Below are 115343 nucleotides of genomic sequence, written 5' to 3'. Positions count from 1 at the left end.
TAATGCCGATGGAATAGATATTCTGATTCACCGTGGTCAACCCCGGTTTGAATACCTCAGCATAATACGTGTTATCGAACCCGACAACCGAGATATCTTCTGGTACACTCAGTCCATGCTTTTCAATTTCATGAATCGCACCAAAAGCAGACATGTCTGATGCACAGACAATTCCCGTTGGTTGATCCTGAAGTGCCAGCAATCGTCGGGCGGCCTTGCTTCCTCCGTCGAAGGAATAATCGCAGATCTCCAGATATACCGTAGAATACGGGATGCCGCATTCTCGCAGCCCTTCCCGATATCCTTCCAATCGTAGATTGGCTACGGCAGGTCCAAGTGTCCCTGAGATATAGGCAATTTTGCGGTGCCCAAGCTCATGCAGATGTTTGACACCCATCGAGATCCCGTTCGCGTTATCCGTAGTAATGTAACCGGCACGTTTGCCCAACATGTCCGTATCAACAAACATCGTTGGAATCTCTGCATCCACCAGTTCCTGAATACTCGTGTTTTCTCTGCCTTCCCCGAATACCACAACGCCATCCACATTACGACTGCGGCAATGTTTGATGAACGAGTACGCCGGATCATCGAATCGAGTAGACAACCGGACCAGGTCATATCCACTGTTCTCCAGCGCTGTCTTGATCCCTTCCAGCAACTCCGACACAAAAGGGTTCGTAAACGGAACCGTTAACAGTACGCCCACCGTCCATGAACGGCGTTTGACGAGTCCACGTGCGACCACATTGGGTTGATATTTCAATAATTCGATGGCTATATTGACTTTTTTGCGTGTTTTTTCACTTACATCAGGATAATCGTTTATCACTTTGGAAACGGTTGCAACAGATACTCCCGCTTCCTTGGCTACATCATGGATAGAAGCCATCTGATCACCTCAACCTCTTTCGAATCCCCTGTCTCCGGCTGCATTTTCTATAACATCGGCAGGTTTGTCTACCCATTATAGCTTAAAACAGCCTGAAACGGTATGGAAGGTTCCTAATGCTTTTAAGCTCTATTCCTGCTGTTCCAGATTCTTCAAATCCAGAGACAGTTTCTCCATTGTTGTTGCAAATACAGCGAGTTCAGCCGAGCGTGAAGCTTGGCTACGTGCTCCGCGAGACGTATGATCCGACTCCTGCTGCACACTGCTCAGTTTCTTCATGATCTTCTCCAGATTAGACTGAATCTTACCCTGGGCATCCCGGGAACTGGCTGCAAGCTTGCGCACCTCACTAGCGACTACTTCGAAGCCACGTCCAAACTCTCCTGCATGAGCAGCTTCAATCGCTGCATTCAGGCCGACAAGATGACTCTGATCCGATATCTCGCGAATGAGTTCACCCATTTTTCCGATCTGCTGGATCTCTCCTGTTAATTCGGTAAGCAGAACCTGAGCCTGATCCTGAGAAGCCGCTGTTTCTTTGGCAACACTCGATATAGCCATTGCACTTTCATTTAATTCACTAATCATGCCTGTAAGCTCTTGGGTAATCTGCGTAATTGCCTGTAATGTATGTTGTTGGTCATCGGCAAGCTGATGTAACTTTTCTTTTTCTTTCTTCTCATAGGCTTCAAGGACAAGCTGTGAATCCAGATTGAACATTTTGCTGAGCGCTTGAATGACAAGATGCCAGGAATCAGGAATAACCTGTTGGAATATGCTCGTTGCAATATCCAGGTAGACCATATAGGTACCCAGATAATAATCTTCAGACAGACCAATCCGTGAATGCACAAGTCCAATCGCAATCCGTTGCTCAATATATGCGTCGTCCACGATTCCATCCGTCATCGATAACCAGTACATCTTCTGCGTTTCTTTTAGACGATCAATGGTAGAGAATCTTGCGATCAGATCTACCAATTCAGGATAATTTCCCACATGATTGTAGAAATGATCCACCACTTCATTAACGACTTTTTTAAAAACAGGCCGATGATCGGCAAGTAGTTTTAGATCCCCTGTGGTTAATCCCATGTAATCAAGTTGCTTCTGTCTTGTTGCGGAAATACTGCTCATATCGGGTTCAGTCAGCTCCTTAATAAACACTAAATTACTTTAAATTGTAAATATATGTATTGATTATAGACTAAAATACCTAAATATACATATACCATTAGAACTAATTCTCTTTAAAATTAACCTTATTTATCAGCTTTTTAGATTAATATGACCTTCATGTAATTAAAAAGGCCCTGACTCTGCTGTGAAGGAGCCTCACAGCAGACATCAGGAGCCTGATCCGGAATGGTTTGTTGCCGATTAGCGATTAAGCAGACTGCCCACATAACGTAACAGTTCATTCGCGCTGGCTGCGGTGTATCCATGTTCCTCAATTAAGCGTTTAATGACTTCATTCATACGTTTCAATTGTGTTGCATCCGGTGTTTTGGTTGAGGTTGTGATCTTGACGATGTCTTTCAGATCGGTGAACAACTTCTTCTCAATCGCTTCACGCAAACGGTCATGGCTGCTGTATTCGAACTTGCGCTCCTTGCGGGAGTATGCCGAGATTCGGATCAGAATCTCTTCTCTGAACGCTTTCTTTGCATTCTCGGAGATCCCGATCTGTTCCTCGATGGATCGCATCAGACGCTCATCCGGGTCCATCTCTTCATCCGTGAGCGGGTCACGAATCTTGGACCAGTTGCAGAATGCTTCAATGTTATCGAGGTAGTTCTCAAACAATGTTCTTGCGGATTCCTCGAATGAGTACACAAATGCTTTCTGCACTTCCTTCTTGGCCAGTTCATCATACTCCTTGCGTGCAAGAGCAATGAAGTTCAAATAACGCTCCCGCTCTTCCTTTGTAATCGAAGCATGTTGGTCCAGACCGTCCTTGATCGCCCGCAGAATGTCCAGCGCGTTAATGCACTGAAGATTTTGCTTGATCAAAGCACTGGAGATCCGGTTAATGACATACCGCGGATCAATGCCGGACATCCCTTCATCCAAATACTCATTTTGCATCTCGCGCAGATCGGCTTCTTTGTATCCTTCCACTTCTTCACCGTCATACATGCGCATCTTTTTAACGAGATCCATGCCTTGTTTCTTCGTTTCCTTCAAGCGGGTAAGTATCGAAAAAATGGCTGCAGTCCGCAGTGCATGCGGTGCAATATGAACATGCTTCATGTCACTTTGCTGAATGAGCTTGGCATAGATTTTCTCTTCCTCGGACACTTTCAGATTGTACGGAATCGGCATGACAATCATCCGGGATTGCAGTGCCTCATTCTTCTTGTTGGAGATAAAAGACTTATACTCCGATTCATTCGTATGCGCCACAATCATTTCATCCGCACTGATTAAGGCAAAGCGTCCTGCTTTGAAGTTCCCTTCCTGCGTAAGTGACAGGAGATTCCACAGGAATTTCTCATCACATTTTAACATCTCCTGGAACTCCATTAACCCACGGTTTGCCTTGTTCAACTCCCCATCAAAACGATAGGCACGTGGATCGGATTCGGAACCAAACTCCGTAATGGTGGAGAAGTCAATACTACCCGTCAGATCGGCAATATCCTGTGATTTCGGATCGGATGGGCTGAACGTTCCTATTCCCACGCGATTATCTTCGGAAACAATGACCCGTTCCACCGGTACCTTGCTGATATCACCACCATATTCGGTACGGAGTCTCATCTGGCAGGATGGGCAAAGGTTACCCTCAATACGGACTCCAATTTCCTTTTCCACTTCAGGACGAAGCTCCAGTGGAATCAGATGCAGCGGTTCCTCATGCATCGGGCATCCATCAATGGCGTATATGGCACCTTTCTCTGTCCGCGAGAACTGTTCAAGCCCCCGCTTCAGCAGTGTCACCAGCGTCGATTTCCCTCCACTTACGGGACCCATCAGGAGCAAGATCCGCTTCCGTACATCCAAACGACGTGCTGCCGAGTGGAAGTATTCTTCAACCAGCTTTTCAATCGAACGATCCAGTCCAAAAATCTCCTGTTCAAAAAACTTGTACCGCTTATGCCCACCTACTTCTTCAACGCCAAACGATTCAATCATCTCATACACTCTGGCGTGAGCCGTCATTGCCGGAGTCGGGTCCTCTCTCAGCAGTGCAATATAATCTTCAAATGTTCCGTTCCATGTCAAACGGTCACTCTCTGCCCGATGTTCCGCAACGCGTTCAAAAATATTCATGCTTGGTACCTCCCATGGCTCCTTTAGTGTGATTGTCAACCATTCCGAATGGTATGAAGAAATCAATAGAATTGCGGCTCCTGCTTGAATACCAATCTTGCGGTTCTGTGTAGTCCCGCCACCCTCTGTCCAAACGTCTTGTTTTGTTGTGAAAAGTGTATTACATACCTATGCGGCAATTCGGATAAGTTGACCTCTTTTTTTCAATCAACCACTTCGAATTTTGGCTTTTCCCTGTTCTATCAGACATCTTGTGCCTTCAGAAAAAAAAGAACGAATATGATATAATGAGGGTTCTAAATTTAGGAAACCGGACAACACATGGTCAGAGACAGGCCACTTCTGGAAAGGAGCACGGACGATGGCAGTGAAATACGAAACCGAATTATATTCGCCTGTGAAGGCTTTCTTCGAGCAGCGTGGCTTCGACGTCAAGGCGGAAGTCAGACATTGTGACCTCGTCGGAGTCAGATCGGACCAGGACGAACCACTCATTGTGGAGATGAAAAAAACATTTAACCTCTCCTTGTTACTACAGGGCATGCAGCGCTTGAAACTTAGCCCGTTCGTGTATCTGGCCGTCGAGCGCAATCGCAGTAAACGCGGAGCCGTAAACCAACGCTGGAGCGAACTGACCGCACTATGCAGACAGCTCGGTCTGGGGCTACTGACTGTCACATTTTACAAAACCAAAGCTCCCCTGATTGATGTACTGTGCGAACCTTCAGCCCAGACACCCCTTACTAGCGCCAATCAAGTTGCTCGCAAAAGCGGTGTTCGGCGGAAACGATTGCTCAAGGAATTCGACGAACGCAGTGGAGACTACAATACGGGAGGCAGCACACGAAGACAGCTGGTCACAGCATATCGTGAGAAGGCTTTACGTGTCGCATCCGCTCTACGGACGAACGGAGAAGCCTCTCCGGCCAACCTTGCCAGACAGACAGGCGTAGGTTCTGCAGCAGGGATTCTGCAAAAAAATTATTATGGCTGGTTTGAACGCCTCTCCCGTGGAAAATATATTTTGACGATTAAGGGAGTACAGGCGTTAACCGAGCATGCACACATGCTTGAGGATAATGATATGATTGAACGAACCATTAATGAACTCGATGTAACGTATTCTGTATCTGGTGAAAATAAGGACGACCTTGCATACATCGCTGAAACAGCGGAGCAGTACTTGAAAAATACAGGCAAGATCTGATTCTGATCATCTGAAAGTAACGGATACGAAAAAATGAGAATGCAAAAAAAACACCTGTAATCTCCACTGGAGACTACAGGCGTTTTGATGTGTTCTATATAAATGATTGCTATTAGAATTTTACTGCTACTTCGGAAGCCAATTTCAGACCTGCAGTAACGATTTCTTCAGCACGATCTGCAGAAGCGTTATGTCCTTCAACGATAACCACTTCTGGGTTTTGAATGCCCCACAAGCCGAGAACTGTTTTCAGGAAGTTCAGGGACATTTCAGCAGCTGCCATTGGGCCTTCGGAATATACGCCACCACGTGCGTTAAGCAAAGCTACTTTTTTGTCGCCAGCAAGTCCTACAGGACCTTCAGCAGTGTATTTGAATGTTTTACCAGCTTGGCTCAGGTAAGCAATGTAGTTTACCAATGGAGCTGGAACAGTGAAGTTCCACAGTGGGAATGCAAATACAACTTTGTCAGCTGCCAGGAATTGATCTTGCAATTGTGCTGCAAGTAAAGCTGCTTTTTGCTCGTCAGCTGTCAGTTCAAAACCGTTAGCTGCTTTGTAAGTACCGGTGATAGCAGTGTTACCATAGAATGGGAATTCTGTATTGTAGAGATCCAACTCAGTAACTGTGTCACCTGGGTGAGACTCTTTGTATGCGCTCAAGAATGCATCGTACAATTTAACGCTGACTGCTTGATCTGCAGGACGGTCATTTGCTTTAACAAATAAAATATTAGACATGTTGAATTTTCCCCCGTTAGATAAAATATATGAGTGCATTTTCTGAACCGGCCACCATTGTAGCTTATATAAAGAAACCAACAACTCATTAATTCATATTATATATAAAAATGTTAGTGGATGCAATAACGTAATCACTTTGGTCATGAACCCATTTTAATTTTTGCTAAAAAATCTATTTTTGATCTGACTTAGCTACGAGCCGTAAATTCGGCAATGGTTTCACTGATCAGGTTCATGCCAAGCAGCAATTCATCCCGGCCCGGATGGCTAAAGTTCAATCGAATATAACGTTGATCCTGTACACCTGTAGAACATAGTGATCCAGGAAGAAAGGATACACCTTTGGGCAAAGCCGCTTTAAGCAGAGCGCCACTATCCAATCCTTCAGGCAACTGTACCCACAGATACATTCCGCCCTCAGGGATGTTGTACTGACACCCTTTCCAGCCAGGTCTTTTCAACAGTTCAAGCATCAGTTTGAGTCTTGTCTTATACTCCCGATTCAACATGGATAGGTGATCACTCCAACGAAAAGGGGAATGGGCAAGCAATTGATACAACAGCCGCTGATTCATCGGACTGGACTGACCATCTGCAATTCGTTTAACCGAGGCCATGGCCTGAATCAGCGCAGGATGTCCAGCAGCCCATCCGGTTCGAAGAGCGGGCGCTACCGTTTTGCTGAACGAACCAATGTAGAGAACATGTCCACCCTGATCGGCAGTATCCAGTGCAAAAAGTGAAGGATATTTACGATAGAATTCCGTTGGCTCAAGGCCATCGAAATGGAGCTCTCCATAAGAATCATCTTCCACAAGCAGTACACCATAGCGCGAACACAGCTCAAGGACTGCCTCCCGCCGCTCCATACTCCACAAAGCACCGGTCGGATTCGAGAAACTGGGTGCAGCAAAAAGCAGCTTCGGTCTAACCTGCTGCATGTGATGCTCCAAAAGGTCTGGCAGTATGCCGTCCCGATCACCCATTACGGGCACAATTTTGGCTCCTTGCATCTCCAGAACCTCAAGACAGCCTGGAGATGTGGGATGTTCAACCAGTACAGAATCTCCTGGCTCAAGCAATAGACGCATCACCAGATCAATGGCCTGCTGGGTACCAGTGGTCAACAGAATCTGTTCGGGTACCGTTCGTATGCCTTTGCGTGCATTCCAGTCTTTGTTCAGCCACTCTCTTAGGGGGGTGTAGCCTGCTGGCTCTCCATATTGCAATGCGGAGGGGCCTGAACTAAAGACAGACACCGCTGCTTCTTCCAACAATTTGAAAGGAAACAACTCCTCCGCAGGCAATTCTTCTGCCAGAGATATGAAATAATCCCTGCCAGACATCTCACGTATATCCCTCAGTGGTGATGACAAAAGCCTGTTGGTACGGGAAGCAAAGAAATATTTCATCGATCCGTTCCCCTTTCATCCCTATTCCGAAACTGTACTCGCAGTCCGCAGCCCTACAACCTATTCCTGCTCGCCATCGAATATGACCGGATGCATACCGAACTGTTGTGATCATGGGAAGAACAAACCTGTTTCGTCAGGATCCCGTCTTCACTTGTCTTGCATGCAAGGCATAACGTTCAATGGCCTGTGCTCTACTGCTTACTTCCAGCTTCACGTATATTTTACGCAGGTAATTATCAATGGAACGTCTGCTAACGTTGATCTCATTCGCTATTTTATCATAGGTTACACCCTGAACAATTCTTTCCATGATAAAAGTTTCGGTTTCTGTTAATTCAATGACACGTGCTTCTGTCGGAGACTCCACAGGTTGCGCCCACTCCGCACTGTTTAACCACGACAATGGAATGGACACATGGCCCTCACGTAATCCAGAGATCAGATGAATCAGCTGGCTAGGGGAAGCCTGTTTGGATAACATGCCGCTTGCACCAAGGCTCATCAAATGACGAAACAGCTTCACATTGTCTTCATCCGTCAAAATAATGATGTGACTGTGAGCTGACAGATTCTTCATCTGGGCAATATATTGATCTGCCTGACCCTCCGGAAGACGATAATCCATTAGAATCAGATCAGGCTGGTGAATATTCACCAGATCGAGCCCTTCTGTTCCGGTCGAAGTCATGCCACGTACCGTCAGATCTTGCTGCTCTTCCAAAATCAATTTTGTACCGAGCATGCTGGTGGGGTGGATATCTATGATGACCACCTGCCATACTTTTTTCATTGTTGTTCCCCCTGTTATGTATTGGACAAATAACTTTTAAATTCTGTCATGATGAATTCATCGTCTATGCGACAATCCGAGTATAGAAGAAGCATAGGTCGGATTATGTCGAAAAACAGAAAAATACAGGAGGAAGCCGATAAAAAGGCTCTATTTTCACTGTATTTTGTTATAAAAACACCATGACGTCCATCTTCCCATCCCCGGGAAGGTCAAAATATAGTATAAATTTCCTGCATTTCTATCTAAAAAAGTCGAAAAACCTGCCCAAAGTTCCTACTTATTGCATCTATAAGAAATTGTATCCTAGGACTTCCTTCCGATGCAATCTCTTTTTACTCTATTAAGTAAAGAATTTCATTTTTGCGTAATCAATAGGGGCATGATAGAATGAGGACTGGAAATTTTTTTGTACCTATAAATGACCAGGAGTGATGATATGAAACCATCTGCCCCGTCCTCTGACATCCATCACACCCGGAGCGCCAAAGGCAAGGCTGGATCTTCAATCAAGCTGTTTCTGGTAATGTGGATTGTTCTCATTGCACTAGGAGTCGTTGGAACCTACTATTATAGTAACCATCTCCAGCAACAGATGATTAACCAGCTTCAAGCCCATAATCAGCAGCAGATTGCAGCACTAAAAACCGACTATGAAAATCAGCTAACAACGATATCAAAGGAAGTAGAAGATCTGCAGGGACAGGTTCAATCCTTCAATGAATTGCTGACTTTCACCAAGGATAATGCAAGTGACAAAACGGATAACAGCAACAAACTGTATACCCAGCTGAGCGAAGTCAAAAAACAACTGGAGACACTCCAGAAAAAGATGGACCTGCTCAAATGATTACACCCGTCAAACAGGTTAATCGTTTTTTTATGCTTGCACTCGCTCCTTTTGTTGGATTGATATTATGCCTGCTGCTGCTTCGTCCTCCACTTGAACCCGGAGGTTTGATGCCTACCGAACTGTCAGAGGATACGATTACACCCCGGACCCAAGCAATTAGCCAAGAGCTTGCGGGGGCAAAAGATGCTGCTGTCCAGACTTCTTCTTCTATTAAAAGAACGACACAGCTCTATAATAAAACAACAAGTACGATGTCTACACTTGTACAGAAGGCTTCCGCCCAAGCGGATCGTCCGGAAATGATCTACAACAAACGGATTTCATCCAAGCTGGGCGTTCCATTTGAACGGGTAGACAGTGACCGGTTAACGATTGAAATGTACAGAGTGAATCCTGGCAGCTATAAGGGCTATGCCATGAAGATCAAGCTAAAAGACCCTACAGCCATGCAGATGGCTCTAGACAGTGAACCTGGGCGTTCTGAGACGACCATGCAGGCTGTGAAGCGTAACGGCGCAATTGCCGGGATTAACGCAGGTGGATTTGCTGACAGTGGGGGCAAACGTTATCCACTTAGCACAACCGTCATGGACGGGAAGTACGTGAACGGTTTTCAGGCCAGTTTCAAAGATCTGTTTTTTGTAGGACTTAACGATGCCGGCAAACTGGTCGGAGGCAAGTTCTTCGACAAAAACTCACTGGATCGCCTGCAACCACAATTTGGGGCTACGTTTGTACCCGTGCTGCTACAGAATGGACGTAAAACTGCAATTCCCGACAAGTGGAAGGTATCACCCAAACGAGCCCCACGTACAGTCATTGGCAATTATAAGGATGATCAGTTACTGATTATTGTAGTTGACGGATATAATGAGGGCGGAAGTTCCGGTGCTACCCTTGAAGAGCTGCAAGGGCGGTTGTACAAGCTTGGGGTGATCGACGCCTATAATCTGGATGGCGGTGGATCATCCTCGCTTATTCTGAATAATCGGGTCGTGAATAACCCTTCAGATGGCAGCCTCAGACCGGTGCCCACACACTTTTTATTTTACAAATAATAGGGTGAAGCATTTCTTTTCTACCTATAATGGTTATAATAGAAGAAAATGAGCTTGTGCAGGAGGTGCGAAGGGCATGTCATTTTCACTGACATTCTGGATTATTGCAATCGTATTGACTCTCTTCATTACAGGCATTCTCACTTCATCCTACAACAATGACAAAACAAAAGGCTTGTAAAGGCCAAGCCTCTCTCCGGAGAGGCTTTTTTCTATTGCTTCATCCTCGAAACAGCAAGAGACAAGGCTTAAAAGAATGATTCGATTCTTCTAAGCCTTGTCTCTTGCTGTATTCGGGATCAATAGCTAACCGCCCTGTCATTCCGCATAGATATAACCGAATCAGACGGACTAGGCCCACTCACCGACCCACCCTCAACTAATGTCACATAAATTCGCTCATGATCAACGGGTTCTCCAGCAATAATTTTGATCAATTGTTCGGCAGCAAGCGATCCCCACTTGCGCTTGGAATAATCAATGCTTGCCAATCTCGGCTGGACATACTTGCTCAATTCAATATTGTCGAATCCGATGACATCAATCTCCTGACCAACGCCGAGTGCACTGTCTGCCAGACGATCACACAAGCCAATAGCCATCTCATCATTGAGGCAGAATACCGCTGCGGGTCCATCATACACCTGCACAATCTGATCTGCGGCTTGTTCTCCACCACTCTTTTCAAAATCTCCCGTGATCTCAATCCATTCCACATCGGCTTCACGTTCCGCAACCTGTCTCACAGCCTTTAACCGCTGCACAGAGTCAAACGAACCTTCCGGTCCTGTCACCACGTAGATTTTCTTATGTCCCTGTTCAATCAGATGTTCCATCGCAAGTGTCGCCCCGGCCTTATTATCCAGCAGAACCTGATTAATGTTGGGATGATCCATCTCACGGTCCAATACAACGATTTTGTGCCCACGATCGGCATACTGCATTAGTTCCTCACTTGCAAACGTATGATCCAGAATGATCGCACCATCAATCATTCTCTCTGGAAGCATGCGATGGGATTGTTTACCACTGCACACGATCAGGTCATAACCTTGAGCATTACATACGGCTTTCATGCCACTCAGCAAGTCTCCATACACATCTCCTCTAAAATCGGTCAAGAATACACCTAGAATTTTGGATTCCCTCTTCTTCAGTGTTCTTGCTGCGGCATTTGGAACATAGTTCAGTTCTTTGGCAATGGCCAAAATTTTGGAACTCGTCTCATCGGTCACTTTGTTGCTGCCATTCAGCGCATATGACACAGTAGAGATGGAAACTCCCGCCTGTTTGGCGATATCCTTGATACTGACCACATTCTTCGCTCCCCTGTTATGTTCATCAGGCCTTCCATAACAAAAGGCCTGACACATTACTCTTTCCATTCACCGGATTAAACAAGTCTGAATGATTTCTTCTGAGTATCCCGACTGTTTGCACCCACAAGAATATGGAACTCGCCTCGATCACTGCGGTGACTTAAGTCGGAATGGTGATAACGAAGCTGTTCTTCGTTTAATGTAAACGTGGCTGTACCACTCTCGCCTGGCGCCAGTGCAAGCTTCACATATCCTTTCAGCTCACGCATAGGACGAACGACTTCACCCGTTACATCACGAACGTACAACTGAACGGTCTCCACGCCTGCGCGCTCACCCGTGTTCGTTACACGTACTTGAATGCTCAGGGACTCTTCGGCAGTCATCTCGTTACTTGACACTTCCAGATCACCATAAGAGAACGAAGTGTATGAGAGACCATAACCGAACGGAAGCAAAGTTTCATTTGGGCTGTCAATGTATTTGGAGACATAACGTTCTTCCGTCTTCTCCGGGTTCAGTGGACGACCTGTATTGAAATGGTTGTAATAGACCGGAATCTGACCTACGGACTGCGGGAAGGACATCGTCAGACGTGCGGATGGATTCACCACACCTGTCAGAACATCTGCGATCGCTGCTCCGCCTTCACTACCTGGGAACCAGGCTTCAAGAACAGCTTCCGATTCATCGATTACACCATGCAGATCCAATGGACGGCCGTTGAAGATAACGCTGGCAATCGGTTTTCCCGCTGCTTTGAGCTGTTTAACCAATTCCAATTGGGCTGCTGGCAGCCGAATATCCGTGCGTGAGCCACCTTCTCCACTCATCTCGGAGTCTTCACCAAGAGCAAGGACAATCAGATCTGCTTTGCTTGCCACTTCCAGGGCTTCGGCAATCTGCTCAGCTGTAATCGTATGAACATTACTGCCTTGAGCAAATTGAACTTTCCCACCCGTCAGGCGTTCTTGCAGAGCTGTTCCCAACTTGACTGCATCTTCCTTAACCCCTTCACAGGACCACCAGCCCAGAATATCAGGACTCTGTGCAAAAGGACCAATGAGGGCTACATTAGCATCAGGTTGAAGTGGAAGCACGCTGCCATTATTTTTCAACAGGACAGCCGATTTGGTTGCCAGTTCATACGATACCTGACGGTGCTCTTTGGAGAATACAATCTCACGTTCACGTTCAGGATCAGCTGCACGAAGTGGGTTATCGAACAAGCCCAGCTTTTCTTTCAGTTGCAGAATTCGCAGAACGGCTTCATCAATGAGCTTCTCATCCACTTCACCACTCTCAATCAGTTCAGGCAAATGATGCACATAACAAGGTGTCATCATCTCCATATCTACTCCTGCGCGAATGGCACGATATGCCGCTTCACGATCATCTTCTGCAGCACCATGCGCAATCATCTCGCGAATGGAAGCCCAATCCGAGATCAATACACCATCAAAGCCCCACTCGTCACGCAAAATGCCGCGCATTAACTTCTCATTGCCACTTGCCGGAATACCGTCAACCGTATTGAACGAAGTCATGACCATTTCCACGCCCGCATCCAACGCTGCTTTGTATGCTGGCAAATAGTACTCACGCAGGTTACGCTCAGACATGTCCACCGTATTGTAATCCCGACCACCCTCAGCCGCTCCATAAGCCGCAAAGTGTTTCACACAGGCTGCAAGACGATCTGGCTCATCCTTCAAGCTATCGCCCTGATATCCACGTACAAACGCAGCCGCGAACAAACTGTTCAGATAAGGATCTTCTCCTGTTGTTTCCATCACACGGCCCCAGCGCGGGTCACGAACCAGATCCACCATCGGTGCAAAGGTAACATGCAAACCGGATACAGCTGATTCACGTGCTGCAATTTCAGCACTTTTCTCAGCCAGTTCTGTGTCCCATGAACAACCGATCGCCAGTGGAATCGGGAAAATAGTTTTGAATCCATGAACTACGTCAGCCATGAACAAAAGCGGAATGCCCAAACGGCTTTTCTTCATATAAGCTTGCTGTACATCAATGATAGCCTGCGCACCGGACAATCCCAGAATGGACCCACTGGCATCCACGGACTGCTCCGTAATTCCCATCTCTTCCATTGGCCCTGTGATCTGACCTTCCACATTCGTTCCTTCATAGAAGTTGGCAGTCAACTGAAGAAGTTGTGCTGTTTTTTCCTCCAACGTCATCTGTTTCACCAGGTCTAACAACTGGTCGTTATTCATCTAATCGTATCCTCCACTATAAGTTGTTGAAATAAAGAACCCGGCTGCGTTCGGGGAGAGACCGCGCACCGGGTTCAAAATTAATTACTGAATGATTACTAGAATTTATCGTTTAGCTCATCCAGATAAGGTTGAACCAGGGACATTTTACTGTTTACCCATTCTTTCCAGTTTGCCTCTAGATCTCCGTTTTTGAGGATCAAGTTGGCATATTCATTCTGGTAGTCGAATGAAGCCTGACTCTTAGCTTTGGAATCGTACAGGTTGACATCCCAATCGTATGGTGCAAGCGATTTGCCTTCTGTACCAAGTTTTGCTTTTTCTTCGAACAATTTCACGGCTCTATCACGGTAATCTTTTTTGATTGCAGGGTTTACAACACTGAAGTCGTCACCGAGCAGATACAGACCTTCGAAACGTGCTGGATATTTATCTTCCAATACCGTTCCTTCTGGCAACAAGCTAACGAGTTCGTTGTTTTCATCATACTTCCAATCTTTTCCTTCAAAGCCCATGTTGATGAGCAACTGTCCTTCTTTTGTTGCGGAGTAATCGATCAGATCCATGATCCGTTCGAATTTCTCGTCACTGATGTCTGGATTGAAGATCAATGCAGACCAGAAGTTGGCTTGCTCCATGTTACGGTATTTCCCGTCATCGCCCACTACGATTGCTGTGTGTACCAGTTCATCACTATCTACACCCAGATTTTTTTTCATATCGGAATCCAGACCTTGTCTGTACGAAGCCAGTCCGCCCAGACTTGTTACAGCAGCTGTACCTGTTACTTTGAAATTGTTTTGACCTTCATTGTTTTTCCATGTGTAGAACTCAGGATTGAGCAGTCCGTCTTTATAGGCTTTTTGCATCAATTTAAGTCCTGTCAGCGTTTCAGGATCTGCTGGTCCCCAGTGGAATTGGCCATCTTCACCTTTGTAGAAAGGAGAGTCAGTCATGGCATGCACACTGTTTGGCATAATCATGTTTGTCATGGCATCTGCCGCATTGTAGGACAGAGGTACAAGTTTGTTACCCACTTTGCCTGGATCTTTTTCTTTCACTAGCGCAGCATATTCGTTCAATTCAGTTGTTGTATAAGCATCTTTCAGTTCAAAACCAACCGCTTCAGCCCAGTCTTTACGAAGCGCAATGACACCAATTTGGTTCGTCAGTGGATCAGCTGGTTTGTTCTCGAAGTAGATTGGTCTAGGCAGGACATATGTTCCACCCGTCAATTCTTCCAACTTGTCTCCAAGACCCGTCAAATTGTAAGCTGCTGCGACGTTAGGCCAGCGTTCTTTCCAGTCATCCGGGAATTTGTAGAACAAACCTTGTTCAATGCTGTTAATGGCATCGCCATGTACGTAGTTCCATACCGCTACATCCGGCAAGTCGCCAGAGTTGATCCACAGACGAAGCTTCTCGCCCCATGAATCCCAATCAATATAGTTGTAGTCCCATGTTACATTGAATTTGTCTGTCCAGAACTTATGGAAGTCATTATCCAGGTTCCCGTTTTTGATTTCTGTCAGGTTAGCTACAGAGATGGTCAGGTTGTCTTTGTAATTTCCCTCTGCATCTTTTTCGTTACCACCTGAAGCTCCTTGGCTGGAACAAGCGGTCACCATCAGCATCACTACACTAAGCGTGATGGCAAAGAGAGCTCTTACTGACAACTTTTTGTTCGTTTTCATGTTTTACCCCCATGTTTTTAGTAGAATTTTATTGCAAAATCCTATACGTATATCAGGTCTTGATTGCCCCTGTTAATACCCCTTTGGCAAAGTGTTTTTGCAGCATTGGGAAGAAACACATAATTGGTACCATGGTGACAAATACGGCTGCCATCTTCATGCCCATTGAGAAGTTGCTTGCCTGGGCAGCATCCACACTGGATGCATTGGATGCATTCGTCGTAGATGTCACGATAATATTTCGGAGTACATTCTGGAGCGGTAACTGATCCGCTTTTCGAAGGAATATCATCGCATCATACCAACTGTTCCAGTAAGCCACACCGTAGAACAACGTGATTGTAGCCATAATCGGTGTAGCCAGCGGAAGAACAACAGAGAACAAAATTCTCCACTCTCCGGCTCCATCCAGTCTCGCCGATTCCATGAGTGATTCAGGCAAGGTGTAGAAGTAATTCATCATCAGAATCATGTTAAAAGCACTGAAGCTTCCCGCCAGAATGACGGACCACAGGGTACCTGTAAGATGAAGTGATTTCATGATCAGGTACAGCGGTACGATACCACCATTAAAGATCATGGTGAACAGTACCAGGAAAAAGAGAAATTTCTTAAACGGAAATTTGTTACGACTAAGCCCATATGCCATGCTTGTTGTCAGGAACAAGCTGAGTGGCAAGCCGATAACTAGCAATATAATTGTATTTTTGTACCCCGACAGAATCGTTCCGTCAGCGAACAATGCCTTGTAGGAATCCAATGTCCATTCTTTAGGGAACATCAAAAATGGATTGTCAGCATATTCTTTTTGTGTTGCAAACGAGATCATGATGACATTCCAGAACGGAATCAGGATCATCAGGGCAAGCACTAGTAATACGGCAAAAATAATGTAATCGAGAAGTGTCATTTTTTCTGTACCAATTCTCGGTTTTTTGTTAGCTTTCTTGCTCATCTCATTTTTCCTCCTCTCTTATCGGAACAAACCGTCTCCGCCAAGCCACTTGGCAAATCTGTCAGCAAGAAGCAGCAAGGCCATATTCACCAGGGAACGGAACAAGCTGACCGCTGTCGAGAATGAGAAATCGGTAGATGACTGGAACGTAATCCGATAGATATATACATCGAGTACTTCCGATACATTTTTGGTAGCGGCATTTGCCAAGTTGAAGATCTGATCAAATCCGGAAGACATCAATCCACCAACCGAGAGAATAAACATGATTGTGATGGTTGGAAGGATGTTCGGTAAAGTAATTTTGAACATCTGTTGCATACGGGATGCCCCGTCAATCTGTGCTGATTCATACTGATCCTGATCAATACCGGAAATGGCAGCCAGGAATATAATCGCGCCCCATCCACTTGATTTCCAAATATCAGTCAACAGCAACATGGGTACAAAATTGGATTCAGACCCCAGGAAGTTAATCGTTGGCAATCCGAGTAGTCCGAGCGCGCTGTTTACCAGTCCGTCATATGCCAGCACATTGATGACTACCCCGGATACGATGATCCAGGACAGGAAGTGTGGGAACGTAAGAACGGTTTGGAACAATTTTTTTCCTCTGCGCATCCGCAATTCATTCAGCAACAGCGCCAGAATGATCGGGAATGGGAACTGAATAATCAGTTTCAGAATATTGATGTACAGCGTACGCCATACTGCGTCGATAAAGGTTGGATCACGGAAAACATATTTGAAGTTCTCGAATCCGCTCCATGGACTTCCCCAGATGCCCAGATTGGCCTTGTAATCTTTGAATGCCAGAGACAGGCCACCCATCGGCATGTAGGCAAACAGAATTAGCCAGACAAGCCCCGGAATAAGCAGGGTGTATGTCATTCGGTGCTTCCAGATTTCAGTCCAGAGCGAATTGCCCTTCACGTTTCCCTTCAGCTTTTTGCTAGGTCCTTCGGCTGCAGGTTTCACATTGCATCTCCTCACTCTACTATGGTCTTGTCGTTGTACAGAAAATCAAACATCGTTCTCAGGTGGTGCTCCCAAAATCTCCATTCATGAGCCCCCGGCGTCTCCACATACCGAAAATCAAAGGCAGTCCCCTGCATGTATCTCGCATAGTCGCGATTCATCTCTACGAAGGGGTCACTATCGCCACAGCAACTGAGGATATCCGGTAAAGGAACACCCTGTTCCAGCAGCTTGGCCGACAGTGCGTAAATATCCTGATCGGCTTTTACCTGTAAACGTTCTCCAAAAACCGCTTTCATTTCCTTGATCATGGTCGCTGGCATATGAGGATCACGAAGTCGTGTCTGGATATCCGTTACGCCGGATAGGGACACTACTTTGCGATATCGCTCTGGATAAGTTAGTCCACATTTCAGTGCACCATATCCACCCATGGATAAACCGGCGACGTATGTTTTCTCCGGATCAGGATTCAGATTGAGCAGACGCTTGCATATTTCAGGTAACTCCTGAGTGATGTAGTGGAAGTAATTCAGGCCGTATTCCATATCGGTGTAATAGCTACGATTCGCTTCCGGCATAATGATCGTACAGCCATATTGCGCTGCATACATCTCAATTGTGGTTAACCGCTGCCAGGTACTCGCATTATCGCCTGCCCCATGCAACAGATATAGTGTACCGCCTGAAGTCTCTCCGGAGTCACTGGACACAACATGTATGCTGGTATTCATGCATAAGGTTGGCGATCCAGTTTCGATCGTTATATGTGCCATAAATGTAACCCCTCTCATCATCGCCTGCTGTCTTTACTCATTCGTTTCTCTGGCGTTGGATTGCAGGCTGTTGTAGATTCCCTTGTATTACGATGGGTTATCGAAACGATTTTCTCGAATCGTTTCAAAACATAGCCAACGTTGATCCACATGGACTTCATTACAACACTTTTAATGTGGAAGCGATTTCTTCGAATCGTTTCGAATAAATCATAAGCCCGATGAGTAAATCCTGTCAATAACCTTTTTACAAATTTCGCGTTTTTTTCTCGAAAAAATGCTATTTTAAGTCTAAATCTGCGTCCAAAGACACTATTATTACGAAAAAATGAAAATTTAGTAAGTGCGATTACAACTTTAATTGACACCAAACCAGGTTTATACTAACATGGGTTCTGATTTTGCATTCGAATTACGGAAACGTTTCACCAACCGATTTTACTCAGGTTTCACCTGATATTAGGGAGGTTAATATGTCTGAACAACTCAAAGGTTCCATTCATACGATTACGGAGCAACAATTGAATGTTTTTTCCATTCGCATATTACAAAAAGGGCATCTGCTTGCCCATTGGGACCGGGATAAGGACCAGCGCAGGGTACAACATTCCATCAGTAAATCCTTCACGTGTATGGCCGTTGGTCTTGCGCTTGAAGAAGGTCTGTTACATCTGGATGCGACACTTGGTGATTATTTCTCTTATGATCATGTACCCGTTGCACAGCACAAACTCCCATCGCCGCAAGAATTAAAATTGCGTGATCTTCTCCGAATGTCTTCGGGCCATGACTCTCCCCCTCTTTGGGCTGATGAACGAGCTTCATTGACTGAAAAGGACTGGGCGAAATATTACATGTCGCTGCCTCTGGACCGGTTACCTGGAGAACAATTTACATATAGCAGCGGGGATACATTTATGATCTCAGCCATGCTACAGGCTGCTACCGGTCAAACCGTGAAAGATTACCTGACTCCACGGTTATTTGATCCGCTTGGCATCCATGAAGTAGAGTGGGAAACCTCTCCATTGGGGGTAACACTTGGCTGTGCAGGTCTTTGGATAAGCAATGAGGAACTGAGTCGATTTGGACAGTTACTGCTGCAGGAGGGGCTTTGGGAAGGCACACAGCTTGTACCTGCGGATTGGATCAGACAGGCTACGTCCCAGCAGATCGAAACGACTGGAGACGGTGATTGGGGAAAAGGTTATGGGTATCAGTTCTGGATGTGTTCTCATGGCGCTTACCGCGCCGATGGAGCCTATGGTCAATTGTGTATTGTAATTCCCTCTAAGGAAGCTGTCATATGTATTAACAGTGAGGAAGAAAATATGCAAGGCATCCTGAATGCCGTTTGGAATGCGGTTTTACCCCTTTACACCAAGGGTTAGTCTACGTATCTTATCTTATTTAAATTTGCAATTATGCCATCCGATTGAGAATAAAACAAAAAAACGCCACGGGGTCAATGGACCCCATGACGTTATTTCTTATCCGTGCTGTGGAAGCTGAGTCATTTCATCTAAACATTGTGCGCATATGTAACGCTCTTTGAACTCGTTGACTTCCTCGATGGATCCGCAGAAAATACATTTTGGACGATATCTCTCCAAGATAATATGGTCCCCTTGTACTAAGATTTCTACAGGATCTCCCTCATTCATTTGATACCTTTTACGCAAAGATTTAGGCAATACGATCCTACCTAATTGGTCAACTTTGCGAACTACTCCAGCTGGCTTCATAGCTACGGCACACCTCTCCTATCTTACTCTAAATTTCTAGGTACATTTGTACTATGTTTATAGATTCGCCAAGATTTTGTCGAATCCTGCTGGAAATAAACATTTTTTGTCCTTTTTTTTGAAAAATGTTTTTTTTTCGAATTCTAGCCGTCATTTATAACCTGAATTTATCCTTCTAACCCTGGGAAATTGAGCTGGCGCAACGCTTCATATACAATAATTGCTGCCGAATTGGATAGATTTAATGATCTAACGTCACCAGTCATTGGCATTTTCATACATGTATCGGGATTCGCAGCAATTAATTCAGGTGGCAGGCCTTTAGTCTCTTTACCAAAAACAAGGAAATCTCCATCCTGAAAATTAAAATCACTGTATCGGTTTTTCGCCTTCGTAGTTGCGTAGAAGAAACGACCTTCCGGAAATTTTTCCTGAACCTCAGCGAATGAGTCGTGGTATTCAATATGAACAGCATGCCAGTAGTCCAGCCCTGCACGCTTCAATGTAGCATCATCTGTTCGAAATCCAAGTGGACGTACGAGATGCAGATGGGTACCGGTTGCCGCACAAGTACGAGAAATATTGCCTGTGTTCGCCGGAATTTCTGGTTCAACCAGAACGATGTGTAAAGCCATATGTGTTCAATCTCCTTTTCATTTTCATGTTGACGACAACCCTCTAATCTTAAAGAAAAGCCCTCCACACGTCAATGTGGAAGGCTCTGGTAAGGCACAGGATTAGACACAAAGGTCCATTACACCGTACCTATACTTAATTATCCATTTGTCTTCTGGAAGTGGCTCATGAAGTCTGTCAGTGCCTTAACGCTCTCATAAGGAGCAGCATTATAAATGGAGGCACGGAGACCACCCACACTGCGATGTCCTTTCAGACCTACAAATCCTTCTTCCTCCGAAGCCTTGATGAACTTTTTCTCCAGTTCCTCAGAAGCAAGACGGAAGGTTACATTCATGAGGGAACGATCCTCTGTTTCCACACAACCACGGTAGAAATCGCCTGAAGCGTCAATTGTGTTATAGAGCAATTCCGCTTTTTTCGTATTTTTTTGCTCAATACCAGCCAGTCCGCCCTGTTCTTCAATCCATTTCAATACTTCATTCACCATATATACCGAGAAGGATGGCGGCGTATTGTACAGGGAATTGTTATCTACATGTGTGCTGTAACGAAGCATGGTTGGAATCGTTTTAGGCGATTCGCTCACCAGTTCCTCACGGGCAATGACAACCGTAATTCCGGATGGACCCAGGTTCTTCTGCGCACCCGCGTAGATCATGCCGAACTGATTAAGATCAAATGGTTTACAGAAAATATCACTCGACATGTCCGCAATCAGAGGTACTGAACCGGTATCCGGGAACGATTTGAATTGCGTACCTTCGATCGTTTCGTTGGAAGTCAGATGTACATAAGCCGTACGTTCGGGCAAACTCAGATTCGAAACATCCGGCAATTTCATGAACTTCTCTGCTTCTGAAGATGCAGCAACATGCGTCTCGCCGATCAACTTCGCCTCAGACAGAGCCTTTTTGGCCCAGCTGCCAGTCATCACGTAACTTGCAGTCTGCCCTGCACCGAGCAGGTTCATTGGTAACATCGCGAACTGAGTGCTTGCACCGCCCTGCAGAAAGAGAACCTTGTATCCTTTTGGATTGCCTAGAAGCGACAACAACCGCTCCTGAGCTTCATTATGTACAGACTCATACACCGCTCCACGGTGAGACATCTCCATAATCGACATGCCTGTATTACGAAAATCTACAAACTCCGCCTGTGCACGCTCCAGTACCTCAAGTGGTAACGCCGCAGGTCCTGCATTAAAGTTATACGCTCTTTTTGTCACAAAATCCCCCGCCCTTTCCATCCGTAACTCTGACATACAAACAGCATTTTGCACAATTCGATTAGAATCGCTCACGGGTATAAGAGTTGGACAGGAAGAAGCATCCTGATCCAACCAACGTATAGACAAATTGAATCATTTTGATCTATATCTTACTTATTGAAAGTCGCTCTATGGATTTGTGCAAAATGCACTCAAAGTAAATATTATCGCTATGATATCAGTATTCTCTATCTGCTTCAAGGGCAATATGCACTGAAGTGTTGAATTCAGGTCATCAAATTCCTTTATCACCCTGCAAAGTTAAAGCACTACATTGTTTAATTCAAGGAAAAGCCTCCGAGAGCGTGTCCCGGAGGCTTTAAGTTGGAACAAGAACTGTTCCGACCCCGACCGATTAGCAGTCGAAGTAAAGGCTGTACTCGTGCGGATGAATGCGGATCGCTACTGCTTTTGCTTCATCACGTTTGAGGTTGATGTAGTTTTCAATGAATTCTTTTGTGAATACGCCGCCTTCAGTCAAGAACTCGTTATCAGCTGCCAATGCATCAAGTGCTTCTTCGAGGGAAGCTGGCACACTGCGGATGTTTTCTTTATCTGCATCAGACAGGTCATAGATGTTTTTATCGAGCGGACCATATCCAAGCTCAGTTGGGTTGATTTTGCGTTTGATTCCATCCAGACCAGCCATCAGCATTGCGGAGAATGCCAGGTACGGGTTAGCTGTGGAGTCAGGTGTACGGAACTCGATACGACAACCTTTTGGTGTCACAGCTGCAACCGGAATACGAACTGCCGCGGAACGGTTACCTTTGGAGTAAACCAGGTTTACTGGTGCTTCGTAACCAGGTACAAGACGTTTGAATGAGTTTGTACTAGGGTTAGTCAAAGCGATCAGTGCCGGAGCATGGTACAGGATACCTCCGATGTAGTGCAGAGCCATTTCACTCAGGTTAGCATATCCCGCTTTGTCATAGAACAATGGGGAATCGCCATCAAAGATAGATTGGTGAACGTGCATTCCGCTACCATTATCACCGAACAATGGTTTTGGCATGAATGTTGCTACTTTACCATATTGACGTGCAGTGTTGTGCACGATGTATTTGTATGCAAGCAGGTTATCTGCTGTTTTCTTCAGTGTATCAAAACGGAAGTTGATTTCGGCTTGACCCGCTGTCGCCACTTCATGGTGATGACGCTCGATCGACAGGCCTGCTTCTTCCAAAAGGCGACACATTTCGCTACGAATATCTTGCTGTGTATCCACTGGCGCTACTGGAACATATCCACCTTTAGTGCGAACTTTGAAGCCCAGGTTTCCGCCTTCTTCTTTACGGTTGGTGTTCCATGAGGCTTCTTCGGAATCTACATAGTAGGAAGAGCTGTTCGTGCCACTCTCATAACGTACATCGTCGAAGATGAAGAACTCGGATTCAGGTGCGAAGAATGCCGCTGTACCTACACCGCTCTCTTGCAAATAAGCTTCTGCTTTAACAGCGATGCTGCGTGGGTCACGCTCATAACGCTCGCCATCCGGAGTGAAGATATCACACATAACATTCAATGTAGGGTGTGCAGTGAACGGATCGACATAAGTCGCTTCAGGGTCTGGCATCATAACCATATCAGACTCTTCAATTCCGCGGAAACCTTGGATCGAAGAACCGTCAAAAGCTACTCCATTTACGAACGTGTCTGCATCAACAGCCGAAGCTGGCAACGAGATGTGATGTGCACGACCAGCTAAATCTACAAAACGAAAATCTACCCACTCGATGTTATTCTCTTGAATTGATTTCAATACGTTTTCAACCGACATGTATTCGTCCTCCCAAATATTCCGAACATTAAACAACCCCACTAAGAAAATGTCTAAATTCGAATTTTTTTCTGTCGTCATTATAAATTTTAAAACATGACATCGTCAATACTTATGTAAGGTATTTTTTGAAGGTATGTTAGATATACTCACATTTTATAAATAACTTAAATTCATATAACAACTACATTTATATATATTTAACTGGTTTAATGCGGTAAAGCGACCTCTATTTTAACCTAAATCATGGGAAAAACTTCACATCATAAATGTTTCTTATCACCATTGATTAATAAATACGTTCAAAACTGCAAATTATGCAAAAAACCGAGCATCTATCTGATTCCGTCGCAATGAACGAGACCAGATGAGATGCCCGGATGATGATCCAGACCTTGATTATGAAATTCTTATTACACGCCTACACGTGCCGGGAAAAATTCTGCCGGTTGTTTGGCTGTGCTGAATGATTTACCCACGATTGGTGCCAATTTCTCCAAATCCTGCAACAGGTTAGCGAATTGATCAGGGAACAGGGATTGCACACCATCTCCTGTCATGGAGTTATCCGGATCGGTATGCATTTCAATGATCAAGCCATTGGCACCCGCAGCAACGGAAGCTTTTGTCATCGGTTCCACCAGTTCACGTCGTCCAGTACCATGGCTCGGGTCAGAAATAACCGGCAAATGGCTCAGAGACTGTAGAACAGGGATCGCTGACAGATCCAGCGTATTCCGTGTGTAGGATTCAAACGTACGAATACCACGCTCACACAGCATAACATTTGGGTTACCACCCGCAAGAATGTATTCAGCCGCATTCAACAACTCATCGTATGTCGCACTGAAGCCACGTTTCAACAATACCGGCTTGCCACACTCACCCAATTTGCGGAGCAGGTCAAAGTTCTGCATGTTACGTGTACCTACTTGCAGAATATCTGCGTACTCGGCGCAAATATCCACATACTCAGGTGTCATGACTTCTGTAATGGTCAGCAGATCATGTTTCTTGCCTGCTTCCGCCATCATGATCAATCCTTCTACACCCGTTCCCTGGAAGCTGTAAGGACCCGTACGAGGCTTAAATGCACCACCACGTAACACTTGCCCACCAGCAGCTTTCACAAGCCCTGCAATCTCATCAATCTGTGCAGCGGATTCAACCGCACATGGTCCGCCCATGACAACAAGTTCTTTTCCGCCGATATCTACACCTTTGATGGAGATCACCGTATCTTCCGGATGGAAGTCGCGGCTTGCCAATTTGTAGGACTTCGAGATTTTCACGACATTCTCGACACCTTTCATTTGGCGAAGATGCTCTTGCATTTTAGGTTCAACTTTACCAATCAAACCAATGATAGTACGATCCTCTCCGCGAGAGATATGCACCTGAAGCCCTTCTTTTTCAATAACTGAAACGATATCCTGAATCTGTTCCTCCGGTGTAGCCTTGCCTGCAATAACGATCATATTAATTCCCATCCTTCCTTGTATGAGAGCACAATCATTTCTTAACGTGCGTCTGATTAAATATAAGAACTCTGTCGCGCTTAAACGCTTGTTCGCTTTTAAGCTTTTATCCGTTAAAGTGAATATACCATAGTTCTCTTATTGCGTCAAGGTACACATTCCTTATCCATATACAAAAAGAACCCTGCTCCACAGGCTCCGACATTCGGATCTGCGTAACAGGATTCTTCTCATTCACATCTCGTTTTTAATTCACATACACTTAGACTTATTTTTACATTAGTTGCGCCTAAGGTGTACGTGTTTTTTCTCTAACTGGAGGCAGCAGTTTGCTCATGTTCACGGTACGTTTGATTTCCCACGTCTCCGGCTTGTCATGTTCATACTGCTCCAGGTAAAGGATGACTTCCTTCGTGATCGGTGTTGGTGTTGATGCACCCGAAGTAACCGCCACCTTATTTACACCTTTCAGCCATTCTTGCTGAATCTCGGAAACATCGGATACACGGTAGGCCGTAACACCCGCAATCTCCTCCGACACTTGTGCCAGACGGTTAGAGTTATTGCTGCGAGGATCACCCACCACGATAACCAGGTCCGCTTGACCTGCCTGTTCAGCAACAGCTTCCTGACGAACCTGAGTTGCGAGGCAAATTTCATTATGAATCTCAGCTCCCGGAAACTTCTCCAGCAGACGGCTCATAATGTGTTTGATATCCCACTGGCTCATCGTTGTCTGATTCGTAATAAGGATCTTGCCTGAAGGTACGTTCAGTTCTTCGATCTCTTCTTCCTTCTCGATCAGATGAACGAGGTCTGGCGCAACGCCAACAGCACCTTCTGGTTCAGGATGATTCCTTTTACCAATATAGATAATCTGATAACCTTCTGCTGTCTTTTCGCGAATGAGATCATGTGTCTTGGTCACATCAGGGCATGTTGCATCCACTGTTGTCAATCCTTTGTCCCGTGCCAGCTTACGCACTTCAGGAGATACACCATGAGCTGTAAAAATAATCGTGCCACTCTCCACTTGGCTCAAAATATCCATCCGGTTCGGACCATCCAATGTAATAATACCTTCATCTTCAAAGGAATCCGTCACATGTTGGTTATGCACAATCATACCCAATATATAAATAGGTCGTGGTAAATCCAGATTGCGTGCCGCTTGACGCGCGAGCACCATCGCATCCACAACGCCGTAACAATATCCCCGCGGCGAAATTCGTAATACTTCCACTTGGTTGCCACCCGCTTTCTTTCTCGGCAACGTTGCCGATGTAATTGCAGTCCTGTCTATTATACCTTTATTCGATAGGCGGAGCAAAGACAACCGGCAACCAGATAATAAAGGTGGTTCCTTCTCCACGTCTGGTCACAACCTCAACCGATCCATGGTGTTCCTCAATAATCCACTTCGCAATTGAAAGTCCCAGACCGATGCCCGGTGTAGCCCCACGGGATTCATCTGCCCGATAGAAGCGATCAAAGATGAACGGCACTTCGTCCCGATCCATCCCAATACCGGTGTCGCTGATGCGCAGTCCCACCTGGCCCTTGTATAATACGGCATCCAGCGTCACAGAGCCTTCAGGTGTGTATTTAAACGCATTTTCGATGAAAATAAATAACATCTGTTGCAGATAGTCCTTGCTACCGTTCACATAAATGCCGTTCAGGATGGAAAAATCTCCTGGAAGCCAGTCTGCCTGACGATCCAGAAATTGTGCTCTGCGTGCCACTTCCTGTACGAGTATCTGCAGCGGGATCGGATTCAGTTCAATTTTCTGACCCGTATCCGCTCTCGCCAGCGATAACATGTCGCTGATCAGCCTGCTCATACGTTTTCCCTCGTCAGCCATGTCTTCAATGGCTTCCAGCGACATTTGCTTGACGGTCTCCTCATCCAGATTCGGTCGGTCGGTTCCCTCCTGATCCCATAACTTCTTCAGGAAGTCCACGTTCCCGCGAATGGTGGTCAGCGGTGTACGCAGTTCATGTGATGCATCGGATACAAAGCGGCGCTGGGCAGCATTCGTCTCCTCCAAACCACGGAATGACAATTCTGTACGTTCAAGCATATTATTCACCGTTTCAATCAGACGCCCGATCTCATCCTTTGGCCCCGCATATTGAATACGTACACTTAAGTCATCTCCCGATTGAATCTGGTTCGCGGCATCAATGACATTCACGAGCGGACGCATCGACTTCCGGGCCAGAACGAGACCTGAGGTTATAGCCAATGCCATAGCCACCAGCCAGCCAAAAACCAAAATATTAAGCAACGCTTCCAGCAAGCGCTCCTGTGAACTTACATTGGCTCCTACCTGAAGAATTCCACGTACTTCATTGGTACCTTGAAGAGAAAGGGGAAGCTGATTCACCAGAAACGGTGTACCGTCCACATAGATCTTGGATATGCCACGCTCTTTAAGTATCTCATTGGCTTTTAGTACCGGAAACTGAATCTGCAATTTCTCCATATTACCCGAAATCCTGCCTGAGCGACTCTGATAATCCCAGAGTTGAATATAGATTTGTGCCTCTTGAAGCTGACTCTCTGTAAATGGGTCCAGATCCAACGACTGTGAAAGAGGATTAACACCGATCTGCTCCGTAATCCGGGTACTCTTCACCTTCAATTGCTGTTCGACTTCCTGATAGGAGTTAAAATAAACAAAGGCATAGATTACAACGCCCCAAAAGATCAGAACAGCCGCCAAAATGCCAGAATACCATGCGGTTAATCTTAACCGGATGGACATATCAAGAGTCACCTCTCAGAATATAGCCGGCTCCCCGGATGGTCTGGATTAGACGCTTGCCACCGTATTCTTCGGTCTTCTGTCTGAGCATGGCAATGTACACTTCAAGCACGTTAGACTCACCGCTGTAATCATAACCCCAGATTTTATCCATAATCAGATCACGGGACAGTACCCGTCTTGGATTTTGCATGAACAGATTCAACAGTTCGAATTCTTTGGCAGTCAGCTCCAGACGCTGCCCATCTCGCAATACTTCACGTGAGTCATTGTCCAAAATGATATCTTCATACATTAAGCGGTTGTCCGGCGTACCCCCATTATCAGACTTGCGGCGCAGCAATGCGCGGACACGTGCCAATAATTCTTCCAGCGCAAAAGGTTTTACAAGGTAGTCATCGGCTCCCGTGTCCAGTCCGGTCACTCGGCTCTGTACTTCATCCTTGGCCGTCAGCATCAGCACAGGTACTTTGCTGCCTGCTTCTCTCAATCTGCGACATACCTCAAATCCGTCAATCTGCGGCATCATCACATCCAGCACAACGATGTCCGGCTCCTTGTCCATCAGTTTGCTGAGGCCTTCAGCTCCATTGGAAGCCGTCTGTACCTCATATCCTTCAAAAGCCAGCCCCCGGCGGAGCATGGATACAATTTTTTCGTCATCATCCACAATCAAAATAGTTGAGCGCATGGTCTTTCTCCTTTATCCTAACGTTTTATCCCATTGTAACAGGCAGAAGCACAATCTGCATCTTCAAGTAGGCGGTCTCCATTCCGTACTGGTCCATTGTAACCTTGCTCCATCAGGGCAAAAAAAACGGAAGGGCCTTCAAACCCTTCCGTTCTGTTAATCCTTAACCGATATTTATGGTTGCTGCTGTTGTGTACCTGTTGTTTGTGAAGTATCAAAATCATTTTTGTTACCGATTTTGATTTTCAGATCCATTTTCTTACCGTCACGCACCACGTTTAATGTCACTTCACTGCCGATTTCCTGTTTCTTGATAAAATCAATCAGATCTTGACTTGTGGCGTAAGGGGTACCGTTCGCACCTGTAATGATGTCATATGCACGAAGATCTGCTTGGTAAGCCGGCGATTGGAAGATCGTGCTGGCTACAACTGAACCTTCGGTCACATCTGTTCCCATTTGTTTAGCGACTTCAGGTGTGAGAGCCATCAAAGATGCACCGATAAAGGGTACTGGCTCTTTGGGAACTTCTTTGTTCTCTTTAAGATATTTAACCGCTTCAGAGATGACACTTGATGGGATCGCAAAACCAATCCCTTGTGCGTCTGCGCTTACTGCAACGTTCATACCGATAACTTCCCCGTTCAGGTTAAGCAACGGACCACCGGAGTTACCCGGATTAATCGAAGCATCCGTTTGCAGCAAATGGCTGTACTCACGTGTTTTTCCTGTTTCTTCATCTGGAATGCTGATTGTACGTTCTTTGGCACTCAGTACACCTGCTGTAACCGTGTGTTCGAATCCTTCAGGGTTACCGATAGCTACAAGCCACTCACCGACTTGAGTACTATTGGAATCACCCAGTGGAGCTACAGGGAACGCATCGTCACCACTGTTTTTCTCAATTTTCAATACAGCCAAATCCAGATCAAAGCTGCTTCCCAGCAGTTTAGCTTCATAAGGCTTGCTGTTGTTCTCCAGGGTTACCTGGATTACATCTGCACCCTGTACAACGTGTTGATTCGTCAGGATATATCCTTCTTTGTCAAAAATGAACCCCGAACCAATGCCCATAGGCACAAGCTGATTACTGCTTTGTGGTTGCTGGCTTTGGCCTTGATTGCCTTCCGTTCCGCCCCCATTACCAAAGAAGTATTGGTACAGCGGATCACTTGTATTCGATCCACCCTGACCCAATCCTGTACGTGAGGACTGCTTCGCGAGTGTTTCAATTTTAACGACAGCCGGACTTGTACTTGTTACTACGGAAGACACATCTTCTTTGCCTGTTGGCAGTAACGACGCTGTGACATTGTTGCCTCCGCCTGTGTTTGTGGATGCTTCCTGTCCTGAACTTTGATTGTCCGTGTTCATAAGTGCCGTCTCCGGTGTGAACATGTTTGTTCTATCAGCTGTGTACATGAGAACAGTGATGACCAGCATACCGGCAATAAAGGAAAATAGAAGTGATCTTACGGAAGAACGCGGCTTGCGGTTATTATAGTTCCAGTTGCCTTTGCCGCCATTCCCTTGATCTCCACCGTTACCTGAGCCGTTTCCGCCGCCTGATGATCTTTTCGCTTGTTCAGATGATTCACTATTATAGTAAGTAGGTACGGGTCTCACCGGATCAGGTTTTGTAATCTCTACATTTCCTTCTTCACGCTGATTAGTGCTTCCCATGTGATTTGCTGTATCTTCCTGATTCACGGACTGAAAAGGTCCATAAGAATAATAATAGGAGGATTCGTCCGTTCCGGAAGAATTGCGGTTCTCCGTTTGTTTGGTTTCGTTTTCCTCGTCTTGACGGTTCGATCTATAGTTGCGTTCGTCCATGCCTCTCTACCTCCCAATCTCTTATTCCCAAGAGATATTCTTTAACTGTTCTTATTTTGTACTTTAAACCTTAACCGTACCTTAAAAACAATTAAAAAGGAGATAAAAGCACGTAAGAATACATTCTTTTCCCCGTCATGACAGCATTTACCCTTTCGTTTTCACCCAACCCTGACGATGCGCATAGATGGCCAATTGTGTACGATCGTCCATCTCACATTTCATCAGCAGGTTGCTCACATGTGTTTTGACGGTTTTGATACTGATATGTAATTCTTCCCCAATGTCTTTGTTGGTCTTTCCCTCTGCAATAAGTAGCAACACTTCCTTCTCCCGTTCAGTCAGACCCGATTCACTCTCTCTCGCTGTACGTTGTCTGATTCCCCGGGTTAACGCCTGCGACACATCACCTGTCATAACAGGCATGCCTCTATAGGCCCCTTGAAGAGCATAGATCAGTTCTTCAGCAGAGACTGTCTTCAGTACATAACTTACCGCACCCGCTTCAATCGCTTGCACAACCAGATCATCCTCCAGGAAACTGGTGAGCATCACAATTTTCATCCCTGGAAATTCAGTCATGATGGCTTTTGTTGCTTCAGCGCCATTCATTACCGGCATCATCAGATCCATCAGGATCAGATCCGGCATTTCACTATCATTTAACTTACGCAACTGATCAAGCGCATCCTGCCCGTGGCCCGCTTCCCCCATCACATGAAAAGTAGGTTCCAGCATCAGATACGTTTTCAGCCCCATTCGAACCATGTCATGGTCATCCACAATCATTACGTTTATTTTCCCACTCATTGCGTCTCCCCCTCTAGTTCATTCAGATACATTCGGAAATTTCGGGATCAATACCCGTACCGTCGTTCCCGCTCCCGGCTTTGATATAATCTGAACTTGCCCCCCAAGCTTCTCCGCCCGTTCACGCATGGTAGATAACCCGTATGAACCCGGACGCTCCGCTTGCTGCAAAAATCCCTGACCATCATCGCTGATGCTCATGCTGATCTGATGTTCACTCTCCCGTATGGACAGACTAACCACTCCCGCCTCTGCATGCTTCACGACATTCGCAACAGCCTCCTGAATAACAAGAAACAGCTGGTGCTCAATGGCATCCGAGATTCCGCCATCCAGTTCCAGCTCTTTCACACCTTTAAGACCATTCTGCCTGCAATAATCAGGAAACCAACTATCCAGTGCTGCGGTGAGGTCACGCCCTTCCAGCTCCACCGGTCGAAGTTGGGCAATAAGTCCTCGCATCTGACGCTGTGCAATATGTGACATCTGGATTAACTGGTCCAGTACTTTACCGCCATGTTCAGGATTCATCTCCAGCAGACGAGGTAAGGACGAAGCCGACATATGCATGGCAAACAGCTGCTGGCTAACCGTGTCATGAAGATCCCTTGCCATTCGTTTACGCTCTTCAAGCACAGCCCGCTCCGAGGCTTGCTCCTTCTCAATGACTTCCTGCTCACCAAGGCGCTGAAGCAGTCTCATCTTTTTCTCAATCGAATCCATCATGACATTGAATTCCTGATAGACACGACCAAACGAAGCATCATCCGCTTCAGGCATACGCACCGCCAGATTACCCTTGGACACTTTCAACATGTTGAGATCAAGTAGGTCGATCTTGCGTTGGAGTCGTAATGCAGCGATATATCCGGTGATAACGGTGGCCAGCACAACAACGGCAACATAGGTCCATGCCCGCTGACGACCAGCCCCCATCAACACCTCTCCATACAATAGATAGAATCCGCCCAGCGTAATTAGACCGGTTAGCGCAAAATACATCATCAGTTCCCATTTATTGGCCTTGAGAATTGTTCGAATCATGCGTTAACCCACCTTATTCACTTTGACGTCTCCGATAAACACACTTACAATAATCCGTACCTTTTTGCTTGCTTCATGGTAATGGGCAGTTTCAGCCTGGGCACTACTCAGGAATCCGCCGCGTTTCTGGTTCAACAGTGACATATCTCCAATGAAGGAATTAGTCGTCACCGTCACACCCAGATCCATATCTTCTGGAACAAATACTTTCACATCCCCAATAAATGAAGAAATGACAATTTTCGTCTCACCGTATGGAATCTGTGCTTTGGTCAAATCAATTACGGTATCTCCGATAAAAGCCGAGATGTTCATGGGTTTCAACGAGAACACTTCTTGTCCCATGTACAAATCCCCAATGAACGCTGATTTATTAATGGTATTGCCACTGCCATAATTCCCATAACCATTTCCGTACCCATCATCATAATGTTCTCCATATCCGGTATCGTTAGAGTTATACGATTGATGTTTCTTCTTATATTGATGCCCTTGTGATGATGAATCCGTTGATCCTGTGAAATGAGGGCCATGTGCATCGTTCTTCTGTTCCTGTTTTGGTTTGCCAAATGTTTTCTCGAACTGTTCGTCAAACGACGACGGCATCTCCAGATCCTCAGGGGACAACGGTTTATATGGTTGTTCTGTTGCTGGAGGTGGCTGCATCTTGTCATGATGTTTCCGATCTCGACGTCGTGGCCCAATCAGTACGAACAATCCTCCGCCAATCAGCATAATCGGAATCAGATAACGGATGAACTCCCCCATGGAGTAATCAATCCATCCCAGGTTACGGGCTAGGAAGTAACCACCGATCGCCAGTACAATTACCGGTCCAATAAAGGCGTAACCCCCGTTGCGACGAATCTCGGAGATTCCTTTGACCCCCCACCAGATTAGAAATAACGGCCAATATGTTCTGAAAATATATCCTACATCAATGTCATATCCCAATTGTCTGAACAAGATCATCGCACCAATAGCAATAAGAGGTATGCCAACCCACCAGCGGTCACGCGTCGATCGTTTCATCGCTCATGTCTCCTTTGTCTGTATTATGTATCCAGTGTAACTCAGACAGAACAATGAGAACAGCGGCGGCAGATGGAAGTTATCTCGGTCTCGAGACTGAGATGGGAGGATATTTATGTAAAAAATCCGCATATGTAAAACACCCCGGAGCTGCTGCTCCAGGGTGCTGAATCTTTATCTTCAATTATTTCTGGAATTTCCCTGCACGGCCTTGGTTTGTTTGACCCGTGTTTTCTACACCGAACTCGGCATTGAATTTTTCATCAGGTGTTTGGAAATTATCTTGTACTTTGTTTTGAGCGGATTGTTTCACTTTAGCTGCTGCATTCTCTTCTCCAAACTCTGCATTGTACTTCTCGTTTGGCGTTTGGTACCCTTGTCCTTGTGATTTCTTAGCCACAACGAATCACCTCTCTCTTCATATTTACGTTGCATTGCTGCACCGCGGGGTTCGTCCCCAGTCAATATTATGTGAAGAGAGCACTTCAGTTATTCATGTGACCAGGTGAAATTATATGGCCTTGTCCAGCCACGAGTCCGGTACGGATTTGTACACGTCGATCGCATCTGCCAACTCGCTGAGCATCTTTTCTGTGCATTTCCCAGCGCCTTGCCTGATCACCTGTACCTCCACATCCTTTTTGCCCCACTCTTTGTACACTTGCTTGGTTGTCGGGAAATACAGATCGATCTTATGGCCTTTGATCGCTGAACCGGTATCTGCAACAATTCCGTAGCCATAGCCCGGAATATACAGAATGGAACCCATCGGGAACAATTTTGGATCAGCTGCAATCGTGGAGACCGTTTCTTTATCACGGCGTACTTTGACACCAGAATACGTAATTCCATATTGAGGATGTTTAGGCCCTTTTCCTGTAGACTCCACTCCTGCCGTATATCCCGTTGCTGTAACCTTTTGTGTACCCAGGATTTGTTCTGAACGCGGAGCAAGCACCGGCATAGACGGATCCGCCACTTGTTTTTCTGGAAGTTCAGGTCTTGGAATGAGCATTGGTTGTGGTGACCACAATAAAGCCATATACACCATGGTCGTCAGCTGGGCCTCATCGCTGTATTGATGGCTGACCTGTTCTGGAAATTCTTGATCCGACTTGCTCGAATTTTCAATAATCGGACCTTCAATGCCGCTGCTCTGACTCTCGACATGCAGTACTGTACTTTCCTCTTCAAATGTATAGGCATCCGCCTGATTCAGGTTAATCATCATTCCGGCGAACATCACACAGCCAACCAATAAACCCCGTATATGTTTCTTCTGAATTGAGAATTGCTTTTTCATTGTATAACCTCCCCCTCACTGCAAAGGTTTTCCAAAAAGCAATTAATCTATACTTTTTACTGCAAACACTACGAAAAAACGCCTGAACAACATAGGTCAATCCCATGTTATCCAGGCGTTATGCAGAGTGATCAGCGCAACTTATGCACTGGTTATCCGATAGATCATTTGTTCATTTATACCAAACGTGTTGCGATTTCTTCTTTCAATTGAGCGATTATTTCATCGACCGGTTTCATGCCCAGATCGCCTTCTCCACGCTTACGCACGGATACTGCTTCTGCATTACGCTCATTCTCACCAACTACAAACATATAAGGCATTTTCTCAAGCTGCGCCTCACGGATTTTATATCCAAGCTTCTCATTCCGCAGATCGGCTTCAGCAGAGATTCCCGCACGTTTCAGCTTCGCTTCCACTTCACGCGCATAATCGTCGAAGTTTCCGGATACTGGGATCACTTTTGCCTGTACTGGAGACAACCACAATGGGAAAGCTCCTGCAAAGTTCTCCAGCAAGAATGCTGTGAAACGTTCCATTGTACTAATTACACCGCGGTGAATAACGACCGGACGATGTTTTTGTCCGTCATCTCCCACATATTCAAGTTCAAAGCGCTCAGGCAACAGGAAGTCCAGTTGAACCGTAGACAATGTCTCTTCTTTGCCCAGGGCTGTTTTGATCTGTACATCCAGCTTCGGACCGTAGAATGCCGCTTCACCTTCAGCTTCATAGAAAGGAAGATCAAGTTCTTCCACAACTTCACGCAGCATGCGTTGGGACATTTCCCACATCTCGTCGTTCTGGAAGTATTTCTCGGTATCCTTCGGATCACGATAGGACAGACGGAAACGGTATTCGTTAATACCAAAATCCTTATACACTGTTTGAATCAACTCGATAACACGAGCAAACTCTTCTTTGATCTGATCCGGGCGTGCAAAAATGTGTGAGTCGTTCAGTGTCATTGCACGTACACGGTGCAGACCTGTTAATGCCCCCGACATTTCATAACGGTGCATCATGCCAAGCTCCGCAATACGGATTGGCAGATCACGGTAGCTGTGCATGCTGGACTTGTACACCATCATATGGTGAGGACAGTTCATTGGGCGCAGAACGAGTTCCTCGTTATCCATAACCATTTTCGGGAACATGTCTTCCTGGTAGTGCTCCCAGTGTCCAGATGTTTTGTACAATTCCACGTTACCCAGAACCGGTGTGTATACATGCTGGTATCCCAGGCTTTCTTCCAGATCCACAATATAACGCTCCAGAGTACGGCGCAGCTTCGCGCCGTTAGGCAACCAGATTGGCAGGCCTTGACCGACCAGTTGGGAGAATGTGAACATTTCCAGCTCTTTACCCAACTTGCGGTGATCCCGTTTGCGAGCTTCTTCAAGGAAGTGCAGATGCTCGTCCAGCTGTGCTTTTTTCACAAAAGCCGTACCATAGATACGTTGAAGCATTTTGTTTTTGCTATCTCCACGCCAGTAAGCACCCGCGACATTCATCAGTTTGAACACTTTAATTTTGCTAGTCGATGGGACGTGAGGACCACGACACAAGTCGAAGAATTCACCTTGCTCATAAATCGTGATCACGCTGTCCGCTGGCAAATCACGAATCAACTCAAGTTTGTAAGGATCGCCCACTTCTTCAAACGTTTTGATCGCGTCCTCGCGGCTAACTTCCTTACGTACAATTGGCAAGTTCTCGTTCACAATACGTTCCATTTCCTTCTCGATCTTTTGCAGATCTTCAGGATTGAGCGCATGTTCGAGGTCCATATCATAGTAGAAACCATCTTCAATGACAGGGCCAATACCGAGGCGTACCTCTTTGTTACCATATAAACGTTTCACTGCTTGAGCCATTAAGTGAGCTGTACTATGACGCATCACTTCAAGTCCTTCTGGTGAATCCAGCGTTACGATCTCCACCAATGCTCCCTCATGAAGGTTTGTGGACAAGTCCACCACGATACCATCCAGCTTGCCGGCTACGGCATTTTTGCGCAATCCGCTGCTAATTGAAGCGGCTACATCCTCAATGCTGCTGCCATCCGCATACTCACGTACTGAACCATCCGGTAATTTAATGTTCACTGCCATTTGTCTCATTCCTCCTGTTAATGTAACCTTCGAGTCCAGATATTTATGGACTGATTATCTATTGCTATTCCAGTCATTTTGCAAAGGAACGCAAAAAACACCCGTCCCGGCAAAGGGACGAGTGTTATATACTCGTGGTTCCACCCTAATTCAGCTGATTCATCCATATTCGGAAATACAGCCCTCATTGGCATGACGATAACGGGCATGACCCGGCAGATCCTTACTCGCGGATAATCCACCATAAAGGCGATATTCTAACTCCACTTTCAAAATTGCAGCTACAAAGGGGTAAACCATACGTGATATCCGGAGGAAATTCCAGCCTAGGTTCCTCTCTCTGCACCGATCTTGCGTGTGGTTGTTGTCTTTGTCAACGCTTTTGGTTCAATGGTTCTCATGAAAAATTCATGGATCAACAGTTATTATAATTGCCGAGATCACTTGCGTCAAGACCTGTCAACAATCCTGAGCGCAGCACTTCGCATTCCGGGCAATGATGACATATTTGCACTTTGTCTTCAAAGATCTGGCATATGGTCGAGATGATTGGCAGATCCGGGGTGCGTGTATGGAGCATGACCTTCTCAGGAGAGATCGAGATGAGTGTACTTACAATCATATCTTCAATATCCATCTCCAGTTCCAGACCCGGCATTTCCACAACAACCTGTTCATCCTTTTGCACGGGTAAAATATTAAGTCCAGCATCCAGGACCTGAAATTCATGCATTCCCTTGTGTACAAGATGAACTAGTGGTACTTTGGCTTCTTGAAAAAACACAAAATATTTTAACAGCCCCATAAACTCTTCATATTGCCGATCCATCCAGAACTCATCGAGCGCATACTCCACTAATTCCTGAAGTTCCTGCTTATATGGCCGTATACGGAAATTGATAATACCTTCAAGGTGAAAAAAGTGAACATCCTCCAGATCCTGCCGTAGTCCACTGGCTAACGTAGTACGGCGGCGCTCCCGAAGTCCGGGCTGATCCAGATCACCATTTAATAGAAGTGGCATGCAGATTCGATTGACCTTCTCCACCTCATGCTCATCCATGACAGAACACGCTTTGGCGATCATATCCTCCACCATGCCTCGTTCCTGTGTCTCCATAATGAAGTCGGCGAGTCCAAGGGAGAGCAGATCACTGATCCGGGGAAGCCATTGCTGGAAGTCTTCGTGATTCTCATTCCCTCTGCACACCCAGGTTGCTCTTCCATCATTATGTTTGAAGGTGAGCCGGAATCCTCTTTTATTTATATGTAAACCTTTGGTTTTTTCCTTGACACAACGATAAAATTGATCCGCTTCCTCTTGCCCCGATACATCGGTCCATACAGCAAACAGTTCCACAAGAATCACTCCTTTCCTTCCTGTTCAAAGTATATGGCAAGGCCGATGGGGATATACGAAGCGGATTGATGGAAAGCGTGTCATGATTTCTCAGTATATTATGAAGAGGTTTGGAGTTAAGACAAAAATGTGTTATTATTTTAATAACAGTATGTTTCACGGAAAAGGAGGGAAGCCAAAATGAGACAACAACCTAGAATACTCCACTACACTATCATTATCATTTTGTGCGTTTTCCAAGCCTTGTGCTTCCCTATTCCGATGCAGACCGAATCTGCCGTTGGGGTGTCTGTAGAAGCAACTTCCAACAAGGAAGTGCTGTTGCAAATACCCGAATCCCAGCAGAAACCTGTCATTCGCAAATACCCACAAGTCATGTCCAAGCTGATTGCGGTTACGCATAATAAGCCTGTCTTTCTTGTCCTCGCATTGGTATTGATGCTGCGAATCCCTACAACGGGTCTGTCCTTTAAACCGTGGTATTGTCTGTTTAAACGCAGATTATTTCTGCTACCTATTAAGTTTACCAGCATGTATGTATCCCTCACCCCTATAGCACCAAAATACGTGAACGCTCTTCACTAGCCGTTACGACGTATTTACAGGTTGCTTTTGCATGGAGACACCTCTGTATCTATAAGACGGTGTGCTTGTGCATAACTTATAACCCTTTTAGCACACGTTAGATAAACCAATGTTATGACAGTACCTATTTTTTTGTACCCACACCGACAAATTCAAATCATATGGCTGTGTCAGGAATTTCTGGCTCTGTTTACCCGCATCTTTTGATGTTCCTTTGAGCAGCAGATTAACATTTTCGGGAAATAAGCCTGTCTTCTGTGGCCAGCCCCTAATTATAAGGAGGCAACAATCCATGGATGTACGCGAAACAGACTTGCCGGGAATTGGCAAAAAATTTCAAATTGAAACAAGCAGCGGTGATAAAATTGTCATTATTATTCACGATGACGGTCGCCGGGAAATGTACCACTTCGAGTATGATGATCCCGATCAAAGCATCTCGATGATCACACTTGACGATTACGAAGCACGACAGATTGCTGCTATTGTTGGCGGATTAACTTACAAACCAAAGCAGCTTGAAAATATTGAAGTAACGTTTGACGACTTGATTATCGAGTGGTACAAAATCGAACCATCCTTTGCAAGTATCGGCAAATCCATCGGTGAATTGGACGTACGTCAGAACTCTGGGGCAACGGTTATCGCCGTTGTAGAGAAAAATCACAAAAAACATATCAGCCCAGGTCCGGAGGTAGTTATCAGTGCAGAATCCACGGTGGTAGCCGTTGGCGAACGCAATCAGCAGAAACTGTTTAAATCCCTCCTCCTGACTGGAAGGGGGTAAATAGATGGATCATTTGATATTCGAAGTAGGTCTGGCCCTTGTGCTCATTGCGGCAGCCGGCCTTTTATCGGCAAAACTAAGATTTTCGGTTGTTCCGTTTTATATTCTGATCGGGATGGCCGTTGGTCCACATGCCATGAAAATCTGGCATCTGGACTTCCGCTTTATTGAGAGTCAGCCTTTTATTGAATTTATGGGTCGGATCGGTATCCTGTTCCTTCTCTTCTACCTTGGACTTGAATTCTCGGTAGGTCGTTTAATTAAATCGGGTCGCTCCATTGCAGTTGGCGGCTCGATCTACATCGGCATTAACTTTACGCTGGGATTAATTTTCGGTTTTGTGTCCGGTTTCCCAGTTGCAGAAGCACTTATTATCGCAGGTATAACTACCATCTCTTCCAGTGCCATTGTGGCCAAGGTACTCGTCGATTTGAAACGAACAGCCAACCCGGAAACAGAGATGATATTGGGTATTATTATGTTCGAAGATGTATTCCTCGCTGTATATATCTCGATCTTGTCCGGACTTGTGCTTAGTGATTCATCCTCCATCGGAGGCGTCATCATGTCCGCACTTATTGCCCTTGGATTCATGCTTATCGTGATTATCCTTGGACGCAAAGCAACACCGCTACTAAACAAATTGCTTAAAATAAGATCGAATGAGCTATTCTCTCTCGTTGTATTTGGAGCCTTGTTCCTGGTAGCTGGTTTCTCTGAGACCATTCATGTTGCCGAAGCGATTGGTGCATTACTGGTTGGTCTGGTGCTTGCTGAAACAGAACACGCGAAGCGGATTGAGCACTTGATTCTACCGTTCCGTGACTTCTTCGGAGCCATCTTCTTCTTCAGCTTTGGATTGTCCATTGATCCTTTGTCCCTGGGCGGCGAAGCCGTATGGTTAGCTCTGATTGCAGTTGTTATTACATTGTTCGGTAACTTCCTGGCGGGTATGTTGGCAGGGCGCAGTGCAGGACTATCGCCCAAAGCATCGGCGAATATTGGATTAACCATTGTGTCACGGGGTGAGTTTTCCATTATCTTGGCCAACATGGGTAAAGCCGGTGGACTGTTGCCAATGATTCAACCTTTTGCCGCGCTGTATGTCCTAATTCTGGCCATTCTGGGTCCTTTATTAACCAAAGAGTCCAAACATGTATTCCGTTTATTGGATAAAATATTCAAGTTCAAAGATCCTCGGAAAAAGAAAGAAGAGCCAAAGGTCCTACAGAAAGAAGGATAATTCCTATGTCTGTACAGAACAGACATACTAACGTACTTCGCGGCTCTTACGCCGATCTTTCTGTGACTAACCCAGGGAGAATGGCTCGAAAGCCGCACTAAGGAGGATGACCTATGAAAGCACCTCTGATATCGGCTAATCCGGTGCCAAACACCGTCAAGACCAGGATATCGTCTACCCGCCGCTGGTTAAACCTGTTTCTCGTTATTGCGGGCGGAATTCTGGCCTCCGTGGGACTTGAATTGTTCTTACACCCCAATAAGATTATTATTGGAGGCATTACCGGCATTTCCTCACTCTTCGCCCACTGGACCGAAATGAGGATTGGATTGTTCCTATTTTTATTCAATGTTCCGTTTATATTTCTGTCTTACAAGATTGTGCAGAAGAAATTTGTACTGGTTACTGTTCTGGGTCTGGTTGTCTTTTCGATCGGTGCCATTGTGCTTCATCCTATGCCGCCACTTGTAGAGCATCCGCTGGCTGCCGCCATGTTTGGCGGATTATGCCTCGGACTCGGAATTGGGCTCGTCGTGCGGTATGGTGGGACACTGGATACGCTGGAAATCGGTGATCCGTCTTCCCGCCCACCTGAACGTGTATTTAGCGGAAAACGGATGCTTATCGAAAAAATAATCATGCTGCTTAACTTGTTGATACTGACAGCCGCTGGTGTTGTCTTTGGCTGGGACCAAGCGATGTATTCCGTAATTGCCTACCTTATTGCTTATGAAATGGTGTACATTGCGTTCAGGGGCTTTTCTTCCAAACGCAAAGTATGCATTTTGACCACACAAAGCTCTCAAGTTGAAAAAGCTGTACGCAAACGGCTACGCCGTGAACCTGGAACGCTGGAAGCCACTTCTGACTCAACACAACTTGCTATGGCTGAAGGATGGATCAGGCAAATCCCGGGTGCACTTTATTATGAGGTACATGTGCTGGAGATGATCTGGTTGAAGTCCATTGTTCGTCACATTGATCCACATGCGGGCATTGTGACGAATCCGGAAAAATAATGGTTAAAAAAACAAAAAAACGCTCTCTTACCCTATGGATGAACAGTATTGTCCACCAAGGTCAGAGAGCGTTTTTTTTCTGTTATTATAATTAATTTTTATTATAGCTCAACGATGGCTTTGACTACATGTGAATCTGGCAATAGCCATTGGTCTATTGCAGTAGGTAACTCATCAAATTCCACTCGGTGTGTGATATACCCATCCATGCTTATTTTCTTTTGGCGCAGGGTTGACAGGACTTGATCAAAATCTTCACGGGTTGCGTTTCGACTACCCAGGATACTCATCTCCCGCTTGTGAAATTCGGGGTCATGAAAGGTAATATCTGCTTTCACCAGTCCCACAAAAATAAGTTGTCCACTATGCGCCACATATTGAATGGCCTCATTCATGGAATTCACGTTACCTGTTGCATCAAAGACAGCTGTAGCATAGTCGCCTCCCGTGATTTCAGCCACATGCTGCACAGAATGTTCATTCGCCTGAACCAAGTCATCCGCTCCAGCCCAAGTCCGGCTAAGCTCCAGCCTGTCCAGATTACGATCAACGGCAATAACACGTGCTCCCGCCTGTTTGGCAAATGCCATCACACCCAAGCCAATGGGGCCAGCTCCAATCACAACCACATGCTCACCAGGCTTGATTCCCGCTCTTCTGACGGCATGGGCTCCAATGCTTAATGGTTCTACCATTGCCGTCTCATCCAACGTCAACCCTTCTGCTGAGAGCAGATGTGAGACAGGCACGCTGATTCTTTCTCTCATGCCTCCGTCTACGTGTACACCCATGACTTGCATGGACGCACAACAATTGGTTTTTCCATTGCGACATGCAATACAGTGACCGCAATGCAGATACGGAATAATACTTACCTGATCCCCAGGCTGTAACCCAGTCTCGTTCGGACCGATTTCTTCAATAACAGCCGCCAGTTCATGACCCAGAACACGAGGATAGGTGAAGAATGGCTGGTTGCCTTTGTACGCATGCAGATCCGTTCCACAGATCCCAATCCGCCGAATGGCAACCAACGCCTCTCCTTCTGCTCGTTCTGGTTGAGTCAGGTCCTGGAGCTTCAATTGATCTATTCCTTCACATACAATGGCTCTCATCGTTGTTCCCCCTTGGATGCTTCTGCTGTCGTTTTGCTTGGCTTCGTATTATATTCAGGTCGTCCGCTTGACCATGTCTCGTTATGCAATGGAGCCAGAATGCGCAGCACTTCATCCAGCAGGTTCTGATCTATCGGTTCCTCTATCCAGGCTGCATTATTGAGGATATTGCGCTGGCTGGCACTGCTCACCAGTGTTGTCGGAATTCGTTCATTCGACGTGGAGAATTGCACGGCCAGCTTGGCAATGTCACTGCCTTGTTCCGCACAGAAGCGGGCAGCCTTCAGGCAGAGCTGTTTCACACGATCATCTGCCGGATGCCAGGCTGGAGCGCCTCGGGTACTCAACAAGCCCATAGAAAGAGGCGAAGCATTGACAAGGCCAATTTCTTTTTTTTCCAACAGGGGTAATAACGATAATAATGAGGTATCATTCAATGAATAATGACAATACGATATGATCGCATCCGCATCGATCTGTGGCAGAACCTTCTCGAACAAAGGCAAGGGTAATCCACATATGCCCGCATGTCGTATAACTCCCTGCTCTTTCAGACGCAGCAACGTTGGAAAAGCTTCTTCGATAATAATCTCTGCTGGCACAAATTCAATATCATGCAGGAACAGAATGTCGATATAGTCTGTATGCAGTCGATCCAGGCTCTCTTGCACGCTATCCAGAATCCGCTGACGTGAAAAATCAAACTCATTTTCCCCATACCGTCCGGCTTTGGTTGATAACATATATGAACTGCGGGGCAAGCTGCGGATGGCTTCACCCAACACTGTCTCCGCCTTTGTCAGCCCGTAGTAAGGCGAAACGTCTATGTAATTCATCCCCGCATCTACAGCCGCATGTACAGTGCGAATCCCTTCGTCCCGGTCAATGTCACGAAATACAGAACCGAGTGAGGATGCTCCAAAGCTCAATACAGGTACGTCCAGTTCCGTCTTGCCAAGTATTCTTCTCTTCATCGGTTTACCCCTTCCAGCATGTCTGACTACACAAGTTCCCTTTCATTGTAACAGTTCAATTTCAATATAAAATATCGCCAATTGCCTAACATGTACTGTTTGATGACCTCGAACCGCAGAAGAAATCAAAAAAGCCCGCCGTCTCTCCAAACGGAGTAGTCAGCGGGCTTGGCTTCATAAATACTAATCTACCGATCAGCATTTATGGGAGTAGTATTCAAATAATCAGAATTAGTTCTGCATTACAAAATCTTCATGCACGGAATTCTCTTCATCGAACATGCGCACGATGTCGTAACGGGTGTTACGCTGAGCCGGAATATAACCTGACTCTCGAATCAAACGCAGAATGGATTCAATGTTAACTTTGTAAGTTGCACCAGCAGCAGATACAACGTTCTCTTCAATCATGGTGCTACCGAAGTCATTACAGCCAAATTCAAGGGACTTCTTACCGATCTCAGGACCCATCGTTACCCAAGAGGACTGAATGTTCTTGATATTATCCAGCACCAGTCGGCTGATGGCAACAGTCTTCAAGTACTCTTCTGGCGTCTGACGCTCCAGTTTGAGATTTGTATTATCCGGTTGGAACGTCCACGGAATGAACGCCAGGAAACCTTCGGAATCATACTTGTTCGCAATACATTCATCCTGTGCTTCACGTACACGGAGCAAGTGCAGTGCACGCTCTTCCATCGATTCACCAAGGCCGATAACCATCGTTGCGGTGGTGTTCATACCGATGCGGTGTGCAGTTTGCATAACGTCCATCCAATCCCGCCATGACCCTTTCAAGCGACTGATTTTCCGACGTGTGCGATCATCCAGAATTTCGGCACCGCCACCAGGCAAGGAATCCAGTCCAGCTTCGTGAATAGCACGAACAACCTCTTCCAATGTAAGGCCATCGGATACTTCAACCATTTTCATAATCTCCGCTGGGGAGAAAGAGTGCATCGTGATGTTTGGGAAACGCTCTTTGATGGCTTTCAACAGGTCTGTATAATAGCTGAAAGGCAAGTTTGGATTCGTTCCACCTTGCATCAAAATCTCGGTACCATTCACATCTTCCGTTTCCTGAATCTTCTGGAAAATAACTTCGTCCGGAAGTACATAACCTTCATCCGAGCCAGGTCTGCGGTAAAAAGCACAAAAACGGCAGTACACATCACACACGTTCGTGTAGTTGACGTTACGCCCGATTACAAATGTTCTGTATGGTTCAGGGTGCATGCGTTTCATAATGACATTAGCAGCAGCCCCGATTTTGTCCACTTCATTGGATTCAAATAGCTGAATCGTGTCTTCCAAGTCCAAACGTTCGCCCCGAAGGGCTTTATCTAAGATACGGTCTACCGTACTCATCGTAAAAAAGCCTCCCTCATGAAGAGAAATTATATAACGATCCGTCCCAACTTGTTCAAGAGAAGCAAGTTCTGGTGGCAACATCGTATTTCTGTACTCCACATATCGTAACACAGGTTACATGTGAAAAAAAGCACCTTATGTACAGGTGCTTTAAAAATAAGTAAAAATTTTTACATATGGAAAAGAATTATTTCGAACTTAAGTGATACGCATCGGCGTATTCGGTCATCCACTTTTGCTAGGATTCCTGAAGTGCTTGTTCCAAATCTACAATCAGATCTTCGATATCTTCCAGACCTACAGAGAAGCGCAGCAACCCATCTGTAATGCCACGGTCACGGCGAACCTCAGCCGGCATTGCAGCGTGAGACATCATCGCTGGGTAGGACAGAATACTCTCCACAGCTCCCAAGCTTACAGCAACAATGGGGAGCTTCACCCGGTTAAGAACTGCTTTTGCACGATCACCTGAACCGACGTCAAATGAAACGACAGCTCCATATCCTGTGGACTGCCGCTCATGTGCCTCACGGCCCGGATGATCCTCAAGTCCTGGATAAAAGACAGCGGTAATATCACTGCGCTCATTAAGCCATGCCGCCAGTTTAGCTGTGCTCCGTTCACTATGAGCCATGCGAGCCCCCAAGGTTTTCATCCCGCGCATCAGAAGCCAGGATTCTTGTGCCCCGAGTACAGTTCCAAGTCCATTTTGCAACTGTTTCAGTTGTACGCCAAGTGATTCCGTGCGAGCAACGGCTAACCCTGCCAGTACATCACTGTGACCTCCGAGAAACTTCGTAGCACTATGTACGACGATGTCCACACCAAGCTCGATTGGACGCTGATAATACGGTGTCATAAAGGTGTTATCCAGAATCGTGATCAGGTCATGTTCCTTCGACCAGTCAGTTACAGCAGCGATATCCGTAATCCGCAGTGTAGGATTGGACGGTGTTTCCATATAAACTGCCTTGGTGTTTGGCTTGAGTGCCGCTTTTACTTCATCTATATTGGTCATGTCTACAAAGGTTGTCTCAATCTGCATACGGCTTAATATGGAAGTAAGCAAACGATACGTACCTCCATATACGTCTTCCGTCACAATCATGTGATCCCCTGCGGAGAACATCATGAACACGCTTGAGATCGCAGCCATCCCCGAAGAATAGGCAAAGCCTCGTGCGCCGCCCTCCAGCAATGTGATGTAATCTTCCAGAGCCTGACGTGTCGGATTACCCGAACGACTGTAGTCATGCTGAGGCGGATTGAAGATATCAAAATGGTGGAAGGTTGATGCTTGATAGATCGGTACACTGGAGGCTCCAGTCGTTTTGTCAATTTCATCTCCAAAATGCAGCAATTTGGTATCAAATTTCAACTCGGAATTGGGCTTGTTGTTGGAATCACTCATGAGTGCACGCCTCCTTCCACTTCCTGTTGTGCAGCTGTCAGAGCATTGCCGAGATCTGCAATCAGATCATCCGCATGTTCAATGCCTACGGAGAACCGGAGCAGACGATCATCCACACCTACGGCTTCACGAATTTCAAGCGGAATATCCGCATGAGTCTGTACTGCCGGATAAGTCATGAGTGATTCAACTCCGCCGAGACTTTCGGCAAAAGCAATGAGTTGGATATGACGCAGCAACGGTTCAACATAACGTGCATCCTTCACTTTGAAAGAGAAGATACCTGTGTTACCCGTGGATTGTTTGTTCTGTATCTCATACCCCGGATGATCGGATAGGCCTGGATGATACACTTCAACCACCGCTGGGTGCTCAAGCAAGTATTTAGCAATCGTAAGTGCATTGTGCTCATGACGCTCCATGCGAAGAGCCAGCGTTTTCATACCTTTCATCAACTGGTAGGAGTCACTTGGAGATAATACCGCTCCAATGGAATTATGCAGGAACGCCATCTCTGCAGATAACGCCTCACCTTTGGTAATAATTAGTCCGGCGAGCACATCATTGTGTCCGCCCAGATATTTGGTAGCGCTATGAATGATGATATCGGCACCCAGTTCAATCGGACGTTGGAAAAATGGAGTCAACAACGTGTTGTCAACAATGGTCAACAGGTTGTAACCTTTCGCCCAGGAAGCAACGGCTTCCACATCGGTGATCATCATCAGTGGATTGGTTGGTGTCTCAATAAATACAGCTTTGGTATTCGGCTGACGAACCTTCTCCAGTGCTGCAAGGTCATTCGTATCCACATAACTAGCAGTTACGCCGAAACGGGACAGAATACGTTCCAGCAGACGATAGGTTCCACCATACAGATCCAGCGATACAATCAGATGATCCCCTTGACCAAACATGGCAAAGATCGTTTGCAGCGCGGCCATTCCCGAGCTACAGGCAAACCCTGCATCACCGGACTCCAGCGCTGCGGCGGCTTCTTCCAATACTTTACGGGTTGGATTAGTCGTACGAATATAATCAAATCCCGTGCTTTGTCCAAGCTTCGGGTGGCGAAACGCAGTGGATTGATAGATCGGAAAGTTAATGGCGCCTGTTACCGGTTCATTGATGGACCCAATTTGTGCTAAGCGGCTTTCGATTTTCAACTTGTTGTTGTCTTCCATTGCTGCATCCTCCTGTAATCTCGATTAGATTTGCGGGCCAATATCGTAAGGTGTTTCTTGATACACATAGTAATTGAGCCAGTTAGAGAATAATAAGTTGGCATGAGCGCGCCAAGTAGCCGGTGGCACACGGGAAGGGTCGTCATTCGGATAATAATGTCTAGGCAATGCGATATCCAACCCTTTGGCTGCATCCCGGTCATACTCCCATTTTAATGAGAACGGGTCATACTCGGCATGTCCTGTGGCAAAAATCTGTTTGCCGTCTTTGGTAGCAACCAGGAAAATCCCCGCTTCCTCGGATTCAGCCAAAATCTCTAAATTCGTATTCTTTTCAATATCTTCGCGTCTCACTTCCGTATGACGGGAATGTGGAACGTTGAATACTTCATCGAACCCACGCAACAACGGAACATGTGGTTTATTGATGGTATGTGGGAAAACCCCAAAACACTTCTCATCAAGTGCAACCTTGGGTACGTCAAAATGATGGTATAAACCCGCCTGGGAAGCCCAGCATATGTGGAGGGTTGAAGTCACATTGGTTTTGGTCCATTCGAAGATTTCCTGGATTTCATTCCAATAGTTCACGTCTTCGAAATCCATCTGTTCCACCGGTGCACCCGTAATGATCATTCCATCGAAACGGCGGTGCTCAATCTCATCAAAGGTTTTATAGAACAGATCCAAATACTCCTGAGACGTATTCTTCGACGTATGGGATTTGGGATGTACGAGAACGACATCCACCTGAATAGGCGTGTTTCCCACCAGACGAAGCAATTGTGTTTCGGTCGTTTCCTTTGTGGGCATCAGGTTTAATATAGCGATACGGAGTGGACGAATATCCTGCTGATATGCAGAAGTTTCATCCATGACGAAGATATTCTCTCCTTCAAGTACTTCTTTTGCTGGTAGAGTATCGGGTATTTTGATTGGCATATAAATCTAACTCCTCCTTGTGCATAGATAGATGCAGCCACCCCTGGCTTGATGTCTTCACATCAATACAGTTATAGACTGCCTTGAGCTTGTAAAAACATTGAATTGCTCTTTCATCCAACGTTACAAACAACCTCAAGTTCCTTAGCGAAAATCACTGCTGAGAAGTCGGGGCATATAACAAAGACCTTCCTCGGATTTCGAGAAAGGTCATATGTAAAAAAGATATGCGCCTCTCTCATCTCTCAGTTACAACAGTGCCACTTGACACTTAGTCGCTGCAAGAATTAGCACCGTGCGGTATACCGCCGGTTGCCGGGTTTCATCGGGCCAGTCCCTCCACCTACTCTTGATAAGATTTCGCTGTATTAGATTGTAATTAAATATGGTTCACCGTCTACTTTATTACATTAATGCCCTCACGTCAAGATGCAGTTCGATGTCTGCTTCCCAGATCGGAACCGTTCATCATCCATTGTCATACACTGCCTCAGGGCGCGAAATAGACACATTTTTGCGCTTGAAAGCACCTTGTACCAGCGGTATACTAAACAAGGTGTTATAAACCCTTATGTGAGAGGTGACATATTAAATGGATGGCGACCCGAGGCCTGACTGGCAGCCGAATTCCGACAAACTGCATAGAGAATTGACATCAGCATGCCGGCAGCGGGACGTGACTTCCGTTTGATTATATAGTGAACGCAGCCCTGATCTCCAGGCTCCGCTGCCGACCGGCTGATTTGTTCTTTTTGCGCCCATAATGATAATATCCGCCAAGTTGGCGGGTGCAGAAGGAGTAGATTAACGATGAAAATCCGGTTGGTAAACAACGGTGTATTTATTCCGGTGGACGACATTCAGCAGGCGCTGACTCCACCAGCGGAAGGATTTTACTGGATTGATGCAGACGTAGACGATTTGGCGGTACTTCAGCCGCTGTTCTTAATGCATGATCTGGCTGTGGAAGACTGTCTTAGTGACGAAGAACAACGTCCGAAGATTGAAATTTATGAGAACCATTATTTTATTGTGATTAATAGCATCCGTTTCGATGATGAAGAGATATTTCTACGTGCGGTCAACCTGTTTCTCGGCAGACATTTCATTATTAGTGTTACCAAGCAAAAGGTCAGCGAATTGCGCACACTGAAACCAATCCTGTGGGAACAGGAAATCAGTACACCGGATCGTCTGCTGTATTTGCTGGTTGACTTGATTGTTGATAATTATTTCACCGTAGGTGACCGAATCGAAGCACGGATCGAGAAGCTTGAGGAAGACATTCTGATGCACACCAAAAAGTCACATCTAAATGAGATTATCGGGCTGCGCAGTGAGATTCTGTGGCTGAAAAAAGTGCTTGGACCTCAGAAAGAGGTCATTAACACCCTGAACAAAAAAGATCTGCGTCTCATCGATGATCAACTGCAAAAATATTTCAGTGACATCTATGAGAATGCTGTAAAAATATCTGAAACCTTTGAGACTTATCGCGACCTGATGGGCAACTTGCGAGAAGCCTACCAATCCAGTATTGCGAACCGGGCGAATGAGATCATGCGTGTATTTACCGCTATTACCACGGTCTTCATGCCGCTGACGGTCATTACGGGTATATACGGCATGAACTTTACGAATATGCCAGAGCTTAACTGGAAATACAGCTATTTTGTTGTGATTGGCCTGATGGTTACCCTGGGCCTGAGCATGTTCTTCATTTTCCGCAAGAAAGACTGGGTATGAACTCATATGAAATAACAAAGACGAAGCGCTCCTCCGGGAGAAACGCCTCGTCTTTTTTCATTTCTGATCATTAACCAGCATTCTTCTCTGTCTCTGCGTGCCGACGAAAGCGGATTCGAATCATGCGCAGTCTTTCATAGACCTGCTCCAGACTTCCTCCATCGGGTTTCTCTCCTCCATACACCTTATGTAATACTGGCTTCAGGAACGTATCTCCCAGCTCCTCATACGCACTCCATACGGCCTCTTGTTCGTTCTCTGGCATCACTGCCAGCTCCACATCAAGAAGACAATCGGTGTCATAACCTTCGAGATCCAGTGTCTCCAACAGCTCAATCAATTCGCGTCGGGATAATCCGGATCGATTAACAATCTCTTCTAACGTATATCCTTCCTTCATGCCTTCAAGCACCTGCTTGCGCGTGGTGAACTTATCCAGTTCCTGCTTGTACTTCTGCTCTCTCTGCTTGTATAACCAACTCTCATACTCTTCTTCCTTCAGCGCCGTATATACCCAGTCCAGCGGGAATGTCGTTGAACGCTCCAACCCGCTTGTAATCTCCATCCATTCCGTACCATACTCAGTCGCTTTGCTCTCTCCTACGCCCGGCAGTTGCATCAGTTCATCCAGCGATTGCGGAACAAAGGCACTGATCAAACGCAGCAGACGATTTGTTGCAACAAAATACGGTGCCTTCCGGTCAGAAACAGCTCTCTTCCTGCGCCATGTGCACAGATCCGTATATAACTGCTCATTGCCGTATAGTTCACTGTAGCAATGGAGCCGCTGACCACCATAACTGCGTGACTTCAGATCATCATTCTCATGAAATAACCCCTGCAACTGCGGTCGGTACCCCTCACTCATCTGTATGGCAAGCTGAAGACGGTAAATATGAAGCAGCTCCTCCCAAGAAGTCCCTTCATACCAGATGCTGTCCTCACGCTCTCCTTCCTCGTAGCGACTCCATCCCAGCTGCCAACTATCTTCCTCTTCCCCAATCCATAGCTGTGCATACTCTGCATTCTGATCTGACATTTTGGACAATCTGTTCATGAAAATGACTTCCATTTTCTGTTCCCTCCCTTTAACATTTCAGCCTATACGGGTTAGTTATACTACCTACAGGCAGCACAAAAAAACACCCCTCCTGCAAAATCCATGCAAGAGAGGTGCTTCCTCATTAACCGTACTATGCTGTTGCCCATATCATACCACAATGGTAAAATTCGTCAATCCCTTAATAACCTATTTATTCAATGCCAACTTGGCAAGCGCCAGTGAACCACACAGACCCGCATTGTCTCCAAGTCCTGGTGAAACAACATACTGGTCAATGTCGGATTGAAGCGCCGGATGCTGAACGTACCCTGCCAGCAACTCCTGCAGTTTGCTACGCACCATCGGGAACAAATGCTCCTGCTTCATTACTCCGCCACCCATGACGATTTTCTGCGGAGAGAGAATCAGGACATAGTTCATCAGTGCGTGTGCCAGGTAATGCGCTTCGATCTCCCAAGCTTTATGATCTGCAGGCAGTTCATAAGCCGGTTGCTCCCAACGTTTGTTAATGGCTGGTCCTGCTGCAAGACCTTCGAGGCAGTCACCATGATACGGACAGAAACCTTCGTATGTATCCTCCGGATGTCTGCGTACAATGATATGTCCCATCTCAGGATGTGACAATCCATGGACCATTTTACCGCCAACCACAGCGCCAGCACCAATGCCTGTACCCACAGTGATATACAGACAGCTCTCAAGACCTTGTGCAGCGCCCCAGGTTGCTTCTCCAAGTGCTGCACCATTCACATCCGTATCAAATGTCATCGGTACATCAAAATGCTCCTTGAGCTTGCCAATCACGTTATACTGTCCCCAATGTGGTTTTGGTGTTGTTGTGATATAGCCATATGTTGGGCTTCCTTCAATCGGATCAATCGGACCGAATGAACCTACACCCAGAGCTTCAATGCCTTTGCCTTCAAAAAATGAAATCACTTGAGCCATTGTCTCTTCCGGTGTTGTTGTTGGAAAACTTACGCGTTCCAGAACTTCTCCGTTCTCTGTGCCAATACCACATACAAATTTGGTTCCGCCTGCTTCAATTGCGCCTAAGATCGTCATGTTAGTCACACTCCCAAGTTAGTTTAAAAAGGAATTCGGATTACTTTACTTGATGACACAATAATTACCCTGCTACTTGTTCTCCAGCTTGGACAACCGTTTCATTAACGTCTGCCTCCAGCTGTCTGACAGCGCAGGTATGGCCAGTAACGCCTGAATATCTTCCATATCTTCTTTCCCCTGATGCATAATTCGATTGGCTTCAAGAACCGTCATGGATGAAGGATCGGTGCTGATTCGTCGAAATATCGATGAAGGCCGAACCTCCCCTTCTTGCAGTACACGAAAGTAAAAGCCGGTATGTCCACTCTCCTGAAAATAAACAGGCAACTCCTTATAGTCATACCTCGCACCCAGTTTGAAGCAAGGTTGTCTGGGCTGACTGACCTGTACTGTGGCTTCGCCCAACTCGTACACATCACCAATCCGGACATCTTCTTCGGCACAGCCTTCAACTGTCAGATTTTCTCCACAAGCTCCCCAGTTCAGCTTGCGATCCATCAGCTGTTCCAGCACCGTATAACGACTGTAATCGTATACACAAACGGCTTTGTCAGGGCCGCCATGATGCACCAGATCCGCCTGCGCGTCCCCTGTCATTCCAGTGAATGACAGGAAAACCGCGTCGGATACAGGATGTTTCACAATGCCGCTCAGCACTTCACGCTTCTGCCCAGGGAGCGGCTGCGGCAACCCTACATTAATGGCCAGAACAGCTGTATTACCCTCCCCTGGCTTTCGATCAGATGTGAGTGTCATTTGCGTCATACCTCCCAATAATCACTTTCTTTTAACGCACAGAGCCGCCAAATACCAGTGTATTACTCAAGAGCCGGCCTGGAGAAGTCAGCATTTTGCCCCCGGCATACATACCCGAGGAAGCACCGCCATCCAGATTCATGGCCTGTTTGGCACCAAGCTTCTGCATCACCGCTGCCCACTCCTTGATTGTTGCTCCGGAAACGGTAGCCAGCATAACAGAACCGTCCGCCATAATCGCAATACCACTTCTGGCTCCGGAAGCATTAAGAATCTTGGCATCCTTGAAACCTTCGCTCGTCGGATTGACAGCTACCTTACCGTCTTTTACCAGACGTGGTCCTGCCCCAACAGCAGTCACTACATCTTGCCAAGGGATCTCTTTGCCTGCTGCGTTCGTATACTTATAATTCATTTCTACGGTTGAACCAACGGTGAAACGATCCGAAGAAGACTTTTGGTTGCCTGTAAAGACCAGTACCGAGCCATTCTTAGGAATCGCTACATTTGTATTGGGCACTTTTTTGGTCACGATACCTTTCTCCATGACAACCGCAGTGCCACCTTTGAACCCGACTGTGGCACCTCGTTCAGGCGTATACAGCATTGTTATGCTCGCGTTCGCTGAAGGTGTTCGATTAATAAAGGTGGCATACCAACTGCGTGATTTACCTTTTGTATCCGTTACTTTACCTGTCAAACTCACCTGAAGTGAATCCATGATCGCTGAGCCGTCTTCCTTAAATCCGATGGATGTTCCGTATCTTCCAATATGTATGACCTTACCATTTGCTATTAACATACCGTATGGATCTGGTGCTCCGTTATATGCTTCAAAAAATGCTCCGTTAATGGCTGCTTGCGCACCATAGGCTTTCACAATCGATGGCAATGTTGCCGTCTGGCCAACTTGCTTCTTCGCGAGTCCCACGGTAACCGGTGTTCCCTTTGGAATCGAAACGGTCTGTACGGTAAAATTACGTCCTGCTGCTTTTACTTTCTGTACTTTGGTGCTAATTGCTGCTTTGGCCTCCACTGTCTGTGGTGCACTTACTGCTCCCGAAAGAATTACGGGCAAGGCCAGGACGAGGGCCATAGCCCCTGTCCACCACTTTTTGCCTGTTCGTACGTTCTGCATGTTGCTCACCCTATTGCCACTCCCATCCAAGAGCCAAGGCTCTTCATCTCAAGTTGTTCAAACTTGTCCATCACCATATCCGGATCAAGACGCAATTCACAGATATCCAGCGCACAGGCAACCGGAACAGCACAATGAATCTCTGCCAGTTTGCGGGACAGATGAAGCATGTCCAGATCATTCTCAATCTTGTTACGCACCGAAGGGGTCAGTTTATCCATGTTGCTCAGAATCCCTTCAATGGAGCCGTATTCCTGTACAAGCTTCAACGCTGTTTTCTCACCAATTCCCCGCACTCCAGGATAATTGTCGCTGGCATCTCCCATCAGACCCTTCATGTCAATCACTTGACGAGGTGTCAGTTGTTTCTCAGCCATGAGCGTTTCAGGGTTGTACACCATGTAGTTGCCATGGCCTTTTTTCATAATAATGATACTTGTGCGATCATTGATCAGTTGCAACATGTCGTGGTCACCCGTCAGTACCATAACATTCATATCTGTCTCTTCGGTATAATACTTCGCAAGCGTCCCGATACAATCGTCGGCTTCGAATCCTTGTGCACCTATATTCGGAATACCCAGGCTATCCATGACTTCACGAATCAGAGCAAACTGGGGAATCAGGTCGTCCGGAGCTTCGGCCCGGTTGCCTTTGTAAGCTGCATATTCTTCACCGCGGAACGTCTTACCGCCCATATCCCAACAACATACGACATGACTTGGCCCAAAAGTCTGAACCGCATCCCAGAAATAACGGATAAATCCGTAGACTGCGTTGGTAGGCAATCCTGCCTTTGTACGTCTGATATATCCGCTTGCAGATGTCGCATAAAAAGCACGGAACAACACCGCCATACCGTCTACCAGCAACAAAGTAGGTTCATTACGTTGATTCACTTGAATTTGTTCTCTCCTATCTAAATCTAGCATATAAAATACGAAACTAATTCTATCATTATAGCATAGTTCCGCCAACCATCGTTCAGCCAAAAAAGCCCTGAATTTTGAACAATTCAAGGCTGACATTCAGCGCGTTTATGCGTTATTCCATTCCTGCTCGTACGTTTCTTCCTTGAATCCAACCGTCACCTTTTCTCCATCCGTAACGATCGGACGTTTGATCAGACGACCATTGGAAGCCAGTAAACGAATCTGTTCATCAGCTGACATGCCTGGCAGCTTGTCCTTCAGTTGTTGTTCTTTGTACACTTCTCCGCTCGTATTAAAGAACTTTTTCACTTCGAGCCCGCTCTGTTGGATGAGTTCTGTTAGTTCAGATTCGGATGGTGGTGAGTCAAAAATAGGGATTAACTCCAGCTCATGTCCTTGAGCTTCAAGCCATTTTACAGCTTTGCGGCATGTGCCGCATTTGGCATATTGATATACTTTTAAGTTACTCATTTATTTGCCTCCTATTGTGTGGCTCCGGTTTCGACTTCTCGCTTCCCTTGGTTTGCTTCGCAAATCCAAAAGTCGCTCCAAATCGATACCATCGCCATGCAACTTTACTGACTTTGGCGAATGAGATCAAAAACACACATTCGCTATATTTTTTGGGTCAAAATCTTACAGTTTTTATATCCTTAAAAGCTTTTGAGATTTGAATTCTTGAAATATTTAACATGAAATGGGTAAACATCAATACATTAAACCATAAAGATTAGCCTACGGCATGTTGTTCGGGTGCATAAAGCATCCCTCACACAAGTTAGCCAACTAGCGTTGACTGACAAGCAGGACGGGCTTTGCACAAAACTACGGCAAAGCCGTCATTTCTTAGGGAAGTGATTTGACGCTTTCTCCTAGAGCATCTCCCTTGGAGCTGCCTCATCATTCAAACGCTTCTCCAGCGCAGCCATATCTGCTGGTAAAGGAGCCTGGAACGTTATGCGTTCCTGTAGAATGGGATGTTCGAACGTCAGCTCACAGGCATGCAAGGCCTGGCGTTCGATCCAGCTGTCCCGTTCATCCCGGACAACCATGGTCTGCTCATCGATCTCGTGCACAGGTAGTGTCTTGTACATTCGATCACCGATTAATGGACAGCCGATGGACGTCATATGTACCCTGATCTGATGGGTTCTGCCACTTTCCAGCTTGAGGCTTATCGCACTGGCGCTGCCCCCTGACCAACGTGTTACGGTCGTGTACAACGTTCTTGCAGCATAACCATCAGGTGTTACGATTCGGCGGTGTGGCTCTTCAGGATCGCGGTCAATCGGTCCGTCCACCGACCCTTGTTCCGGGACAGGGCTGCCGTGCACAAGTGCAATATATTTCTTGTCCACTGTTCCAGCGATCATCTGTTCAGAGACATGTTGATGGACATAAGGGTTCTTGGCTATAGCAAGAACACCTGACGTTTCCTGATCAAGTCGATGAATCGGTCTAAACCGAAAGCGCTCGCCCTTGGTTTTCCAGTAATGAACAACGCCATTTGCCAAAGTACCCGTATAATGTCCATGCGTCGGATGAACGATGATGCCCGCATCCTTGTTAACAATAAGCAAGTGCTCATCTTCATACAAAACGGTAAATGGAATAGGTTCAGGCAAAATATCATCCGATTCCTCTTGCTCCATCCGAACTTCAACGACATCACCCGCAGCTACCTTCACGCTAATATACACGCGCTCTCCATTTAACATGACGCCTTGTTCAGTCAGCTTGATTTTGGACAAAAGCTTACGCGACACCAGCAGCCGGCGCTGAAGCACGGTCTTCAGCAGCCAGCCATCTTCTTGTTCGGTCACCGTGTAGACAATCGGCGAATAATATTGGCTCATTCTTTGCGGCGGAATACTTTTTTGCTCCGCACATATTCAATATCCGCCACCTGTTGTCTCGCGTTGGCCGTCCGTGCAACCACGAAGAAATAATCAGACAGTCGGTTTAGATACCGTCGTACAGACGGATTAATATCTGTATGTTGTCCAAGTGTTACCGTGCGACGCTCTGCGCGACGACATACAGTACGGCACACATGAAGAGCAGAAGACAGCTGACTGCCACCAGGAATAATGAACCGTTCCACTTTTGGATTCTCAGCATCATACTGGTCAATCCATTGTTCCAGACGTGTGACCATCTCATCTCTCACCTTATATTTGGTTTCACTAATCTTCACAAAGGCCAGATCCGACCCGCAATCAAACAGTTCCTGCTGAACTTCCAGCAGATGTTCACGCAGATCTTCGAATTCCCCTTGAGCCGAGTCAATAAGGCTGATCGCCTGGCCTACAAAACAGTTCAATTCATCAATCGTGCCATAAGCCTCAACTCGGTCATCATCCTTGATGACGCGTCCACCGATGACCGAAGTCTGTCCTTCGTCACCTGTTCGTGTATATATGCCCATCGTTATCCCTCCAATTGGTAATATAATAATGAATACGGGAATGCCATTTTTTCAGAAACCCGTCTATCGCTTGACACGTATAGAAGAATTGGTGTGCTCTGCCGAGTATACGACAAATCAAAGGAAACCAAAAGTAAAGGAGACGATTATGCAAAACTGGATAACCGATTTCATGGAACAATACGGCTACATAGGCATCGCACTCATTATTGCTCTTGAGAACGTATTTCCCCCGATTCCATCCGAAATTATCCTACCGTTTGGCGGATTCATGACCACCTATACCAGTCTCACTATTCCAGGAGTTATTATCGCCGCAACTATTGGCTCTGTCCTTGGTGCTGTGATCCTGTATGGTATTGGTCTACTCATTGACGTCGAACGCCTTGAGAAAATTGTGGAACGTTGGGGACATGTTCTGCGCATCAAAAAAGAGGATATTCACCGTGTCGATGCATGGTTTGACAAATATGGCATGTGGACCGTATTATTCTGCCGAATGGTTCCCCTCGTCCGTAGTCTTATCTCCATTCCCGCAGGCATGTCCAATATGAAATTTGGTTTATTCCTTCTCTTTACAACCATTGGTACATTAATCTGGAATGTCATTCTTGTCTGTGTTGGTGCTGCGCTTGGCGCATCATGGGAGAGCATTTTGCACTTTATGGACGTCTATTCCATTGTAGTGTACGTCATTCTGGCCATCATTGTCATCGGATGTATCATCTGGTGGATCAGACGTAGCAAAAAGCAGAAATAAAAAGGATAGCTTAATAAATAAAGCCTCCTCGCCACCAATTCGTGGTTAAGGAGGCTTCTTTATGTCACCCGTTTATGTCATCTCGCTATCGTTCATCTTCATTTCGCATGCCCTGACTTTTAAGATCGATAGCCAGACCGGATACCAGCATGTACATCTTTTCAGCATGTATCTGCAGCATCCGGTTCACCGAAGCCATTCTCGCTGTAAATATTCGTTCTTCCTCGGTAGGATGCAATGTACCATGCATCTCATTGGTAATCACAAGCAACTTCCCCTGATAAGACAATAAAGCATCAAGCAAAAGCTGTGTCTCTGAACGCTGATGATCCAGATCCTCTGTTGCCCTGAAACCGGCAGCCATCCAGGAGGTCAGACTGTCTACAATTACAATTCGCTGATCCGCCAAAAACAGATTGGATTCCCGATTAATCTGGGTGATCACCTCTGTCAGATGCTGACCGTTCCCGGCATGAATGGCACGATAATGAGCGGATGGCAATTCGGGAATAACGGGATCATGATCACCAGTGGATAAATATACACCCTCCCGGCTAATTCCAGCTGCGTACTTGAGGGCAAACCGGGTTTTACCACTACCTATGCCGCCTGTGACCGTAATCAGCAATCCGCTTCCCTCCTTCCATAGCCATTCTGAATTTTCTTTACTCTGTCAGCGCCTTCAGCACTTTTTTGGATTCTTCGACATTGGAAGATGACACTGGAATGGTGGCGAACAAATTGCTCGCAGCATATTCTACATCTTTAAACATTTTCATATCTTCGAGCGGAATGCCGTAAAGATGTGATTCTTGCTTGATGTCTGAACCTTCATCTCCTTCACCCTTCTCTACCAAAACTCCACCCTCAAATACACCCCGTTCAAACTTCTTGGGATCAAAAGTATCATCCAGCGGAACATTGGAGCCATTACTTCCGTATTGTTTCATGTCGGACTCAGGCAAAATAAAGATATCATGTCCTCCAGCCGCATACTCTACCATAATTTTCTGAACATCATACATCGCACTGGTGATCACTTCTACCTTGGGTTCCTCACCCAGTTTCTGTTGTAGATTGGCCTGTAACTGCTCTGAGATTACAGATGGATTTCCTTGGTTATCAATGATGAATATGGAAAAACCATCTTTACCTCCACAACCAGCAAGCAGAAAAACGATAGAAATGATTGCAGTAAGCCCCCAAAATCTCTTCATTCCAGTTCCCCCTTTAGTCTCCTATGTCCAATATATCACAATTGTTCCACGCAAAAAAATAACCTGGCTTATCGGGGAATCACCTTGCCTTTACGCACAAAAAAAGAAGACCTTCTCAGGTCTCCCTTTCTAACTCAATTAATGAAACGTTTCAATCCAGCATAAACGTTATTTTCCTTTAATCGGGTTAGCCTTCATATATTCATTAATCTTTAAATCCAGCAAACTGCTGATTTCAATTACAATATCGGATGTGAATGATTTCTCTTCGAGGAAGATCTGTTCCATCTTGCGACGAAGCATATGAATTTCATCTTCCAAGGAAATGTCATGCAAAGATGCGTTATCGGGTTTCACCGACCATCGGTCGCCATGATCGCCTTCTGCCAGATAGTGCCCACGATTCGTCGGTAAATCATATTCAACACAAAACAAAGCTAACCCCTCCTTGGAAAAATGGTTTCCAAATTTATGAAAACTTATTTCAAATTGAAATTATATCACATTATTTTGTAAAAGAAAGTTATTTTTATCCAATATAACCATGCCACATTTGTAAAAAGATTCTACTTTAGTATTAACCCTCTTTTTGCAGTTTGTAAACAAAGTTTCCGATTCGTTCCAAAGCTTCATTTAATTGGGTTACAGAAGTAGCATAAGAGCAACGCAAGAAGCCTTCTCCCTGAGGACCAAAAACATTGCCCGGAACAGCAGCCACTTTATTCTCCGTTAACAATCGTTCAGCAAACAGGTCGGAACTCATACCCGTCTTTTGAATGCTCGGGAATGCATAGAATGCTCCCTGAGGTTCATGACAATCAAGTCCAATATCCCTGAATCCCTGCACAATTAAACGTCTACGCTGATTATACGATTCTACCATCCGATCTTTCTCACCCAAACCATTCGTCAACGCTTCAAGTGCAGCAACCTGACCCATGGCCGGCGCACACATTACCGTATACTGATGGATTTTGAGCATGGCTGCAATAAGCTCAGGATGACCACACATGTACCCAATCCGCCAACCTGTCATTGCAAAAGCCTTTGAAAATCCACTTACGAGAATGGTCCGCTCCTTCATGTCAGGGATAGCTGCAAAGCTAACATGTTTTTGCGTATACGTCAATTCAGCGTAAATTTCATCCGCGATCACAATCAGATCATGCTTTTTAATCACTTCAGCAATAGGTAGCCACTCTTCATACGTCATGATGGCTCCAGTGGGATTACTCGGATAACACAGAATAACCACTTTCGACTTCGGTGTGATGCCAGCTTCAAGTGCTTCGGCAGTTAACTTAAACTGATCTTTCGCGTAGGTTTCAACACCAACCGGTATACCGCCACCGATTGAAGCGATTGGTGAATAAGCCACGTACGAAGGTTCAGGAATGAGAATCTCGTCGCCAGGTACGATTAATGCTCGCAAAGCCAAGTCAATCGCTTCACTGCCACCCACGGTAACAATAATCTCATCCTTGGGATCGTATTTGGTATCAAACTGCGTATCCAGATATTCACTGATGGCTTCTCTCAACTTCGGCATACCTGCGTTGGATGTGTAGCTGGTCATGCCTCTTTCCAGCGAGTATACACAAGCTTCACGCATATGCCAAGGGGTAACAAAATCAGGCTCACCCACACCCAATGTGATAATATCCTTGTTGTCTCCAACCAGATCAAAAAATTTACGAATTCCGGATGGAGGTATCTGCTGCACGAGAGGTGCCAGATATGATGTCATTTTCTTGTTGTTCCCGGTTGTCTGTTCATTCACTATCATGACACATCTTCCTTTACGGCGAGATCATGAGACGGTTGTCTTCCTGATGGTCTTCAAAAATAATCCCGTCCTGCTTATATTTTTTAAGAATAAAATTCGTTTTGGTTGAAAGTACAGAGTCAATCGGAGACAGTTTCTCCGACACAAAATTAGCGACTTCACGCAGGTTGCCACCTTCCACTTCAACGAGCAGATCGTATGCGCCTGACATGAGATATACGGACTTCACTTGCGGGTATAGATAAATGCGCTCAGCAATTCCTTCAAAGCCACGACCACGCTCCGGCGTAATCTGCACCTCAATCAGGGCCGTTACTTTCTCATCATCTATTTTACTCCAGTTCACGACGGTTGCGTATTTCACGATGACGTGGTCTTGTTCAAGCTGTGCCACGGCGTTCTTGATCTTGTCTTCCGACTCCCCCAGCAGCGTCGACAGCAGTGCGGGAGTCCTTCTCGCGTCTTCCTTTAGAAGATCCAGAACTTTTAATTGCAGATCGTTCAAATCTTTCATGGTTTTCCCTCCAGCGTCATCCAGGTTCCTGAAAATGAATTAATACTTATATTACATGAATTTAACGTTGATGCAAAGACAAAAGACCGCCTGCCCTGAATTCAGGCAAGCGGTGGTATGGTCCTGGATCGTTAGGTGCTCAAACCTCTTATACACAGGTTACATGTAATAAGGGTTACCGTAATTCGGCTGATGCTGAGGCACATTAGGAGCTTGGCTATATGAACTGTTCTGCATGTTCTTTTCTTGAATGAATTGCTGACACTTCTGTTGGGTCTGTTGTGCAGACTGGATTTGTTTGTCCACATCCTGACGAAGTGCTTTGGATGAAGCGGAATACATGTTGTTTTGTTGCATCAGGTTGAACAATTCACCTTGCAATCTTAATGTATCGTTCGTTAACTCATTGAACATTCTACGAGTTGTGGGACAGGAAGATTCAGTAGTTGCTGTTGTATATTCACGTGAAGTTCGTCTTAAATCTGCAAGAATCGACTTCAACAAATCTTGTTCTTGCATAAAATTCCCACCAGATGACAAAGATTGAGTGTACACTTATTTTCCTCCTATGCTTTGGAATAACTTGTCGTGTTTTGAGCTTTACTGTGATTGCGCTGGTGCAAGAGATTGATGTTGCTGTAACGCATTGACAAGAGTATTCAGATGCTGCTCATGTGAGCGAACATAATGATTCAGTGCCTGTTGAATTTGCGGATTATGTGTGATGGAGGCTGTAGCTGCACATTGTTTGATCAGCATTTCCTCATTGGAAATTGAATCCGCGATATAGTTTAGTTCCTTGGGGCTCAGTGCTTGCATTTGTGAATTTTGCATGTATGTCTGACCTCCTTAACCTAAAGTTAATGCGAATTTATTGTTACCCTAACCTGAAAAAGTATACTTCAACTACATTCTACAGAGGTGATTAATTGTGGAACTTATTAACGGGGAAACGTTTTGGCCAACCACCTTTGATTCCCATCCCCATTATCCTGTTTTGAAAGAAAATCTGTCCTGTGATTGCCTAATCATCGGCGGTGGAATGGGAGGCGCACTCTCTGCCAAGCTTCTGATAGATCAGGGGATTGATACCGTTGTTATTGACAAAAGAGATATCGGTCATGGCAGCAGCATGGCAAATCTGGGCCTGCTCCAATATACGAACGACAAAACGCTCACCTCTTGTATCCAGACATTCGGAGAAGAACGCGGTGTTCGATTCTACGAATTATGCCGTGATGCCATGCAACATCTCGAAAAAATTTCATCGAAGCTTGAGATTGATCCTTGGTTTGTGCCTCGCACAAGTCTGTATTGCGCCAGTCACGAGGAAGATGTACCGTTGCTGGAGGAAGAATATCGTAACCTGAAGCATTATGGATTTGATATAGAGCTGTGGGATCAGGAAAAAATCAGTGCAGTGTTCCCGTTCAGCAAACGTGCTGCACTATACACAAGCGGAGATGCTGAGGTTAATCCGTTTCGTTTGGTTCACTCACTATTCCATTCAGCCTCACGTCAAGGAGCAAGAGTCTACGCTCATAGTGAATTAACCCATTGTGATTATGATGATAATGGTGTCCTATGTTACACACCTGATGGCACTGTACGTGCCAAACATATTATTTTCTCAACAGGCTATGAAACACAAGAAATCAAAAAGGACAGAGGCGCATACCTTCAAAGCACATATGCTATCGCTACCAAGCCACTACAGGATCTGAGCAGCTGGCATAAGCGAAGCTTGATATGGGAGACCGAACGACCTTATCTATATATGCGCACAACTCCAGACGGAAGAATTATTGCTGGTGGACTTGATGAGAATCGTCCTCGAGAAGAACAACGGGCGATCAAGGCGATTCATAAAGGTGAGATTTTGTTACAGAAGATTGCCGAGTATTTCCCATTACCTGATCTCGAAGTTGATTACGCTTGGGAAGCTGTTTTTGGAAGCACCCATGATGGTCTTCCGCTAATCGGTTCACACCCAGACTATCCGAATTCGTACTTTGTTGAAGGGTATGGAGGCAACGGTACCGTGTACAGTATGATTGCTGCCTCTCTCATTGTGGATGCCATTACGGGCAAACAGAACCCTGACATGGATCTATTCTCACTTACACGTACAAGTAAACCATCTCCTGTATAACCACCAACTGAACCAATACAACGACAAACAGGGTTACAGCACACGGAAAGTTCTCTTTTCCCGCCGCTGTACCCTGTTTATATATTTGAAAGTTGCTAAGCCGAGGGGTCTTGCCCTTCCGTTCGATTCAATAACTTGCGCATAAAGATCCATCCAATGAGCGGAAAAGCACCCAGAACGATAATAAGCCAGATTAACATGCGCAGGGACGGACTATTCATGACCGTTATAATAAATATGATCAACCCAAAAAGTCGGCCAACCATCAGACACAACTCCCTCAATACGACAAGTTCAACCCTTTTCTCCACATTTTCGTCACTCGTGCCCATCATGTCGAATCCCGCTGATATCATAGGTAAAATATACAATGGCATCGCAACTGCACTTCCAATCCCCATGATTAACAGCGTAACATAGGTCACTTTCCACAGAAGAGGAATCAGCACAATCAGCAGAATCAGAGCTCCGATGAACATGCCTCTGGATCTATACTGTGGTTTGGACCATTTCCCTACTGCCCAATAACTTATTAATGCCACAGCAGAAGTGATGAGTGAGAACTGTCCCAACTTATACTCCTGTGCAGTAGCCACGTATACAAGCAGTGCAATCAGAAAGGCAAAGACCCCTTCACGCGCACCCTGAGCGAACAAACCCAAAGCCAAGGTCTTCCAGGGACTATCCGGTTTGGATAACTGTATCCAAGGCTCGGACCAGCGGTATGTTCCGCTCACCTTTCTCTTTTTCAGAAAAAAGCTAAACACTACCGCTATGACATAAATAACGAGTGATACCGTGAAGATGAGTCGATATCCTGTATTGTCCGCCATTCGGGTAATAATCAGACCAGAGAACCATGGGCCTATAATTCCTGTCATCGAGCCAAGTAATCCGACCCAGCCATTGAATAGATCCCTGTTTTCCCGATCCGTTATTTCAAAATACACAACATTAAATGCGATCCAGAACAGCCCCAGGGAACAACCCAGTAGTATACCCAGAGGCCATATCCAGTCTACAGCTTTGGAACCAGCCCAGAGGACTATCATATAAAATATGCCGGACAGCGCAGTACCTAATCGTAGTGCACTCATTTTATTGTGTTCCTTGACCCATTTGCCAGCAAGCCAGAATGTCAGTCCAATGGCCAGTTGCTGGCTGAGAGTGAACCACCCCAACATGGCATAATCCGGACGGCTTTTCCACAGAAACACATTCAAAAAGGTTCCCGACAACGCTCCGGCTAACGCAAACAATCCATTCACGCCCAAAAGCAGAATGGATTGTCGGCCTAAAGTAATCTTCATCTGCTCCTCCTTCATCCACCTGAAATGAACTGTGCACAGGTAGGTCTTAGGGTTAACGTGCCCCAAGCAAGAGGAAAACATGATGAATCTTTAGGATTGCTATGAAGTTGGTTAGAATCTCCGAAATATTTATTCCTGTGTGCTCAGGTTCTTAATCAGACGCAGACGATCTTCCTCAGACAGACTGTACTGAACTTGGAAACATCCCGAGCATACATAGGTCAATACCTTAAACGGTGGTGACAATAGTGACCCTTCGCCTGAAGCTGCGTTAGCAACTGGAGTAAAGTTATCCTGCGTTGCAGCTTGAGTACCAGCAAGAATCATGAATTCCCGACAATTCGGGCACTCGGGTACTTCTTCCTGATGATCAAGTTGCTTCTGGACACCTTGTTCATATTGAATCAGGTCATTACCTTCATCCGCGTATTTGGTTAACGTTCGCAACTCCGGCAATTTGAGCTCAACTTCATCCCCCCACAGATCTGAAAGATCCGTAGTCTGTTTATCATCGTTTGCATGATCCACATCATAGATGTCGTCTTCAGCTTCATCTTGCTCTTCATCTCCGATGTCAATGTTGAGTGTACGATATCCCTTCAATTCATTGTGGCAATATGGACACTCTTCTTCAGGACCGAGTTCCTCATCCCATACAATCTCCGTTTGACACCAAGGGCATACTGTTGTCTCCATATTAAATCAACCTTTCTCTTTCAATCATCATGTATTCATCACATAGATCACACCGATGGCAAAAAACACAATTGATGCCGCAAACAGAATCCGTATCAGTATCTTCATGACCGGTCCCCCTAGATAATACTCGCGCCAATAACAAACGACAATGAAACGGAAATAATCATGGATATCAATCCGACAGCTCGGTTATCCGCTTCGATCTCCTTATCAATGGAGAACACGGGTGTCAGGAATTCGAACAAAAAATAGGCAATGAGCAGAAGGGTAAACCCAACAAACGACCACGTCATGGCTTCATACACCGAAGATTTAGCCTGTATGCAGAAACGCAGTACGTTGCAGATTCCAAAGATCTTACCTCCTGTAGCCATCGCAACGGCTACATTGCCCTTCTTGATCTCCGTCCAGCATTTATACTTGGTCACCAGTTCGAAGCAAGCCAGAAATACAAGCAATTCCATAATCGCTACCGAGAAAAAACCGAGTACCATCCCCAAGGGATGAGACAGCAATTGGTCAATGCTTTCTATCACGCACCGTTCCCCTCTCCCCATCTGCGAACTTCATGAATAAGGTCGCAGAATATCATTGATTCATGGACCGGCTATTCCAACTCTGCGACGGTCACACCGTTCCCGCCTTCTCCGTAATTGCCCAGCCGGTAGCTTTTAATATGTTTATGCTTACGCAGGTAATCCTGAATACCGGAACGTAAAATTCCCGTACCTTTACCGTGAATAATATAAACTTGGCCCAGGTTGGCAAGGAAAGCTTCATCAATGAACCGATCTGTCTCCATCAGGGCTTCTTCCAGGTTGGTACCACGCAGATCCAATTCACTTTTCACATTGTCATCACGTGTGCGTTTCATACCCGTTACCGGTTTTTGTTTCGGTTTGGCTGCAGGAGCCGATTGCTGCAGTTCCAGGTCATCCAGGGATACTTTCATTTTCATAATCCCCAGTTGTACCATAGCGTCTTTGCTGCCCGACATCTCTACAACATGGCCTTTTTGATTCAAACTGTAGACAAGCACTTCATCACCTGGACCGATGGCACGAGTCTTCGGCGCTGTTGCCGTCTTCTTGACCGTTTTTCTGCGTTTCTCCGGTTCCGCCTCGTCCAGCTGTTTGCGGGCAGCAATGAGTCTGTGCTCCTTCACGGAAGCACCTTCTTCCATAGCCAACAGGCGAAGATCGGCTATAATCTTCTCCGCTTCCGCTCGCGCCTTGTCCACAATGCTGCGTGCATCTTCTTCTGCTTTTTCAATCCGGCGATCACGCTGCTGTTCCAGCTTCTCCAGTTCGGTCTGATGACGACTGCGTAATTTCTCCATATCCTGGCGTAAGCTCTCTGCCTTCTCACGCTCTTGTTCAGCCGTAAGACGGTTCTCTTCAAGAGAAGCAATCATGTGCTCAATCCGTTGATCCTCTTCCTTCACTTCGCCACGGGCGTAGTCGAGAATGTAACCCGGCAGTCCCAGTCGCTCTGCAATGGCAAATGCATTACTTCGTCCAGGTACACCCACCAGAAGGCGATAGGTTGGACTCAGTGTGTTGATATCAAATTCCATGCTGGCATTAATGACACCTTTACGCTCATATGCGTATGCTTTCAGTTCACTGTAGTGAGTGGTTGCAACCATGCGACATCCCGTCCGGTGCATATGCTCCAGCATGGAGATCGCCAGTGCGGAACCTTCAGCCGGGTCTGTCCCTGCTCCAAGTTCATCGAGCAACACCAAACTTTTCGGCGTCATGTTTTTCAGAATGCGAATGATGTTGGTCATATGACTGGAGAAAGTACTCAGATTCTGCTCGATACTCTGCTCGTCCCCAATGTCTGCATAAATCGCATCAAATACACATAACTGACTGCCATCCTCAGCCGGAACAAATAAACCGGACATTGCCATCAGGCTGAGCAATCCAATCGTTTTGAGCGTTACCGTCTTACCACCCGTATTCGGACCTGTCACGATAATGGATGTGTAATCATTGCCCAGCTCTATGTCGATTGGAACCACATTTTCGATCGCAATCAGTGGATGACGGCCTTTCTTAAGCTTCAGGAACCCGCGGTCATTCATGCGAGGCAATGTTGCTTTTAGTTCACGAGCGAGACGTGCTTTGGCAAAGATAAAATCAAGTGATCCCAGCAAGTCGACATCATACAACAGCCACTCCCCCTGCTCACTGACAAGTGCCGTCAATTTCTGCAAAATAATTTCTATTTCGCGTTCTTCCCGAATCCGGGTTTCACGTAATTTGTTGTTCATGGCAACAATGGATTCCGGCTCAATGAACAATGTCGCACCCGAACCGGATTGATCATGCACAATCCCGCCAAAGTACGAACGATATTCAGCTTTCACCGGGATTACAAAACGGTCTCCTCTGATGGTGATGAGCTGATCCTGAAGCATCTTGGATACGGTAGAGGATCGTATCATGGAATCCAGTTTTTCGCGAATCCGTGCTTCTCCGCCTCGCAGCTCACGACGAATCTGCGCCAACGTTACGCTTGCACTGTCGGCAACCTCTGCATTATCGTCAATACAGATTTTGATGGCATCCTCAAGCGTTTTTTGCTCTGACAGTTGATCACTGATATAGAACAATGATTCGATGGGCTCATCTTCATGCAAAGTACCAATCTGACGTTTCAATCGCCGCGCCGCGAAGGTTGTATTGGATATTCCCAAAAGTTCGTGAGGGTTAAGTGTGCCTCCAATTTCAGCACGTTTGATGGAAGCCGTAATATCTACAATTCCCCCAAACGACGGTGAGCCTTTCAGGCGATCAAATGTGAAGGCTTCATCGGTTTGTTGCAACAAGCGCTTCACTTCTTCAAGTTCACTGCTTGGTTCAAGTTGCTCCGCTTTCTTTTTTCCCATGGTCGTCTGAGCAAAGCTAAGCAATGTATTTAAAATTTTGCGATATTCCAGTGTGTGTAAAATTTTCGTGTCCAAGTGTACAACTCCTTCCAAACTATATCTGTATTATAACGAAAGAAACTTTCTTACGCTATTTAACGAATCCTTCCACACATAACTTCAACCATAGCACCACAAACTACAGGTGTCAGGATTGTGCAACCTCTCCATCCCCCTGGAGTTGCCATGCTCAGTTCAATCCGAATAAAAGGAGGTAAACACCATGAATTTCCTGGGACATGTCGTGCGATTTATCATCGCTGCAATTGTATTAATGGTGGTCAGCTGGATCGTTCCCGGATTCGCCGTTGGTGGCTTCTGGAGCGCCCTGTTGCTTGCTCTCGTCATTGCCCTGCTCGGCTGGATCGTTGAAGGTATCTTCGGCAAAAGGGTCAATCCGTTTGGTCGCGGTATTGTCGGATTTATCGTTAGCGCACTGGTGATTTGGCTTGGTCAATATGTTGTGGATCATGTTGAAGTCAGCCTGCTCGGTGCCATTCTCGCTGCGCTGGTTATCGGGATTATCGATCTCTTCATCCCGGTATCCACCCCTTTTGATGCCGGACGAAGCTCCAAAAGTTAATCTCCACTTCACCTTAACGACCCCATGAATTCTCCTAAACCTCTGAAGGCCCTGGGCCGGAAGGGGTTTATTTCATTCGGGCAGTACGCATGCTCTGCCGTACACGTACAATTTTCAAAAAAACGACATACGCAGCGTGTACAGGCATCCACATATTGCGGTATGATGACTGGAGCAATCATTCAAATTTTATCCATATCACGCTTTAAGGAGGCACATAATGAAGAAAGGCATAACATGGCTCGCTGCCTGTATGTTAATTCTGGTCCTCACTGCATGTGGAGGAGCGAATCCGTCCGCAGACTCTGACAGCAACGGGTCGGATGCTGGCGTTACAGCCAGTGAAGAACTGGTCATCAAGGCAAGCAACTACAAATTTGATCAACCCGAGTACCATCTTAAAAAAGGTGTCCCGGTTAAGATTGTTTATGAAAATGTGAACGGAAACCACGGTATTCTTGTGCCTGAGCTGAATCTTACGCTCGACACCAGAAATAGTTCCAAAGTGATCACCCCGGACAAAGTCGGTGAATTTGAAATGTCCTGTTCGGTCTTCTGTGGTTCCGGACACAGCAGCATGATCTCCAAAATTATCGTTGAAGAATAGTATTCAAGACAAGGAGCCCCCGCAGCGACGGGAGCTCCTTCTTTAGTATAACAAATTGTACCAGAGTGCGTTGCACACGAGCCAGTTCTGCTACAATCAATCCGCTAGGTCTGGTCCTGTTCAATCAATTCAATCCATTCGTTATATTCCGTCTGCAATTTCGTATATTCATCATGCAACTGACGATATTCCGTGTTCAGCTGCTCAGCCTTCTCCTGCTCCATTTCACGTTCAACCTGTAACAAACGTAATTGATTGGCCGCTAGTTCGTAACGCTCCCCCATCGCAAGCAGTTCAGTTTCCATGATCTCTTTCTCTTGGGTCGCTTCTGCACGTAACTTGTCCAGCTGCTGTCGTTCTTGCTCCAGCCCCTCCAGCAACTCACTACTTGCAGCACTTTCTCTCTTCCAAACCGTTAGTTCATTCTCAAGTGCAGCCCAGCGCTCATGCCAGGATTGTTCCTGAGCCGCCCATTCGTCTGCACGGCGTTGCCACACCTGGTTGTTCTGCTCTGCTTGTTCAACGCTTGAGTGAAGTTCTTCTTCACGTCTTGTCAACTGCTCCAGACGGGATGCCAACTCGGCCTGTTTGGCTGACAGTTCTTCGTGTTTGATCTGCCACTCCAATGCTTCTTCCTCAGTCTGGGCTAGCCGGCTCTCTTGCTCCGAGTAGCGCTCGGAAAGTTTAGCTGAAGACTGTCTCGCTTCTTCAAGTGCGCTCACAATCTCTTGTTTCTCCTTGCTCAATTCATCCAGCTTGGAACTGTAATTCTCTTCCCGTTGTAATGCATCACTGTAATCATTACGGATTTGTTTATAGTTATCCTGAAGTCGGTTCAGCTCTTCCCGAACAACATTTAGCTCAACTTCAAGCTGATTGCGTTTCTCTTCCAAAAGCTCTGCATCCTTCTGGTATTGCACAGCCTCTTCATGGTTAAAACGAGACTCTTCCTTCACCACGGACAGTTCATCATGAAGGGATTGCACACCAGACTCCAACGTTTCGTTTTGTTCAGCAACTTCAAGAATCTGATTCTCCAGGTCCCCGATCTCAGCCAATCGCTGCTCAGCAAGGTTCTTCCAGGACTGCTCACGTTCCGTAAGCGTACCGATCTCATTCTGCAATGTACGCACCGCAGCATGAGCCTGTTCAAGCACTTTTTGCAGTCTGCGCTGTTCCTCTTCCGACTTCACTTCAGCCTCACGAAGCTTTTGGGCTTCCTGTTCAAGCTGTGCATGTTGCTCCTGAAGTTTGCGCAACTGTGCTGTGAGAGAGGTTTCTCTATCCACAGTTTCATTATACTTCTGCTTCCATTGTTCCTGTGAATCACGGGATTGCTGGGCAGCCTGTTCCGTTTCACGCAGAAGCTCCTGCAACTGGGAACGGTCCTCTTTCAACTGCTCCAGTTGTTGTTCCAGTTCCGTAATTCGGCGAGTCTGAACTTCCTGCTCTTGTTTACGGACCCCATGCTCATGATGTAACGATTCCAATTGACCACGCTCGTGCTGAAGCTGCTGTTCTTGCTCTGCAACCATGTCCTGTGCACTGATGAGCTGGGTCATTACTTCTTCTAATTGCTCTTCGACATCTAATAGTCGAGCCTCCGCCTGTTTACGTTGTTCCTCAAGTTGCTGTTTGAGCTTGCCCTGTTCTTCTTGCAACAAGGCCTCTGCCGCCGCTTCGGCTTCTTTCGCCTGGGACGCTGCTGCTTCCTTGGCTTGCTGTAATTGCTCCTCGAGGGCTGCTTCTTTCTCCATCCATTCGAGTTCCAACTGCTCGGATAACGCCTTGAACTCCGCATTCAACTGATTTATCTCAGTCAGGCGCTGCTGCTCCGCTTGTTCCTGCAAGTCAGCCCGTTCCCGATTCGCCTGATCCGTGAGCTCTTGTGTCTGTTGCAACGCTTTTTCTTCAGCCTGTTGAAGACGAAGTTCCATCTGTTGCTGAAGTTCCTTATATTGCAGCGTTGCTTCTTCCTGAGCTTTCTTCAGATTGCTCTCTGCCTGCTCCAACTCGGACAAAATGGCCGACTCGGCTTCTTCCTTGGCTGTCTGAACCTGCTGCGCAGCTTTGGCTTCAATCTGCTGACGTTCTGCAACGGCACGGCTTTCGACTTCTTTTAATTGAGTTGCAGTCTTGTCTTGCAACTCTTTATATTGCGCCGCAGCTTTGGCCTGAGCCTGCTGCAATTCGGCTGCAGAACGGTTCTGAGCTTCTTTGAGCTGGGAAGCGGCCTGTGCCTGTGCAGTTTTAAGCTGGTTAGCCGCTTTCTCTTCCATTTCCTTCAGCTGTTTCGTTCCCTTGGCTTCTGCTTCCTTCAGTTGTGCCGTCGCTTGGGCCTGCAATTTCTGCACTCGCTCCGTTGCTTGAGCGCGTTCTTGCTCCAGCAGCGTATTCAACTTGGCTATCTCTGAATTTTTGTCAGTTTCGGACTTTTGCAGCGCCTGCTCTGCTTCAATCTTCAGCTTTTGCAAATCAGCAAGAGCCTGATCACGCCGTTCCAATTCTTGTTGATGTTCATTTTGTATGGCGTTCAACCGATTCAATTCGTTTCTCAGTTCTGTACGTTCTCCAGTGAGCATCTTCAGTTCATTACGGATTTCCTGAGTCTGAAGAGACTGTTCAGCCATATGTACAGCCGCCAGTACCGCAATACGCGGAGTATCCAGACGGGAATTTTGCTTGGAGATTGCGCCCATACGCTCATCTACCAGGTTAGCTACTTGTTTCATATAGTCGGCACTGCTGCCAACCAGTTTATAGGAAGTCCCGTAGATCTCTACGGTGACGCGTGTACGATCAGGTGTAGTCACAGTTGTGCCCTCCTTCAAGTCTGTATGTTGATTCTAAGCTGTAATCACAAAAAAGTCACATCGATCCTCTAATGCTAAGGATTCGATGTGACTTCAAACAATTCCTGCTAATCTTTGTTCAAAAAATCTTCTTTTGTCCTATTTACGCAATTCCGCTCCGAATTGCTCTTCCAGACGAGCCACTACACGGGCATGAACTTCAGTAACTTCCTCATCGGTGAGTGTACGTTCACGATTCCGGTATACCAGTGCCATCGCCACGCTCTTCTTGTTTTCACCCAGTTTACTGCCAGTAAACACATCGAATACCTGTACGTTTTGTAACAATTCACCCGCCGATTCACGAATGGCGCGCAGCATATCTCCAGCTTCAACATCCTCATTCACAACCACCGCGATATCACGTTCCATGGCTGGGAAACGCGGAAGCTCACGATAACGAATGTCAGCGTCTGCTTCGTTGTAGATTGATTCAAGTGCAATCTCTGCGATGTACACATCATTCAGATCATACTGCTGTTGCAGTTCCGGGTGCAATTGACCCAATGTACCGATCAATGTGCCTTCCCCGCCATCCTTACCTTCCAGGTAAACCGATGCGGAACGTCCCGGATGGAATCCTTCAGGGCTGTTTGCTACCAAGCGGATGCGTTGTTCAAGCCCCACATAGGCGAACAGATGCTCAAGCGCACCTTTCAGATCGAAGAAGTCTACTTTCTCCGCTCCAACATTCCACTGCTGGCTTGCACGATTCCCGGTGAGCAGCAGCCCTAGTACTGGGATTTCATGGGGTTGTTTGGTCAACTGATCTTCTTCGGTGAAGAACACATTGCCCACTTCAAATACAGCCAGTGAATCCTGTTTACGGTTCATGTTATACACCGCTGCATCCAGCATTTGCGGCAAAATACTCGTACGAAGCACACTGCGGTCCTCACTCATAGGCATCGCGAGTTTCACGGCTTTACTTCCTTGTGTCAACGCCGGGAATAGGGTCGCTTTATCCGGGTGTACAAAGGAGTAACTGATCATTTCCTGCCAGCCACTGCCGGAGAGCAATCCACGAATGGTGCGACGCATCGCTTGAGAGCGTGTATATGCCCCTGGAGTCGTTGGTCCTTCAATCCATGTGGTTGGAATGCTGTCGTATCCGTACAGGCGTGCAATCTCTTCAAACAAGTCTACATCAAGCGTAATATCCCCTCTGCGTGTTGGTACTTCCACATCCAGCAATCCTTGATCAGCATCACCACATGCAAAGTGCAAACGAGCGAAGATGGTTTTTACCTCAAGCAAAGACAGATCAGTTCCCAGATAACGATTCAGTCTATCCAGCGACAATTGAATTACACGTTTCTCCGCAACTTCTGCTCCAGCTTCCACGATTCCCTGGTGCACTTCACCTTCAGCATAACGCTGAATCAGTTCAGCCGCACGATCCAAAGCTGTAATCACCGCACCCGGGTCTACTTCCTTCTCAAAACGCATGCTTGCTTCGGAACGCAGCCCCAGTTGGCGCGACGTTTTCCGAACGGTTCCGCCGTCGAACTTGGCGGACTCCAGCAACAGATTCACCGTGCCTTCCGATACCTCGGAATTCTCGCCACCCATAACCCCAGCGATGGCTACAGGTTTCACGCCGTCCGTGATGAGCAACATGTGCGGCTCCAGCTTGCGCTCCTGTCCATCCAGTGTAACAATCGTTTCGCCTTCGTTGGCCATCCGCACTTCAATATGGCCCTTTTCCAGCTTATCCGCATCGAATGCATGTAGCGGTTGACCGTATTCCAGCATGACATAGTTCGTGATATCAACGATGTTATTGATTGGGCGAACACCTGCTGCCATGAGACGGTTTTGCATCCACAGCGGGGAAGCACCCAGCTTAATGCCGGTTACATAACGAGCTGCATAGTGACTGCATTGCTCCTGTGCCTTAATCTCTACAGAGATATGATTCGCAGCCGTATCACCAACTTCAACCAGTTGGTCTTTGGGACTTGGCAGCTTCACTTCACGACCCAGAATGGCACCCACTTCATAAGCCGCACCACGCATGCTGAGACAGTCGGAACGGTTCGGTGTCAGGTCCAGTTCAAGCACATGATCGTCGAGACCAAGAACCTGGCTGATTGGCGTGCCAACCTCCGTTTGTTCTGGCAGAACGAGAATACCTTCCTGCTGATCTTTGGGCAACAATTTATCGTTCATGCCCAGCTCTTTGGCGGAACAGATCATGCCAAGGGAGACAACACCGCGCAGTTTGGCTTTTTTGATATCCAATCCACCAGGGAGCTTCGCTCCAACCAGGGCTACGACTACTTTTTGGCCTGCATCCACATTTTTCGCACCACACACGATCTGCAGATCTTCTTCCTGTCCGGCATCGATGACACATACATTCAGTTTGTCTGCATCGGGGTGTTTCTCCTTGCTCTTCACATAACCTACAACAACTTTATTCACGCCCTTGTTGCGGTTCTCCACTACATCAATTTCGACACCCGCACGGGTGATTTTCTCCGCCAATTCCTGTGGCGTCACACCTTCAAGGGAAATATAATCAGACAGCCAATCTGTCGGTACTCTCATGGACGTTCACTTCCTTCATCTATAAATTGGTGTTCCCGGTTCATTCGCTTGCTCTATATGGTTAATCTTTCTTGTCTTAGTGTTACAGCCGTCCAAATTGCTTCAGGAAGGTCAGATCACTGTTATAGAAGTGACGGATATCATCGACACCATATTTCAGCATCGCGATACGTTCTACGCCCATTCCAAATGCAAAACCACTGTATTTCTCCGGATCGTATCCACCCATCTCCAGTACTTTCGGGTGAACCATACCGCCGCCCAAAATTTCAAGCCAGCCTGTTTGCTTACATACGCGACAGCCACTGCCGCCACATTGTACACAAGTTACATCCACTTCCGCACTTGGCTCTGTGAACGGGAAGAAGCTTGGACGCAGACGAATTTCTGTGTGGGAACCGAACATTTCGCGCACGAATTGCAGCAGGGTTCCTTTCAGATCGCTCATACGAATGTTTTCGCTAATGACCAATCCTTCAACCTGGTTGAATTGGAAAGAGTGCGTCGCATCGTCGTCATCACGGCGGTATACTTTACCTGGGCAGATGACTTTGACAGGCACTTCGCCCTTCATGCTCTGCATGGTACGTACTTGAACCGGAGATGTGTGGGTACGCATCAACAAGTCTTCTGTAACGTAGAAGGAGTCCTGCATATCGCGCGCCGGGTGATTCTTCGGCAGATTCAATGCTTCAAAGTTGTAATAATCCATTTCGACTTCAGGACCTTCCGCAACGCGGTATCCCATACCGATAAAAATATCTTCGATCTCCTGTACCACTTTGGTCAGCGGATGCAGTCCGCCTTGACGCCCACGACGTCCTGGCAGGGTTACATCAATTTTCTCGGATTGCAGACGCTTCGCCGTCTCTTCCTTCTGGAACTGGTCCTGCTTGCTGTCGATAACTTCCTCAATGGCAGCCCGAACATCATTGGCTACTTGACCAATAACTGGACGTTCCTCCGCACTAAGTGCACCCATACCACGCAAAATCTCAGTTAATGCACCCTTTTTCCCCAAATACTTTACACGCAGATCACCGAGCGTCTGCGGATCATTCACACCAGACAACTGCTCCAGCGCTTCGATCTTCAATGCCTCTAAACGTTCTTTCATGTGTAATTGCCCCCTTTTTGTGGTGTTTTTGCAACAAAAAAAGGCCTTCTCTCCCCTGAAGGGACGAAAAGACCGTGGTACCACCCTTGTTAGACGTCCATTGCTGCGTGGCCTTCTGGCTGCAACTGGTTCTGTCTCACTTTGTACGGAATAACGACCGTTAACCGTTTGCCCCTACTGTTGCCTCTGTGTCTGCACACAAACAGGTTCAGGGAACCGCTTCGGAGTGAATTTCGGCAGCCTTGTTCTACAGAAACGCTCTCAATCTACGGCGCTTCCTCCCTGTCCAGAGGCACTGCTTACTTATCTCCATCATCACGTTTGCTTTTAAGTTAAACCTCTAGAGGTTGTCAAAAAGTCCGCTTTTGATTACGAATGATGCCTAGCGGCATGATCAGTGTCGAATATGGAATTCAGCCGAATAAGCAGATGCTTACGAAGTATGTTTCCTTCGGAAACATTGTAGTTGCTCACGTAGTTTTCCTACGCTCCGCTACTCCATTTCTATCTTCATCCCATCTTCTTGGTACTGAAAACCGATCTTTTTGAACACTTACCTATATCGATGTAATCATCGATGATCGTTCATAATTATATGCAAAATAGATCGAAATAGCAAGCCGTCCATGTTCTAATTAATGCTTGCACCCTTATCTTTCAATTGTTTCAGGCGCTGCTGGATTTCACGAATCTCAACTGCCTCGACTGCTCGCTCATTCGAATGCTCGGGCTGTGTCAGACTGTCTTTTCCAGCAGTGCTCACAGGAGACAGCAACTCCGATAGTCGCATCTCCAATCGTAACCGCTCGTCATCGGATTCCCGGGTCTCCAGCGCCACCTCCCGAAGTTTGGTGGACTGCTCCCAATCCGACACACCTCCTTCAAACAGAGTTGCTGTGCCACCAGCCTCCAGATCGCATAATCGATTCGCAAGTGACTTCGTCAGCATCCGGTCATGGGATACAAGTACCAAAGCACCTGAAGCCTGCTTTAATACATTTTCCATGACTTCCTGGGTATCGATGTCCAGATAGTTCGTCGGTTCGTCCAGCACCAGCAGATTTGCTCCGCCAAAGTACAGTCTCAGAAATGCCACTCTGCACTTTTCCCCCATGCTCAAATCCCCAATGTGCTTGAACACATCATCTCTGGAAAATAGGAAACATCCCAGAATGGTACGTGCCGCACTTTGTGTCATGGATGGAAGGGTAAGCAAGCTGTCCAGCAGCGTCAGATTTTCGGGAAGCCCTTCCAGCTCCTGTGAAAAGTAACCGATTTTCAGCTGTGGATGCCGTGTGACCTTGCCTTGGGAAGGTTCCAGTTCACCAATCATCAACTTCAGCAGTGTTGTCTTGCCCGTTCCATTAGGACCTCGTACAGCAAGCCGATCGCCGCGTTCCACAGCAATCCGAAGATCGCGCAGCAATGGTTTGTCTCCCGTATATGAAAAACTCACCTCTTCCAGCGCAAGCAGCTGGCGTGCAGCCAGTGGATTCATCTGTAATTCCATGTTCAACTTGGCGGCTTCACGAGGTTTATCCACCCGTTCCCGCTCCAAACGCTCCAGCTGTTTTTGTTTCGCATGGTAACGTGAAATATTTTTGTTAGCTTTGGCTTTGTAAAAGCTCTGGGTGATCTTCACCTCCACATCAGTCGCTGAATTATGCGCTTTATGGAACCACTCCTGATAATTTCGAATCGTTTCTTCCAGCGCCTTACGCTCCAATTCCTGCCTGCGGTAGATCGTTTCCTGTTCACGTAATTCACGCTCTTTGTGGATCTTGTAGTCGGAGTATCCGCCCTTGTATTTGGTCAGGGTATCTGGACTGAACTCAATGACTCCTGTTGCTACCTGATCAATAAATGTACGATCATGTGATACAAATAACAGCGTACCTTCATATGAGGATAACCACTCTTCCAGCCAACGCATGCTTCCCTCATCCAGATGATTCGTCGGTTCATCCAGAATCAGGAACTTTGGTTTGCTGACAAGCAGCCCCGCCAAACGAGCCTTTGTTTTTTGTCCACCACTCAAGGAATGATAGGGTCTATTCCAATGCTCTGCGGATAATCCAAGGCGAGTCAGTACTTTCTCTACCTCAGTCTCCCACATATAACCGTTCAACTGTTCGTATTGCTCCATCACTTGTGTATAAGCTGCAAGCAGCTCTTCATCCGCTTCAGTGCTCATGCTCAACTGTTGTTCCAGTTCTTCCAAGTTCCGTTTCACTTCATAGATCTGACCGCTCTCACGCCGGACCGCATCCAGTACATTCATCCCGGTCTCAATCTCCGAGCGCTGGCGCATGAACCCCCATTCCTGCTGAGGAATATGACGTTCAATCCGTCCACCACCATGCTCCTCACCCAAAATGATGCGTAACAATGTTGTCTTGCCGCATCCGTTGCGACCCAAAATGGCGAGTCGTTCGCCCTCATTAATCTCCAAATTCAATCCTGTAAACAATTCAATACCGTTCCACTCTTTTGATACTTCATGTAAGCGTACCAATTTCATCATGAGACCTCATCCTTCCTGCATCCTTTTTGCTGAACAAAAAAAACCGCTGGCATCAGCCGGCGGTTTGGCAATTCAGGGTTGGATCAAGCATTCAAAGACAGATCTAAGGTAAGCTACGGCATGAACAAAGAAACCCAAAATACAGGGTACACGTAAACCTCAATGGCTTACTTGCTCCATACCTTTTCCCATAGCTGAATTTGGACACACGAATCCCCTTATTGCTCAGCCGCTCTGGCTGACTGCGTCATAAAACCGTCTGCAGTTAACTGGGGTTCAATTCATGTGTTTTACTTCATGGGACGTATGGTTACCTCTCATTCATGTGTAGTATCAATTTCTCCGTTATTGTACCAGATCATTGTAAAAAAGCAAAGGGTATATAAATTAAACTAAAGCATACTTACTTACTTACTTACTTACTTACTTACTTACTTACTTACTCGCCACTCCGATGACAAAGCAACCTTCTGATCGCTGTTACCACGGGATTTCTTTTAGGGCAATAAAAAAAGCCCCTGCATCGCAAGGGCTCCGGTACTGCTTCGTTAAGCGGGTGATGGGAATCGAACCCACGCTATTAGCTTGGAAGGCTGATTCTCACCCTATTCCGCTGTAGTCTTACACAGTCAAAAGACAGATGAACTCTCGTTTTTAAACCTTATTGGCAGTCATGACCAGCATGTACAAACGTTGAATACACAATCAACTGCCCCATGACTGCCCCTTTATAATAGAAGGAACACATCCGCCAAAAATAAAACAAAACTGAATTGTTCCAAAACTGAATCAATAACCCTCTTACATAAATGGTACTATATATGGTACTATATATGTAGGAGGTGAGACATGGCTAGGATAGAAAAATTGGTCCAAAAAATGAAAGACCGCCCCAGTGGTATCCAATATGATGAAGTTGCCAAGGTACTCCGGCATCACGGTTATGGGTTAGTGAGAAGCAACGGCTCGCACTTCCATTTCCGGAACCAAGCAGGAGACCTGATAACCATCAAAAAGGAACAACCACTAAAGGCGGCATACGTCAAAAACGTACTGGACCGGATTGGGGAGTAGCACCTCCCCTTTCCTTAATTCTCATCATATCCTAGCCGATTATTAATGGCAAATCATAGCCAAAAGAAGGATTTAGCGTACTACATGGCCCTCCCGTATACAATACAAATCAGACCCGTTAAGGACGAGAGCGGTGATTATTTCTTCGCAACTGTTGCGGAATTAGATGGGTGCCAAAGCAACGGAGATACTTTTGCTGAAGCATACGAGAGTGTTCGGGAAGCTATGGAGGGACATCTGGCGGTAAAGCTGGAGTATGGTGACGACATCCCTGAGCCGATCGGTGAGGATGAGTACAGCGGAAAGTTTAATTTGCGGGTTCCCAAGAGCCTGCACCGACAATTGGTTGAACGGGCAGCGGCAGAGAGTGTTTCGTTGAATCAATATTGCCTGTACAAATTGAGTAGATAAACAAAAAGAGCCCTGCTGACCAATTGAGGTTAACAGGGCTCTTTTTGTTTGTAAGTATTAAATTCTACAATACTATTACCTAATTAATAAATCCTCCCCAAGTGCCAGTCCATGAGAAATTCAAGGTTCCTTTGCGAGAAGAATTGTCAATATTCTTTACTGCTATAATGTAAGAATCTGAACCAGTAAGATTTGTGAATTTACCAGATGGACTCGCTTTAGTTAACAACCTTTCAACAGAGTTTCCGGTATTCCCATTAGTTAGGATCACCTTTATATTCCAATCTTGATTAGTAATATTATTTATACTAAATTCAACTGTTCCTTTTGGATCAACATTCAAATAAGAGAAAACGTTTATAGATGAACCATTTTGGGCTAAATCAAAATTTTTAGAAGATACTTCAGCAAAGGCAGGCATTGCAAAAGAAAACACCATTAAAACAGAGAGTAAAGTCATAAATAATTTCTTTTTCACAGGTATTCCTCCCAAGATCATTTTTAAGTTTTAAAGTAGTTCAATTTGTTGCTGAATACCTAAGATTGCTTAAAAGTAAAACCAATTTAAGTAATCAAATCCACCAACTTTCATTTAATGGAATATTATTCAAACATAATGTTACATCATATTCTAGTATTTTACAATATTATCAATCGAGAAAAAAAGAGCTCCACCAGCGTAATGCCAGTGGAGCTCTTCTTACCGATGCTATCGGATTTCTTTTATATTACCACAATTATCCTTTTTGATCAACGTATTTCAACAATCGGCTAACCACGGTCCCCAGCTCCTCACGAGTAACTGTTGCACCTGGACGTGTACCGTCGAAGAATCCTTTATCCGTCACTTCCTTCCACGTCGTCTCGGCCCACTTACTCGGCACGTTAACGTTTCGCTCCTGAGTCACAGACTTATCCTCCTTCGTTTTGGCCAGCCCCAGGTATGTAGCAATGCCTTGGACATGGCCATCGATAATTGCATCAATTACACTCGCTTGCTTCAACCGATCCGCGTCAGCTGCCACATCGACAAACAGGTTTTCTGTCAGGACTGCCGGCATTTTGGATTCGCGGACCATGTGAAGGTTCTGCACCTTCTGGCCACGATCTGTGCCACTTAGCTTGGCCATGATCGCCTTGTGCAGCGTGTCCTGGAGCTTAATACTGGATTGGGAAGCGGACGTATACCGGAAGGACTCAAATCCACCCTTACCACCACCCGCATTACAGTGGATGGAAACCAGAATGTCTGCACCGGCAGCGTTCGCTTTGGTTGTCCGATCGCGAAGCTCCAGGAATACGTCTGTGGATCTTGAGAGTAACACCTGTACATCCTCATATAACGATTCCAATCGATCCTTGATCCCGAGCGATACCTTTAGTGCGATATCCTTCTCCTGGATACCGTTAGCGACTGCTCCCGGATCCTTACCACCGTGTCCTGCATCGATCCATACTTTATACATTCGTACCAGCTCCTTTATCTTTGTCGTTGCCGCCTTTGCCCTTCAGAACCTCAATTGCTTGCTTAATTACTGCCGGGATAGGCGCACCCATTTTCCCGCCATTTTCTGTGATGGACAGCAGCTCATTCGCAATATAGAAAAACGCCACCGTGTCCCTGAATAAGTGGCCATCACCAAGGATGCCATCCACCAAGTGACCGACAGCCACCATGGCAAAAATAAATACCTTACGAGCGATACCGAACATCCCGATTTTGCTTCTAAGCTCCCCTGACATCCAGCCAGCAGCAACACCCGTTAGATAATCGAACACCACGAACACCAACAATACTCCCAACACTCCAGACCAACCCCCAAATAAATAAGACACCAACCAGCTACCCACGGCCAAAGCCCATTTCCCCACATTTTCCAATGTTCTATCCCCCGTCTGTCTAATATGAAAAAGCCCCCTGAGATCAGAGGGCTAAACTAACATCTGGTTGCAATTCTCATCAATCGTTTGCTTTAAGTGTATGAAACTACACTAGCTGGGTTGAATATAGAAATAGCGAACGCTCCGTTCCTAGCATAAATTCCAGAACTTCCGCTCCAGATGTATAACTGGATTTTAACTCCAGCTTCTACTGTAATGTCTTCTTGATAACTCATATACGTAGTTGTACTTCTCAAAATCCCCTTTGGCACTCCATTAACATATATCTGAGCAAAAACAGAATTGCCCCCGATTGAAGGAGTCAGGTCATAGCCTATACGATACATACCAGATGTTATATTTATTCCTACTTCGGCAACTTTAACCGGAGAAGTTTGATTTCTCTCAACAGTCAGGTTTCCACTAGCTATTAGCATCGTACCTGGACTAACTCCACCAGTATAATTACCCACTACCCCGAATATATCTACCCCCTTTTTAATGTTGTGGGCTACTAAATCAGTATCACCTAGTACAACGATATTGGAACTATAATAACCGTATTGTCTAGTCAAACTGGATGTACCTGGAGTTATGTCCCCTCCTGCTCCCCGATTCGGCATAGTACCAGCTATTCCATTTGTCGACGAATTACTAAATGTAGCTCCAGCTAACACTTGCGCTGCCGTGGCGTTACCAGTAGCCTTGATCACCCCGTCCATCTTGTTAATTAACTGTGCCCATGACTCCGATGTGGATGCCGATACACCTATGGAATTAAGCGCGGCAACCACTTCCGCTTTCCGCTCAACTCCAGCTTGAAAAGCCATTCCAACCGCTTTCTCTGTCGCGGCCACCGACTCGGACGTTCCGTCTGTCTTGCTAGACAACTGCACCTTACCTTTTTGCGTAAGCGATGCATCTGGAATGTCCATTTCATTCACCAATTCTCTTAATACCTCTACTTCTTCACTAGTAGCAACACCTTCATCAATTTTCTCAAATATTGCGTTTATCCCTACTCGGCTTACACTCTCATTCCCCAAAGGCAGGGGAAGTTTTAAACGTTTCGTTTCAATTGGCATGATTAATTCCTCCATTTTGTTGTTATTAGGTCTATACGATTTAGCTCATAAGTTGTTAAATGGTCTGAAATTGGACATAAAAATAGCGCTCCGATGTCGGAACGCCTGTTACACGATATTTCCGTTTTGGTCCATCTCTGCAGCTTCCAGCACAGCAGCCACTTTATCCCGGCTTCCTGTTGGCACTTGCTCCAGCTTGATCAAACCTTTATGGATCATCATTACGTATACAGCTAACATGGTGTCACCCCCTCTCATAAGTGCTACAGCCCAACGGATCAGTAGCCTGGCAAGTTTATTCCGCATCTGGGATCTCGCCAAGCAACATCATGTGAAGTTCCATGAGCGCCAGTTGGTTTGCATTGCTTTCTGCGGCTAACTGATCAACCTGTTTACTGAGTGCCGGACGTAGTTCCTGCGGTGCTTCTGGATCTGCTGGATCTGGATAAACGAATAATGGTTCCAGCGTTTCCAGATCGATGCGAATGATAACCCCACCGGCATCATAATCCGACTTAAATTGATCATATTCAAACTGTTCCACGCCTACAGTGTCCGGTACACGCTCAGCAAGAGTAATGTAAGACGCAAAGTCTTGATCTAGTGTTGTCTCAACGACCTCACCAGATCGCTGTCCGATCTCCTGAATCACATTGCCTGTTTCTTTGTCATAATACACTTTGGCTCCGATCTGCATATTACCCCTCCTTAGACTCCGAATGCTTCCCAAATATAATTTGTACTGCCGCGACTTACAGGCATTAAGAACCCAACATCATTCGTGTATGCTGTATATGGTGTGGATGTATTGGATCCAGATAATCTACTCACCTCAATGTTGTAAACACTTCCCAATCCACCGCCTGGGATATCATTTGCTGGCAAAGAAGATATACTTCGAGATGGGTCAATACTTAATTTGCTGGCGTCATACACCTGTGTGACCCTGCGAGGATCTGCGTCGTTGGGCCTTATAATAATTCTGGTTGGCCGAAAACTTAATCCTGATACTACAAGCGTGTTCCTCGATAGGACCCCTGAGCTGTCTGCACTCATTATAGCCCTGAATGATGCCTCCGCTGATGAAGAAACCGCAGTTCCAGAAGCGTATTTCGGACCCGTACTGATCTGCCCAATCTTTGTAGCCAATTGTGGAAATGTATCGCTGCCTGATGCTGCTACTCCCTTGCCAGTGATAGCGGCTGCGATGGCTGTTTTCCCATCACTGACAGAGGTAAAAAGGTCAACACTCCAAGCTCTCCAATTACTGCCCGATAAATGACGTTGATAGTAGTTAGATGTAGAAGAAAGTGGATTCATAACTCTTTGAATTACATATGAACCTGTACCACTTATCACTTCAACGATTAAATTAACTCCGGTAACAGGAGCGTTAACTGCCCCGAAAACAAGGTAAGTTCCCGCTTCCTTTAAATCGTTTAAATTAAAACCTTGTGGCAGAAATTTAGCGTTTCCATCTTCCTGTGTTAACGCGTGTTTCTGCCAGTCCCTTTCATCCAAATATAACTTTGATGCTGAGATCGCAGACATTCGCGCATCATTGACCGCTTTTTCTGTAGCGGCCACACTTTCTGATTCACCGTCTGTTGCATTAGACAGTTGGACGATACCCTTATCTGTGAGCGTAGCGTCATTCACAGGTGGGATAGCTGCAATTTGATCAGCCACATATTCCTCAATTTCGTCAAAGCGTTCTGGCACACCTACTCTGAGATACTGTGCATCAGGTCCGCTCATGAGTCCAGATACGCCGCCTGTCTCTGCATCAGGGATGACGTCTGTACCACCAGTGATATGGGATGATGCATGGGCACCTGGCGTTGCTTCACCTGTTGCCGTCAGGACAATCCGCTTGCCCTCGGGATCGGTTGTGACTGTAATCCCTGTACCACCAACGAAAATAACTGTATCAGACTTGCTGGAAGCTTCCACATCATTGATAACTGCAAAGGCGTTTTGATTGACCTCAGCTCCTGCAGTAATGCCGTTCAGTTTGTCGTGTTCGGCCTGTGTAACGTGCTTTACTGTATCGCCTGTATGGCTGTCCAGATTGGATTGTACGGCGTCTGTCTCTGCCTTCCGGGCAATGTCATCTGTTGCCGCTGGAGCCGCTACCTTCGCGCGGCCTGCGGTGTCACGTTGCATGAGCGTGTCAGGGGTTGCAGCGCTGGTGCTGGCATCCGATTTGAGTTTGTCAGCGGCACTTTGGAAGCCTGCGGCATTTCCCTTTGCCGTGGGATGCTCATCTGCTCCGCGTGCCTTATGTGCAGCCAGATCAGCAGCAGACGCGGCAATGGCTGCCGTCTTAGCTGCATCGGCTTTAGCCTGGGCATCGGCTGGCGTGCCTTTGGTATCCATTTCAGCCTGCACACGGTCAAAGCCGATGTTGATGTTGCCGAAATCCTCACTTATCTTTTTACTTCCTTCCAGATTCGCGTAACGGTTCGCCATTTGCTTCAGCTCCTTTCAATAGCGTGTCAACGTCCTGCCGGATTGCCCGAAGGAATGCCACCTGAGATTCAAGGGTTGGCAACGTCTCGAGCATGGCGCGGGTCACTAATGGGCTCTCACGGAAAATATCGCTGACATCCACCGATAGTTCTAATACTTTTTTTACTTTCAAAAAATACACCTCCAAAGGAAAAACCTCTCTTTTTGTCGAATGCTTAGGACGTTACGCCTAACATCGATGAAGAGAGGTTATTAGAATGATCACAAGCTACATAAGTCTTGCTATTAGCGCCATTGCTCTTTCACTGGGTCTGTACAATTGGAAACAATCACTTGTCAGATTCAGAGCAACAGTACAGTTAGAAGAGGTATTAAAAGGTTGCTGGAATGTTAAATGTACAGTCACCAATGATTCCTCACGCTCAACAAGCATAATAAAAGCGCATATCTATTCAGGAGAAGAGATGCTACATCATATTGCCGCCACCCCTATAAAGAACGGTAAATTCATGTACAAAATGGATGGGGAATCGGTTGCGATAGCAAATGAAATTGCATCTTTCCCTTTAAACTTTGCCCCTTACGAAACAAAGGTGTTTAATCGAATAGTTACATCAAAACCAGGTAATCAGAAAAGTTATTTGGTTATCCAAACAGCTAAACGAAGACTTAAAGTCAAAATAATTACATGAACAACAAAATAATGCTGATTAAAAAGGAGATAGCCGCCAGTAACAATATCAAAAATTCTCGATTTATATAATAAGGTAGATTATTCCGAAGCCACTTTTTTAATTTCATAACTCGCCACCATTTGACTTGGTGACTCCCGGGTTCATATTCTTCATGATTTCAAGCATGGTGGCCTTCGTCTGATCATTGACCCGGATCGTCACCGTTTCCCCTTTGACCCGTTCGTCATGGGCAATCAATTCCTCGCGGATAATCTCGCGTAATCGCTGTTCATCCATGCTGTTCACTCCTTTTTGGGCAACAAAAAAAGAGCCCACGCATATGGACTCTCTGTAATGTTGATATTATTTAGCTGTTAAGAGTGCTTCATCGATCATCTTTAAGTCGGCTTCGTATTTAGCAATATCCGAATCATAACCAGCTAGTTGTTTTTCAAACGCTTCAAGATTAGTAACAGGAATTCCTCTAGCCTGTAGGGCTTTTGCATCAGCAATCTCTTTTAAAATTTCTTCCCTGCCAGTTTTAGTCGGGGCAAGAATCCGATCTAAAAGTACATGCTTCTGTTCTTCAAGACTAGTCTTAGACTGTCCGACGTATTTGTTGGTTGTTTCTGTAGGAGTTTCTGTCTCAGTTCCTACGGTCGTTTCTTCATTTTGAGATGTGATGGTTATCGTTTTTCCACTCACAGATACATCAGCCCCCAATGCTTCAGACAAAGCGCGCGCCGGAACATTCGCCCTAGAATCAATAACTGCGCCCTTGTCCGAAAGTTTCTTGCCATCTACAACGATAGTGTATTCACCAGTAACCTTTTTTCCGACCACACTTTTGACCGTATCAGCAAAAGCCCCTGCCGATGTCGAAAAAATTATTCCAATGATAATTCCTCCAGCTATATATGCAACTTTGTGTGCAACCTTTTTCATATCAAAACCTCCGTAATGGTGCTATTTTCCTATTATGATACATTACGGAGTAATTGTCGTAAAGGTTTCCTAACTCTTAGTATTTGTCCGTTTATGTCAGATGGTCACTTAACCAAGATTAACGGTAGCGATGGCACTCCCATTTTGGTTAAACAACTTTAGATTTTTTGTTGTTGAGTCATATGTCATATTCACTGCATATTGACTATGTGTATGATCAATAGAAGCTTTTCCATTTATAGCAGACCAAAGAGAATTTATTTCGTTTTGGAGTCCAGATATCTGACCGATGCCCAAATTCAGCCCCGTTACACTTCCTGAGAAGTGAACTTGTCCCTGCATAACAGTCCTGCCAGACGTTGCACCTACCAACAAGCCATTGTTACCTATCACATACATGTCGCTAGCTCCTGCATAGATCAAACCCTGCGGCTGTCCGCTGGAATTATAGTACGTATGACCAGAGATATTTGCAGATGGATTAGTGCCCAAAGTGACCCGGCGTGCATTGCCAGAATCATAGAAAGTGAATCCGTTTGGATCAAGCTCTATCCGATCTCCACTGGCGGCAGTTCTTATCTTTGCACCAAGTATATCGGCACCTTCGATATAAGAACCGATAATCTGTCCACCCTCAACCCGTCCAGCTACTACTGTACCCCGGAATGTTCCGCTGGCTGCCTGGAGTGTTCCACTGAACGTACCATTAACCCCCTGCAAGGTCCCGGTGAATGTACCGCCTGCGGCTCGAAGGTCCCCCGTGAAGGTTCCACCAGCCGCCTGCAAGTTACCGCTGAACACGCCATCCACGGCTTCCAGAGTACCGTTGAATTTATATCGGTTACTTGGCAAGTCAAACCAAAGTGCCTTATCAGATCCACGGTAGAAGGTCAATTCATCTGAGTTGAAAACCGCCTTGCTTCTGTGGTCTTCCCGCTCAATGATCAATCCCTCAGTACGTGTGATGGTCGCCCCGTAATAGGACTTGCCTTCCTTGAGGGCATCCTTATTCAGCTTGTTTACTTGTTGCGTTAGGCTGCCTTCAACGATAAACTCACTGCGTTGTTCGGACACAGACGGTGCTTCCAAGCTCATCTTCAAGCCGCCTGCAAAACTGAATACTTGATGCAGGATAATGGTCTTGTATCTGACAACGCCATCCCATGGAATATTCGTATCCTGCCAAGTGGATACTGTTTCATCCCATGTCGTGCCCTCTTGCTGTTCAAACCCGATCACGTCACCCTGTTCAAGCTGTGGGTATCCTCTCGCATCCATCGTAAGAGGTAGATAGGAAAACCCATTCAGCGTTGATAGAAGGCCATTCGTGACCGCCTGCGTAGCGAATGGATTTTCTACATACAGGGTATGATTCTCATCCCCGGTACCCGCTTCATACTGCAAGCCGTCCTCCGTGTTGTATGTAACCACAACCCGCGTATACGTCTTTACCGGATTCGTTTGTTTGACGGTCACATAATCGGCCGTGGTCATATCGAACACAGGGTTTTCAGAAGCTGTGAACCGCTTGAATTTGAGCGTACCCGCTTTATCAATATAAATGCTTGCGCTATTGGCAGAAGCGATATAAGCCAGTACCTGGCGCATGGTGTATCCCGCTGGCCCTGCCTGTATGCGGTAATTGGAATTAATAACTACGCTACTGTCATACGTCCAGCCTAGCCGGTTGCAAATCTCGTTAAAGACCACTCTTTGCGTGGTCGGATACGTCAATGATGATATGTACGCCACGTCAGCCATAACCAGCTTGTCATAACAGGTGAACGTCCAGACATCATTGATCTTTTCCCGGTCATCGACAAAGAACTCGCCCAGCGGCAACCAGTCCGTCCCTGAGCCCGTCCAAGTTAAGTTCATGTCTTTCCATGGATACTGCGCTTCCAGCCACGTCAGGCCAGCCAGAGACAGGGACAGGTACGGCACGATACGTGCATTCGCTGGTATGATTTCATTTGTTCGTAACTTAATAGTCAGCTTGGAAGGAATAGACGTTCCAATCTCGAACCCTTCTGTCAGGCTCAAGCTGTTTTCAATGCTAAAATCAACAATCCTACTGCTATCGTATTCCTCACTACCCACCAGAGCCTTGACAACAAATTCCCGGTCTGGCCGTCTTAAATAATCTTTATAAAGTGGCGATATAGGAAACATCCAATCACCTCTCCGTCAGCGTCAATTTGAGCCCGTTCCAGTACATGACGCCGCCACTCATCACACTGAACGGTGCAGGCCGATTGCCGACATACATCCGTTTGGTTTCATGCTTACCTGTCATCGGATCTGGATAAGTGCAATCAAAAAACACATTGGACATGGATTGGAGGATGGAAGACATTTCTGCCCAAGTCAGCATCCCCCAAGTCATGTCTATCTGCCGTTTGACTGCTATCCGGTCCCGGTTCAAGGTTCCGTTTGCAGTACGTACCGATGAATTTTCGTCATCCAAGTCAAGCACCGTCACCTGGTACGATGAAGGATAAGCGGCAATCACTTGACCATTAATTTTGATTTCCAATCTGCATCCCTCCTATGTCGTTAATGGTGAACGGCCTTGACGCCTTGTAATGTCGTTTATTGCACTCACAGTAGCACGCCCCAGCTCCGTACCGTTGAGCTGTATGACTGTCTGTTTATCTCCGTTTCGGATCGCGTCCAGAATCAGGAGCAATATTTCCACCATCGGCTGATTGTTCCCACCGATCATGTCTTGAAGCTTGGACAACGGTGACACGACTTCTGGGTCAACGGAAGCCCCTCGGTTATCCCCGACCATGGCAAGTGTCGGCCCGTAGGCCAAACCGCCTTTTGCCAGCTTCGGAATTTTCGGGATCTGTGGTACCCCAATGTTACCCCCGCCCACTTTCTGACCAAAGACCTCAAACTCAGGAATGCTTACACTCAAGCTGTTGAATCCTTCAATGACCTTGTTAATGCCATCTATGATCAGATTCAGCGGTGCTTTGACCAAGCTGTATAAGGAATCGAATATCCCGCCAAAAATGTCTTTTACGCCTGTCCAAGCTTTGCGCCAATCACCAGTGAAGGCACCCGCCACAAAATCAATGACGCCGCCAAGTGTTTTCAGCAGTCCCTTGATAATGCCGCCAACGCTCTCGATGACCGTTGTCACGATGTTCAGTATGATGTTAAAGCCCTTCGTGAAACTTGGAGCCAGTTTTTCAATGACATAACTGATCAATGGCACGATGAACTTGTTATAGATGTCCAGCGCAGCGTTAACCAGTTTCATGACCACTTCGCCTACTTGCTTGATAATCCCCTTGAGTGTGCCGTCCCAGATTTCATTAAGCTTCTTCAAGAAAGGCTCTATGATTGGTTTCAGGATATCGTCCCAAAGCTTCTGGAACAGATTTCGTGTATTGGTCATAAACTCCGTCAGCTTCGCAAGCATTTCGGCTCCGTATTTATTCCACAAGCCTTTAATCGTCTCCAGTGTGTCCAGAACGATTTTCTTGATCAGATCGAACACAGGCTTGAGTACCGTGTTGTAAATGTCATTGATCAGCTTGACAGCCCATTCAAACGTGTTGGCTGCTTCTTTGAAAGCCCAAACCAACGTGTCTGTAAACACGGGTACCAGTGTATCAACGACCTTCGCGGCAATCGGAATGATGAATTCATTCAAGGCATAATCCACAAACGGCTTTAACGTACCATTCAGCAAGTCAGAAAATGATTTCCCGATCTGCGGAATGATGTCCAAGAACATATCCCTGAACTTCTCCAATGCTGGATTCAACGTCCCAGACCATAGATCGTTGATATGGTTGACTGCGTTGGTGAACGTCTTAGTGAACGTGTCAATGGCCCAGACCAGTGTATCTGTGAATATGGGTACCAGCGTCTCAGCAAGCACCGTAGATACCGGGATTGCAAAGTCATTCATCATGAAATCCGTGAACGGGTTCAATGTCCCATCCAGTAGGCTTTGCAGGGCTGCCGCGATTAACGGCATATTGGTAACAAAGGCGTTTTTCACCTTCTCCAAACTCGGCAACCAGACGTTTTCCCACAGCTTAATGGATTGATCCGTGGAATTCCGGAATGTCCGATCCAAGAAATCAAACGTCCATACGATCTGCTTAGCAATGACAGGAGCGAATGACTTAACGAATCCAGTAACGATTTTTGGGATAAAGTCACCCAAAATGTACTTGGCCATCGGAACAAGAACCTTGTCTTTCAGATCCAAGAACGTCTTGCCCATGTTTGATACCGATTTACGAATAGGCACCATCATATCAATGAACGGTTGCAGTGCCGGCCGCATTTCGCCCCAGCCCGAAGAGATATACGCCCAAGCTTGAGCAAAACGAGATTGTACATCTTCCAAGAATGCAGCAACCTGTTGTTTGATTGGATCGATCTCAATCGAAGGCGTGCCCAAGTCCAGATCACCAAATCCAGCCATCGCACCCAGACCGCCTATTCCAGCGCCTGCACCCTTCGCTTTCGAACCTGCATCATCCAAAGCGGACGCCGCTGATTGGGCCAGTGTATTGAGCTGATCGAATCCGGCCAAACTGCCCTTCATGTCTTTTCCGGCTTTCTTCGCCTTCTTGCCTGCCTTCTCAGCCGCTTTGCCTGTATCTTCTACAGCAGGAGCTGCGGCCGCTGCGGCATCACCCATACCGCCCATGGCATCGGTGGCCACCGTCATTCCGGCACCACCAGCGTTCACTGCATCCCCAAACACCAACTCCGTGAATGCCTTGAAATAAGCCGCCGCAACTTGTAGTTTGGCAATGATCCAGTTGAGCCCTTTCAGGATCGGAGTGAGGATATTAATAAATCCCGCACCCATTGTGCCCTTGAAGATGTTCCACTGTTCCGACATCATACGGACTTGGTTTGCCCAGCTCTGACCATTACGGGCAAAGTCACCCTGAGCATCGGCCGTAACCTGTAACAAATAGCCATACCGAAGCATGGCTTGTTCAGATTGGGTCATGGCTAACCAAGACTTTGTGATGCCCTGAGACATGGCGTAGGCTTCCATATTGACCACGGACATGTTTACGCCCAATTGCTTCAGCGGCTCAGTCTCACCGACCATACCGGAGAACACTTTGTAATACGCTTCATCATTCGTGATGTTATAAAAAGAAGCCATGTCAGCAGATAATTCCGTCAATCTAACGGACATCTGTTTCATGGCTTCACCGGAAATTCCAGAAGACTTGAGCATGGCACCCATGGTGGATGCGTACCGTTTACCGGACAACTCGGACAAACCGAATGACTCGATCAGATTCGATGACCAGTTGTTAATCTGGTTTGTCATTGATCCGAACGTGACGTTAACTACGTTCTGGACCTCGGCCAAGTCGGATGCCAGGTTAATGGCTTCCTTACCAAACTCTTTTAAGCTATTGACAGCAAAGGCCGCGGCAACGATCCCGCCCAGCTTCCTGAAGGCGCCGCCCACCAGGTTGGTAGCGGTACTGGAGATACCGTTGAGCTGCTGTTGAAAGGCTCCGTAGTTCAAGCCCAAGTCTAAATCTACGTGGCCTGCACTTGACATCTACTCACCCCCAAAGGCCCGATCCATTGCGGCTTCCAGATTCTTCATCTGCTGATCCAACTCAACAGGGTTGTCCAACTGTTTGACTGCCTGTCGTTTACGCCAATCGTTATAGATTCGGCGCTGATCTGCATTGAAACCCTTAATGGTCTTAGGGTCTTGCTCTGCCCGGATCGATACAATGCTTCCCAGCGGTGTATCTGGCATAAGACCCCCGACCAATGTACAAAACTCTTCCCATGGCATATCCCCGTGTTGCCGAATACGGATGCCGTACTGCTTGGCAAGACTAGATTCAATTAGTCCCCAATCTTCATACAGGTCATACCATCCATCAGGACTGGACTTCCCGCTGAAATCGCGCATTCGCTTCCTCATAGGTGATGTTCATCATCGCCGCAAGAACCGCCGATGCCAGTACCATGATATTTCCCATGCTCATGTCCTCGACAGCCATTTCCTTATATGCCTTTTTGCCGAATGCGCCTTCCAAGGCTTTCAGGATACCAGCAATCCCACCCGTTGACGCTTCTTCAAACGCCAACATGGCCGAAATACCGTTATTGACCGGATACAACTTATCGCCAAGCTGAATTGATGGTAGATCAGTAGAAAACTTATCTGTGATATTAATAACATTTGACATGGATGAATCCCCCTTGGTTTATGAATTATGGTGTAGTTGGTGCTTTAACAAATTCCGGCTTACCGTCAGACAACAATTCAAATTCCAGACCGTCGATGTTCGTGCTGTCACCGCCTGCTGGAGTGGTCAAGTTAATGACACAATCCATGGTCAGCTTCGCGCCGGATGGCATCGTCCATTCAAAGATGGTTTCCACACCTTGCCCTGTTTCAAGCAGCAGACCCGCAACATAATCGTTACCCGGATCACCATAGTTCCTTTTACCGGAAAAGCTGAAGGACAAGGATTTACCCGTTACCGCACGTCTCGTCCAGCCCCCTTGGTCCATCGAACTCCACTCTTCCGTATTGCCATCGATGGCTGGCGCGAAATTCTCCAGATCCTTGATCATCACCAACTCTGAATCTGTGGAAGCTCGACCCTTGATACCTACTTTGAAAATATTGTTATGAACCGGAAAAACGCCAGTTGTCGGCATTAAAATCCCCTACCTCTCGTAATAAATCGTTGTCTCAATCACGTATTCATATATCCCTGCATCATCGGTACCAACATCAATAGGCCATGGTGTCCGCATCTCAAAGGCAATAACACGATGCCCCGCAATTTCCCCATCAGAACGACCAAATAGCGTAGCATAGACCTCATGGGCCTTACGCTCCGCTGTATCTGCATTCTTGGACCAGTGAACCAAGATGGATATGGACTTGCTGGCATAGCTGGTGTTCTCCAGCCCTCCGATGGCAATGTAAGGTTGTCCGGTGTTCAGGTTGTAAATCCCAACGGACTGTTCCTTTTTCCCATCAATCTTGCCAATGTACCAATTTGGGGAATCGATCTGTGTTTTCAGCCAATCCCGAATCTCGGACAGCATCATTTGATGAACCCACCCCCGAACTTCTTGATCAGCTTTTCAAACGTCTTACGTATCCAACCCTTCTGCTCTTGTTGCCAAGCTTCCAGCCACAACCCTTGGGCGTTGGCGTTCTTATCCCTGCGGAAGTTGTATTCTGGATGCCAGTAAAGACGGCGTGCATATGGCGTGTCATACACAATCTTGACCTTGCCCTTTTTGAGCCCCGTAGTATCTACCCAGGCACTGCGTTCCAACTCACCTGTTTGTTTTGGCACGACCTGAGCGTTTGCAATCTCGGTCAGGATGCTTTCTGCTTTCCCGTTAGCGACTTGCTCCAGTGCTTTCAACGGAGCATTTGCGATGTCACGCATTGCCCTGGGATCCATCGTCACCTTCACTTTAACCATCAGCTCAGCTCCAATTCCGTAGAAAAGACGCTGCCGTCTGGATGCTGTGGCCTTGATGCACTGAATATGATTCGATCAGTCCCACCAACCCGGACAAAGCCCTCAATCAATTCTCCAGGCAAAATATCGCCCCGGATAATCACTTTGCCGGACAGTGTAACCAATCGGCGCTCCTTATCCAGCTTCTGACGCATCTTCTCGTCATAACAGGCAAGCCCGTCAAAGATTAATTCCTCGACAGGCTCCCCGTCTTCTGACAGCTTGGTGTGAAACACTTGAACCGGTGTCTTCAATATCCAATGTGGAAACGGAAACTTACCCCGCATCAACATAGCCCCCTATTCATCAGCCCGGTTGCCCTCAACAAGCTTGTAACACCTTCAGTAGTCTTAACCCCACCAGCACCTTCAACGGCCTTAAATGACACGCTGACGCTGCCTGCTGAGTATCCAGAGAGAGGAAAATCCAAGTAATCCCCATATTGGAACTGGAAATCCGCTTGCTGGCATACCGCCTTAATCACGTTCCCCCGCTGAAAGGCTGTCAGACCGTCCAGGCTACGTTGCACGATGCGATTGTAAGTCAGGCTATCTATGTGGTCGGATGCCCGACTGAGAGCCTTGTTCAAGTCCTCAGCCGGAATCATGCCGTCTCCATACAGTTCATATTCATCCGGTGTAGCGTAGGGCATATGACACCTACTTTCCGGCTTTAGTGCTTTTTGCCGATTTATCTTCAGACGGATCAACGGGCAGATCCGTTGCTTTACCCTCTGTGATATCGCCCGGCTCCAGATTAAGAACAGGTACACCATCAGGTTGGTCAACGGGATCTTTCTCAACCTCGTAACCCTTCGACTCGAACCAGCTCAGTAAATGAGGGTTGTCTGTCTCACCCACGCCATTTGCGAAAGCAACACCTGCGGACAGCCCTGTGTATTCCTTATTTGGTGCAAATACTTTAGCCATGATCTATTCCTCCCTAGGAAACTTTGATTTTACGCATTACTCCGGCTGCCTTCGTTGCTTTCAGTGCCACGGCCGCAACCATTTCCACCTCACCCGTTTTCACAGCTCCCGCAGTAGTGAAGTCAGGCAACCACGTCTGAACAGGCGCTACGCCTGCCATAGATACTCCGTGGAATCCGTCCAAACCAAGACGCATAGCGAAAAGCGGTGCTTCTCCGGCGCCATTTGTCGCTACTACAGGATCATTTGTTCCTGCTTTCTCACCCAAATCAAGCAAAGGAATGCCATTGTATGATTCAACTTGCTCTCCAAATTCATTAGTAGAGATTTGATAACGTCCAGCCAACTGAGCGCAAAGCTGAATTGCTGTAATCATGTCTGAGTTACTAGCGATAACGGAAGGTTTTCCATCCAGTTTCTTCAAGAATTTATTCAGCATGTGGAGGAATTCAACGTAGTTATCCTTAACTGCCGCAGCATTCGAAAGGTCAAGGGCTGTTCCAGGGATAAACTCTGTGCTGGAGCCTGTCAAGGCTTGGTCAAGGCCATCAAAAGCCAAAGCATCCACTGCGGAATCACCGTTAATAACCGTATCGTTGAACAGCGCTTGTGCAGCTTTGACCTTCTGTTCCATTTGCAACGTAACCTCGCTCACAATACCGCCCATATTAGCGATAACTCGGTCAATCTGGAACGTACCACCGAACACCTTAAGATCAACGGTGTGCCGTTGCTTGGTTACTTCATGGGGTACGTACTCAGTATTAATTGCACGGAACTGAGCTGTAGGTTGCGTGACTAAACGGGTATAACCGTAAGTCAATGTAGAGCCCCCACCAGTTGGGGAAACCGCATCATCAAAAGTGAGGTTTTCCAACAGAAAGTTATTCTTCCGGAATTCATCAATCACCCCAAGTGTAATTGCATCCTGTACGTTTTTCTTTGCTTCTGCCAATGTTACTGCCATTCAAATCAGCTCCTATTCTATTTTGTTAATTGTGCAGCGATCGCATCTCCCAAGGAGAGCTGTCCGCCTGCAGGTGGTTCGGTTTTGCCAGCACCTACTTTAATACCTGGTTGTTGCTGTTGTTGCTGGCCCTGCCCCTCTTCAGGCTTGAACAAATAAGCATCTGAAGTCTTCAATCCTGTCAACTGCTCATCAAGACCAACAATCTTACCATCGTCTCCAAGAACCAGCTTCGTCTTATCGATCAGACCCGTTACAACTTTCTCGTTATGAACCTTACCCGTTAATGCAGCCGTAATGGCGTTGCTGATCTTGACTTCCTTCAGATCGGATTCATATTGTGTCTTGGCTGTCTGATTCTCGGTTTTCAGCGTCTCGATCTGTTGTTTCAGATCCTCAGACAGTCCCGCAGTTTTGCCCAGGTCATCTATCTGTTTATCACGATCTGCAACGTCCTTCTCCAGCTTCTTCCTAGTCTCGGATATCTCGTTGTACTGCGATTTAGGTACAAAGTGCTTCGGTAATTCCTTATTTACGTCCCCAATAAATGCATCAATCTTCGCATCTTCCCAACCTGCTTGTTTCAACAGTTCTCTAAGCCAATCCATTTGTCATCAGCCTCCATAGATTTATATAGTTGCTCTCCAGCTAAGGGAGCGGACCGTGATGCTCCGGTCAACGAGCAATAGGCCCCAGCAGTCTCAGCTAGGGCCTTCAAACTCTTACCTTCTCCCGTTTGGGATCTCTGCGTAAATAATCATGTTCTTTCAGGTGAATCCGCAATTGGGCTTGCCACTGTCTAACCTTGGCCTTGTAATTCTCCTGGTTTCCTTCATCCACACTGCCCGCTTCCAGGCGCTTGTACTTACGTATCTGGCGTTCCATGTAGCGCTGTTTCTGCTCTGCCTGGTAGTTGGCCAAAGCTTTCTCATCATCAGCAGGCTTAGGCAGTGAACTGGTCCCCACAATGAACGTAGTCATGTTATGGCGACAGTTCGGATGGAACAAACCAGCAGCAATGGCGGTACTCAGAAGCGGATACTTGCCATCAGCTACGGTCCCGCCTGAATAAACGTCATCAATGAACACCTTGCCCTGATATGGCAGGCACAGCTTCGAACAGTTGGCGTGTGACGATATCACCACAGTTCGGATGCCGAGCTGATCCCGTTTGGCTCCCTCTCCAGCAAACACCGCACGCTGTGAAGATGTACGCAACGCCATCTCAGCATAACTGGCCACATTCACCCTTCGACCATTGGCATATGTGATGGAGTCGAAGCCCTTTTCAAGAAAATCCTTAGTGGCCCTGTCGATAGCTTGATTCAGCGAAGCAGCCCCACTGTTCAGATATACCTGGGATTTGTAGATGGTCTGTCTATACACGTCATCCGCTTGTCTCAGGATGGCATGACGGGCTAATTGCAGATTGTTCTCTGCTGCATCTGCCAGAGCATTAACCCGCTTCTCGTTCATTTTGAAGAAGCTACGGTCTGAACCATCCTCTGACTCTATATCCGGCTTTTTGCCCGTAATCTTGTTCCACAGGCCCTTGACGGTGTTCACTACACGATCAGCTCCGCGCCGCCAGGAGCCTTTGACCTCTTCCTCGGCAGCCTTCTTCACTTCCGGCTCATACTTCTTGGATATCTGGCGTGTCTCCTTGCGGTACTGCTGGATGTCTTGCAGCTTACGTTGTTGCCACTGCTCCCATTCCTTGCCTTCCTCTTCTTCGGAAAGCTCATGACGTTTCAGGTTGCGCTTCATGGACTTGATCAGATCCATTTCCATGTCAGAGAAGATTTGACGGATGTCATATCTCTTCTTCATACCTCATCCTCTTCTGGAACGTCCTCCTGTGTATCTGGTGGAGCATCACGATTCAGTGCCGGTTCCTCAAAGGTGATCCCCTGTTCATCTTTCAGGCGTTTAACCTCTTCTGCCTTCTCCTCATCCGTCCAAGTATCGCCATACATCTCTTCGACCGCACGCTCTACGCTCATTACACCGAACGTCCGGGCCTTGCCTACCGTCTCAACAACAGCATCAAATGAAGGACTAGCGTATTCACCGAACTTGACGGATGCTTCATACTCCCCTAGATTCCGTTGCAGGTTGTTATCGTGTACCCTCAGCACAATAGACACCAATTCTGGAATGACTTCATTCAAGCGTTCAATGATCTTGCTTCGGGTGTACAATGTGGCCTTCTCTTTCTCCCGTTGCGCCTCGGCATTATCCATCTTCTTCAGATCGATGCCAAGTGTTGACGGCGATACAATCCCTTGTAAGCACATATCCAATGCAGAAGCATATGACGATACGAATGCTTCATAAAGTATGGCTGGCTGCACTAAGGAAATTTGCTCTTTGGCTTCCTCGGCCATTGTCCTACCAGCCGCGATAAAGTCCATATCAAATGGATTCGGTTTGATGGGCATTCCGTTGTTTGGATCTCGGGGGAGCAGGTCTTCTGGAATGTACTTCTGAACACGCCCGGACCGGATGGCATCCCACCACTGGCTGATCACCTCGTCCAAAGCGTCAAAGCTATCTGCCTTGCTCTCATAAATAGACTTTCCACGATCAGGCCACTTGGTCGATCTGAACACAGACAGCGGTACACCCCATATGAAATCACCCGTAAATGTCGTTTCATCCAGGCCAGCCAGTTCAGGCACCATAGCCAAGGGAACCTCTTTCCCGTCCGCGCTCAGCAGCTTATAGCTGATCGTCCCTTTGCCGAATGTCTCTTCGAGCTGGTAATCCTTATCATTATGGCGGTACTCCGTGTAATAAATGATCTCTTGGAGCCTACCGCGTTCTCGTCTATATCGAACCTTATCGCCTGCGTAGAACTCAATGATCGGGTACGGGGTAATGTCGGTATCCAGCGTTACCTTGAACGCCCCATCCCCCTCTACCAGCGCTTCAATCAGGCTACTTCCCAACAACTCATCGAAGTTGTTATCCTTGGCGATCTCCTCCCAGAGCTTCGTCTGATCAGGTGTCTTCAGCTCGATCTGGTCCATATCCGAGACCACGATGTCAGACAGGCGCTCCACGATCATAGCCGGTAACCCTGAATGGATCTTCCGGATATGCCGGTTCTCACTCGGTACCGCTGCCCAGAATCGGGAACGGCTCACGTTATCTGTGACTGACTGCTTATAGAACTGTTCCAGCTCGGACGGATCTCCACGATACCAGAGCCGGTTACGCAGGACACTGGTCCGATAGCTGAACGGCTCACGAATGATGAATGACTTGTTCTCCGGTGCTGGTTGAATCCTCAATATCTTCATGACCATATTCTTGATCCACCCCATTTCTATACCTCCAGTCTCTTCTTGAACGGTTGAACGGCGTATTCGCTACTATCCAAGCAGTCCACTGGGTAACTTCCGTCATCCGTCCGCACCCATTCACCCTTCTGGCGCTCGTTCTCGTCCCAAGTGGCATTCTCTATGGCTTCAATCCAATGTTTAAGATGGGCCATAACCTTGTACCGCCCTTGGTTAATCAGAACGTTCGTCAACCTGATCCGGTCTACGATGCCCTCTTTCTTGTAAGCAGGCACTACCTGAATGTGTATCCCCCGGCGTCTAAGCTCATTAGCCAGCGCCTGCCGGAACAGTTTGTCAGCAGATTCAGCAAAAACATGGGCACACGACAAAAAGGCCGGATAGGTTTCCGACCACTCGACTATCTTCTCAACGATCTCCTTGGCGTAACGGTCATGTGTATAGCCGTTCTCCTTGCCCTGCTTGTGGTAGAAACCATCCAGCAGCATAACCGCTCCATATCGCGGCGTAAATCCAGTGAGCGTGGCAACCGTGGCGTCCGTGCCCCCAACGTCTATGCCAACCGAAAACTCAATGAACCGTTCGGCCCGTATCTGCTCCCGGGTAATGATGACATCCTTGACGGTGTAGCCCGTGTATATCCGTCCTGTAGCTGCCGTCCGTTCACCCTTAATCTCTGACTTGTACCACAGACTGGATTTGTCATAGGTTAACAGTAGTGCTTTCAGGCGCTCATTATCGATACTCAGGTTATCAAACACGGTAAAGTGTGCGTAGTTGTACCCCGCGTTCATCCCTTGCTTTAGCAACTCATCCTGAAAGTCCAAGATGTCTGCATAGAACCAATGAGCTGGAGGTTTCGGGTTAAGGTCAAAGAACAATTGCCGCTTGGTGGACGCCAACGTTCGGTCAATCACCTCTTTAACGAATGATGGATGACACTCGTTGACCTCCGTTACATAAGCCGTCCCGTAGGAGTTACCCTTGATCAATGCGGCGTTGTTTGCCTTACCCCCGCCTGCAATAATAACAATCTTCTCGCCTGTCTTGGTTTGAATGAAGAGCGCCGCACGATCCTTGTATTCACCTTCGCGGCAACGGCCCTTGAACAGCCATTGCAGCCCGAATCCATTGGAGTCTATGGCGTTCATCTTGGTGGCTGCCATACTCACACCAGCGACCAAGTGAAGCTTGTCCGGGTGAACCTCCAAGCACATGGCATAGGCAATCAGGTTAATGATGTTCTTGCCCGCACGCTTGCCGCCCTCAGCTACGTTCAGCCACGAGTCCTGGCAACGCCGGATATATTCCGACTGCTTTGTATTAAATGGAGCATAGGGGATCAGCGCTGTGTCAGTCATCGTCTATCACCCGCTCCGGCACAGGGTTGTTGATCAAGTCAGCCAATGCGGTAATTTGCTGGTTCAGGTCAAGCTTGCTGTTATCTGGAACCTTGCCCCGCATAACGGCAATACTGGCCTTGATCTGCTCCAGACGTTGCTTCTGAACCTCGCTCACCTCATCGGGGGAAGCCATCCGCAAAACATCCTCATACTTCTTAATGGAGCTACCCAGGGCCGTCCATGCAGCAGCCATGGCTTTCAGGCTGTTTGCTGATCGATCCCAAGCGAATTGGAATTCGTATTCCTGTTCAATTGGGATCTGTTCAATATTGGGTTCCTTCTTGGTTCCCGTGTTATGGACTTCGAACTTCTGTTTTTTGAGTTCCTTAATCATCTCATCCTTGCCCGTTACGTGCTGGATCTTCAAGGCACGTATAATGTTCGTGAGCTGGATGCGTATGCCTTCCCACAGGATGTCCAACGTGGAAAGCTCGGCTGTCGTGTCATAAATCTCTTGCGTTTCTTCATCATCTGGCAGAAACTTACGGAATAGACCATGCTTTACGGCTTTATCGTTGCCGTATGGGCCACCGTGCCCACCTCTATTGCCTACTGCGTTCTGATTGCCCTTGGGCGCTCCCGGGCGTGGCTCAGGCTGCTTCTCCCATTCATCAAGGCTTTTCCATTTACGAACAAGACCAGCACTGATTCCAAGCTTTTCGGCAATCTCTCCTGGCTTCATTTCCTTGCCACTGGCGAACCACATCGCTAATGCTTTCTTGCGGCCCGGGCTTCTCTCTCTCGCCATTACATAATACACCTCACCCCTGACATCGTTTATGCAATATTTATGCACGGACATGTGTTCAAAACCCGGTCTTTTGTACATATGTACTTTCCCACAACCACGCCGAAAACCCTGATTTGACAGGCTTTTTGACAGCTAACTGAATTGTGCGAATATACATAGTTTATGCATAAACCCGAAAACCCGCGCCATTACTGGATTTTTCGATTTTGCCCATTTTGATTATTTCCCGGCTTATTGCCCTCAAATGGGGCGTTTATTCATCGTTTATACAGCCATAATTGAGTCGGTTTTCTTAGAATCAGTCTAAATAGACAAACTTCTAATTCTTTTTCTTCAAATCCAACCCAAATAAAAACCATTTTTGATCCATTTAGAACCAAATTAAGTAAGTAGAGTGAAACATAACTCTATTTCTGTTGCACTGGAGAAAGTTCAAGAATCTGATTAAATCAAGCTTTGTCCCAATCCCACGTTTGAGTGCAACACTAACCGGATTGTGTAAAACTCAAACGGCGTATAGCATCATCCATGGCGTCCTGGGTGATACCCAAATACATCAGCGTTGTTGTCATATCTTCATGACCAAACATCTCCATTAGTAACGCCAGATTGCGTGGATCGTCATTATAAAGGTGATATCCCCACGTCTTCCTGAGCGAATGCACACCGATATCTGTTAGTCCGAAACGCTTGGCTATGCCGTTGATCATTTTATAGGCTGTTACTCTATGAATCGGTTCTCTTACTGCTCCTGTGATCTTCTTGCGCTGCCTACTAGGGAACAAGTAATCATCATCGTCCATATCTGCAATGTAAATCATCAGATCATCATAGATATCAGGGTGAATGATGAATTTTTTTCGCTTGCGCTTCTTGCGTTTCCGATTCTTGGTCTTTTGAGCCACATAATTGATATGCTCCTGATCCCGAACGGAAACCACTTTGAGCTGCAACAAATCTGATACACGCAATCCACTATGAACGCCCATACTAAAGAAAATGTAATTCCGGAAGTTTGTCACCTTTAGGTAATTTTTGACCTGCTCGACAACCACCTTGTCCCGGATCGGTTGAACCTCATTCATACCACCACCTCACATTATGGATATAAAAAAGCATCCAGAAAAGGATGCTTTGGTTGCGCTTATTTTGGACCTGTGTACATGGAACGACATTGTTTACAGTGGAAATCTCCCAACGGTGCAGCTTTTATTACTTCTGTAACCTCACCACAACAGATAGGGACTCCATTCTGCGTTTCTAACTCACGTTCCACCTTTCGTTGGTCAGGTAACCCAAATCCATTCACAAGATACTTATCCATAAAATACAAACACTCCCTTGGCAACTGTTAGCTCTTTAACTATCAGTAAGCACCGACATTTATCAGCGATTGGATTACATTTAATTGATATCATTGGAACTGTTATTATCTCTGCGTAACCTATCTCTTCTTTGCTGCCTAGCCACAGAATCCGTTTCGATATTCCCGCTAGGTCTACTTGATGTATTGTTTGAAACAAAGAACACACTCATGAAGGTATTTACAACTCTGAACGTCGAAGGAACAAACCACACTGTTACAAAGAACCAAACTAAAAATGTGATCTCTGATGAAAAATTCTCATATGCCCTCATAACATGCATAAGAGCCGATGTCACGACCACAAGGAGTCCTAAAATGAAAGGTTCATAGAATAAGAATTTAATTGTTTGTTTTTCTTTTGATCTAAATATTTTGTCGACAATTTCAGAATCTTTAATACTAATAAGGATACCTAGCAAAGCTCCTAAGAAACCCACAACAATAGAACTGAAAGTGATAGCTCCATCTAAAACCTTGTCAAAGTTTGGAAGTTTGTAAGTTAATCCGTACCTTAAAGCGAAGAACATACATATTAGAGAAATAAGCAAGGGATAAATCAAAGTTGCGATTTTTCCAACGATACTCCAACGTGAGTTTCCACTCACAGGCAACACTCCTACCTAAGATAATGATTTATGTCACTTTGTCGATTTGAACACCCTTCAGCAGGACTGTAGATTGAGTGCATTTCTGCCGCAATAGCATAATGACTAAGGGTACCTCTGCGTTCCATTCGAAATGTTCCAAAATCATGGGCCTTATGTTCAAACAAATCAATAAGTTCTATTCTTGAATCCTCTTCTTCTTTAACAGCCAATTCAGCTCTCTGGAAAACTTCTGGATTCTCCTCAATATCAGTCAAGGTATCGCTAACTGTATCATCGTCAAGAACAGAACTTCTCGAATTACCTACAGTAATCGTGATTTGTACATTAGCTCCATTATATTCACTACAAGAGCCTATAATATGTTTAATTGGAGATCTGAATCTTTCCATTAATCTTGCAACATTAGTCTCTCGCATATCCGCAAGTCTAATGTTAATTTTTCTGTACTCGGCAGCTCTACGAGCAAGTTCAAACGTATTAGGCGGACAGATAGGTCTAAGGTAAATAGTCTCGTCTGAATTATTCCACAAAAGGTTCAAATATTCCTCTATACCCTCGGGTCCCAAACTGTATTTATTACGCTGTAGCATAAGTACGTGAGTATTTTCATCATACAAAGCAGAAACTTCTTCACCGATGAACTCGTCGTCTTCAAGCTCTAATGGAACTACTTGCCCGGCTTGTCTGGCCGTAGAAGGTATGTTTGTTTCTCTCAATCTTACAAAATGTAAAAAATAGTAGCTCAGTTCGTCATCCCAGTAGGCGTCTTCCAGTCTCGCTTGCTCTTGCCTATAATTATATGTTCTTCCTTCCAGCGATTTGCCTTGAGCTAGCTCCATCCATTGAGGCAAGTCAAATAAACGGTCTCTATCGTGTTCGCGATCGGTGCTTTGTCGATACGCTAATTGATAATATTCAAACCTAACTTTTCTATAGTTCATAGAAACCCTCCTGTATTGGAATATACAGGATATTGTAACTTTAAAATCAATATAGTGGTAGTCTTTTTTTCCTATGTCATTGGAACTATTTTTTACCTATCCAGGAATCGAACCCGGCTAATACCAATAGGTCATATTTAAATCACGGGAATCTTACCCGTGCTCCCCACAATCCGCACCCCTGACGATTCACGTCTAAGGATCTAATCCCACAGTACGGTCGAGTCCTGCATCGAATAGTCGTCGGGTTTGCAGGGACACCCAGGCAGTTGCCTTATGTCCCTTAGTTTAGTTCCAAACCCCAGACAGCATGTTGCCTTACTAGTGTCTTACACAAGACACGAAACAGACATGCCAAACTATAAACCGAACAAAATATTACCATATAATTCCTTGAATGTTTTTTCATTTGAAAATATAATGATTTACGTGAGGAAAATCAAGCGTACATAAAATACATATAGGGAAGGATGTTCCAAGAGAAAATTAACGTCTTATTGTATTACTTGATTAAATATCATTTATTCAAGGGATCGTTGATCGTTAAATTTTCTGGTAATCGTGAACGGTTTACTCCTGGTAGGGTAACCGGCCCATTTAGATCTCCTCTATTATGGTTTATGTAATTTTGCCTGATTTACTACCTCACACCAATATCCACCCGCAATATCATGGTATTTCCCATTAATAAACTTCTTCTAACTCTTGGGGAAAGGTGAGAATCCTTTCCCCAAGCAGGGGCCTGCCCTTGTATATTTGTTAGAGGAGGCAAAATGAATGGGTCATCAAACTACCAGGACATTGTTGGAGTACATGCTTTTCTTATTGGGGGTCTATGCAACTTCAATGGGATTAGTACCGGCTACGCTATTATGGGCACTGTTGTATTTCTTACTTAGAAAGTTATAAGAAAGTATGACCGAACTACATAGCTGTGGAACTTAAAGAAGAGGGTAGCTCCCTCTTCTTTTTGTATTCATTTTAAGTTTGTTATAATACACCAATTAACTTCAAAGTTTCTGCTACTGACTCAACTCCTCTGACAATTTGTCTATCTATTGATCTATCTGTTACACTGCTGAATCTTTTAATAGTTCCCCATCTTGGATTACCTCGGATGAACCGAAAGTCCATGACTCTCCTTACATTATCATCAACGATTAGACGTACAGCCATTTCAATATTGGCCGTTTTCTCCTCATACTCCACCTGAACTTGTTTCCATCCTTCTGATGGATTATTCATTGTCCCAATTTCCTGAACTGCCTTCCTCATCCGAACATACTTGTTCAACAGTTCACGAGTCTGTTGGATGTCTGAAGGGCTGGGGGACGGGAATAACTCCATCTGACCAGTTTCCCCCATTCCTTACACCCCTTATATATAATCATCTATAGTCGTTTGCCCTTCAAGTTCAATTTCTGATGCATCTTGGATCAAGCCCTCGTCCAACCAATCTTTTGGTGCTGCGGTCTTGAAATGGGGCCATATTGGTTCACCTACACGAGAATGTGTCGGGTTTTTCGCAGCTGCCTTTTCTGTCCATACCCAATGTGTATTTGCTGTTACTTTTTCATCACTCATGTCTACTTCCTCCCTAATCTTGAATCCTTTCAAAATGCCTATAAAATTGATAGATGGGCATCGATTCCATCTCTCCTTCGCCGTCTGTGTGCTGATAATACACATTGTCGTCCACACATTCTGCGAAGGCAAATACCTCAAGGTGAGGGAAATCTACAACATGGTAGAACCCTTCGAGACGCAACTTTATCCGCACGCCTGCCATCTGTATATCCCTCCTTCGATGGGTCCAGCCCCTGATTTATTTGTTTTCCGGGATGTCTTGCAGATCGTAGATATAAACTTCTACATCTCTGAACGTGAACACACCATCATCATCTGTTCTCCAGTTTCGTGTTTTAATGATTTTCGCTGAAGGGAAACGGGATTGAACCAGTTTGACCAGTCTGGCACGATTATTGTCATTGTCTACAAGTTGCGGACTGCGTCTTCCATCTTGAAAGACGATATCCCAACCTTCCTCAATTAATTCCTGAATGCGTTCCTTCCAAGTCCTCTTATCTGTTACTGGTGTATCGCTGTACATAGAAAGATGGTCAAGCATGAAGCAAAAACGCGCAGTGTAATGGCCGTATTGTGTGAAATTTTCGTCTGACACATGATGAAATCCATATTTGTTCCACCAATCAGATACGGTACTTGCCAGATAGCGAAGCTGCTCCTTTAATCCGTCAATTGGCTTGCTCTCGCCTAATTGCCGTTCCAGCTCCCGAACACGCGTGTTTGCTGTTCTGATTTGCTGGTGCCGTTCTTCTTTCTCTTTTGTAAGCTTGCTTTCATAGGTCAGTTGTTTCGAGATATCTGTAAAATGACTTTCGATCAAACTTGGCAAAATGCCCGCCATTTCATGCGATAGTGCATCTGTATCGATCCAGTCATGAAGCTGTTTGGCTGCAAAAAACATATCTTTCAGCGTTTTGAGCGCTACGGCTTTTTGATCGGGATTAAGAACTACGTTTTCTTGGATATTCAATCTAATCGCTCCCTCAAATTTATAATGTGATGTATGGTGGGCTACCCTACATACTGAATGCCATTTGTCCTTGCTCCTGCTCTGCGTAACGTTCCAATGTCAGATTGTTTCCCGATCCTGTGCAAAGCTCCGGCAGATTCGCCCGGAACATCGCCTCTGCAAATGGCGGTGGAACCGCGTTGCCGCAACGGGCTACCTGAGCTGATGCAGGATATTTATTGCCTCGTGCATCCCGATCAATGATGTAACTGGATGGGAATCCTTGTGCCGGGTACAACTCACGGGCCTTCAGCATTCGGAACCCTATATCAACGATTTGATACGGCGTTCCTTTGATAAGCACCAACCCGAATCGGTCTTTAGTGGGTATGGTGTGCATCGGATCGTGAAGGCTCTGGCCCACTCCGGCACCGTAGTATTTAATGAGCAGCGCCCGAACCTCTCCAGCGTGTATGCCGCCTGCTGTGATCGTTGGCAAGGGTTGGTCTGTACCACTGCCGTAATTATCACCGCGAAACTTAACCAGATGACTTGTGACAAGCGCAAAACGATTCGCCGTACTGATTGTGTGCATTGGCTCATCCAAGCGCTGTCCCCGTGCCTCAGTAGGTGATACCTCGCCGTAATACTTGGAGAGAAAAGCCATAACCAATTCATCTTTGTTTCCGAGATTGCTCACGGCTGCGTGATCAGGCACGATATAGGGATTCTCGTTTTCTATCACGAACCGCTGCAACCCTCTTGCTATGCGTTTTAATGTCTTCTCCACCAAAGGCTTTTCCCTAGTGAAAATAGATGGGCATTCAATGGACCAATCGATACATTCTCCTGCGTTCCTCCAAGGTTTCAGCAAACCACTTTTGACTTCTGGTGATTTAGGATCTCCATGGGTTGGTTCAGGCCATATAATCCGCTTTCCATCTGATCGCATTACCATAAAAAATCTCTCTCGGCTGGTTGGCGCCCCGTAATCACATGCTTTTAATAATTTGGTTTCAACCTGGTATCCTTGCCGCTTCATCGCATTGATGAAAGTGTTATAGGTCAGAGCCTTCCGTTTTGGATCAGGCTGTCCGTTTTCAAGCAATGGGCCCCATGATTGAAACTCTTTGACGTTCTCCAATATTTGAACCCTTGGCCTTACAGTAGCTGCCCATTTAACAGCAAGCCATGCTTGGCCCCGGAGTTGCTTGTTCTTCGGCTTTCCGGCAGCAGCATTACTATGATGAGTGCATGAAGGACTGAGCCAATTCAATGCAACTGGCCTGCCGGCGCACACCTCGCGTGGATCAACTTGCCACACATCCTCTTGATAATGGACCGTATCCGGGTGATTGACCTCATGCATTGCAATAGCTGCCGGATCATGATTAATGGCTATATCTACGCTGCGTCCTGTTGCCAGCTCTATACCTGTGCTGGCTCCACCGCCACCCGCGAAATTATCAACTACAATTTCCTGCATACCGGTTCCCCCTTCCCATCACCTATCTAATGTTCCTTAGCTGCTCACACAGCCTGTCGTATTTATCTAATGCAGGTTCCCTGCGTGGATCAGTTGGGGAAAGAGAATCAATAAATTCTGCACCCTTCACAATCCGTTCTCGTAACCGATCCTGATAATAGGCCAGCAATTCGTGAAAAATTCCCTCGAAATGATCCAAGATTTCGTCATGCGTTTGAGCAATGCAGCCCTGACTTTTCAGACGGGTGACTGTGTGTTCGTCGATTCGACCGTTTTTCAACGCATTTTCCAAATGGCTGACCAACATGATTTGATATCTCATGATCAGCCTTACGCTGTTTTCGATCTCCAGTTCCTCTGCTGAACTTGTCATCTTCACCCCGCCTTTCTCATCAGTACTGCATGCGTTCTATATTTACGAACTTGCTGAAATTCTTGAGATAAACCATCTCTGCAAGTCCAGTACCTGTATTCCGTCCCTTGGCTACAATGATTTCTACGATATTCTTTTTGTCAGTCTCGGCGTTGTAGTAGTCATCCCGATACAAGAAATCAATCTCGTCTGCATCCTGCTCAATAGAACCGGACTCCCTCAAATCTGACATCATTGGACGCTTGTCCTGTCGTTGCTCAACACCCCGGCTGAGTTGTGAAAGGACTTCCACCGGACAATCATTGTCTCGGGCAATTTGCTTCAAGGAACGACTGATATAGGCGATTTCCTGTTCACGACTTGAGAACTTTTTGCCTGCGCTGATCAACTGGAGGTAATCAATCTGGATAAACAAGTTATCATGCTCTTTCTTGAGCTTCTTCACCTTGGCTGCTATCTGCTGAATGGTGATACCAGGAGTGTCGTCAATGTAGATTGGCAGCTCGTTCAAAATAGATCGGGCCATCGTGTATTCCGACCAGTGTTCTGGTCCGAGTTGACCAGTCCGAAGCAACGTGCCATCCAGGTTCCCTATGTTTGCAATCAATCGTTCGCCCAATTTCTTGCCGGGCATTTCCAAACTGAATATTCCTGTGGTTACACCGTGACTTGCAGCAGCCTTGGAGTTGTTCAGCATAAAAGCCGTTTTCCCCACCGATGGCCTTGCAGCAACAATAATTAAATCCTGTTTCTGTCTGCCGCCCGTGAGTCGGTTCAGATCCACACCACATGTAGGAACACCTGTTATGCCTTTGGATTTACTACGTGTCTCCAAATCATCATCATGGTCTGTCATAACGTCATTGATCTTGACCATGCCGCCTTCAACCGGAGAACGTCCGGACAACTCTTCTGCCCCTGCCTTGATACCAGCAATCACTTCGAGCGGGTCCGAAGACTCTTCAAGCGATTGGCGTTGTTCCTCCAACAATCGCAATGCCTGCCGCTTCAATCCAAGACTCTGAACAATTGAAATGTATTCCTTTGCATTGGCTATGGTCGGTACTGCATCTACCAGATTGCCAAGATATTCAATACCTCCAATATCTTCCGTAACGCCTCGCGTCTCCAGATCGGCGTAAAGTGTTACCAGGTCGACGGCCTTTTCAGATTCATGCAACACGATTACCGATTCAAAAATTAGGCGGTGCTGTGAAGAAAAGTCCTGCGGGGTAAGTAGAGCTACAGCAAGTGCTGTATTGTCTCCTGAACGATCTAGCAAAAGGCTGCCTATTACCGCCTGTTCAGCCTGTAGGTTGTAAAGGTTATTCATTCGGTTCACCGTCTTTCAAGAGAGGTACAGCATTCTGTTCCCAAGTCTCCATAAGCGCAAAACGTTCCTGTGTCTCAGCCCGGAGACGATCTGCGTTAGAAGGTGCTGGATTGCCGTATATCTGTGAAATCGCTGGTGGAAAATGCGATGTTTTGATGTGATGTGAAAGGTTCTGTTCTGCTTGTGAAAAAGGAACATCGTGAAGCATTCGTTCCCAAAGCGTGACCATTTCGTCAGTCAGTTCGACCGTTGGGTAGGCTGTAACCACTACCGCCAAAATGCTCAGTACCTGTTGATTGTTCATGTCGCGCTGCCTCCATCCGCTTTTGTAAAATGTCCTTGTTCCGAACTGACCGGGAATTGCCTTGGCCTTTAATCACCGGAGTAACTGTTGTTTGTTCTGGAGTTTCTTCGAAATCGGCATACCGTTCATTTTTTGGGTTTAAAAAGGTTGAACCATGAAGGATAAAATTATCTTCCGTTCTGCTTACCTTGCAATGTGCTGCATAGTTCTCGGAACAGCGGATCAATAGCGCGGGATTTACCTTCGCTTTGACTGCTCTCTCCCACATGTTCAATGCTGCTTTTTTCGCAACCTTTTTTGGATAGGCAGACCAGAAGGTTTCGAAATCCGAAACAGACATATCTTTACTGTCTTTATCTTTTAATGTCTTTAAACTGTCTTTAGAGGACTGGGAAGCCGCGTCCTGTATAGGATCATCGGCACTCTCAGTTCCTGTTTCAGTAACCACAAGTCCCTGTTTTGGTAACTCGTTTCCGATTCTGGTTCCCGTTTCAGTAACTTTAGGAATTATCTTCGGTTCCTGTTTTGGTAACTCTGGAGCAGGTTCTGAGTTACTGTTTCGGTAACCATCATCTGGCGGTTTATCGCTCAAATCTGGTAGTGGTTCGGTTCCTGTTTCAGTAACTTTTTGCCGAGATAAGCGACTATTTTTTAAGTTCAAATGTATGAGTTCATGAAAGCGTTCTTTTTCCCAACCACGAACCGAGTCGATTTTCCATAAGTCATAATTTTCGTTAAACCAATACTCGGCGTCCGTTCGTGCAATCACCTTACAGGTCTCCAGATGCTTCAGTTCAGCTCCTATGTGACCCTTGCCCACGCCACAGAGAGAGAAGTCCTTCTGCATCGGGATTACTGCAACCTGTTGATTACAGCCGTAGGAAAGCCGCCAAATGAAGAACAAAATATCTTTCTGGCGCTTGGTGAAATCCCGACGAATGACCTCATCCCATATCTCGTTGGCAATGGCTACATATCCGTTCTTCCTGCGAGAGTCGGTCACCCGTCTCACCTACTCTTTCTTTATTTCAAAAATTGATGCTATGATCGTCGCCGCCATGCGTCGAAACCTTAGCCCTTGGATCGTCTCGTCCAACATGACATGGCACTCTTTGCATAAATGAGCTAAATCATAAACCTCAGTACGATGGTCCAGCTGCTTACGGCCAGTCAAATGAGCCCGTTCCGTTGCTCTTGCTTCGCCACATGCTTCACAAACACCGCCTGAACGCTTTTTAAGTGACTTGTCTACCGTCTTACGAATGTCTCCCATTTGGCGTTGTGTAGGTTTGATACGCTTACTGCCGGTCTGTTGTGATTTACTGTAAGGCCGATACTCGAATGTCATGAAAGACCTCCGGAGTACGCAGGCTTGTCCTTTTTAACGATCTTTGATATGATGACTGCATATGAATTGTAAAAGTGTTTAAACCGATGACTGCGTTCGCGAGACGCAGTCATTTTTCTGTACCCTGGCATCTCTTGAATATGTACAGAGCAACCTTCACGAATACTCCAGCGTTTGGTTAGGCTTGGTGTCACAATTTCCCCTCCTTATCTTGTAAATCCGTGTACACATCATCCAATACCTGAACATATTCAAACTTTTGATTGTCTGGCAGATCCGTACTCATGATAGCGTGTGCCATGATGGTGTAGGACTCTTCACGTACAAAGCCGTGATAGTCCAGCTCATTGACCATACGTTCCTTGTACTTCTCAAGAAGATCTGGAGCAACCGCAGGCGCCCCCTTCTTCTCCCCAGCTTCATAAACGGCTTGCAGCATACCCATGACCACAGTCTGAGTATCCTTTTCCCAGCCATTCATCCAATCTACTTTTTGACGCTCCGCATGGGTAAGTGGGCGACTAAGCAGTCTTTCAATCTCAGCTGGATTCATGAGAAATCCGCTCCTGGTATTCTTTGTTCGCTGCTCCAAGCAGTTTTTGCAATTTACTTAATTGATCGTGACGAACAAACCACACTGCAACGTTTGCGGCGTTACGTCGTTCATAGGACTCTTCTAGGGCATTCCGTTTGGATTCACGAGATGATTCCCCGATTGCATCACAAGCGTCCAACATGGTTTCGAAATTCAGCGTTCGAATATATTGGATCAGGGCTGATTCTTGATCAGACAGCTTCATGGCTTTTCTCTCCTTTGGTTTGTTTTTGGATGTTTCGCACAATAATGGCGTGTTGAAGGGGGTTGCCGAACCAGAGTCGAGCCAGTTCAGGAAGAGTCATGAACACACCTTACCAACGTAACCCACCGTCAGTACTTGATTCCCGTCTCCCAGCACCTTCACACTCTTGATGACTCTTCCTTCACGGATCAGGTTCGTTAAGAACTGGAAAGCATCCTCGAAGTCTTCAGAAGTAACTTCTATATGGATGATCTTGTCATCAGATTCCGAATCGTAATCCAATGCAGCGTCCAAAGCAGCTTTCTTCATTGTTGTCGTACTGAACCAAGCTGAATGATTTTCCGATGAAACACAGATGTCAATTTGACGCTTTGAAACTAAGTATGCAAAACGGTGACCCGTCAAATTGAATGCGAACTCCGCTTCCCCTAGACTCACGATTAACGATTGATCTTCAGGAGCGCAATCAAGGATACGATCTACCTTCACTGGCTGATAAGCGATTCCTAGCAACGGGTCTGCTTGTCCTCCTTTCAATTCCATGCTGCATAATACGTTATGTGCTTGCATTACATTGAGCAGGTGAAAAGCAAATGCTGGGGTTGTAGGTAATAACGTTGACATGTAGACACTCTCCTTTTATTCGATTTATGTTTCGTTCCAGTACCACGTTTCCTATTCGTTGCTCAATTCCAGTACACTGTTACAAGTTGGTTCCTATCCTGTGGAACTTGATTTCTCCTTCGCTTCCAGCCATTTGTCTAATGCAATCTGGCGGAAGTGGATCAGGGTCCGGTTCCGAATGAAAGGAATCTCGCCGTTTTTAACCATGCGCCGTAACGTGGAATCCGAAACCTTTAGATATCTGCATGCCTCAGCAAAATCAAAGACATTGGCGTATAAGAGTTGTTCGAGGGTCGGTTTAAGCTCAGCCATGAGCTCGTCACGCAGTTCCTGCTTAATTTCTGAGCGCAACACCTCAATGAATTCAGTTGTGGACGGCATCATTGGACACCCCCAGAACCAATTCATCAAGAGTCACACCCAAAGCCTTGGACAACTTAACTAATGTTTCAGCGTGAGGACCTTGTTTTTTGCTTCCCATGTTGTACAATGCAGATACGGTAACGCCACTTTCTTTGGCAAGTCTGTAAATTGTCCAACCTTTCTCATCGATTAGCCTCTGCATGTTTACTTCAATCGCCAATCCCATGTGCTCACCTCCTGAAACCATACTATAACTCTATAGAATTATAATCAAACAACGTTATAACCCAAAAGTGTTATAAAATAATCTGTTTCCTTCTGGTTTCTTCCAATTGCTTGACTTATCTCTCTTTTGTGTTCTAATATAACTTTATAGAGATATAACACTAAAGAGATATATTAGGAGGCCTT

The 115343-nt window shown here is 46.3% G+C and carries 119 protein-coding genes and 1 riboswitch (1 of these 120 running past the window's edge); of the genes, 16 read left to right on the top strand and 103 right to left on the bottom strand.

The genetic code is table 11. From position 1 onward, the window contains the following. The 3 genes from MHB43_RS09700 to MHB43_RS09690 form a co-directional block, all read right to left on the bottom strand. Window positions 1–892, bottom strand: the 5' portion of a protein-coding gene (locus MHB43_RS09700) for a LacI family DNA-binding transcriptional regulator (protein ID WP_237176193.1). It extends 113 nt beyond the left edge of the window; only the first 892 of its 1005 coding nucleotides appear in the window; its start codon is at window positions 890–892; its stop codon lies beyond the left edge, outside the window. A gap of 129 nt (window positions 893–1021) precedes the next feature. Next, the gene (locus MHB43_RS09695) at window positions 1022–2029 is read right to left on the bottom strand and encodes a globin-coupled sensor protein (RefSeq protein ID WP_339183551.1); all 1008 of its coding nucleotides are present in this window, start codon (window positions 2027–2029) and stop codon (window positions 1022–1024) included. A 243-nt stretch (window positions 2030–2272) separates the two neighbouring features. Next, window positions 2273–4168 carry a PrkA family serine protein kinase gene (locus MHB43_RS09690; RefSeq protein WP_036610009.1) on the bottom strand — a complete coding sequence of 632 codons (1896 nt, stop codon included), beginning with the start codon at window positions 4166–4168 and terminating at the stop codon, window positions 2273–2275. A gap of 361 nt (window positions 4169–4529) precedes the next feature. On the opposite strand from MHB43_RS09690, the gene MHB43_RS09685 reads away from it, so the two are divergent. Then, entirely contained in the window at window positions 4530–5375 is an 846-nt protein-coding gene (locus MHB43_RS09685; protein ID WP_405131835.1) for a DUF2161 domain-containing phosphodiesterase, read from the top strand. A gap of 112 nt (window positions 5376–5487) precedes the next feature. Here MHB43_RS09685 and MHB43_RS09680 read toward each other — a convergent pair whose 3' ends face one another. The 3 genes from MHB43_RS09680 to MHB43_RS09670 all read right to left on the bottom strand — a co-directional run bounded on the left by MHB43_RS09680 (window position 5488) and on the right by MHB43_RS09670 (window position 8322). Continuing rightward, on the bottom strand, window positions 5488–6114 hold the full coding sequence (locus MHB43_RS09680) for an FMN-dependent NADH-azoreductase (RefSeq protein WP_221823024.1): 627 nt from the start codon (window positions 6112–6114) through the stop codon (window positions 5488–5490). A 191-nt stretch (window positions 6115–6305) separates the two neighbouring features. After that, on the bottom strand, window positions 6306–7529 hold the full coding sequence (locus tag MHB43_RS09675; RefSeq protein WP_076209159.1) for a PLP-dependent aminotransferase family protein: 1224 nt from the start codon (window positions 7527–7529) through the stop codon (window positions 6306–6308). Window positions 7530–7665: 136 nt separating this feature from the next. Continuing rightward, a complete protein-coding gene (locus MHB43_RS09670; protein ID WP_017689577.1) occupies window positions 7666–8322 on the bottom strand; it encodes a response regulator transcription factor in 657 nt (218 codons plus the stop codon). A gap of 439 nt (window positions 8323–8761) precedes the next feature. Here MHB43_RS09670 and MHB43_RS09665 point away from each other — a divergent pair, with 439 nt between their 5' ends. Continuing rightward, window positions 8762–9172 (top strand): uroporphyrinogen-III C-methyltransferase, encoded by a 411-nt coding sequence (locus MHB43_RS09665; RefSeq protein WP_017689578.1) that lies wholly within the window; start codon window positions 8762–8764, stop codon window positions 9170–9172. Continuing rightward, window positions 9169–10233 (top strand): phosphodiester glycosidase family protein, encoded by a 1065-nt coding sequence (locus MHB43_RS09660; RefSeq protein ID WP_221823021.1) that lies wholly within the window; start codon window positions 9169–9171, stop codon window positions 10231–10233. The genes MHB43_RS09665 and MHB43_RS09660 overlap by 4 nt, the downstream gene beginning before the upstream one ends. Before the next feature lie 299 nt (window positions 10234–10532). Here the strand turns inward: MHB43_RS09660 and MHB43_RS09655 are convergent, their stop codons facing one another. The 6 genes from MHB43_RS09655 to MHB43_RS09630 form a co-directional block, all read right to left on the bottom strand. Then, window positions 10533–11549: a LacI family DNA-binding transcriptional regulator gene (locus tag MHB43_RS09655; protein ID WP_221823019.1), complete on the bottom strand. Its 1017-nt coding sequence runs from the start codon at window positions 11547–11549 to the stop codon at window positions 10533–10535. Between the two features lie 77 nt (window positions 11550–11626). Beyond that, entirely contained in the window at window positions 11627–13792 is a 2166-nt protein-coding gene (bglX, locus tag MHB43_RS09650; RefSeq protein WP_405131834.1) for a beta-glucosidase BglX, read from the bottom strand. Window positions 13793–13890: 98 nt separating this feature from the next. After that, on the bottom strand, window positions 13891–15486 hold the full coding sequence (locus tag MHB43_RS09645; RefSeq protein ID WP_307538221.1) for an ABC transporter substrate-binding protein: 1596 nt from the start codon (window positions 15484–15486) through the stop codon (window positions 13891–13893). A 52-nt stretch (window positions 15487–15538) separates the two neighbouring features. After that, a complete protein-coding gene (locus tag MHB43_RS09640; protein WP_076209164.1) occupies window positions 15539–16441 on the bottom strand; it encodes a carbohydrate ABC transporter permease in 903 nt (300 codons plus the stop codon). A gap of 18 nt (window positions 16442–16459) precedes the next feature. Then, window positions 16460–17419 carry a sugar ABC transporter permease gene (locus MHB43_RS09635; protein ID WP_017689585.1) on the bottom strand — a complete coding sequence of 320 codons (960 nt, stop codon included), beginning with the start codon at window positions 17417–17419 and terminating at the stop codon, window positions 16460–16462. An 11-nt stretch (window positions 17420–17430) separates the two neighbouring features. Further along, window positions 17431–18195, bottom strand: coding sequence for an alpha/beta hydrolase family protein (locus tag MHB43_RS09630; protein ID WP_221823013.1), 765 nt, complete (start codon window positions 18193–18195; stop codon window positions 17431–17433). Between the two features lie 473 nt (window positions 18196–18668). On the opposite strand from MHB43_RS09630, the gene MHB43_RS09625 reads away from it, so the two are divergent. Beyond that, a complete protein-coding gene (locus tag MHB43_RS09625; protein WP_405131833.1) occupies window positions 18669–19586 on the top strand; it encodes a serine hydrolase domain-containing protein in 918 nt (305 codons plus the stop codon). A 99-nt stretch (window positions 19587–19685) separates the two neighbouring features. Here the strand turns inward: MHB43_RS09625 and MHB43_RS09620 are convergent, their stop codons facing one another. From MHB43_RS09620 to MHB43_RS09545, 16 genes are all read right to left on the bottom strand, one after another. Then, a complete protein-coding gene (locus MHB43_RS09620) occupies window positions 19686–19940 on the bottom strand; it encodes an AbrB/MazE/SpoVT family DNA-binding domain-containing protein (protein ID WP_036610032.1) in 255 nt (84 codons plus the stop codon). A 167-nt stretch (window positions 19941–20107) separates the two neighbouring features. Beyond that, window positions 20108–20575: a tRNA (uridine(34)/cytosine(34)/5-carboxymethylaminomethyluridine(34)-2'-O)-methyltransferase TrmL gene (trmL, locus tag MHB43_RS09615; RefSeq protein ID WP_076209167.1), complete on the bottom strand. Its 468-nt coding sequence runs from the start codon at window positions 20573–20575 to the stop codon at window positions 20108–20110. 140 nt (window positions 20576–20715) lie between these two features. Beyond that, on the bottom strand, window positions 20716–21804 hold the full coding sequence (gene serC / locus MHB43_RS09610) for a 3-phosphoserine/phosphohydroxythreonine transaminase (protein WP_076209168.1): 1089 nt from the start codon (window positions 21802–21804) through the stop codon (window positions 20716–20718). 397 nt (window positions 21805–22201) lie between these two features. Next, the gene (gene glnA / locus MHB43_RS09605) at window positions 22202–23626 is read right to left on the bottom strand and encodes a type I glutamate--ammonia ligase (RefSeq protein ID WP_074094318.1); all 1425 of its coding nucleotides are present in this window, start codon (window positions 23624–23626) and stop codon (window positions 22202–22204) included. 413 nt (window positions 23627–24039) lie between these two features. Then, window positions 24040–25104, bottom strand: coding sequence for a 3-deoxy-7-phosphoheptulonate synthase (gene aroF / locus MHB43_RS09600; protein ID WP_221823004.1), 1065 nt, complete (start codon window positions 25102–25104; stop codon window positions 24040–24042). 289 nt (window positions 25105–25393) lie between these two features. Beyond that, window positions 25394–26347 (bottom strand): 4-hydroxy-3-methylbut-2-enyl diphosphate reductase, encoded by a 954-nt coding sequence (locus MHB43_RS09595; protein ID WP_076209170.1) that lies wholly within the window; start codon window positions 26345–26347, stop codon window positions 25394–25396. Between the two features lie 67 nt (window positions 26348–26414). Continuing rightward, window positions 26415–27875, bottom strand: a complete 1461-nt coding sequence (locus MHB43_RS09590; protein WP_237176203.1) for a cell wall metabolism sensor histidine kinase WalK — start codon at window positions 27873–27875, stop codon at window positions 26415–26417. Between the two features lies 1 nt (window position 27876). After that, the gene (locus MHB43_RS09585) at window positions 27877–28566 is read right to left on the bottom strand and encodes a response regulator transcription factor (protein ID WP_076209172.1); all 690 of its coding nucleotides are present in this window, start codon (window positions 28564–28566) and stop codon (window positions 27877–27879) included. A 174-nt stretch (window positions 28567–28740) separates the two neighbouring features. Then, a complete protein-coding gene (locus MHB43_RS09580) occupies window positions 28741–30402 on the bottom strand; it encodes a trypsin-like peptidase domain-containing protein (RefSeq protein ID WP_339183530.1) in 1662 nt (553 codons plus the stop codon). 147 nt (window positions 30403–30549) lie between these two features. After that, entirely contained in the window at window positions 30550–31212 is a 663-nt protein-coding gene (locus MHB43_RS09575) for a response regulator transcription factor (protein ID WP_339183527.1), read from the bottom strand. An 18-nt stretch (window positions 31213–31230) separates the two neighbouring features. Continuing rightward, window positions 31231–32256, bottom strand: coding sequence for a sensor histidine kinase (locus tag MHB43_RS09570; protein ID WP_091032721.1), 1026 nt, complete (start codon window positions 32254–32256; stop codon window positions 31231–31233). A gap of 3 nt (window positions 32257–32259) precedes the next feature. Beyond that, a complete protein-coding gene (liaF, locus tag MHB43_RS09565; RefSeq protein WP_339183524.1) occupies window positions 32260–33288 on the bottom strand; it encodes a cell wall-active antibiotics response protein LiaF in 1029 nt (342 codons plus the stop codon). Window positions 33289–33472: 184 nt separating this feature from the next. Continuing rightward, the gene (locus MHB43_RS09560) at window positions 33473–33688 is read right to left on the bottom strand and encodes a hypothetical protein (RefSeq protein ID WP_221822994.1); all 216 of its coding nucleotides are present in this window, start codon (window positions 33686–33688) and stop codon (window positions 33473–33475) included. A gap of 111 nt (window positions 33689–33799) precedes the next feature. Next, window positions 33800–34339: a 3D domain-containing protein gene (locus tag MHB43_RS09555; protein WP_221823518.1), complete on the bottom strand. Its 540-nt coding sequence runs from the start codon at window positions 34337–34339 to the stop codon at window positions 33800–33802. A 428-nt stretch (window positions 34340–34767) separates the two neighbouring features. Beyond that, the gene (gene thrS / locus MHB43_RS09550; RefSeq protein ID WP_339183521.1) at window positions 34768–36705 is read right to left on the bottom strand and encodes a threonine--tRNA ligase; all 1938 of its coding nucleotides are present in this window, start codon (window positions 36703–36705) and stop codon (window positions 34768–34770) included. 415 nt (window positions 36706–37120) lie between these two features. Beyond that, window positions 37121–38074, bottom strand: coding sequence for a putative sporulation protein YtxC (locus MHB43_RS09545; RefSeq protein ID WP_405131832.1), 954 nt, complete (start codon window positions 38072–38074; stop codon window positions 37121–37123). Between the two features lie 171 nt (window positions 38075–38245). Here MHB43_RS09545 and MHB43_RS09540 point away from each other — a divergent pair, with 171 nt between their 5' ends. The 4 genes from MHB43_RS09540 (at window position 38246) to MHB43_RS09525 (ending at window position 41699) form a co-directional block, all read left to right on the top strand. Next, window positions 38246–38650, top strand: a complete 405-nt coding sequence (locus MHB43_RS09540; protein WP_221822988.1) for a hypothetical protein — start codon at window positions 38246–38248, stop codon at window positions 38648–38650. Between the two features lie 292 nt (window positions 38651–38942). After that, complete coding sequence (locus MHB43_RS09535) at window positions 38943–39437, top strand: cation:proton antiporter regulatory subunit (protein ID WP_076209182.1); 495 nt, start codon at window positions 38943–38945, stop codon at window positions 39435–39437. 4 nt (window positions 39438–39441) lie between these two features. Beyond that, a complete protein-coding gene (locus tag MHB43_RS09530) occupies window positions 39442–40680 on the top strand; it encodes a cation:proton antiporter (protein ID WP_091014701.1) in 1239 nt (412 codons plus the stop codon). Window positions 40681–40793: 113 nt separating this feature from the next. Beyond that, on the top strand, window positions 40794–41699 hold the full coding sequence (locus MHB43_RS09525) for a YitT family protein (protein WP_237176209.1): 906 nt from the start codon (window positions 40794–40796) through the stop codon (window positions 41697–41699). A gap of 101 nt (window positions 41700–41800) precedes the next feature. Here MHB43_RS09525 and MHB43_RS09520 read toward each other — a convergent pair whose 3' ends face one another. The 6 genes from MHB43_RS09520 to metA form a co-directional block, all read right to left on the bottom strand. Beyond that, complete coding sequence (locus MHB43_RS09520; protein ID WP_339183512.1) at window positions 41801–42814, bottom strand: zinc-binding alcohol dehydrogenase family protein; 1014 nt, start codon at window positions 42812–42814, stop codon at window positions 41801–41803. After that, a complete protein-coding gene (locus MHB43_RS09515; RefSeq protein WP_339183510.1) occupies window positions 42811–43788 on the bottom strand; it encodes an aldo/keto reductase in 978 nt (325 codons plus the stop codon). Before MHB43_RS09515 ends, MHB43_RS09520 begins: the two co-directional genes overlap by 4 nt. Window positions 43789–44019: 231 nt before the next feature. Continuing rightward, entirely contained in the window at window positions 44020–45156 is a 1137-nt protein-coding gene (gene mqnC / locus MHB43_RS09510; protein ID WP_124113707.1) for a cyclic dehypoxanthinyl futalosine synthase, read from the bottom strand. A gap of 241 nt (window positions 45157–45397) precedes the next feature. Next, entirely contained in the window at window positions 45398–46570 is a 1173-nt protein-coding gene (locus MHB43_RS09505; RefSeq protein ID WP_339183508.1) for an aminotransferase class I/II-fold pyridoxal phosphate-dependent enzyme, read from the bottom strand. Then, the gene (locus tag MHB43_RS09500; RefSeq protein WP_339183506.1) at window positions 46567–47754 is read right to left on the bottom strand and encodes a PLP-dependent transferase; all 1188 of its coding nucleotides are present in this window, start codon (window positions 47752–47754) and stop codon (window positions 46567–46569) included. Before MHB43_RS09500 ends, MHB43_RS09505 begins: the two co-directional genes overlap by 4 nt. 24 nt (window positions 47755–47778) lie before the next feature. Beyond that, the gene (gene metA / locus MHB43_RS09495; RefSeq protein WP_339183502.1) at window positions 47779–48696 is read right to left on the bottom strand and encodes a homoserine O-succinyltransferase; all 918 of its coding nucleotides are present in this window, start codon (window positions 48694–48696) and stop codon (window positions 47779–47781) included. Window positions 48697–48931: 235 nt separating this feature from the next. Further along, window positions 48932–49055, bottom strand: a riboswitch (SAM riboswitch). A gap of 451 nt (window positions 49056–49506) precedes the next feature. On the opposite strand from metA, the gene corA reads away from it, so the two are divergent. Beyond that, entirely contained in the window at window positions 49507–50442 is a 936-nt protein-coding gene (gene corA / locus MHB43_RS09490) for a magnesium/cobalt transporter CorA (RefSeq protein ID WP_062833460.1), read from the top strand. Window positions 50443–50512: 70 nt separating this feature from the next. On the opposite strand, the gene MHB43_RS09485 is transcribed toward corA, so the two are convergent. The 8 genes from MHB43_RS09485 to MHB43_RS09450 all read right to left on the bottom strand — a co-directional run bounded on the left by MHB43_RS09485 (window position 50513) and on the right by MHB43_RS09450 (window position 57827). Then, window positions 50513–51514 carry an HRDC domain-containing protein gene (locus tag MHB43_RS09485; protein WP_339183500.1) on the bottom strand — a complete coding sequence of 334 codons (1002 nt, stop codon included), beginning with the start codon at window positions 51512–51514 and terminating at the stop codon, window positions 50513–50515. Window positions 51515–51691: 177 nt separating this feature from the next. Then, complete coding sequence (locus MHB43_RS09480; protein ID WP_047842269.1) at window positions 51692–52570, bottom strand: ROK family protein; 879 nt, start codon at window positions 52568–52570, stop codon at window positions 51692–51694. 72 nt (window positions 52571–52642) lie between these two features. Continuing rightward, window positions 52643–53329, bottom strand: a complete 687-nt coding sequence (locus MHB43_RS09475; protein ID WP_221822963.1) for an MOSC domain-containing protein — start codon at window positions 53327–53329, stop codon at window positions 52643–52645. A gap of 31 nt (window positions 53330–53360) precedes the next feature. After that, window positions 53361–54467, bottom strand: a complete 1107-nt coding sequence (locus MHB43_RS09470) for a phosphodiester glycosidase family protein (protein WP_339183496.1) — start codon at window positions 54465–54467, stop codon at window positions 53361–53363. Window positions 54468–54472: 5 nt separating this feature from the next. Beyond that, window positions 54473–55366, bottom strand: a complete 894-nt coding sequence (locus MHB43_RS09465; RefSeq protein WP_017689620.1) for a 5'-3' exonuclease H3TH domain-containing protein — start codon at window positions 55364–55366, stop codon at window positions 54473–54475. Between the two features lie 138 nt (window positions 55367–55504). Further along, window positions 55505–55870 (bottom strand): arsenate reductase family protein, encoded by a 366-nt coding sequence (locus MHB43_RS09460; RefSeq protein ID WP_221822951.1) that lies wholly within the window; start codon window positions 55868–55870, stop codon window positions 55505–55507. Between the two features lie 401 nt (window positions 55871–56271). Next, window positions 56272–57255: an RluA family pseudouridine synthase gene (locus tag MHB43_RS09455; RefSeq protein ID WP_221822949.1), complete on the bottom strand. Its 984-nt coding sequence runs from the start codon at window positions 57253–57255 to the stop codon at window positions 56272–56274. Continuing rightward, window positions 57252–57827 carry a cob(I)yrinic acid a,c-diamide adenosyltransferase gene (locus MHB43_RS09450; protein WP_036610088.1) on the bottom strand — a complete coding sequence of 192 codons (576 nt, stop codon included), beginning with the start codon at window positions 57825–57827 and terminating at the stop codon, window positions 57252–57254. Before MHB43_RS09450 ends, MHB43_RS09455 begins: the two co-directional genes overlap by 4 nt. 148 nt (window positions 57828–57975) lie before the next feature. On the opposite strand from MHB43_RS09450, the gene MHB43_RS09445 reads away from it, so the two are divergent. Beyond that, window positions 57976–58587, top strand: a complete 612-nt coding sequence (locus MHB43_RS09445; protein WP_074094303.1) for a DedA family protein — start codon at window positions 57976–57978, stop codon at window positions 58585–58587. An 85-nt stretch (window positions 58588–58672) separates the two neighbouring features. Here MHB43_RS09445 and MHB43_RS09440 read toward each other — a convergent pair whose 3' ends face one another. From MHB43_RS09440 to MHB43_RS09410, 7 genes are all read right to left on the bottom strand, one after another. Next, complete coding sequence (locus tag MHB43_RS09440) at window positions 58673–59215, bottom strand: bifunctional adenosylcobinamide kinase/adenosylcobinamide-phosphate guanylyltransferase (RefSeq protein ID WP_076209196.1); 543 nt, start codon at window positions 59213–59215, stop codon at window positions 58673–58675. A 37-nt stretch (window positions 59216–59252) separates the two neighbouring features. Next, window positions 59253–59804: a hypothetical protein gene (locus MHB43_RS09435; RefSeq protein WP_310333874.1), complete on the bottom strand. Its 552-nt coding sequence runs from the start codon at window positions 59802–59804 to the stop codon at window positions 59253–59255. 168 nt (window positions 59805–59972) lie between these two features. Next, window positions 59973–60194: an aspartyl-phosphate phosphatase Spo0E family protein gene (locus MHB43_RS09430; RefSeq protein WP_176872852.1), complete on the bottom strand. Its 222-nt coding sequence runs from the start codon at window positions 60192–60194 to the stop codon at window positions 59973–59975. A 187-nt stretch (window positions 60195–60381) separates the two neighbouring features. Next, window positions 60382–61590: an aminotransferase class I/II-fold pyridoxal phosphate-dependent enzyme gene (locus MHB43_RS09425; protein WP_036610094.1), complete on the bottom strand. Its 1209-nt coding sequence runs from the start codon at window positions 61588–61590 to the stop codon at window positions 60382–60384. A 13-nt stretch (window positions 61591–61603) separates the two neighbouring features. After that, entirely contained in the window at window positions 61604–62104 is a 501-nt protein-coding gene (locus tag MHB43_RS09420; protein WP_024628343.1) for an Lrp/AsnC family transcriptional regulator, read from the bottom strand. A 159-nt stretch (window positions 62105–62263) separates the two neighbouring features. Next, window positions 62264–62623, bottom strand: coding sequence for a spore coat protein (locus MHB43_RS09415; protein WP_405131831.1), 360 nt, complete (start codon window positions 62621–62623; stop codon window positions 62264–62266). Between the two features lie 81 nt (window positions 62624–62704). Next, a complete protein-coding gene (locus tag MHB43_RS09410; RefSeq protein WP_047842262.1) occupies window positions 62705–62938 on the bottom strand; it encodes a hypothetical protein in 234 nt (77 codons plus the stop codon). A gap of 97 nt (window positions 62939–63035) precedes the next feature. Here MHB43_RS09410 and MHB43_RS09405 point away from each other — a divergent pair, with 97 nt between their 5' ends. After that, complete coding sequence (locus MHB43_RS09405) at window positions 63036–64256, top strand: FAD-dependent oxidoreductase (protein ID WP_339183488.1); 1221 nt, start codon at window positions 63036–63038, stop codon at window positions 64254–64256. Between the two features lie 95 nt (window positions 64257–64351). On the opposite strand, the gene MHB43_RS09400 is transcribed toward MHB43_RS09405, so the two are convergent. The 4 genes from MHB43_RS09400 to MHB43_RS09385 form a co-directional block, all read right to left on the bottom strand. Continuing rightward, window positions 64352–65566, bottom strand: a complete 1215-nt coding sequence (locus tag MHB43_RS09400) for an MFS transporter (RefSeq protein WP_339183486.1) — start codon at window positions 65564–65566, stop codon at window positions 64352–64354. Window positions 65567–65695: 129 nt separating this feature from the next. Further along, window positions 65696–66262: a hypothetical protein gene (locus tag MHB43_RS09395; protein WP_221822938.1), complete on the bottom strand. Its 567-nt coding sequence runs from the start codon at window positions 66260–66262 to the stop codon at window positions 65696–65698. Between the two features lie 119 nt (window positions 66263–66381). Beyond that, window positions 66382–66822 (bottom strand): DUF350 domain-containing protein, encoded by a 441-nt coding sequence (locus MHB43_RS09390; protein WP_221822936.1) that lies wholly within the window; start codon window positions 66820–66822, stop codon window positions 66382–66384. Window positions 66823–66872: 50 nt separating this feature from the next. Further along, window positions 66873–69239, bottom strand: a complete 2367-nt coding sequence (locus MHB43_RS09385; protein ID WP_339183483.1) for an endonuclease MutS2 — start codon at window positions 69237–69239, stop codon at window positions 66873–66875. A 187-nt stretch (window positions 69240–69426) separates the two neighbouring features. On the opposite strand from MHB43_RS09385, the gene MHB43_RS09380 reads away from it, so the two are divergent. Both MHB43_RS09380 and MHB43_RS09375 read left to right on the top strand, forming a co-directional pair. After that, the gene (locus MHB43_RS09380) at window positions 69427–69786 is read left to right on the top strand and encodes a phage holin family protein (RefSeq protein WP_017689637.1); all 360 of its coding nucleotides are present in this window, start codon (window positions 69427–69429) and stop codon (window positions 69784–69786) included. Between the two features lie 220 nt (window positions 69787–70006). Then, a complete protein-coding gene (locus tag MHB43_RS09375) occupies window positions 70007–70393 on the top strand; it encodes a cytochrome C oxidase subunit II (protein ID WP_221822923.1) in 387 nt (128 codons plus the stop codon). Window positions 70394–70497: 104 nt separating this feature from the next. Here MHB43_RS09375 and MHB43_RS09370 read toward each other — a convergent pair whose 3' ends face one another. The 4 genes from MHB43_RS09370 to abc-f form a co-directional block, all read right to left on the bottom strand. Beyond that, window positions 70498–73206, bottom strand: coding sequence for a hypothetical protein (locus MHB43_RS09370; protein ID WP_405131830.1), 2709 nt, complete (start codon window positions 73204–73206; stop codon window positions 70498–70500). 138 nt (window positions 73207–73344) lie between these two features. Next, window positions 73345–75798, bottom strand: coding sequence for a phenylalanine--tRNA ligase subunit beta (gene pheT, locus MHB43_RS09365; RefSeq protein WP_405131829.1), 2454 nt, complete (start codon window positions 75796–75798; stop codon window positions 73345–73347). An 82-nt stretch (window positions 75799–75880) separates the two neighbouring features. Then, window positions 75881–76915: a phenylalanine--tRNA ligase subunit alpha gene (gene pheS, locus MHB43_RS09360; protein WP_017689641.1), complete on the bottom strand. Its 1035-nt coding sequence runs from the start codon at window positions 76913–76915 to the stop codon at window positions 75881–75883. A gap of 631 nt (window positions 76916–77546) precedes the next feature. Next, complete coding sequence (gene abc-f, locus MHB43_RS09355; protein WP_339183478.1) at window positions 77547–79439, bottom strand: ribosomal protection-like ABC-F family protein; 1893 nt, start codon at window positions 79437–79439, stop codon at window positions 77547–77549. A gap of 849 nt (window positions 79440–80288) precedes the next feature. Between abc-f and MHB43_RS09350 the strand changes: the two genes are divergently transcribed. Then, entirely contained in the window at window positions 80289–80513 is a 225-nt protein-coding gene (locus MHB43_RS09350; protein WP_405131828.1) for a type II toxin-antitoxin system HicA family toxin, read from the top strand. 84 nt (window positions 80514–80597) lie between these two features. Then, complete coding sequence (locus MHB43_RS09345; protein ID WP_405131827.1) at window positions 80598–80924, top strand: type II toxin-antitoxin system HicB family antitoxin; 327 nt, start codon at window positions 80598–80600, stop codon at window positions 80922–80924. Between the two features lie 79 nt (window positions 80925–81003). On the opposite strand, the gene MHB43_RS09340 is transcribed toward MHB43_RS09345, so the two are convergent. The 8 genes from MHB43_RS09340 to MHB43_RS09305 form a co-directional block, all read right to left on the bottom strand. Next, complete coding sequence (locus tag MHB43_RS09340; RefSeq protein ID WP_105597985.1) at window positions 81004–81402, bottom strand: hypothetical protein; 399 nt, start codon at window positions 81400–81402, stop codon at window positions 81004–81006. Window positions 81403–81661: 259 nt separating this feature from the next. Next, the gene (locus MHB43_RS09335; protein ID WP_405131826.1) at window positions 81662–82390 is read right to left on the bottom strand and encodes an N-acetylmuramoyl-L-alanine amidase; all 729 of its coding nucleotides are present in this window, start codon (window positions 82388–82390) and stop codon (window positions 81662–81664) included. After that, window positions 82383–82805 (bottom strand): holin family protein, encoded by a 423-nt coding sequence (locus tag MHB43_RS09330; RefSeq protein ID WP_405131825.1) that lies wholly within the window; start codon window positions 82803–82805, stop codon window positions 82383–82385. Before MHB43_RS09330 ends, MHB43_RS09335 begins: the two co-directional genes overlap by 8 nt. Window positions 82806–82897: 92 nt before the next feature. Next, entirely contained in the window at window positions 82898–83890 is a 993-nt protein-coding gene (locus MHB43_RS09325; protein ID WP_405131824.1) for a tail fiber protein, read from the bottom strand. A 108-nt stretch (window positions 83891–83998) separates the two neighbouring features. After that, window positions 83999–84130 carry a hypothetical protein gene (locus MHB43_RS09320; RefSeq protein WP_315937635.1) on the bottom strand — a complete coding sequence of 44 codons (132 nt, stop codon included), beginning with the start codon at window positions 84128–84130 and terminating at the stop codon, window positions 83999–84001. A gap of 55 nt (window positions 84131–84185) precedes the next feature. Further along, on the bottom strand, window positions 84186–84587 hold the full coding sequence (locus MHB43_RS09315) for a hypothetical protein (RefSeq protein ID WP_405131823.1): 402 nt from the start codon (window positions 84585–84587) through the stop codon (window positions 84186–84188). A gap of 11 nt (window positions 84588–84598) precedes the next feature. Next, window positions 84599–86362, bottom strand: coding sequence for a pyocin knob domain-containing protein (locus MHB43_RS09310; RefSeq protein WP_405131822.1), 1764 nt, complete (start codon window positions 86360–86362; stop codon window positions 84599–84601). Then, window positions 86328–86534, bottom strand: coding sequence for a hypothetical protein (locus MHB43_RS09305; RefSeq protein WP_405131821.1), 207 nt, complete (start codon window positions 86532–86534; stop codon window positions 86328–86330). Before MHB43_RS09305 ends, MHB43_RS09310 begins: the two co-directional genes overlap by 35 nt. A gap of 85 nt (window positions 86535–86619) precedes the next feature. Here MHB43_RS09305 and MHB43_RS09300 point away from each other — a divergent pair, with 85 nt between their 5' ends. Further along, entirely contained in the window at window positions 86620–87054 is a 435-nt protein-coding gene (locus tag MHB43_RS09300) for a hypothetical protein (protein WP_405131820.1), read from the top strand. 105 nt (window positions 87055–87159) lie between these two features. On the opposite strand, the gene MHB43_RS09295 is transcribed toward MHB43_RS09300, so the two are convergent. From MHB43_RS09295 to MHB43_RS09110, 38 genes are all read right to left on the bottom strand, one after another. After that, window positions 87160–87333, bottom strand: a complete 174-nt coding sequence (locus tag MHB43_RS09295; RefSeq protein WP_405131819.1) for a hypothetical protein — start codon at window positions 87331–87333, stop codon at window positions 87160–87162. A 66-nt stretch (window positions 87334–87399) separates the two neighbouring features. Then, window positions 87400–87981, bottom strand: a complete 582-nt coding sequence (locus MHB43_RS09290; RefSeq protein WP_405131818.1) for a stalk domain-containing protein — start codon at window positions 87979–87981, stop codon at window positions 87400–87402. Between the two features lie 108 nt (window positions 87982–88089). Next, window positions 88090–90153 (bottom strand): hypothetical protein, encoded by a 2064-nt coding sequence (locus MHB43_RS09285; RefSeq protein ID WP_405131817.1) that lies wholly within the window; start codon window positions 90151–90153, stop codon window positions 88090–88092. Window positions 90154–90157: 4 nt separating this feature from the next. Beyond that, entirely contained in the window at window positions 90158–90517 is a 360-nt protein-coding gene (locus MHB43_RS09280; RefSeq protein WP_405131816.1) for a DUF6711 family protein, read from the bottom strand. Between the two features lie 12 nt (window positions 90518–90529). After that, the gene (locus MHB43_RS09275; RefSeq protein WP_405131815.1) at window positions 90530–93547 is read right to left on the bottom strand and encodes a hypothetical protein; all 3018 of its coding nucleotides are present in this window, start codon (window positions 93545–93547) and stop codon (window positions 90530–90532) included. Next, complete coding sequence (locus MHB43_RS09270) at window positions 93548–93913, bottom strand: Gp15 family bacteriophage protein (protein WP_405131814.1); 366 nt, start codon at window positions 93911–93913, stop codon at window positions 93548–93550. Then, window positions 93882–94193, bottom strand: a complete 312-nt coding sequence (locus tag MHB43_RS09265; protein WP_405131813.1) for a hypothetical protein — start codon at window positions 94191–94193, stop codon at window positions 93882–93884. The genes MHB43_RS09270 and MHB43_RS09265 overlap by 32 nt, the downstream gene beginning before the upstream one ends. Before the next feature lie 25 nt (window positions 94194–94218). After that, window positions 94219–94671 carry a phage tail tube protein gene (locus MHB43_RS09260; RefSeq protein WP_405131812.1) on the bottom strand — a complete coding sequence of 151 codons (453 nt, stop codon included), beginning with the start codon at window positions 94669–94671 and terminating at the stop codon, window positions 94219–94221. Window positions 94672–94680: 9 nt separating this feature from the next. Beyond that, the gene (locus MHB43_RS09255; RefSeq protein WP_405131811.1) at window positions 94681–95070 is read right to left on the bottom strand and encodes a minor capsid protein; all 390 of its coding nucleotides are present in this window, start codon (window positions 95068–95070) and stop codon (window positions 94681–94683) included. Beyond that, window positions 95067–95435: a hypothetical protein gene (locus MHB43_RS09250; RefSeq protein ID WP_405131810.1), complete on the bottom strand. Its 369-nt coding sequence runs from the start codon at window positions 95433–95435 to the stop codon at window positions 95067–95069. The genes MHB43_RS09255 and MHB43_RS09250 overlap by 4 nt, the downstream gene beginning before the upstream one ends. Before the next feature lie 20 nt (window positions 95436–95455). Beyond that, entirely contained in the window at window positions 95456–95782 is a 327-nt protein-coding gene (locus tag MHB43_RS09245) for a hypothetical protein (RefSeq protein WP_222215888.1), read from the bottom strand. Continuing rightward, the gene (locus MHB43_RS09240; RefSeq protein ID WP_405131809.1) at window positions 95782–96147 is read right to left on the bottom strand and encodes a hypothetical protein; all 366 of its coding nucleotides are present in this window, start codon (window positions 96145–96147) and stop codon (window positions 95782–95784) included. The genes MHB43_RS09245 and MHB43_RS09240 overlap by 1 nt, the downstream gene beginning before the upstream one ends. Before the next feature lie 7 nt (window positions 96148–96154). Beyond that, entirely contained in the window at window positions 96155–96424 is a 270-nt protein-coding gene (locus tag MHB43_RS09235) for a hypothetical protein (protein ID WP_405131808.1), read from the bottom strand. Window positions 96425–96437: 13 nt separating this feature from the next. Further along, window positions 96438–97391, bottom strand: coding sequence for a major capsid protein (locus MHB43_RS09230; protein ID WP_076328809.1), 954 nt, complete (start codon window positions 97389–97391; stop codon window positions 96438–96440). 17 nt (window positions 97392–97408) lie between these two features. Then, entirely contained in the window at window positions 97409–97999 is a 591-nt protein-coding gene (locus MHB43_RS09225; protein WP_405131807.1) for a phage scaffolding protein, read from the bottom strand. Between the two features lie 106 nt (window positions 98000–98105). Next, entirely contained in the window at window positions 98106–99221 is a 1116-nt protein-coding gene (locus MHB43_RS09220; RefSeq protein WP_405131806.1) for a phage minor capsid protein, read from the bottom strand. Beyond that, window positions 99218–100720 carry a capsid protein gene (locus MHB43_RS09215; protein WP_405131805.1) on the bottom strand — a complete coding sequence of 501 codons (1503 nt, stop codon included), beginning with the start codon at window positions 100718–100720 and terminating at the stop codon, window positions 99218–99220. Before MHB43_RS09215 ends, MHB43_RS09220 begins: the two co-directional genes overlap by 4 nt. A gap of 2 nt (window positions 100721–100722) precedes the next feature. Beyond that, entirely contained in the window at window positions 100723–102057 is a 1335-nt protein-coding gene (locus MHB43_RS09210; protein ID WP_405131804.1) for a terminase large subunit domain-containing protein, read from the bottom strand. After that, complete coding sequence (terS, locus tag MHB43_RS09205; RefSeq protein WP_405131803.1) at window positions 102050–102847, bottom strand: phage terminase small subunit; 798 nt, start codon at window positions 102845–102847, stop codon at window positions 102050–102052. The genes MHB43_RS09210 and terS overlap by 8 nt, the downstream gene beginning before the upstream one ends. A 488-nt stretch (window positions 102848–103335) precedes the next feature. After that, a complete protein-coding gene (locus tag MHB43_RS09200; protein ID WP_222215880.1) occupies window positions 103336–103935 on the bottom strand; it encodes a tyrosine-type recombinase/integrase in 600 nt (199 codons plus the stop codon). 319 nt (window positions 103936–104254) lie between these two features. Beyond that, a complete protein-coding gene (locus MHB43_RS09195; protein ID WP_222215879.1) occupies window positions 104255–104821 on the bottom strand; it encodes a hypothetical protein in 567 nt (188 codons plus the stop codon). A gap of 11 nt (window positions 104822–104832) precedes the next feature. Beyond that, window positions 104833–105765: a DUF6731 family protein gene (locus MHB43_RS09190; RefSeq protein WP_222215878.1), complete on the bottom strand. Its 933-nt coding sequence runs from the start codon at window positions 105763–105765 to the stop codon at window positions 104833–104835. A gap of 990 nt (window positions 105766–106755) precedes the next feature. Continuing rightward, complete coding sequence (locus tag MHB43_RS09185) at window positions 106756–107130, bottom strand: hypothetical protein (protein ID WP_405131802.1); 375 nt, start codon at window positions 107128–107130, stop codon at window positions 106756–106758. Between the two features lie 12 nt (window positions 107131–107142). Continuing rightward, a complete protein-coding gene (locus tag MHB43_RS09180; RefSeq protein WP_405131801.1) occupies window positions 107143–107349 on the bottom strand; it encodes a hypothetical protein in 207 nt (68 codons plus the stop codon). 13 nt (window positions 107350–107362) lie between these two features. After that, a complete protein-coding gene (locus MHB43_RS09175; RefSeq protein ID WP_405131800.1) occupies window positions 107363–107554 on the bottom strand; it encodes a hypothetical protein in 192 nt (63 codons plus the stop codon). Between the two features lie 36 nt (window positions 107555–107590). After that, window positions 107591–108322: a hypothetical protein gene (locus MHB43_RS09170; protein ID WP_405131799.1), complete on the bottom strand. Its 732-nt coding sequence runs from the start codon at window positions 108320–108322 to the stop codon at window positions 107591–107593. Between the two features lie 46 nt (window positions 108323–108368). Next, entirely contained in the window at window positions 108369–109787 is a 1419-nt protein-coding gene (locus MHB43_RS09165) for a DNA cytosine methyltransferase (protein ID WP_405131798.1), read from the bottom strand. 22 nt (window positions 109788–109809) lie between these two features. Then, a complete protein-coding gene (locus MHB43_RS09160) occupies window positions 109810–110160 on the bottom strand; it encodes a hypothetical protein (protein WP_405131797.1) in 351 nt (116 codons plus the stop codon). 19 nt (window positions 110161–110179) lie between these two features. Further along, a complete protein-coding gene (gene dnaB / locus MHB43_RS09155; RefSeq protein WP_405131796.1) occupies window positions 110180–111493 on the bottom strand; it encodes a replicative DNA helicase in 1314 nt (437 codons plus the stop codon). Then, on the bottom strand, window positions 111486–111797 hold the full coding sequence (locus tag MHB43_RS09150) for a replicative helicase loader/inhibitor (protein ID WP_405131795.1): 312 nt from the start codon (window positions 111795–111797) through the stop codon (window positions 111486–111488). Before MHB43_RS09150 ends, dnaB begins: the two co-directional genes overlap by 8 nt. Further along, window positions 111727–112800: a replication protein gene (locus tag MHB43_RS09145; RefSeq protein ID WP_405131794.1), complete on the bottom strand. Its 1074-nt coding sequence runs from the start codon at window positions 112798–112800 to the stop codon at window positions 111727–111729. The genes MHB43_RS09150 and MHB43_RS09145 overlap by 71 nt, the downstream gene beginning before the upstream one ends. A gap of 9 nt (window positions 112801–112809) precedes the next feature. Further along, the gene (locus MHB43_RS09140; RefSeq protein WP_405131793.1) at window positions 112810–113145 is read right to left on the bottom strand and encodes a hypothetical protein; all 336 of its coding nucleotides are present in this window, start codon (window positions 113143–113145) and stop codon (window positions 112810–112812) included. Next, window positions 113142–113339, bottom strand: a complete 198-nt coding sequence (locus MHB43_RS09135; protein ID WP_405131792.1) for a hypothetical protein — start codon at window positions 113337–113339, stop codon at window positions 113142–113144. Before MHB43_RS09135 ends, MHB43_RS09140 begins: the two co-directional genes overlap by 4 nt. Next, window positions 113336–113698, bottom strand: a complete 363-nt coding sequence (locus MHB43_RS09130) for a hypothetical protein (protein WP_405131791.1) — start codon at window positions 113696–113698, stop codon at window positions 113336–113338. The genes MHB43_RS09135 and MHB43_RS09130 overlap by 4 nt, the downstream gene beginning before the upstream one ends. Then, complete coding sequence (locus MHB43_RS09125) at window positions 113685–113945, bottom strand: hypothetical protein (protein WP_222215867.1); 261 nt, start codon at window positions 113943–113945, stop codon at window positions 113685–113687. Before MHB43_RS09125 ends, MHB43_RS09130 begins: the two co-directional genes overlap by 14 nt. A gap of 96 nt (window positions 113946–114041) precedes the next feature. Further along, window positions 114042–114569: a hypothetical protein gene (locus MHB43_RS09120; protein WP_405131790.1), complete on the bottom strand. Its 528-nt coding sequence runs from the start codon at window positions 114567–114569 to the stop codon at window positions 114042–114044. Between the two features lie 93 nt (window positions 114570–114662). Then, window positions 114663–114953: a helix-turn-helix domain-containing protein gene (locus MHB43_RS09115; protein WP_256975041.1), complete on the bottom strand. Its 291-nt coding sequence runs from the start codon at window positions 114951–114953 to the stop codon at window positions 114663–114665. After that, window positions 114934–115158 (bottom strand): helix-turn-helix domain-containing protein, encoded by a 225-nt coding sequence (locus tag MHB43_RS09110; RefSeq protein ID WP_024632416.1) that lies wholly within the window; start codon window positions 115156–115158, stop codon window positions 114934–114936. The genes MHB43_RS09115 and MHB43_RS09110 overlap by 20 nt, the downstream gene beginning before the upstream one ends. Window positions 115159–115343 lie beyond the last annotated feature (185 nt).

Source organism: Paenibacillus sp. FSL H8-0317 (assembly GCF_045040685.1).
Classification (GTDB): domain Bacteria; phylum Bacillota; class Bacilli; order Paenibacillales; family Paenibacillaceae; genus Paenibacillus.
The sequence above is the reverse complement of the archived record's forward strand: the minus strand, read 5'-3'. Positions and strand labels throughout refer to the sequence as shown.

Coding starts and splice junctions, on each gene's coding strand:
- MHB43_RS09185 (WP_405131802.1), bottom strand. CDS start 107,130: ATGGGGGAAACTGGTCAGATGGAGTTATTCCCGTCCCCCAGCCCTTCA.
- metA (WP_339183502.1), bottom strand. CDS start 48,696: ATGCCAATCAAAATACCCGATACTCTACCAGCAAAAGAAGTACTTGAA.
- MHB43_RS09475 (WP_221822963.1), bottom strand. CDS start 53,329: ATGACACTCACATCTGATCGAAAGCCAGGGGAGGGTAATACAGCTGTT.
- MHB43_RS09420 (WP_024628343.1), bottom strand. CDS start 62,104: ATGAAAGATTTGAACGATCTGCAATTAAAAGTTCTGGATCTTCTAAAG.
- MHB43_RS09525 (WP_237176209.1), top strand. CDS start 40,794: ATGAAAGCACCTCTGATATCGGCTAATCCGGTGCCAAACACCGTCAAG.
- MHB43_RS09315 (WP_405131823.1), bottom strand. CDS start 84,587: ATGCAGATCGGAGCCAAAGTGTATTATGACAAAGAAACAGGCAATGTG.
- liaF (WP_339183524.1), bottom strand. CDS start 33,288: ATGAAACGATCGACGCGTGACCGCTGGTGGGTTGGCATACCTCTTATT.
- MHB43_RS09485 (WP_339183500.1), bottom strand. CDS start 51,514: ATGGAAGTCATTTTCATGAACAGATTGTCCAAAATGTCAGATCAGAAT.
- MHB43_RS09380 (WP_017689637.1), top strand. CDS start 69,427: ATGAATTTCCTGGGACATGTCGTGCGATTTATCATCGCTGCAATTGTA.
- MHB43_RS09190 (WP_222215878.1), bottom strand. CDS start 105,765: ATGAACTATAGAAAAGTTAGGTTTGAATATTATCAATTAGCGTATCGA.
- mqnC (WP_124113707.1), bottom strand. CDS start 45,156: ATGAGTACGGTAGACCGTATCTTAGATAAAGCCCTTCGGGGCGAACGT.
- MHB43_RS09115 (WP_256975041.1), bottom strand. CDS start 114,953: ATGATGCCGTCCACAACTGAATTCATTGAGGTGTTGCGCTCAGAAATT.
- corA (WP_062833460.1), top strand. CDS start 49,507: ATGAAAATCCGGTTGGTAAACAACGGTGTATTTATTCCGGTGGACGAC.
- MHB43_RS09640 (WP_076209164.1), bottom strand. CDS start 16,441: ATGAGCAAGAAAGCTAACAAAAAACCGAGAATTGGTACAGAAAAAATG.
- MHB43_RS09290 (WP_405131818.1), bottom strand. CDS start 87,981: ATGAAAAAGGTTGCACACAAAGTTGCATATATAGCTGGAGGAATTATC.
- MHB43_RS09425 (WP_036610094.1), bottom strand. CDS start 61,590: ATGATAGTGAATGAACAGACAACCGGGAACAACAAGAAAATGACATCA.
- MHB43_RS09455 (WP_221822949.1), bottom strand. CDS start 57,255: ATGAGCCAATATTATTCGCCGATTGTCTACACGGTGACCGAACAAGAA.
- MHB43_RS09180 (WP_405131801.1), bottom strand. CDS start 107,349: ATGAGTGATGAAAAAGTAACAGCAAATACACATTGGGTATGGACAGAA.
- pheT (WP_405131829.1), bottom strand. CDS start 75,798: ATGAGAGTACCGACAGATTGGCTGTCTGATTATATTTCCCTTGAAGGT.
- MHB43_RS09140 (WP_405131793.1), bottom strand. CDS start 113,145: ATGACATTCGAGTATCGGCCTTACAGTAAATCACAACAGACCGGCAGT.
- MHB43_RS09240 (WP_405131809.1), bottom strand. CDS start 96,147: ATGCCCTACGCTACACCGGATGAATATGAACTGTATGGAGACGGCATG.
- MHB43_RS09375 (WP_221822923.1), top strand. CDS start 70,007: ATGAAGAAAGGCATAACATGGCTCGCTGCCTGTATGTTAATTCTGGTC.
- MHB43_RS09130 (WP_405131791.1), bottom strand. CDS start 113,698: ATGAATCCAGCTGAGATTGAAAGACTGCTTAGTCGCCCACTTACCCAT.
- MHB43_RS09680 (WP_221823024.1), bottom strand. CDS start 6,114: ATGTCTAATATTTTATTTGTTAAAGCAAATGACCGTCCTGCAGATCAA.
- MHB43_RS09540 (WP_221822988.1), top strand. CDS start 38,246: ATGAGACAACAACCTAGAATACTCCACTACACTATCATTATCATTTTG.
- MHB43_RS09175 (WP_405131800.1), bottom strand. CDS start 107,554: ATGGCAGGCGTGCGGATAAAGTTGCGTCTCGAAGGGTTCTACCATGTT.
- MHB43_RS09520 (WP_339183512.1), bottom strand. CDS start 42,814: ATGAGAGCCATTGTATGTGAAGGAATAGATCAATTGAAGCTCCAGGAC.
- MHB43_RS09250 (WP_405131810.1), bottom strand. CDS start 95,435: ATGGATCCCAGGGCAATGCGTGACATCGCAAATGCTCCGTTGAAAGCA.
- MHB43_RS09570 (WP_091032721.1), bottom strand. CDS start 32,256: ATGATTCGAACAATTCTCAAGGCCAATAAATGGGAACTGATGATGTAT.
- MHB43_RS09630 (WP_221823013.1), bottom strand. CDS start 18,195: ATGGCACATATAACGATCGAAACTGGATCGCCAACCTTATGCATGAAT.
- MHB43_RS09515 (WP_339183510.1), bottom strand. CDS start 43,788: ATGAAGAGAAGAATACTTGGCAAGACGGAACTGGACGTACCTGTATTG.
- MHB43_RS09660 (WP_221823021.1), top strand. CDS start 9,169: ATGATTACACCCGTCAAACAGGTTAATCGTTTTTTTATGCTTGCACTC.
- trmL (WP_076209167.1), bottom strand. CDS start 20,575: ATGGCTTTACACATCGTTCTGGTTGAACCAGAAATTCCGGCGAACACA.
- MHB43_RS09585 (WP_076209172.1), bottom strand. CDS start 28,566: ATGCGCTCAACTATTTTGATTGTGGATGATGACGAAAAAATTGTATCC.
- MHB43_RS09295 (WP_405131819.1), bottom strand. CDS start 87,333: ATGGATGAACAGCGATTACGCGAGATTATCCGCGAGGAATTGATTGCC.
- MHB43_RS09345 (WP_405131827.1), top strand. CDS start 80,598: ATGGCCCTCCCGTATACAATACAAATCAGACCCGTTAAGGACGAGAGC.
- MHB43_RS09500 (WP_339183506.1), bottom strand. CDS start 47,754: ATGGAAGACAACAACAAGTTGAAAATCGAAAGCCGCTTAGCACAAATT.
- MHB43_RS09350 (WP_405131828.1), top strand. CDS start 80,289: ATGGCTAGGATAGAAAAATTGGTCCAAAAAATGAAAGACCGCCCCAGT.
- MHB43_RS09200 (WP_222215880.1), bottom strand. CDS start 103,935: ATGAATGAGGTTCAACCGATCCGGGACAAGGTGGTTGTCGAGCAGGTC.
- MHB43_RS09300 (WP_405131820.1), top strand. CDS start 86,620: ATGATCACAAGCTACATAAGTCTTGCTATTAGCGCCATTGCTCTTTCA.
- MHB43_RS09535 (WP_076209182.1), top strand. CDS start 38,943: ATGGATGTACGCGAAACAGACTTGCCGGGAATTGGCAAAAAATTTCAA.
- aroF (WP_221823004.1), bottom strand. CDS start 25,104: ATGATCGTTATTGCAGGCAAGGCTACACCGGAGGAACAGATTCAGGAT.
- MHB43_RS09210 (WP_405131804.1), bottom strand. CDS start 102,057: ATGACTGACACAGCGCTGATCCCCTATGCTCCATTTAATACAAAGCAG.
- MHB43_RS09225 (WP_405131807.1), bottom strand. CDS start 97,999: ATGGATTGGCTTAGAGAACTGTTGAAACAAGCAGGTTGGGAAGATGCG.
- MHB43_RS09325 (WP_405131824.1), bottom strand. CDS start 83,890: ATGCCAATTGAAACGAAACGTTTAAAACTTCCCCTGCCTTTGGGGAAT.
- abc-f (WP_339183478.1), bottom strand. CDS start 79,439: ATGATGAAATTGGTACGCTTACATGAAGTATCAAAAGAGTGGAACGGT.
- MHB43_RS09220 (WP_405131806.1), bottom strand. CDS start 99,221: ATGAAGAAGAGATATGACATCCGTCAAATCTTCTCTGACATGGAAATG.
- glnA (WP_074094318.1), bottom strand. CDS start 23,626: ATGTCGGTTGAAAACGTATTGAAATCAATTCAAGAGAATAACATCGAG.
- MHB43_RS09670 (WP_017689577.1), bottom strand. CDS start 8,322: ATGAAAAAAGTATGGCAGGTGGTCATCATAGATATCCACCCCACCAGC.
- MHB43_RS09245 (WP_222215888.1), bottom strand. CDS start 95,782: ATGCGGGGTAAGTTTCCGTTTCCACATTGGATATTGAAGACACCGGTT.
- MHB43_RS09645 (WP_307538221.1), bottom strand. CDS start 15,486: ATGAAAACGAACAAAAAGTTGTCAGTAAGAGCTCTCTTTGCCATCACG.
- MHB43_RS09445 (WP_074094303.1), top strand. CDS start 57,976: ATGCAAAACTGGATAACCGATTTCATGGAACAATACGGCTACATAGGC.
- MHB43_RS09285 (WP_405131817.1), bottom strand. CDS start 90,153: ATGTTTCCTATATCGCCACTTTATAAAGATTATTTAAGACGGCCAGAC.
- MHB43_RS09270 (WP_405131814.1), bottom strand. CDS start 93,913: ATGCGCGATTTCAGCGGGAAGTCCAGTCCTGATGGATGGTATGACCTG.
- MHB43_RS09335 (WP_405131826.1), bottom strand. CDS start 82,390: ATGTATAAAGTATGGATCGATGCAGGACACGGTGGTAAGGATCCGGGA.
- MHB43_RS09505 (WP_339183508.1), bottom strand. CDS start 46,570: ATGAGTGATTCCAACAACAAGCCCAATTCCGAGTTGAAATTTGATACC.
- MHB43_RS09230 (WP_076328809.1), bottom strand. CDS start 97,391: ATGGCAGTAACATTGGCAGAAGCAAAGAAAAACGTACAGGATGCAATT.
- terS (WP_405131803.1), bottom strand. CDS start 102,847: ATGGCGAGAGAGAGAAGCCCGGGCCGCAAGAAAGCATTAGCGATGTGG.
- MHB43_RS09590 (WP_237176203.1), bottom strand. CDS start 27,875: ATGTCCATCCGGTTAAGATTAACCGCATGGTATTCTGGCATTTTGGCG.
- MHB43_RS09675 (WP_076209159.1), bottom strand. CDS start 7,529: ATGAAATATTTCTTTGCTTCCCGTACCAACAGGCTTTTGTCATCACCA.
- MHB43_RS09260 (WP_405131812.1), bottom strand. CDS start 94,671: ATGCCGACAACTGGCGTTTTTCCGGTTCATAACAATATTTTCAAAGTA.
- thrS (WP_339183521.1), bottom strand. CDS start 36,705: ATGGCAGTGAACATTAAATTACCGGATGGTTCAGTACGTGAGTATGCG.
- MHB43_RS09480 (WP_047842269.1), bottom strand. CDS start 52,570: ATGACGATCTTAGGCGCAATTGAAGCAGGCGGAACCAAATTTGTATGT.
- MHB43_RS09435 (WP_310333874.1), bottom strand. CDS start 59,804: ATGAAGAGATTTTGGGGGCTTACTGCAATCATTTCTATCGTTTTTCTG.
- pheS (WP_017689641.1), bottom strand. CDS start 76,915: ATGAAAGAACGTTTAGAGGCATTGAAGATCGAAGCGCTGGAGCAGTTG.
- dnaB (WP_405131796.1), bottom strand. CDS start 111,493: ATGAATAACCTTTACAACCTACAGGCTGAACAGGCGGTAATAGGCAGC.
- MHB43_RS09415 (WP_405131831.1), bottom strand. CDS start 62,623: ATGCAAGAACAAGATTTGTTGAAGTCGATTCTTGCAGATTTAAGACGA.
- MHB43_RS09450 (WP_036610088.1), bottom strand. CDS start 57,827: ATGGGCATATATACACGAACAGGTGACGAAGGACAGACTTCGGTCATC.
- MHB43_RS09310 (WP_405131822.1), bottom strand. CDS start 86,362: ATGGCGAACCGTTACGCGAATCTGGAAGGAAGTAAAAAGATAAGTGAG.
- MHB43_RS09395 (WP_221822938.1), bottom strand. CDS start 66,262: ATGGAGACAACAGTATGCCCTTGGTGTCAAACGGAGATTGTATGGGAT.
- MHB43_RS09575 (WP_339183527.1), bottom strand. CDS start 31,212: ATGAGTGGGAAAATAAACGTAATGATTGTGGATGACCATGACATGGTT.
- MHB43_RS09255 (WP_405131811.1), bottom strand. CDS start 95,070: ATGATGCTGTCCGAGATTCGGGATTGGCTGAAAACACAGATCGATTCC.
- MHB43_RS09215 (WP_405131805.1), bottom strand. CDS start 100,720: ATGGGGTGGATCAAGAATATGGTCATGAAGATATTGAGGATTCAACCA.
- MHB43_RS09110 (WP_024632416.1), bottom strand. CDS start 115,158: ATGGGATTGGCGATTGAAGTAAACATGCAGAGGCTAATCGATGAGAAA.
- MHB43_RS09390 (WP_221822936.1), bottom strand. CDS start 66,822: ATGGGGAGAGGGGAACGGTGCGTGATAGAAAGCATTGACCAATTGCTG.
- MHB43_RS09165 (WP_405131798.1), bottom strand. CDS start 109,787: ATGCAGGAAATTGTAGTTGATAATTTCGCGGGTGGCGGTGGAGCCAGC.
- MHB43_RS09320 (WP_315937635.1), bottom strand. CDS start 84,130: ATGTTAGCTGTATACGTAATGATGATCCATAAAGGTTTGATCAAGCTG.
- MHB43_RS09265 (WP_405131813.1), bottom strand. CDS start 94,193: ATGTCAAATGTTATTAATATCACAGATAAGTTTTCTACTGATCTACCA.
- MHB43_RS09695 (WP_339183551.1), bottom strand. CDS start 2,029: ATGAGCAGTATTTCCGCAACAAGACAGAAGCAACTTGATTACATGGGA.
- MHB43_RS09620 (WP_036610032.1), bottom strand. CDS start 19,940: ATGAAGCCAGCTGGAGTAGTTCGCAAAGTTGACCAATTAGGTAGGATC.
- MHB43_RS09150 (WP_405131795.1), bottom strand. CDS start 111,797: ATGAACAATCAACAGGTACTGAGCATTTTGGCGGTAGTGGTTACAGCC.
- MHB43_RS09555 (WP_221823518.1), bottom strand. CDS start 34,339: ATGGTGTATATGGCTTTATTGTGGTCACCACAACCAATGCTCATTCCA.
- MHB43_RS09470 (WP_339183496.1), bottom strand. CDS start 54,467: ATGCAGAACGTACGAACAGGCAAAAAGTGGTGGACAGGGGCTATGGCC.
- MHB43_RS09460 (WP_221822951.1), bottom strand. CDS start 55,870: ATGAGTAACTTAAAAGTATATCAATATGCCAAATGCGGCACATGCCGC.
- MHB43_RS09120 (WP_405131790.1), bottom strand. CDS start 114,569: ATGTCAACGTTATTACCTACAACCCCAGCATTTGCTTTTCACCTGCTC.
- MHB43_RS09410 (WP_047842262.1), bottom strand. CDS start 62,938: ATGCAAAATTCACAAATGCAAGCACTGAGCCCCAAGGAACTAAACTAT.
- MHB43_RS09275 (WP_405131815.1), bottom strand. CDS start 93,547: ATGTCAAGTGCAGGCCACGTAGATTTAGACTTGGGCTTGAACTACGGA.
- MHB43_RS09625 (WP_405131833.1), top strand. CDS start 18,669: ATGTCTGAACAACTCAAAGGTTCCATTCATACGATTACGGAGCAACAA.
- MHB43_RS09580 (WP_339183530.1), bottom strand. CDS start 30,402: ATGGACGAACGCAACTATAGATCGAACCGTCAAGACGAGGAAAACGAA.
- MHB43_RS09530 (WP_091014701.1), top strand. CDS start 39,442: ATGGATCATTTGATATTCGAAGTAGGTCTGGCCCTTGTGCTCATTGCG.
- MHB43_RS09400 (WP_339183486.1), bottom strand. CDS start 65,566: ATGAAGATTACTTTAGGCCGACAATCCATTCTGCTTTTGGGCGTGAAT.
- bglX (WP_405131834.1), bottom strand. CDS start 13,792: ATGAATAACGACCAGTTGTTAGACCTGGTGAAACAGATGACGTTGGAG.
- MHB43_RS09690 (WP_036610009.1), bottom strand. CDS start 4,168: ATGAATATTTTTGAACGCGTTGCGGAACATCGGGCAGAGAGTGACCGT.
- MHB43_RS09685 (WP_405131835.1), top strand. CDS start 4,530: ATGGCAGTGAAATACGAAACCGAATTATATTCGCCTGTGAAGGCTTTC.
- MHB43_RS09235 (WP_405131808.1), bottom strand. CDS start 96,424: ATGGCTAAAGTATTTGCACCAAATAAGGAATACACAGGGCTGTCCGCA.
- MHB43_RS09160 (WP_405131797.1), bottom strand. CDS start 110,160: ATGACAAGTTCAGCAGAGGAACTGGAGATCGAAAACAGCGTAAGGCTG.
- MHB43_RS09665 (WP_017689578.1), top strand. CDS start 8,762: ATGAAACCATCTGCCCCGTCCTCTGACATCCATCACACCCGGAGCGCC.
- MHB43_RS09125 (WP_222215867.1), bottom strand. CDS start 113,945: ATGAAGCTGTCTGATCAAGAATCAGCCCTGATCCAATATATTCGAACG.